This window comes from Mucilaginibacter sp. 14171R-50 (assembly GCF_010093045.1).
Classification (GTDB): domain Bacteria; phylum Bacteroidota; class Bacteroidia; order Sphingobacteriales; family Sphingobacteriaceae; genus Mucilaginibacter.
Genome location: NZ_CP048115.1, coordinates 4,261,769 through 4,377,111, shown reverse-complemented (window position 1 = coordinate 4,377,111; position 115,343 = coordinate 4,261,769). Strand labels below are relative to the sequence as shown.

Sequence of the window (115,343 nt, the reverse complement as noted above, 5' to 3'; positions counted from 1 at the left end):
GAAACGGGTTTGGCCGCCCACAACGACGGTATGCGGAATGGTGAAGTTATGGTTATCGCAAAGGCTGGCCCAGGTGCTGTGGTAGTCTGCGTGCAATGCCAGTATAATTTGAGGCGATGAACCGCTATCGTAAAAGGCCCTGATGGTATGCATCAACACAGGTAGCCCGCAAAGTTCTATAAATTGTTTAGGCAATGCCGACCGCATCCGGCTGCCAGATCCCCCGGCTACAATGATGGCATAAGTAGATTTGAGATTTGAGATTTGAGATTTGAGACCGGACATGCGTAATTATTGATTAGCCAAATCTATAAAACAAAAATGAGATATGAGTTTTAGTCTCATATCTCACTATTTATGGATATGTGATTTTAATCTCAAATCTCATATCTAATATCTCAGATCTAATTTAAATGATCAGCATCGCGTCGCCATAACTATAGAAACGGTATTTTTCTTTTACTGCTATCTCATAAGCGTTCATCACATTTTCGTAACCGCCAAAAGCGCTTATCATCATCAACAGGGTCGACTCGGGCGTGTGGAAGTTAGTGATCATAGAGTTGGCAATGCTAAAATCGTATGGCGGGAAAATGAACTTGCTGGTCCAGTCGTTTGCGGCCTTCAGCGTTTTACCAGCCGATACGGCCGACTCAACAGCGCGCATTGATGTGGTGCCTACCGCGCAAATACGGCTTTTGCGTTCAATAGCACGGTTTACAATATTGGCTTGTTTTTCCTCTATAATAAACTGCTCAGAGTCCATTTTGTGCTTGGTCAAATCTTCAACCTCAACCGGGCGAAAGGTGCCTAAGCCTACATGCAGGGTAACTTCGGCAAACTCAACACCTTTTAGTTCAAGGCGTTTCATTAGTTCGCGGCTAAAGTGCAGGCCCGCGGTAGGGGCGGCAACCGCGCCCTCATGCTTGGCAAATATGGTTTGATAGCGTTCTTTATCTTCGGCGGTAGCCTTGCGTTTTATATATTTTGGCAGTGGGGTTTCGCCCAGTATCTCCACGTTACGGCGAAATTCTTCGTCGGTACCATCAAACAAAAAGCGTATGGTACGGCCGCGCGATGTGGTATTATCTACAACCTCGGCAATCAGCAGGTCGTCGTCGCCAAAATAAAGCTTATTGCCCACACGTATTTTACGGGCCGGGTCAACCAGTACATCCCAAAGGCGTAGTTCCTTGTTCAGTTCGCGCAATAAAAATACTTCAATGGTAGCGCCGGTTTTTTCTTTGTTACCATACATACGCGCCGGGAATACTTTTGTATTGTTCAGGATCATCACATCCTTATCGTCAAAGTAATCTAAAACATCTTTAAATATTTTATGCTCAATTTTGCCCGAGTCGCGGTGTAGAACCATTAAACGTGATTCGTCACGGGTGTCTGCTGGAGAATGTGCAATTAATGATTCGGGTAGATTGAATTTAAATTGAGATAATTTCATGCTTATATATATGAATTTTCAGGGCGCAAATGTACGGATTTTTTGTTATTTTTAACGATTTTTTTAGTATGGCCGCCCGGTTACCATTAAAATCAAAAATAACTGTAACTTAACTGCTTTAACACCGTCTAACCAATACTGTTTTCGGGCAAGCTAAAAATCAATTGGCCGGTACACCGGGTTACATCAAAATAGCGTATGATATTACTAAAACTTATCCGTGAAAGCTTCCTGTTCGCCTTTGATGCGCTCAGGCAAAACAAGCTGCGCACCATGCTGTCGTTATTGGGTGTAACCATCGGTATATTCACCATTATAGCGGTGTCATCCGCAGTGGATACCCTGCGTAACAACCTGCAAAAAAGCGTTGATAAACTTGGTAGTAACAGCATTTATGTGCAGAAGTGGCCATGGGTGGGCGAGGATAATTTTCCGTGGTGGAAATACATGCAAAGGCCTGTGCCAAAGCTGCGCGATTTTGAACAACTAAGCCGCCGCAGCCAAACCGCCAAGGCCCTGTCATACGAAATTAGCATTGATAACCGTACAGTTAAATACAAGAGCAACACGGTTGACGGCGCGCAAATTGATGCCGTATCGCACGATCATGATAAAACATGGAACTTTAACTTCCAGGACGGGCGGTACTTTACCGAGATCGAATCGCGTACGGGAGCCCCGGTTACCATAATTGGCGCCGATATAGCCGATGCACTTTTCCCTGACGGTACCGGTGTGGGCAAGCAAATTAAGATCATGGGCCGAAAGGTTACCATTATTGGCGTATTTAGCAAAGAAGGTAAAGATATGCTGGGTATAACCAGCGATAACGAAATATTGCTGCCGCTTAATTTTGCCAAAAACGTGATTGATATTGAAAGCGAACGCTACAACCCCCAGATAGTTGTACGCGGGCACGATAACCTGAGCGATGTGGAAGTAGAGAGCGAGGTAAGAGGTTTAATGCGTTCCATTCACAGTATACGCCCGGGAAACGAGGATGATTTTTCGCTTAATAAATCAACCATTTTAACCAACCAGCTCGATCAGCTTTTTGGTATCATAAACAAAGGAGGCTTTATTATCGGGTTTTTCTCGGTACTGGTAGGCGGTTTTGGTATTGCTAATATCATGTTCGTATCGGTAAAAGAGCGTACCAACATCATCGGCATACAGAAATCACTGGGCGCAAAAAATTATTTTATACTCCTGCAGTTTTTGATAGAAGCTATCGCGTTATGCCTTATGGGTGGTTTTATTGGCCTGTTCCTGGTTTATCTTGGCACATTGGGCGTGAAGGCCGCGGCCGATATACAGGTAGTGCTCGATATCAGCAATATCACTTATGGCATTGGCATATCGGTTACCATAGGTATGTTATCCGGTATTATCCCGGCTTACTTCGCATCAAGGCTCGACCCGGTGGAGGCCATACGTACCAATTAAAAGAAAATCGGCTTTCAATCTGCGTTTGCTGAAGAGCTGCGCGCTTCGCTAATGGTTCAACAGCGGGGGGCACCATGACAGAAGGTGAGGCAGTCTGAGCTTGTCGAGGATTTACACATCCTGTAAAAGGTTCGGTCGACTCATCAGAAACCTATGTTTGATCAGGCGTTCAGTTCGTCGTCAGCCACCGCTGCCTTGTAGTACTTAAATACCTTACCGAACAATACATCGGGCACAAATGGTTTGGTAAGGTAATCGCACATGCCGGCTTCAAAGGCTTTGCTATGCGTTTCGGGCATGGCATCGGCGGTAAAGGCTATTATGGGTAAATCGGGATAGCTTTGTTTGATAATGCCGGTAGCCTCAAACCCATCCATCACCGGCATTTGCAGATCCATAATGATCATATCATAAGCTCTGGCGTTTGCCATGTCAACCGCTATCTGGCCGTTCATAGCCTCGTCCACATCGGCGTTCCATTTTCTGAGGAATTTAGACGCTACCATCAGGTTCATTTTGTTATCATCAACCACCAAAATGGCCATACCGCTAAGGTCTGGCGGCAGCAAAGTGCCCGGGTGTGCAGCCGCCGTGGGGGCAAGGTCTGCAACTGTAGGCGCCGGCGTAAAATGAATGCTGAAGGTAAACGTTGTGCCTTTACCAACCTCGCTAAACACCTGTATACTGCTTTGGTAAAGTTCTATAAGCCGCTTGGTTATGGCCAGGCCAAGGCCCGTGCCGCCGTAGCTGTAAGTAGTGGTTTGGGGCCCTTGTATAAACGGATCGAACATAACGGGGATGTTTTCGGCGGGTATGCCAATGCCCGTATCGGCCACCGCGAATTTTACAATCACCCCGCTACCGGTAAGTTGCTCTTCTTTTTCAACTTTAATGGTCACCTTGCCCTCGTGCGTAAACTTAACCGCGTTGCTTACCAGGTTTATCAATATCTGCCCCAACCGTATCTGGTCGCCCATTAAAAATTCAGGAATGGTTTCGTCAACTGTCAGTTCAATATCCAGGTTTCTTTCAACTGCTTTAGCGTAAAACGATTGCCTGATATTTTGCGTTAGCTGGTGTATGTTAAACGGCACGTTACTTAGCTGCAGTTTGCCGGCCTCTATTTTATTATAATCTAAAATATCGTTGATAATGGCCAGCAGGTTTTCGCTGCTAAACTTTAGTGTGTTGAGATATTCAAGCTGCTCGGGTTTGGGGTTTTCGTCTAAAAGCAGGTTGGTTGTGCCAATAACCGCGTTCATGGGCGTACGTATCTCGTGGCTCATGATAGACAGGAACTCCGATTTAAAATGCGACGAACGTTCAGCCTGTTCTTTAGCTGATATCAGTTCCTGCCTTACCTTTTGCTGTATGGTTATATCTTCGCCAATGCTGGTGGTCTCCTTAATTTTGCCGTTTTCATCGTAACTAACCGTATTTTGCCAGCTTATAATGCGCAGTTCGCCATTGCGGCAAATAATAGGATTTACATAATGCGCCCGTATGGAGTTGTTTTTGAACCATCCGTTAAGTATATCGCGATGTTCATCGGCGACAAAATGCTCCATCCAGTTCCTGCCCAGTATTTCCATCTGGCTGTATCCAAGCAGGGTTGCCAGGTACTTATTGCAAAATATAACACGTCCGTCGGCATCTAAAGATATTGCCGCCAGCTTTATGGTTTCAAGTACCAGCCGGTATTTATTCTCGGTACGGCGGTAATCAATTTCTGCTTGTTTGCGCTGGGTGATATCCTGCAGGGTACCAATAATTTTGCGTACGGTACCATCTTCGCGGTACATTAATTTGCCGGTGATAACACTAATGTGCTTAATTTTGCCCTTTGGCGTTATAATGCGGTACTCGTACGAAGTGCCGCTGTTATCCGCATTTTGAAACAGGTGTTTTACAATATACTTATCATCAGGATGGATATAATCTAACAGCAGCCTGCCAAAGCGCGATATTGCACCATTGCTGCTGCTTACTTCATAAATGGAGTTTACCTCGTCGCTCCAGGCAAGCATCTTAGTTGTGCTGTCCCATTTCCAGTTGCCTATTTTCGCGATGGTTTGCGCCTCAAGTAACTCGGCCTGACTTATTTTTACGGCCTTTTCAGCGAGCCTGCTTTCGGTGATGTCCTGTATTATACCAAATACACGTTTTAAGAGGCCGTCCTTATCCTGCAACAGATCGCCCCGCAGCACCTTCAGGTATTTTAAATTGCCCTTTGGTGTGATGAATTTATGCTCCAGGCTGTTCTCTGGTACCGAGTTGATGTTTGTAAAATAATTTAAAGCTTGCTCGTAGTCATCCGGATGCACCAGGCTCATGTAATACTCAAACCGGGTTAAGCCTTCGGGTGCGGCATCTATCTCTAATATCTTACATAAACTCTCCGACCAAAAGTTCTCTTTGGTTTCGCTATCGTACCACCAATTACCTGTTTTGGCAATATCCTGGGCCTGCAGTAAAAGGTTCTTATTTTCTATCAGCGCGTCAGCGTGTCGTTTTTGTTCCGAGATATCAGTAACAGAAATTGATATGCGCCCGGTGAATTTGCCTGTTACATCAACCACCGGTGATGCCTTGGCTAAAAACCAGCCGGGTTTGCCGTATATCGCCTCAAATTCTATAGAAGTGCTTTTATTGTGTTTTAACACATAATCGTAAACCACTAAAAACGGTTTAGCCCGGTCGGGGCCAATAGCTTCAACCAGCGTTTTGTTCAGAAACTGCCCGGCTTTTAAGTCGTCGGGGTTATCGGGGCCAAACCATACGTTTATGCACGTGTGGTTTTCGTCGAATTCGAAAATGGTATCGTTTATGGAACTGATAAGCGCGTGCAATTGCTGCTGGCTGTGGCGAAGCTTTTCTGCATTAGTTATCAGTGAGTTGTTTAGCTTAATAACGTTATTAACGGCCTTTTTAAACTGCATTTTATAAGCAAGCATTACCAAAAACCACACATAGGCTATAGTGGTGAAAACGCCTAATAAAATGAATAGCACGCCGGGCGATATATCCAGTTTTGGCGCGGTATAATAGGCTGCTACCACCGCTACAATGTTTAACACTGTGATACCTACAAACTCAACGCGTTTTTTGCAGAACAGCGTTAATGCCACAAATATGGTTATTGAACTAAACACGTAAACATGCGCAAACCCGTTTACCCCCAGCAGCAAAAAATTGTTTACAAACAGGTACGAGCATATGGTAAAGTACACCATGCCTTTAAAAAAGGCCTTATTGTTGCCGTATGATAAACCCAGGGCCACCAGGCAAAAAGCGCAGTTTACCATGCGCAGCAAAAGCGGGTCGTAAGAGTTATGAAAGCACAGGTAATGTAACGATGGGCTGGCTATTAATAAGCCTAATAAAATAAGCCTGTAGATAGTAATGTCGTTTTCAATTAACAGGAGCGCCTTATCTTTAAAAGACATATGTAGCAGGGGAATTTTTAATTACGCCAAACAATATTGGGGATTTAAACATAACTACTTAATAAGAATTTTACAAAGAGTAAATATATCTTAAAGGCTATTAATACGCAGATTTATTTACATTTGTTGCAAAACATATTTTTTCTATGTCTGAAACTGCACAATTAAAGATTGGTGATAAAACTTATGATTTGCCGGTTATAGAAGGTACCGAGGGCGAAAAGGCCATTGATATTTCTAAGCTTCGCGATCAGAGCGGGTACGTTACGTTAGATATTGGCTATAAAAACACCGGTGCAACCAAAAGCGCCATTACCTTTTTAGATGGCGAAGTAGGGATATTAAAATACCGTGGTTACAGCATAGAGCAACTGGCCGAAAAATCGACCTTTATTGAAGTTGCCTATTTGCTGATTTACGGCAACCTGCCAACCGCCGAACAATTACAGGCATTTGAGTTCGAGATAAGCCACCATACCCTTGTACACGAGGATATGAAGAAGTTTTTTGATGGTTTCCCTTCGGGATCGCACCCTATGGGGCAGTTGTCATCGTTAATAGGGGCATTGGCTGCGTTTAACCCGGCATCGTTAAAACAGGGCCTTACTGCAGAAGAAGTAAACCTCGAGATCATTAAGCTGATAGCCAAAATGAGCACCATAGTGTCCTGGATATACAAAAAATCGTTAGGGCACCCGGTTATTTACCCGCGTAATAAATTTGATTACGTAACCAACTTTATGCACATGACCTTTGGTCAGCGCACCGAGGATGTAGAGATAGACCCGGTTGTGGTAAGCGCCATGAACAAGCTGCTGATACTGCACGCCGATCACGAGCAAAACTGTTCAACATCAACTGTGCGGATAGTAGGCTCGTCAGATGCCAACCTTTACGCGTCAATATCAGCAGGGATATCTGCCCTTTGGGGGCCGCTGCATGGCGGCGCCAACCAGGCCGTGGTAGAAATGCTGCAAAAAATTAAGGAAGACGGGGGCGATACCGATAAATGGATAGCCAAAGCAAAAGATAAGAACGATCCGTTCCGCCTGATGGGTTTTGGCCACCGTGTTTACAAGAACTTTGACCCGCGCGCCAAGATCATTAAAAAAGCCTGCGACGATATACTGGAGAAATTAGGCGTTCAGGACGAAACACTTGCCATAGCCAAAAAGTTGGAAGAGGTAGCCCTGAACGATCCGTACTTTGTACAACGCAAGCTTTACCCTAATGTAGATTTTTATTCGGGCATTATATACACCGCGCTTGGTTTCCCTACAGATATGTTCACCGTATTATTTGCTTTGGGCCGCCTGCCCGGGTGGATAGCTCAATGGAAAGAGATGAAAACCAACAAAGAACCTATTGGCCGCCCGCGCCAGATATATGTGGGCGAAACTAACAGGGATTACATTAGTATCAAGGATAGAAAATAGAGTCGCTTCGGGTTTACTCACCCCGACCACGCTACGCTGGTCGACCCTCTCTACACGCAAGCGTAAAGCGGGTGAGTGAAAAAAGTGAAACCCTCTTTGCGCAGCAGAGCGGATGGCCGAGCGAAGCAACGACCGGGTGAGTAAATTCACCGAGCGAAAAAGAAATTATTAAAGCCCGCCGCACGACGGGCTTTTTTGGTACAATTAATGACCTTTTAACTGTGTAATTACATGAAAAACTGGGTGAAAATATCCCTTATCAGTATTGGCATATTTGGAATAATAATATTGATGTTTTTTATTTATGTAAGTTCTATGTTTTGGGATATAGGGTCGTCTGATGAAACTTACAACGCAGCCAGTTTGATTGAAAACTTTAATAATAAGCAAACTGAAATTTATAATGCCAAAAAGTACTTTAAAAGTATCGTTCCTAAATATAAAGAGGTGGAAATTGAATTTGAAGGGGATAAGATCGAGCGTTTAGTTATTATGCCACAAGATACTGGCAGGGGCTCAAATACAGCGGTTGAATTTCAAGACTGGAATATTCCTATAAAATCTGCAAAGGCAGATTCATTGTTAAAAGTTTTGGGGTGGAGTGACAATTCATTACAAACTTTACGAAATAAACTTGACGACGCTAATTGCATTTCAATAACAAGCGCCGAACCAAGCCAAATTGGATTTAAAAGAAGTGGCATGGGGATGTACTATTTTAATGTCTTTGATAAACCGATTCCGGATAGCTTAAAATCAAGATATAACGATAGTTGCACTTATATTTATGCCAATAAGCATTTAGTTTTAGAATATGGGGGTGGGGCAATTGGTCCGCAGTGTTTTGGAAAATAGTATTACATGATGACACCACGCGAGCTATTAAAACAATATTGGGGACACGACAGCTTCCGGCCGTTGCAGGAGGAGATCATCGAGTCGGTATTGCAGGGTAGGGATACACTGGTCTTGCTGCCGACCGGCGGGGGTAAATCGGTGTGTTTCCAGGTGCCGGCGCTGGCTATGGAGGGGATATGCATCGTGGTATCGCCCCTTATTGCGCTCATGAAAGACCAGGTAGAGAACCTGAAATCAAAGGGGATCCAGGCAATGGCCATTGTATCAGGCATGGGACGGCGTGAGGTAGATATAGCGCTGGATAATTGTGTTTACGGCCCGGTGAAATTCTTATACCTCTCGCCCGAACGCCTACTGTCGGAATTAGTGCGTGAGCGCATTAAATACATGAAGGTGGCCCTTTTCGCGGTTGACGAGGCGCACTGTATTTCGCAATGGGGGTATGATTTCCGCCCATCGTACCTGCATATTTCCGATCTGCGTGCACTGCACCCCAATGTACCCGTACTGGCTTTAACCGCTACCGCCACTGCCGAAGTAAGGGACGATATACAGGACAAATTGCTGTTTAAAAACGGTATTGTTTACCAGCAAAGTTTTGAGCGCAGGAATTTAAGGTATGTGGTGCAAACTACAGAGGATAAGCTACGCAAACTGCTGGATGTTGCCAAAGGCATCGGGGGTAGCGGCATTGTATATGTACGCAGCCGTAAAGAGGCCTTCGAGATAGCAAAATTTTACCGGCAGAACCATTTACCGGCAGATTATTACCATGGAGGCTTACCCGCCGACGAGCGTTCGGCAAAGCAAGATGCGTGGAAAAATAACCGCACACGCATAATTGTGGCTACTAATGCCTTTGGGATGGGTATTGATAAACCTGACGTAAGGTTTGTGATACATAAAGATATGCCGGATAGTCTGGAGGCTTATTACCAGGAAGCGGGCAGGGGAGGCCGCGATGAGAAAAGGGCGTATGCTGTTTTACTGTACAACCCTGCCGACCGGATACGTCAGGAAAGCATGTTTATTCGGAATTTCCCGTCGGTGGCCGAGATAAAGCAGGTTTATCACCATTTAGCCAATTATTGCCAGCTGGCTTATGATGCCGGCGAGGGTGCAAGTTTTGAACTTGACCTGGGCGATTTTTGCAGCCGCTTTCAACTGGATGCGGTTAAAACGTTAAATGCCCTTAAGTTTTTAGAACAGGACGAATACCTGGCCTTTAACGAAAGTGTATTTTTACCTTCGCGGTTCAGGTTTGAGGTATTGAATGAAGAACTGTATAACTTCCAGATACAAAACCCCGGGTGGGACCCATTCATTAAAACCCTGTTACGCTCATACGGCGGCTCGTTCGAAAATTATGTACGGATAAAGGAGTTTGATATTGCCAAACGTACCGGCATGAACACACAGCAGGTTATTGACGGCCTTAAGCAATTGCAGGATTTTAACCTGCTTACCTACCTGCCCCAAACAGATAAGCCTCAAATAACGTGGATAAAAGCACGGCAGCACGCCAACAACCTGCATATTAACAAAGCCTTTATTGACCAGCGCAAAGCTACCTACCGCAAAAAAATGGAAGCCGTATTTGCTTATGCTGAACATAAACGCTGCCGCAGCCAAATGCTGCTGAGTTATTTCGACGAGCCGAACGCACCCAAATGCGGTGTATGTGATGTTTGCCTGGAAGAACGCCGCGAAAAGAACGCCGCCGAGATATTCGACGATATTTCTAATGAGATAGCGCAGCTGCTAAGTACCGCCCCGCATACCATCGACGAATTGATAACCTCCCTGAAACTTGGTACTGAAAAAGAAAAGATCGAAACCATCCGTCTGCTGCTGGATGCCGGCAAGATCAAAACCGACGGCGGGAATTATTATTTGTAACGTGTAGCCTGCAGTCCTTCCACCCTTTCTCAAAAAAAATTCCAGCCATTTCACCGTCATAAATCCGGCGTTTACCGACATAATTGGGGCGTACATCTATTAGACCCAAAATTGCTGTAACGTTTTGTAACAGGTGGCGTCATATGGGTGTATTTAAAAATTATAAAAAATAATAAAGCACTCACAATCAAATAATAATAAAAATGAAAACTCAAATTTTAACCATAGCAACCATCTTCACATTAGCATTAGGTACTGTAGCATCAGCAAGTGCATCTGTTAAAAACAGCAGCGACGAAGCAAGCACCATCTTAACCAACGTTAGCAAGATCAACAAAATAGAAGTTCACGGAAATGTGGAGTTGTTTGTATCAGATGGCGCTGCCGACCAGGTGAAAGTTTACAATAAATACTACGCCGAGAACGCATTGGTACAAAGCCAGAACGGCGTGTTGCGTATATCATCATACACCGATAAAAAATTAGTAGTTTGGGTAACCGCTAACGATCTGCAATCAATTGTGGTTAATGATAACTCTCAGGTTAAATCATTCGGAAACCTGGAAAAACTTGACCTTGAAGTAACGCTGAACAACAACGCGTCGGCCGACCTTAACCTTGAAGCTTACAAAGCAAGCATTACTGTAAACGACCGCGCCAAAGCAAATATCAGCGGTAACGTTAACGACTATGTGTTAAAGCAAGACCAGTCTGCAACAGTTAACCAAACTAACCTGGTTGCAGTAACCGGCAGCAAAACGGTAACCAATATGCCGGTTAAACCCCAACCATCAGAGTTGGCTATCCTATAAGCTCTACTTTTGCAAAAGTTCAACATATATTTCTGGAGCCACCGCTATACGCGGTGGCTTTTTTTTGCTAGGCCCGGTGGTCTTTTGCACGCTGATACCGTACAAAGTGTTCACGTTCGGCGCACATGAACACTGTGAACAGTTGTGAATACCTGATAATCAATATCTTAAAATTTAAGGTACTGACATACTATCGCCACCAAAAATGACAGCTTATTTGGTATGCAGAGATCGGGGAAATAATCAACTGGTTTTTATTGCCGGCTGCAAACCTGGCGACCATTAGAATAAGGCTTTCCCGGTGTCTTTTCGCTTTGGTTAGTCGCAACCCTTCCCTGCCTTTACACATCCCGGCGGCACCCGTCGCAGGGAAGGGAAACCATATAACGTTCTAATACCAATTAACAACACTAACAAGGTAGAATGCCTGTTCCCGTCCTGTCTCCTTATTTTAAAGTGTTAATCGTTTTCACCGCCATTTTTCGCCCTTTTACCGACATTATCCTGTGTTGTGTCTAAAACACACTTATTGGCTGTAACGTTTCTTCGCGCGGTTCGTCATATCTATGTATTTAATAACATAACACAACTTATAGTATTCATAATCAAAATATTAATAAAATGAAAACAAAAATCTTAACCATGGCAGCCGTAATGATTATGGCAGTGGTAACCACAAAAAACACTTACGCAAACGTAAATAATAACAACAACGAAGAAGTAAGCACCGTTTTGAAAAACATCAGCAAGATCAACAAGATAGAGCTGCACGGAAATGTTGAACTGTTTGTATCTGACGGCACTGCCGACCAGGTAAAAGTTTACAATAAGTATTATGCCGAAAGCGCTTTGGTACAAAGCCAGAACGGCGTGTTGCGCATCTCATCATACAAAAACGAAAAGTTAGTGGTTTGGGTAACCGCAGCCGACCTGCACAACATCAGCGCTTATGACAATGCCGAAGTAAAAACATTTGGCCGCTTAGCAAGCCTTGAACTGGAAGTTAACTTGTACAACACCGCTTCTGCAGCGTTAAACTTAGAAGGTTACAAGGCCACCATAAATGTAAACGACAATGCTAAAGCAAATTTAACCGGCAGCGTAAACGATTATAACTTAAACTACACACAACCCCAAAACGTAATCCATACAAATTTTGTAGCGGTTACCGCTTCAAAAAGCCAGATACCTGCTAAAACAAAAGCAAACGAAATAGCAGGTTTATAAGCCGCTAATTTACCCATCATAAAAAAAGCCGTTACCGTAATGGCTTTTTTTATTTTTAATGTAACTTCATACTCATAAACATCGTCACAATAACTAAAACAAACTATTATGAAAACATCCGGTCTTAAAATATTAATCCTGTTAGCCGTATCAGTTACATTTTTTTCGTCATGCCGCCGGTTCAGATGCACCAAGGGTAACGGGAATGTAAAAACGGAAAGCCGTAAAATGGTAGATTTTAATAAGGTGGATATTTCGGGCGGGTATAAGGTTACGCTGAAACAGGATAGTTCCGAATCGGTAGTGATCAATACCGATGATAACCTTTTAAAGTATATCGAAACGAGTGTTGAAGGCGGCACCCTGCGTATACACAACCGCCGCAATATTTGCAGCAGCGGCGAAACTACTATTACTATAGGCGTAAAAAATCTGGAAAGGATAGGGGCATCAGGAGCGGTGGATATCACTGCAAACGGGCGTCTGAATGTAAAAGATCTTAGCTTCGACCTTTCGGGCTCCACCAAAATTGATATGGAGCTAAACGCGGCCAATGTTCGTACTGATGCCAGCGGATCGAGCGAGATATACCTGCGGGGCCAGGCTGCATCGCACGATGTGGATATGAGTGGTTCAGGCAAAGTTGAAGCGCTTGATTTTGTGGTAGGCAAATACAAAATAAGCACATCGGGTGCAAGCGAATGTAAAATCAATGTGCTGAACGAACTTGACGTGCATACCAGCGGCGCTTCGGATATATCGTACCGCGGTAACCCTTCAAAAGTAAACAACGATCAATCTGGCGCATCCTCCATCAAAAAAATAGATTAATGTTAAATATATTTGATTGACAATGTAACACATGGCGGCCAAAAGCCGTCATTGTTGCTTTAATAGTATTTATTATTTACCAAACCTTACATGAAAAAGTTTAAAAAATGGGCGACCTACATCGCCATCTGTGTAGCGCTGTTTATTATTGCGGCTATATCATACGTCTCACTGGCACTGCCAAATGTTGGCGAACCACAAAACATTAAAGTAGATGCAACCCCGCAGCGCATAGCGCGCGGCAAATACCTGGCAAATCATGTTGCGGTATGTATTGATTGCCACAGTACACGTAAGTGGGATATATTCGCGGCCCCGATAGATACGGCTGTGATAGGAGCGGGCGGCGAAAAATTTGACTCCCGTATCAGTTTCCCGGGCGAGGTTTATGTACCAAACATTACTCCGGCAAATTTAAAAAGCTGGACCGACGGCGAACTGTACCGCGCCATTACAACAGGCGTTAAAAAAGACGGCTCGGCTATATTCCCCATCATGCCGTGGCAATCATACTCAAAAATGGACCCGGAAGATGTTTACGATATCATTGCATACATCCGTACCTTGCAGCCGCACGCTGCCTCATATCCAAAACGTAAGCTCGATTTCCCGCTTAACCTGCTTGTGAATACGATGCCTAAAAAGGCTGAGCCGGGCAAAAAGCCGGCCGAAAGCGATACCCTTAAATACGGCGCGTACCTGGTAACAGCTGCTGCGTGTGCCGAATGCCATACCAAAGCCGAAAAAGGCTCGCCGATACCCGGGATGGAGTTTGCGGGCGGCAACGAGTATGGCATGGGTAACGGCGCAACCCTGCGCTCGGCCAATATTTCGCCCGATAAAGAGACCGGCATAGGCAGCTGGAGCAAAGAACAGTTTATCAGCAGGTTTAAACAGTTTGACAAAAGTGCAATGAAACCCGTTGCGGTGAAACCGGGCGAGTTTCAAACCATTATGCCGTGGTGGCGCTACAGTGGCATGAGCGAAACCGACCTTGGCGCCATATACGCTTATCTTAAAACGGTAAAGCCGGTAAAAAACAAGGTGAATAAATTTCAGGTTGACGCTGCGGCCTCAATAAATTCAAAATAAATTCTTACTTTTGCGCCTCGAATTTTGTACGGCCGGTATGGCCGTATCGCAATGAATTTTAATTAATACCAGGCAAAAAAGATGAATATATCACAGGAAAAAATTGATAACCTGAATACCGTTGTTAAGATCAACATTAACCCCGAAGATTACCAGCCAAGGGTTGAAAAAGCAATGAAGGACCATGCTAAAAAAGCAAAACTGCCGGGTTTCCGCCCGGGAATGGTGCCGGTTGGCCACATCAAAAAAATGTATGGTAAAAGCATTCTGGTTGACGAGATCAACAATATGTTATCAGATACCTTGAACAAATATTTAGACGAAGAAAAGCTTGAGGTATTGGGCCAGCCTTTACCAAAGGCCGACGATAACAAGGAATATAACTGGGATTTTGCCGATAACTTTGAATTTAACTATGAAGTTGGTTTGGCGCCCGAGTTTGATATCGATTTTTCATCGAAGGATAAATTGCCTCAGTACGTTATAAAAGTTGACGACGAAACACTGGAGTCGCGTATCAAAAACATCCGCCGCAGCTATGGCAAAATGACAAATCCTGACGTATCGGCAGATGATGATGTGCTTTATTCCGAATTAACCCAGCTTTCGCCGGATGGTTCTGTTTTTGAAGGAGGAATAAGCAATACCACATCGGTGCGTTTAGACCAGATCAAAGACGAGAAGATCAAGAAATCGTTGATAGGTTTAAAAAAAGGCGACGAACTGGTATTTGACATCAACAAGGCTTTTGATAACGATGCGGCTAAGGTTGCAGGCTTATTAAAAATTGAAGAAGATGAAGCAGCTGACTTAAAATCGAACTTTAAGTTAACGGTAAAAAATGTTAACCGTTTAGAAGAAGGCGATTTAAACCAGGAGTTCTTTGATAAATTATTTGGTGAAGGTGTAGTTACCGACGAGGCGGGTTTCAGGGCTAAGATTACCGAAGAACTGGAAATGATGATGACCCAGGATGCCGAGCGCAAACTGCAGGACGAGATCTATAACTACAGCATTGGTAAAGTACAGTTTGAGTTACCTGATGCGTTTTTGAAACGCTGGTTAAAAGTAACCAACGAAAAACTGACCGACGAAGAGCTGGAAGGCGGTTACGCTGATTTTGCTAAGAACCTTAAATGGACCCTTATCGAAAATAAATTGATGAAGGATAACAACATTGATATTAAATACGAGGAAGTGTTTGATTTTGCAAAAGGAAGCTTAGACCAGCAGTTCAGAATGTACAGCCCGCAGGCTTTAAGCGAAGAGCAACTGGGCCAGTACACTGTACAATACCTGCAAAACAAAGAAAATGCTAACAAAGTATTTGAACAGGTAAAAGCGCTAAAAGTATTTGATTACATAAAAAGCGTTATTACGCTTGATAAAAAAGAGATATTGTTCTCTGACTTTAACAAGCTTACTGCATAAACAGTAACAGTTTTAATACCCATATTCACCAAAAGCATTTGCCGTAAGCAGATGCTTTTGTGTTATAGGGCGTCGCCTAAATCTTCTGCAAAGGAGGGGACTTTAAATGCAGTGAGTACAACCCTTCCCCGTTGTACCGGGCAGGTTGAGGCTTTTTTTTACTTTCATCAAACTAATTAGTTTAAAATCTATTCAACTAAAAACTATATTTATCGCGGGCAAGGGCCCGTACCACAATTATAAAATAAACAACATGAACAGTAATCCAGATAAAAACGAATTCAGAAAATACGCTGTTAAGCATCACCGCATTAGCAGCACCTATGTAGACAGGTTTATTGGCGGCGTAAACCGCAGTACAACCCCGTCGGGTATTGTTACAGGCGCCGGCATTACCGGCATGACACCTTATATCATCGAAGAGCGCCAGATGAATGTAGCCCAGATGGACGTGTTCAGCCGTTTAATGATGGACCGCATCATTTTCCTGGGCGATGCCATTTATGAAAATATTGCAAACATTATTCAGGCCCAATTGCTGTTCTTACAATCGGCAGATAGTAAACGCGATATCCAGATCTACATCAACTCCCCGGGCGGGTCGGTTTATGCAGGTTTGGGTATATACGATACCATGCAGTTCATATCAAACGATGTGGCCACTATTTGTACAGGTATGGCGGCATCAATGGGCGCGGTGCTGTTGGTGGCAGGTACAAAAGGTAAGCGTGCGGCTTTACCGCATGCCAGGGTGATGATACACCAGCCGTCGGGCGGTGCGCAGGGTCAGCAGTCGGATATCGAGATCACGTATCACGAGATAACCAAACTGAAAAAAGAGCTGTACCAGATCATTGCAGACCATAGCGGTACCGATTACCAAACCGTGTGGGATGCATCGGATCGTGACCACTGGATGATTGCCGAAGAAGCAAAAGAGTTTGGTATGGTTGATGAGATATTAAGAGCTAATACAAATAAATAAATTGGTATTTGCTGTGTAACAGGCGTTTAGCAGTTAAATGTTTTGTTATAAGTGGGCGAATAGCTATTTTTGATAAAACCTTATAAACATGAATAAGAACAGCAAGGAGATCAGGTGCTCGTTTTGTGGTGCAGGTAAGCAGGACTCCCTGATGCTGATAGCCGGGCTCGACGCGCACATTTGTGATAAATGCGTTGACCAGGCAAACGAAATATTGGCAGAAGAGCTGAAGGTACGTAAGGTGAAAGCATCGCCGGCGGTACCCGCCGTGCTAAAGCCCGCCGAGATCAAATCTCACCTCGATCAGTACATCATAGGTCAGGATGATGCCAAAAAGGTATTATCGGTTGCTGTGTACAATCACTACAAAAGGTTAAACCAGCGTGTTGATAAGGATGAGGTGGAGATAGAAAAATCGAACATTATTATGGTGGGCGAAACCGGCACGGGCAAAACCCTGCTGGCAAAAACACTGGCCAAAATTCTTAACGTACCATTTTGTATTTGCGACGCCACGGTGCTTACCGAGGCCGGATACGTGGGTGAAGATGTTGAAAGCATATTGACCCGCTTACTGCAATCGGCAGATTATGATGTAAACATGGCCGAGCGTGGCATAGTTTATATTGACGAAGTTGATAAAATTGCCCGTAAAAGCGATAATGCATCCATCACACGCGATGTGAGCGGCGAGGGTGTTCAGCAGGCTTTATTAAAGATACTGGAAGGCACTATGGTTAACGTACCACCCCAGGGCGGCCGTAAGCACCCCGACCAGAAGATGATAACGGTGAACACCAGCAACATCCTGTTTATTTGCGGTGGGGCGTTTGATAGCATCGAGAAAAAGATAGCCAACCGCCTGCGTACACAAACCGTTGGTTACAAAATGAAACGCGACGACAGCGAGATAGACATGAAGAACCTGTATAAGTACATTACGCCGCAGGATCTGAAATCGTTTGGCTTGATACCAGAGTTGATAGGCCGTTTGCCGGTATTAACGTACCTGAACCCACTTGATCGCGAAGCGCTGCAGAATATATTGACCGAGCCAAAGAACTCGCTGCTTAAACAATACAAAAAGTTGTTTGAGTATGAGGGGGTAAAGCTTGAGTTTGATGCAGAGGTGCTTGATTTTATTGTGGATAAAGCAATGGAGTTTAAACTGGGTGCACGTGGGCTGCGCTCCATTTGCGAGGCCATCATGATTGACGCGATGTTTGAGTTTCCGTCAAAAAAGGATGCTAAGCGCTTAAACGTTACACTTGATTATGCCAGGGAAAAGTTCGAAAAATCAGACCTTAAAAAGTTAAAAGTAGCTTAACGGTAATTTGATACTTTAAAAGTATTTTCGTATATTACACACTAACCCTGGTGAACAGCCGGGGTTTGCTGTATAAAAAGGTTTCTGAAAAAGCCTTTATACAGATATATACACAAAAAAAGAGGAAAAAAAGACATGAACGAAGAATTAGATGTAAAGAAGGACGAAAACACTATCCCGGCAAAAAAGATGAAAGAGATACAATCGCCGGTAAAATCTGGATTAAAAACAAAAGAGGCCATTGTTACCAACTGGCTGCCGCGTTATACCGGCAGGCCGCTTGATGGCTTCGGGAAATATATAATACTTACCAACTTCTCTAAATACCTGCAATTATTTTCGCAATGGCATGATAATGCGCCGATAATGGGGCTGGATAAACCTATGCAAAGCGTAACTGCTGATGGCATCACCATTATAAACTTTGGGATGGGCAGCCCGGTAGCCGCAACCGTTATGGACCTGCTAACCGCCATTGATCCCGAAGCAGTGATATTTTTAGGTAAATGCGGCGGGCTTAAAAAGAAGAACAGCGTTGGGGATTTGATACTGCCTATAGCGGCCATCAGGGGCGAAGGGACATCAAACGATTACCTGCCTGCCGAAGTGCCTGCATTGCCCGCATTTGCCCTGCAAAAAGCCATATCGACCACCATACGCGATCACGCGCGCGATTACTGGACCGGAACCTGCTACACCACCAACCGCCGGGTTTGGGAGCATGACAAGGATTTTAAAAAGTATTTAAAAGACCTGCGCGCAATGGCCATCGATATGGAGACCGCCACTATCTTTACCACAGGCTTTGCTAACAAGATACCAACCGGCGCGCTGCTGCTGGTATCAGACCAGCCCATGATACCTGAGGGCGTTAAAACCGCCGAAAGTGATAGCAGCGTTACCGAACAATACGTAGAAACACACCTGCGTGTAGGTATCGAATCGTTAAAACAATTGATAAATAACGGGTTAACGGTAAAGCACCTGAAGTTTTAAGGCGGGCGAGTGGTTGATTAAGCGAGTTGTGGGTAGCTGTAAAAGTTTATAGCATATTATCAACTACCCGCTATTCGCCAAAAATCAGACAATAATTGCTAATTTTGAATGTTGCCCGCAGGGCAATTAACTTTTATATATGTGGTACAACAATATACTGGAAACCATAGGCCATACGCCTTTGGTAAAATTAAATAAAGTAGTGAAGGACATACCGGCGACGGTATTGGCAAAAATAGAAACTACCAACCCAGGTAATTCTATTAAGGACCGTATGGCCCTAAAAATGATCGAGGATGCCGAGAAAAGCGGCAAGCTTAAACCGGGCGGTACCATCATTGAGGGTACATCGGGCAATACGGGCATGGGTTTGGCTATTGCAGCCGTTATAAAGGGCTACAAATGTATCTTCACCAGTACCGATAAGCAATCGAAGGAAAAGTTTGACGCCCTGCGCGCCTTTGGCGCCGAGGTTATTGTGTGCCCAACCAATGTGGAGCCCGAAGACCCGAGGTCCTATTATTCTGTTTCCTCTCGTTTAGAGCGCGAGGTGCCAAACTCATGGAAACCCAACCAGTACGATAACCTGAGTAACTCGCAGGCGCATTATGAACAGACCGGCCCCGAAATTTGGGAACAGACAGAAGGCAAAGTAACTCATCTTATTGTAGGTGTGGGTACAGGAGGCACTATATCCGGCACGGCCCGTTATCTGAAAGAGAAGAACCCGGCGATACAGGTTTTGGGTATTGATACTTATGGCTCGGTGTTTAAAAAATATAAAGAAACAGGCGAGTTTGATAAGAACGAGATATACCCTTACATCACCGAGGGCATAGGCGAGGATTTTTTGCCGCAAAATGTTGATTTCAGTCTGATAGATCATTTTGAAAAAGTGACGGATAAGGATGCCGCCCTGATGACGCGCGAGATTGCGCGTAAAGAGGGTATTTTTGCAGGTAACTCAACCGGTTCGGCTGTTGCGGGCGCATTACAGATGAAGGATAGGTTTAAAGCCGGCGATGTGGTGGTAATTATATTCCCCGACCATGGTACCCGTTACCTGGGCAAAATGTATAACGACGACTGGCTGCGTGATCGTGGTTTTATCAAAGAAGAAAAGCTAACCGCGCGCCATATCATCAGCAAAAAAGAGAACCAGGAGATTGTTACCATCGACTGCGAGAAAACAGTTCTGGAGGCTATCAACACCATTAAATCGCTAAACATAAGCCAGATACCTGTTACCCAAAAAGGAATGGTGATAGGCAAAATAACCGAGAGCGACATCCTTGGCTCACTGATGGAAAACCCGGGCATAAAATCGCAGCCGGTTAGCAGTATATCAACAGCGCCATTCCCGTTTGTTGACCTGAACACATCTATTGATAAGATATCAGGCATGATCAACAAGGATAATATCGCCGTGCTGGTTGAGGATGATAATGGCAGGATAGAGATCATTACCCAGTATGATATTATTAATGCCATATCGGCCTAATTAGATCAGAGATAGAGGCCAAAAGATAAATGACGACTGTAGAGACGCGATACTTCGCGTCTCTTTTTACAATTTGAAGTCAGCCTGAGCGATAACGAAGTATCTATTGTTAAACTTTACAATCGTCAACATGCATATCGCGATCAGATGATTCGCTATCGCTCAGCATGACGAGTGGGCTGGTTATCTGCACATCTGAAACTCTACCACTTCTTAAATATCACAAACACCGCCAGTACAATCAGCCCAAAACCAACCAGGTGGTTCCAGCCAAGCTTTTCGGTTTTGAAGAATAAAATGGTAAAGATCATGAAAATAGTAAGCGTAATGGCTTCCTGTATGGTTTTTAGCTGTACGAGCGTAAATGGGCCGCCATCGGCTTTAAACCCCGCGCGGTTTGCAGGTACCTGGAATAAGTATTCAAAAAATGCCAGCCCCCAGCTAATGAGGATAACCGATATCAGCCCCAGGTTTTTCCCCCAGTCGTACTCCTTAAATTTAAGATGCCCGTACCAGGCAAACGTCATAAAAGTGTTTGATATGGTAAGGAACAATATGGTTTTTAGTCCGCGCATCATTCCAGCCTCTTATTAGCCAGTTCGGCCCGGTAAATGTCGTTTAATTTAGGCGATGGGTTGGTAAGCAAGTATATCCTTGTGCCATGTTCGCGCGCCATTGGCGCTGTTATTTCACCGGTTTGGCGGTAGCTTTCCACCAGCGGGCTTATCCTGCGCTCTATATTATCATGGTCATCCACATAAATAATATAACGGGCGTTCAGGTTATCGGCCGCCCAAAGCTGAAAGCTGCTGTTTAGGCATACTACCTCGGGCAGATTATATTTGTGCCTGTAATGGTGCAGGGCACCGGCCAGGCCGTAATTATCGGCATATAGCTGTGTGTTTTTCTGCTGCTCGGGTGTAAGCGCATGGTAGGTGTCACCAACCTTTTTGGCCATTTCTTCCCACCCAAGCATATCAGCGTAATCTTGCGTAAGGGGGTGTTGTTTTTGATCCTCCCAGGTAACAATAAACTTCAGGAAGGAATAACGGTTGGTTTGGTTTTTAATAAATGAGGCGGTTGTATTTAGCGGCAGCAGCGGCAACACCAGCGGTAGCAACAAAAGGTTTGGCAAAATAAACAACACCATGGCAGCAGTGCGCAAAACATTCGCCTTACGGTTCAGTATCCGCTCAAAGGCAAAGCCACCCGCTGCAAACAGCATGGGGTAAGCGCCAAAAAGGTAATAGTTTTTACCATTCATTTGCAGCAAAAACAAAAATATCAGTACATAGGCAATGGCCATAAACCTGAACCTGCGCAGCCTGAACGAAAATAGTAAGCTGATAAAGCCTGTAAGCCATACAAACAACGCCGTGCCGTTAACCAGCAGCTGTTGCTTGATAAAATCTGAAGGGTGCACGTAATCCAGTTGGGTGGCGCGCAGTTCTTTCATGTGATGGATTACCGGCAGGTGGTGGGCAAATTGCCAGATAATATTGGGCAGAAAAATGAGCGTAGCTATTAATGCCGAGTAAATAACATGCTTATTGAACAGCAATTTCCGTTCGCGGCTGATGAGGATACCGATGATAAGCGATACCGTAAAAAATACCATGGTATATTTGGTTAACATACCAATGCCAACAGCTACGCCCAGCCAGTATAGGTATTTAACCGAGGCGGTATTTAAATAACGTACAAATAACCAAACGGTTACCACCCACCAAAGCTGATCGAACACTACTGGCTGAAACAAATATCCGCTGGCAGCAAAGGCAGGCGAAAATATCAGCGCCAGGCAGGCCAGACTTATGGCAAACCTGCGCCCTCCCAATTCTGCGGTTATTTGGCCGGTAAGCCATATGATTAAGCCGCTGGCCATGGTGCTAAATATGCGGGCGGCAAAAACGGAATCGCCAAAAACAGTGAGGCTTATTTTTGCAAGCAGGGCAATAAAGGGCGGTACTTCTTTATATCCCCAGTCAAGGTGGTCGCCTAAAACCAGGTGTAGCAACTCGTCGCGGTGAAAACCAAAATTGCTGATAGCGAAAAGGTTGAGCACTATCTTTAACGCAACAAAGATCAATATAAAAGTAGAATATGATGATCTCCGGTTTTTATATGGCATTACGGCTTTATTGGTTGCGATAAAAATAGAGAAAAAGAAATAATATCGAATACTGAATTTAGAACTCCGAATAATGAAGTGACATTTTCCTTCATTATTCGAAATTCTGCATTGGGTGTTCGATACTAATTTACACGCGTTTTATATCCGCCCCAATGGCCCGTAAACGGTCGTCGATGTTTTGATAGCCGCGTTCTATCTGTTCGATATTGTAAATGGTAGATTGCCCCTGGGCCGACAATGCCGCGATGAGTAACGACACCCCTGCACGAATATCGGGCGATGTCATGGAGATACCCCGCAATTGTACCTGTTTATCTAACCCGATAACCGTGGCCCGGTGCGGGTCACAAAGGATAATGTTAGCGCCCATATCCAGCAGTTTATCCACAAAGAACAAGCGGCTTTCAAACATTTTCTGGTGTATCAGCACCGATCCTTTGGCTTGTGTGGCAACTACCAGCACTATGCTTAGCAAATCGGGTGTAAAGCCCGGCCATGGCGAATCCGCCACGGTAAGCAGCGAACCGTCTATAAAGGTATCTATCTCGTAATGATCTTGCGACGGGATGTAAATATCATCGCCGCGGCGCTCCAGTTTTATCCCCAGGCGTTTAAACACGTCGGGTATCATGCCCAGTTCGTCGTAGTGTACGTCTTTAATCGTGATCTCAGAACCCGTCATGGCGGCCAGGCCAATAAACGATCCGATCTCGATCATATCAGGCAGCATACGGTGGTCTGTACCTCCCAGTTCGCTTACACCCTCAATAGTAAGCAGGTTTGAGGCAATGCCGCTTATTTTTGCACCCATACGGTTTAGCATTTTACAAAGCTGCTGCAGGTAGGGTTCGCAGGCTGCGTTGTAAATGGTGGTAGTGCCTTTTGCAAGCACTGCTGCCATAACAATATTGGCGGTGCCTGTTACCGATGCCTCGTCGAGCAAAATGTAAGTACCCTTAAGGTTTGATGCATCTACATTGTAAAAACCGTTTTCGGGGTTATAATCAAATCTTGCGCCTAACTTTTCGAATCCCAAAAAGTGTGTATCGAGCCTGCGGCGGCCAATTTTATCGCCGCCCGGTTTTGGGATAGATGCCTTGCCAAAACGGGCCAAAAGCGGGCCTAATATCATGATAGAGCCGCGTAAGCCGCCGCCTTTGGTTTTAAATGCTTCCGAAGTAAAAAAGTCCTGGTCTATTTCTTTGGCCTCGAAGGTGCAGGTATCGCGCGATATGCGGTTTACCTCAACCCCCATATCCCCTAATAACTCTATCAGCTTATTAACATCCTGTATATCGGGGATGTTGCTGATGGTCATTTTTTGGCTGGTTAATAATACCGCCGATATAATTTGTAATGCTTCGTTTTTCGCGCCCTGGGGGATAATTTCGCCTTTAAGCTTTTTACCGCCCTGTATCTCGAATGCGTTTTTCATAGTTAGTTATAGTTTGCAGTCCATAGACGATAGTCCATAGTTCATAGTATGACAAAGATTAAAAAAGTATAATTCTTTTCCCAATCAACTATGGTCTGTGGACTATCGTCTATCAACTAATATTTCTTTGCCCCGCCAGTGTTACGGTTACGGTTGTTTTGGTTATTGTTACGCGGGTTGTTGTTAGTGCGGCCACCGCCACCACGGGTGTTTTGGTTGTTACGCCCCCGGTTATTATTGTTTTGGTTGTTGTACTGGTTACCGCGGAACTCTACCCGGTTAAGGTTAACGTTCTCTTCCAGTTTAAGTGCACCTCCCGATAGCGCGTACAGGTCCGATAGGATAGTTTCGTCGGCAACCGAATCTTTGTTCCATTGCACGTAGGCCATTTTCATAAAGTTAGCTATAGCCTGTACCATGTGGCGCTTGCGCTCGGGCTCTTCAATAGCTTTAGCTTTTTCTATCATCATTTCGATGGTTTTGCCATAGTGCTTGTACCTGATACGCTGATGCGGATATTTAAGCGGCTCGGGCTTTAAGTGGATAGCCTCGGGACTGGGTTTGGGGTACGGCGAATCAACATCCAACTGGAAGTCGGATATGATGTGCAGATGGTCCCAAAGTTTATGCTTAAAGTCGGCTACATCGCGCAGGTGTGGGTTTAAAAAGCCCATCAGGTCTATAACCACCTGTGCGTATTTGTTGCGTTCTTCTTTGGTGGGTAACGCCACAATATATTTTACCATATTTTGCACGTTACGGCCGTATTCGCTTAGTAAAAGCTTACTCCTGGTCGAGTTATAATCAAACGGACCAGGCAAATTTGTTAATGCCATGTATGTTTTTAATTAAAAAAGTCGTGAAATGTTTTCGGCGCATGGACGGTTTCTTAGAAAAGAACGCAGAAACCGGAGAACCGAAATGGAAGCGTACGAAGTACTAACGCAAATATAAGGTAAATGTGTTAATGTGCAAATTTTGTTAACATCCGCCAGTTTAGCGATAAAAGTCATAGATTTAACTGTTTAGCCAAATGAACTTACCTGCTATAAAATGATGCAATTCGACCCGGACAATAATATCAATAAACTTTGCGCTAACGGGATGATGTTAGAAGGCGAAGGGAAAAATGATGATGCCGCAAGGCTGTTTCGTCAGGCTTGGGACGAATCTACTACTGATCTGGAAAGATTTACCGCCGCGCATTACATCGCCAGGCAGCAAAGTTCTATCGCTGATAAATTGAAATGGGACCTCACCGCTTTAAACCTCGCACTTAAAATAAGTGCACCGGAGATAACATCGGTGTACCCATCGCTTTATTTGAATGTTGCAAAATGTTTTGAGGATTTGAAAGACTTTGATAAAGCAAACGAAAATTATCAGCTGGCACTTAAGTTCGCTCCATTTTTACCTAACGATGGTTACGGTGATATGATCAGGGCAGGTATCAATAACGGGCTAAAACGGGTAAATTAACACCGGCTACAAATTTTATATGAACGTACAAGTCATTATCACCTCTATAGATATTTACCGTTTCAGCATCCCGATGGTGCCCTTTACCATCGCGACGGGCACTATGGACCACGCGCAAAATGTGTTTATCCGTATTCACACTGATAAGGGCTTTTACGGTGTGGGCGAATGCTCTGCTTTCCCGATGATCGTTGGGGAAACACAGGATACCTGCCTGGTGATAGCTAAATATTTTGCCGGGCTTTGGAAAGGGCAAAATGCGCTGGATATCCCCGCGCGGATGCAGCAATTGCACGCCGCCGCCGCAGGTAACACCACCATAAAAAGCGCATTTGATATAGCTTTGCATGATATTGCCGCGAAAAATGCCGGAATGCCGCTTTATAAATTTCTTGGCGGCGAAAGACGGGTAGTTGAAAGCGATATCACCATTGGCATTGATACCCCCGAAGCGATGGCTCAAAAGGCTATCGACTTTAAAGCATCGGGCGCGAATATTTTAAAAGTAAAATTGGGTAAGGGTGCCGAAACAGATGTAGAGAGGATAAAACATATCCGGCAAGCTGTTGGCCCCGAAATGAAGATAAGGGTGGACGCTAACCAGGGCTGGAATTTTATTGAAGCTGTTTTTGCCTTGCAGGCGATTGGCGAATACGATATTGAATTTTGCGAACAACCCATGCGTACCTGGCATAACGACCGCCTGCCCGAACTGATGGGGCTATCCCCGGTAAAAATAATGGCGGATGAAAGCGTTTATAACCACCACGATGCCCGCATGCAGATAGAAAGCGGCAGCTGCGATTATATCAACATCAAAATGGCAAAATCAGGCGGGATACTGGAAGCAAAAAAAATCCACGATACCGCCGCCGAACGCGGAATTGCCTGTATGATGGGCGGTATGCTGGAAAGCCGCATCGCCCTCAGCGCTAAACTTCACTTTGTGTACGCCAGCCCGAATATTCGGTTTTATGATATGGATACATGTATGCTGGGCCATTTGGTTGACCCGTGCGTTGGCGGTGTAACTTATGATGGCTATAGGCTAAATATAAGCGATGCCATAGGCATAGGCGCGGATGCAAGTGAAGCGTTTTTGAAAGGGTGTGAAAAGTTTACGGTGTAATCAAAAACGTCATTGCGAGCGATAGCGTGGCAATCTTCGACATGCTTGTCGCTGATTTCCTATCGAAGATTGCTTCGTACCTCGTAATGACGCCGCGGGAATAAGGATATTATTTACTCAATTCCGCGAAATATTTATGGAATAACGGGATGGTCTCTATCCCCTTGTAATAATTAAAAATGTCATATTTCTCGTTCGGTGAGTGTAGGGCATCACTATCAAGACCGAATCCCATTAATACGGTTTTGATACCCAACTCAGCCTCGAACAATGCTACAATAGGTATGCTACCGCCGCCACGTGTGGGGATAGGCTGCTTGCCAAATGCCTCGGCAATGGCCTTTTGCGCCGCTTTGTAGGCGATGCTATCGGTAGGGGTAACCACCGGTTCACCGCCGTGGTGTGGCGTTACCTTTACCTTTACGGTCTTAGGCGCTATGCTCAGAAAATGATCGGTAAAAAGCTGGGTAATCTTCTCTGATGTTTGGTTAGGCACCAAACGCATCGAAATTTTGGCACTGGCTTTTGATGGCAGCACGGTTTTAGCGCCCTCGCCAATGTAACCACCCCAAATGCCGTTCACCTCAAGGGTAGGGCGGGTGCCGGTACGCTCAAAGGTGGTGTAACCTTTTTCGCCCCAAACTTCGGCTATGTCGAGGTCTTTTTTGTATTCATCTTCATTGTAAGGCGCGGCGTTTAGTTCATCCTTTTCGGTTTGCGTAAGTTCTATAACATCGTCATAAAAGCCCGGTATGGTAATATGGTTGTTATCATCGTGCAATGAGGCAATCATCTTAGCCAGTATAGTTGCCGGGTTAGCAACAGCGCCGCCGTACACACCCGAATGCAAGTCGCGGTTAGGGCCCGTTACTTCAACTTCCAGGTATGATAGGCCGCGTAAACCGGTTTCAAGCGAGGGGTTTTCCATGCTGATCATCGAGGTATCGGATATCAGCACCACATCGGCCTTAAGGCGTTCCTTATTTGCTTTTACAAAGATACCCAGGTTGTTAGAGCCAACTTCTTCCTCGCCCTCTATCATAAACTTGATGTTGCAGGGCAGGGTGTTGGTTTGCATCATCAGCTCAAAAGCCTTTACATGCATGTAAAACTGGCCTTTATCATCGCAGGCGCCGCGGGCATAGATCTTGCCATCGCGAACGGTGGGCTCAAATGGCGGCGTGTGCCAAAGTTCCAGCGGGTCGGGTGGCTGCACATCGTAATGGCCGTAAACCAGCACAGTTGGCAGCGAAGTATCTATTAACTTTTCCCCATAAACAATAGGGTAACCTGCTGTTTTACAAATTTCTACGTTATCAGCACCGGCATCGGTAAGCTTTTTGGCCACATAGTCGGCGGCGTTTAAAACATCGGGTGCATATTTAGGGTCGGCGCTAACAGACGGGAAGCGCAGCAGTTCAAATAGTTCGTCGAGCAGGCGCTGTTTGTTATCTTCTATATATTGCTTTATCACTTGCATATCAGGTGTAATTTGAAGCAAAGATAGCAGTTTATTTTAGGCGAATAATTAAAAGAAAATTTCGTGTCCCGACAGCGCAAGCCACCTAAAAGATCAGAAAATCCTTGAATTTTTTAAAGAAAATTGCGGTAAAATTCTGGTGAAAAACAGCGGTTCCGGAGCCGTTGGTCCGGACCTGTCGAAACACCTCTGCGAGCAAGTTTCGACAGGCATATCTTGACAAAATAAAAATTACTCCGCCACCTTCTCAACAACTACTGCAGTACCGTAAGCCAGTACTTCGGTGATGCCCTGCATTACCTCGTTGGCATCGTAACGCATACTCAGGATGGCGTTTGCGCCTAAGGCCTGGGCATGTTGTATCAGCAGGTGATAGGCTTCTTCGCGGGCGTTCTCGCAAAGCTCTACATAAACAGAAAGCCTGCCGCCAAAAAGCGATTGTATACCGCCGGCAAAGTTGCCTACTACGCTGCGGCTGCGCACGGTTATACCGCGTACCACGCCCAAATGCTTAACAACCTTGTAACCATCTAAGGCGGTGCTGGTGGTAATCAGAGAAGTATCCATAGTAATTGTTTTTAGTGTTTATTTATGGTTTAGATATTATTTGCGCAGAAATGTTACCAAAGCAGGGTTCACTATATCTGCCTGTTCTATGTACGGCAGGTGCCCCGCATCGTCAACAGGTAAAAATTCGGTTTTTAAAACGCTCCGCACCGAGTCGCTGTAGGTAAAGGGCACGGTTTTATCTTCTTTACCCCAGATAAGCATTACCGGTTTATGGAGGTTATTAAGGGCGGCATTGCTTTGCCGCCCATTATATTGAGCGCCGTAATTATAAACGGTTGAAATGATAGCGTGCCTGAACCCCTTATATTCCATTTGCGGGCGGTAACGTTCAACCCAGGTAGGGTGCCGGTCGGGATATTTAAAATCGTCCATTTGCCCCAGCGCCCTTTCTTCGGGGTGTATGGCTTCGTAATATTCGGCTACAAATTGGGGCACTTTAATTTTATTCGCAGGGTAGCCCGGATCGATAAGCACAACTTTGTTCACCGCATCGGGGTAAGCCACGGTAAAGTCGGTAGCCAGCATGCCGCCAAACGATACACCCACCAGACTAACCGGTTTTTTCAGGTGAAGCTGATCGATAAGTTCGTTAAGCTGTTCAAAATAAAGTTGTTTGTTATACACCACATCCGGCCTGTCAGAGTAGCCGCGGCCATACTGGTCGTACCGTAAAACACGGAAACCATGCTCTGTTAAATACTCAAAGGTACCGTTCCAGATGTAGTACGGCACGGTAACACCATGCAGCATAACCACAACCTTACCGGTATCAGGGCCGTCAAGTTCGTAATGGGTAACTCCATGGGTTAAATCGATATAGCTGCCGTTAGTGCTTTTGCGCAGTTCGTAGGTCAGTTCTTTTTTCTCTGCATTATAGTGATCGTAAATAATATACAGGGCGGCACCACCAAATATTATCAACAAAATAATGATCAGGAACAGGTTTTTTAAAAATTTCATCAAGCGATCGGGATTGCGGAATAAGAAAATAAAAATAGCAGAAATATTTAAGTTTGTGCCATTACTTGATACACCTATTATGCGTATAACCATCATCGGTTCGGGCAACGTTGCCACCCATTTAGGCGCCGCGCTTAAAAATGCAGGGCACCGCATAGTGCAGGTTTACAGCCGCGATATGCAGCATGCGGCTTTGCTGGCCTATCATATTGGTGCCGAAGCTATTGACAAGCCGGAAAGCCTGAGCCCTGACACCGACATGTTTATACTGGCTATTAAAGACGATGCCATACCCGGATTTATCCCGCATTTGTCCACCTTTAACAAGCTTATTGTACACACGTCGGGCGCGGTAGATATGCAGGCGTTGCTGGATAATACCACAAATGCAGGTGTGTTTTATCCGTTGCAAACCTTCAGCAAAAATAAGGAAGTTGATTTCAGGCAAGTGCCCCTTTGTATTGAGGGAGCCGATGAAAACATCACCAAAACCCTTGAAGAACTTGCGCGCGGCATCAGCAACAATGTTTACCGGGTAAATTCGGCGCAACGCAAGGTACTGCACCTGGCGGCCGTGTTTGCCTGCAATTTTACCAATCACTTATACAACATAGGCGGGCAGCTTTTGGCCGGCAGCGGTATGAGCTTTGACATGCTGCGCCCGCTGATACTGGAAACTGCCGACAAGGTTAAAGAGCATTTGCCTGCCGGTGTGCAAACCGGCCCGGCCGTACGTAACGACAATTTAACAATGCAGGGGCATTTGCAAATGCTTAATATGCAGCCAAATTTACAACAGATATATACACTGATAAGTCAGGATATTATCAAAAACCATAACACCGGCAACGGGGATAAGTAATTTTGTTACTTTTGCCAAAATGAATATTTTTAAAGTAAAGATTAACTTTGAGGAAAAGGACCACGAAAGCGTGGAACTGCCAATTGCCGAAGGGGAATCTGTTTTAGATGTTTGCCTGGAAAATGGCATCGAGCTGCAGCATAACTGCGGCGGGGTTTGCGGATGCAGCACCTGCCATATTTATGTGAACAAAGGGATGGATAACATCCAGGAGATATCTGACAAGGAAGAGGACTTTATTGACAGGGCCGTTAACCCGCGCATCACATCGCGCCTGGGATGCCAGTGCGTGGTTATAGATGGCGATATTGAAGTAACCCTGCCTGACCAGTCGGGCTTTATGGGCCACTAAGCCTGTAAAGATTTAAGATATTAGAATCAAGAATCAAGAAAAGCAATAACAGTTATATACTTGATTGTAACAAATAGAAAATGAACGACGATAAATTCGCCCTACCCATACACTGGAATGATTACGAAGATATAGCCATGAGCCTTTACGAAAAGTTTGGCGATGATTTTGGCGAATCGAAAATATACCGCATCCGCTTTACCGAACTGCTGGAGTGGGTGCTAAGCCTGCCTAACTTTGCCGGTACGCGCGAAGAATCAAACGAGGGGCACCTGGAGCAGATACAAAGCGCCTGGGTGTACGAGTGGAGGGATAACCAATAGTTTGATGCGCAGATGTGCGGATTTCAGATGTGCAGATGCTTTTCAATCGGTGTAATCAATAGTTTCAGTAACGGTTTACAGCTTTCAGTTCAAACACCAATGAACTAATAAACAAGTGAACCAATGAACCAACAAAATGGAATCCTTTTTAACCAAGCTTAAAGATATTACCACGTTTATTTTTGATGTGGATGGCGTGCTAACGGATGGGTCGGTATTTGTTACCGAAACCGGTGTACAGAGCCGGGCGTTCAATATCAAAGATGGTTACGCTTTGCAGTTGGCCGTTAAATGCGGGTATAATGTTGCGGCAATATCGGGCAGCCGGTCAAAAAGCGCGCTGTTCCGTTTAAACAGTTTGGGCATAAAAGATGTTTACCTGGGCGCGCATACCAAATCTGAAAGGTTTAAAATATTCATCGAAGAAAAAAGCATCAACCCGGCCAATATCCTGTACATGGCCGACGATATACCCGACCTTGCTGTGATGAAGCTGGTTGGCCTGCCGGTATGCCCTGCCGATGCCGCCGAAGAAATTAAAGCGATATGCAGCTATGTATCGCCTATACCCGGGGGCCGTGGCTGCGCCCGCGAGGTGATAGAAAAAGTGATGAAGGTGCAAGGCACCTGGATGAACGAACAGGCATATAGCTGGTAGACGGTTAAGCCAAAAGTTTAAAGTAAAAAGTCAAAAGTTTCCTTAGATGAATACCTTTCCACAGATAATTCTTGCATCTAAATCGCCCAGGAGGCAGGAGCTTTTAAAGCTGATGGATATTGATTTCCGTGTGGTTTTAAAAGAGGTGGACGAGTCGTACCCTGACGGGTTAACCCCAGCCGAAATTGCCCTGTATATTGCGGCTAAAAAGGCCGAGGCCTTTGACGAAGACGTTAGCGATGAAATAGTGCTTACCGCCGATACTATTGTAGCTATAGATGGCCTGATATTGGGCAAACCTGAATCAACAGAGCACGCTGTCGAGATGCTGCAGCGCTTATCCGGCAAAATGCACGAGGTTTATACCGGCGTTTGCCTGTTGCACAACGGGCAATACAACAAATTTTACGATAGGAGCGAAGTGTTTTTCCGTAAGCTTACCGAGAATGAGGTCCGCAGTTATGTAGAGGAATACCAGCCCATGGATAAAGCCGGTTCATACGGCATCCAGCAGCGTATAGGCATTATCGGCATAGAGCGCATCAACGGCTCTTATACCAACGTGGTAGGCCTGCCTACCGAGAAGGTTTACCAGCAATTGAAACGCATAAAATAACCGATATGTCATTGCGAGGAGCGATAGCGACGTGGCAACCTCGTGGGTATGTTTAAACGCCCTGCATTATCGCCTGTCCTAAAGAGATTGCTTCGTACCTCGCAATGACGTGGTTGATCCGGCGCGACACCTGGCCTTTAATAAAGCGTCATTGCGAGCGATAGCGCGGCAATCTTCGACATGCTTGTAGCGGACCTTTCTATCGAAGATTGCTTCGTACCTCGCAATCACGTGGTGTAAATGAAGACGCGAAGTATCGCGTCTCTACAATTTCCTAACATTATTCTTCCTGTTTACATCCGGTAAGGCATTATCAGGGTCGATAGTAACACTTTCTACATCCTGCGTGGTAGGTAAAATAAAGGTGGTAACCTTATTTTGCAGCCAGGTTTCCACCGGGAAATAGGTGCGTTGTTTGCTGCCATCTTTCAATTTGGCTTCCACGGTAAACGGCATAGCCATCATTTCTTTATTGGCGATGGTTAGCCTTACACCTTTGCTATGATCTTTATCAACATATTTGGCATCTATGAGCGCTATATCCAGCTTGTAATTATTATAGAACCAGCCCCGCCAGAACCAGCCCAGGTCTTCGCCCGCGCCGTTTTCCATGGCCCGGAAAAAATCGTCGGGCTGCGGGTGTTTGTAAGCCCATTTGCTGATGTAGTTACGGAAGGCATAATCAAACCTGTCCTTACCCAATATCTGCTCGCGCAACAGTATCAAACCAAAGGCAGGTTTAAAATACGTTAACGGATGACGGTATTTTTCGGGTATTGCATCAGGCTGTGTCATGATGGTTGGCGAGTTCGGATCGATGATATGCGCGATGATCTCGTCGGCAGGGTTGCCGCAGCCCGGCGCATATTCACCGTCGCGTTTTGGCGCGTATTCACCTTTATTAAACGCATCTGATGCGTAAACATCTATAAAAGTGTTAAAGCCCTCGTCCATCCAGGCAAAACGGCGCTCGTCGCTGCCTACTATCATCGGGAACCAGTTATGGCCTATCTCGTGCGCGGTAACAAAAAACAGTTCACCGGCTTTATCGTTCATGCCATCGAACAAAATGCCGGGGTATTCCATGCCAGCGGCTATGCCCGCTTCGTTTATGGCGGTAGGATATGGGTAAGGGTACCATTTCTCCGAGAAATGCTCAATAGCGCCTTTCAGGTACTCGGTGGAGCGATCCCAGGCATCCTTACCCTGGCTTTCTACAGGATAAACCGACATGCTCAGCGATTTTTTACCGCCGGGCAGGTTCACCCTCGCGGCATCCCAAATAAACGCCCTGGAAGCGCCCAAGGCTACATCGCGGGTATTCATCATTTTATAATGCCACGTAAGCGTGCCTTTATTAACCGGGCGAGATGATCTGTCGTTTATCTCGGCCGCGCTGCGTATCATAATGGTTTTATCGCTGTTGCGGGCAGCTGCCAAACGGCTAATTTGTTTTGCGGTCAATACTTCTTTAGGGTTCAGCAGGTCGCCGGGGCCTGCAACCAACACATCCCACGGAACAGTTACAGCGTAATCGATATCGCCGTACTCACAGTAAAATTCGCCGCTGCCCAAAAAAGGCGCTGTAGCCCAGCCGCGGCTATCGTCGTACACGCACATCCGCGGGAAAAACTGCGCTATTTCGAAGATCTTGCCATTTTTGGTGTCAACATAATCGGTACGGCCGCCAAAGCTGCCGGGGATAGCGTAATGGTATTTAATGCTGAGTTTGATAACACCCTTGCCAAGCGCTTTGGCAAGGCGTACCTGCATGCGGGTATCGGTTATTTTGTAAGTCGCTTTGGTGCGTACGTTGCCGGTTATTACCTCAACCGACTCAATCTCGTAGCCGCTGGTATGTTCTGTTGCCTGCGCGCCGGTTACAAAATTTGAGCGGGCGTCTTTTTTATAGGTATTCTGATCAAGCTGCAGCCACAGGTATTGCAGCGCATCGGGGCTGTTGTTGGTGTAGGTGATATCGGCTGTGCCGCTTAACGTTTTGGCGGCGGTATCCAGCTTAACGACCAGCTTATAATCCACGCGGTTTTGCCAGTACTTTGGCCCCGGTTCGCCATTGGCCGAGTGAAACTCGTTACCCTTTTCGGTATAAGGCAGGGGCGAAAACAACACCGAAGGCTGGTAATTGGTAGTTATGGTATCGTTATGGTTTTTTTGTGCATGCACCAAAGCAGCCGAAAGCAACAACAGGGAAGTACCGATAAGTTTTTTCATGAAATGAGGATAAGCAGGGGCAATATACAAATGATGAGGCAAAATTGCGGGTTTACATTAAGCAAGTTACAATTCCATAAAAAATGATTTTATTTTATGGAATTGCAGGGCGGGTTGCATCCTGTAATAAAAAACACCTTATGCAACCTATAAAAAGTATCACTATCCCCGAGCCTTGTCACCAAAACTGGAACGAAATGACACCGGTTGAACAGGGACGGCACTGCGCGCATTGCAGTAAAACCGTAACCGATTTTACCGCCATGACCAACAGCCAAATCGTTAGCTATTTAGCCGAACGCGATAATGTTTGCGGCAGGTTTGATAATTATCAGTTATCTGGTTTAAACAATATGGTTGCGGTACAGCACAGGCCGAAATTTTCATGGAAAAGGTTGGCAATAGCTGCGGCAATAACAAGCTTTTTTGCCACAACCAAAGCAGAGGCACAACGCACGGTAGGTAAGGTGGTCGTAACGCAATCGGTTAACAGCCCTAAAGCGACACTTATTGGCGATACTATAACATATACCACCATAAAGGGTAAAATACTTGCCGATGATGATAACAAGCCAGTGCCAGGGGCTATAATAAAGGTAAAGGGAACAATAATCGGCACGCAAGCAAACGAAAACGGAGAATTTAGCCTGAATGTGCCCTCAAATGCGCAGACTTTATCAATCTCTTTTATAGGCTTTCAAAGTGTGGAGACCGGCATTAACGATTTTAAAAAAGGATCGGGCTGCGTTTCATTAAAAATGACGCCAATGCTGATGGGAGAGGTGGTTATCATTAAGAAAGTGCCGTTTTACAAAAGGTGGTGGTATAAAATCAAGCGGCTATTTTAACCGAGCATCTGCGCCAGCACACCCTCTTTTAACGAATAGGTAGATAAAGTAACATCAGTTAACCCCAGCTTTTGCATCATGTAAATGGTAAGCAAACTGGCTACTACGATCATATCAACCCTTACCGGGATGATACCTTTCATGCTTGCGCGCAGGGAGTGGCTTGATTTGATCAAAAGCTCAATCAGATCTAAAAGATCGTCGGTATCAAATTCATATACCTTAGTTTGGTTCAGGTTAAATTGCCTGCCTTTTTTCAGTTCGATAACCTCAGCGAAGCTTTCAAACGCGCCCGATGAGCCGATAAGCATTTTGGGTTTATACTTTAACGCTGCCGCGAACAGCTCCATCAGTTTGCCATCCAGGTAGCGGGTAAGTTCTTTGATAGAAGCAAGGGGTATCGGGTCGGTTTGGTGGAACTTATCCATCAGCCGGGCGGCGCCTATCTCAAAGCTTCGCTTCCATAGCACTTCATTGGTATTGGCGATGATGAACTCTACGCTGCCGCCGCCAATATCCATAATAAGTGCGTTATCATCATTTAAGCAGCCGCTGGCATCAATGCCTTTGTAAATATAAGCGGCTTCCTGTTCGCCACTGATGAGCTCGATCTGTATGCCGGTTTTTTCGGCAACCTGATCTATAAAATCCTGCCCGTTGGCAGCGCTTCGGACGGCCGAAGTGCCTACGGCTTTAACCGCTGTAACGTTATGATCTAATATCTTGTCCTGAAAATGCTGCATGGCTGCAAGGCCGCGGGCAAAAGCTTCGGGCCGGATGGTACCGTTATTAATGCCGCCCTCGCCAAGTTTTACCGCTTCGGTGGTTTTAAAAACCGTGGTAAAGTTATCCGCAGGGCCTTCGGCTATCAGCAGGTGAAAGGTGTTTGTGCCCAGGTCCATTACGGCAACGCGCTTGTTATCCATCGGCGGCTAAATTAAAAAATCCCTGCTTAAGTTTTGGCTCGGGCGGGGATTTAAATTATGATAGGTTAAAGGACAATTATTCTTTATAAAAGAACCATTTTACCAGTTCTTTATAGCTTGCTTTTTTGCCATACATCAACACACCAACCCTATATATACGCGCCGCTATGTAAGTAGTGAATAAAAAGCCTGCTACCATCAAAAACATCGACAGGCCTAACTGCCACGCGGGCACGCCGCCAAACGGTATCCGTATCATCATGGCTACCGGCGCGGTAAATGGTATCATGGATAACCAAACAGCCAGCGGACTATCAGGCGCGCGGAATAAAACAGTTACTGCTAAAAGATAAGTAAACAACAACGGCAATGTTATTGGGAACATAAACTGTTGTGTTTCGGTCTCGCTGTCAACCGCCGAACCTACCGCTGCAAACAGGGCGCTGTACAGTAAATATCCTGATATAAAATAAAACAAAAAGCAACCCAATATATAACCGAACGGTATGTTCTGTAAGGTTTGCAAAGCGCCCATAATACCGCCTGCGGGGCCATTCCCTGCAGCCTTTGTTACAATTACCGATAGCACTATCCATGCGGTAAACTGGGTTAGGCCAACCAGGCCCACACCGATAATTTTGCCAAGCATCAGCTGAAACGGCTTTACCGACGAAATAATAACCTCGATAATGCGGCTGGTTTTTTCTTCGATAACGCCGCGCATAACCTGCGCGCCATATATAAACAACGACATATAGATAAGGATGGCGCACGCTATGCCTACACCCATGCTGGTACCTACATCGGCATCCTTGGTACCTGTTTCGGTAACCTCCATCGCGCTTACACTTACCTTATTCTTTTGGGCCTTATTTATTAAGGCCGTATCAATATGGTTAGCCAGCATGGTGTTGGTGGATGCTATTTTATTCATTTGATTTTCTACCTCGCCGGTAAGCGCGAACGAAGGTTTCTTTTTAGAAAGAAACTGTACGGGCTTATGCGCGTAATCCTTTGATATCAGCAATATAGAAAGGTCTTCATTGTCCTTTAACCCGGCCTTAGCTTTTTCCAAAGGCTCATTTGTGGGTACGAACAGGATATTTTTGGCGTTCTTTAATTTACCTTCAAACTGGTGGCTTTCATCTATTACTTTAATAGTTTGAGGTTTGCTAACCTGGTCGCTGTCCTTTGCCACATAAGCAATAAGCTTGGTCATGCCTGCCAGCAGCAGGGGTACCGCAAGCATCATTACTATAAAGGCCTTTTTACGCACACGGGTAATATACTCGCGTTGTATAATGAGTAATACTTTATTCATTTTTATTTAATAAGGTTCACTTTTTCGATGAATATCTCGTTCATGCTCGGGATAACTTCCTGCAGCATGTTTATGCGCGTTTTTGGTATCAGGTATTGCAGCACATCGTTGGCCGAGTTGGCATTCAGCTTTATTTTGATAATATGGCTGTTGTCTTCGCCTTCGGTTTCGTTTAATACCTCAAATGGCTGCGCGCCATCAAAAGCAATTTTGCTGCCGGTGTACTCTACCAGGTAAGTTTCGTTTTTGTATGAATTGCGTATAGCTTTAACCCTGCCATCCAATATTTTGTGCGATTTATGGATAAGCGCTATAGAATCGCAAAGCTCCTCAACCGACTCCATGCGGTGGGTAGAGAACAGGATGGTAGCGCCGTTGCGGTTCAGTTCCAGTATCTCGTCTTTTATCAGTTCGGCGTTCACCGGGTCGAAACCGCTAAAGGGTTCGTCCAGTATGATCAGGTCGGGCTCGTGCAGTACTGTTGCTACAAACTGGGCCTTTTGCTGCATACCCTTTGAAAGCTCTTCTATCTTTTTCTTCCACCAGCTTTCCATGTCCAGTTTTTTAAACCAGAATTTTAGCTTTTCAGTAGCCTCGGCACGGGTAAGGCCTTTAAGGCGGGCCAGGTATATCATCTGCTCGCCTATCTCCATTTTTTTGTACAGGCCGCGTTCTTCGGGCAAATAGCCGATACGCCCGATATGGGATTGATCGAGCTTTTGGCCGTTAAAAAACACCTCGCCCGAATCGGGGGCGGTTATTTGATTGATGATACGGATGAGTGAGGTTTTACCGGCGCCGTTTGGCCCAAGCAGGCCGAAAATTTTACCGCTTTCAACCTCAAGGCTCACATCGTCTAACGCGCGGTGGCCGGCGTATTGTTTAACAATGTTACGAATGCTTAGCATTATCAGGGTTTTTGTTTACGCTAATTTAGATAATAGCGGGCAGGCATTGTTACAAACAATGTTTTTTTATATCGCTTAGCGCTGTAAATGTTAAAACCAATTCCCGGAATTTTTTAATGACGGTTATTGAATATACATATTTGCAGTACTGGCATCCAACTTCCGGCTAAATAATAATCCCAATTTTAGCCAGGCTATCGTGTTTGCGTTTAAGATATAAAGTTCTATAAAACAAAAGCCCGGCATCATAACGATACCGGGCTTTGTTATACGCTTTCGGACTTTCGGTCTTACCCGACTTCCGGACTATCTACTCAAAATACTCCTTCATGCGTTCAAAAAAGCTTTTTTCGTTTTTGCCGGGGTTTGGTTTAAAATTTGGCGAGCTCTGTAATTTTTCCAGGGCTTCGCGTTCTTCGCGGCTTAACGCCTTCGGTGTCCAGATGTTTACGTGCACCAGTTGGTCGCCGCGGTGATACGAGTTTACCTCGGGTACGCCCTTGCCTTTCAGGCGCAGTATTTTGCCGCCCTGGGTTCCGGGGTCTATCTTTATTTTCGCCTTGCCGTCAATAGTTGGTACTTCAATGCTGGTACCTAAGGCTGCATCTACAAAGTTGATATGCAGATCGTAGATGACGTTGTTGCCATCGCGTTTTAAGGTTTCGTGCGGTATCTCTTCTATCAGGATGATCAGGTCGCCCGGTACACCGCCACGCGGGGCAGCGTTACCCTTGCCGCTCATGCTCAATTGCATTCCTTCGCTCACACCGGCAGGTACGTTTATGGTAATGGTTTCTTCGCCGCGCACAACGCCGTCGCCATGGCAAACATTACATTTAGCGGTAATGGTCGATCCTTCGCCGTTACAGGTAGGGCAGGTGCTGGTGGTTTGCATCTGGCCCAAAATAGTGTTGGTTACCCTACGAACCGAGCCCGCGCCGCCGCAGGTTTTACAGGTGGAGAAAGACGCTTTATCTTTAGCGCCCGTACCATCGCAGGTTTTACAAAGTATCTGCTTGTTTACCTTTATCTTCTTTTCGGCGCCGTTGGCAATTTCTTCCAGCGATAACCTTACCTTGATGCGCAGGTTACTGCCGCGTGCTACCCTGCGGCCACCGCCCTGCCGGCCGCCACCACCGCCAAAGAAACCTTCGAACGGGCTGCCGCCGCCAAATATATCGCCAAACTGGCTGAATATGTCGTCCATATTCATGCTGCCGCCACCATAGCCACCATTTGCCGAACCTGCGTTCGCCGCATGGCCAAACTGGTTGTAGCGCTGGCGTTTTTCGGGATTGCTTAACACCTCGTAGGCTTCGGCAGCTTCCTTAAATTTTTCTTCCGCCTGTTTATCACCCTGATTTTTATCCGGGTGATATTTGATAGCCATTTTACGATATGCTTTTTTTATCTCATCAGCATCTGCGCCTTTACTTACACCAAGCACATCGTAATAATCTCTCTTAGCCATAATTCTTTATTTCGAATTTCGAATTTGTGATTCGGATTTTTTTTATTATTTGATTAAGATCGGGGAACGTCCCAAATCCAAAATCACTTTATGCTCCAACTACAACTTTAGCAAAACGAACAACACGTTCGTTAAGCTCATAACCTTTTTCCATTTCGTCTACCACTTTACCCTTCATATCATCAGTAGGGGCAGGTATGCTGGTAATAGCTTCATGCAAATCCGGGTCAAACGTGGCACCTACCGATTGCATTTCTTTTAAGCCTTTCTGGCTTAATATATTTTTTAGCTTGTGTTGTATCAATGCAACACCCTCTTTAACAGATACCACATCGGTGGCATTATCCATCGATCGTAAAGCACGTTCAAAATCATCTAATACCGGCAGCAGGGCTACTATCACATCTTTGCCTTCTGTTTTGCGGGCTTCCTCGCGCTCCTTTATGGTACGGCGGCGGAAGTTATCAAACTCGGCATAAAGCCTTAAATATTTATCATTGGCTTGTGTAAGTTCTTCTTTAAATTTCTCTTCGGCCGATGGTGTGTTTGCCGATGTGCCGGTATCATTGGTCTCTTCGTTGCCGTCAACCTGTCCGTTCCCGTTCGCAGTCGCTGCGGTATTTTCCTGGGTTTCTGAATTTCCTTTATTTTTTTTCTTTAGCATGTCATTAAAATTCATAGCAAATAGTGCTAATCAAGTATCCTGCCATCGGCCTAAACCCGACAACGTGTCAGTAGTAATTAAAATATCCGGTTAAGTTTGCAGATGTTGATTTAGTTTGCAATTTAAAGTTGGCAGATTATTTAGTTTGCAGTCATCAGTTGGCAGTTTGCACATTATTAACTGCAAACTGCCAACCGCCTACTGTAAACTGCCGGCCGCCTGCTGCAAACTGATCAAGCCATCTTTACATCCTCTAATACCTTACCGGTTTCGCATTTGATAATGCGCGATGGAAAGGTGCGGATGATGTGATAATCGTGCGTGGCAACAACTACAGCGGTACCGCCCTGGCTTATCTGTTTTAGCAACAGCACTATTTCTTCGGATGTATCCGGGTCAAGGTTCCCGGTCGGCTCATCGGCTAATATAATTTCGGGGTTGTTTAGTAATGCACGGGCAATAACCACGCGTTGCTGCTCGCCGCCGGATAGCTCATGCGGCATCTTTTTAAGTTTCGATCGCAGGCCAACTTTCTCAAGAACGTCAAGTATCCGGTCGGCTATTTGTTGTTTATCCGTCCAGCCGGTAGCACGCATCACAAACTGCAGGTTCTGTTCAACCGAGCGGTCGGTTAACAATTGAAAATCCTGAAAAACTATTCCAAGCTTGCGGCGCAGGTAAGGCACATCCTTAGTTGCAAGCTTGCTCAGCTCGTACCCGCAGGCGTGGCCGGTGCCGCTGGCAATGTTCAGGTCGCCGTAAATAACTTTTAGCAAGCTGCTTTTGCCCGAACCTGTTTGGCCAATAAGCCACACAAAATCGCCTTTATCAATATGCAGGTTTACATTTGACAGGACCAGGTGCTTTTGCTGAAAAATATCAACATTATTTAGTTTTATAATAGAGTTTCCAATCATCTTACTTACAGCTCTAATTTTAATATTTTACCAAAGGGCAGGTCTTTAATAACGCCCATAATATATTCGTACTTATCAGCAAGGCCAATTTTATCAAGCGATTTTTCGGGCCTGTCTACCCTGAAATAGGCCAGCAGGGTAAACTTATCGTCTCTTAGCTGCACATAATCGGGTATTTTGGCAACGCCTTTTACTTTTATAATATACATTTTTAAGCTAAAAGCTTAAAGCACAAAGCTAAAAGCTGGAACGGTTCAAATTTACTTTTTTTAGCCGAAAGCCGTATCAATTTCCGAAATAAGCTTTAGGCTTCCAGCTTTGTGCTTTCAGCCTAACTTTGACAAGAACTCAATCGTATCCACGCCATCGGCATAATCCCATAGCTGAGGGTGCTGGCTTTGGCCAAAATCAACTACCTGGTTTGCTGTTTGCAGCGGTGCTGTGGTTACTATGCATTGCAGGCTTTCGGTTTGCTGCAATAGCAGGTATTGCGCCGATGGCAGATCGGTATAGGTTTCGTAAAACAAACATGCCAGAGGCGATGTAAGGCGGGTATCCTGCTTTAATAGTAAAAAGCCGTTATCAAGGTGCTCATCGCGGTTTACCAGGTATATGGATTTATTGTAATCATAATTGTTGTTATACTTATGATGATTGATGATGGGCGCAAACGGTTCTATCGATTCAAAAAAAAGGTTAAAATCATAACCGTCGGGCACCAGCAACTTTGATACGTTACGGCAACCCAGGCCAAAGTAATCAAAAATGTCATGTCCTAAAGCTGCCAGTTGTTCGGTGGTTTCGTTGCCGGTAAGCAGGGCTATGCTGTTGCGGTTTTTGCGGATAATGTTGGGCACTTTGCCAAAATAGTACTCAAAATACCGCGATGTGTTGTTGCTGCCCGTTGCAATAATGGCGTCGAAACCTTCCAGCCGCTCTACAAAACTAAACTTATCCGCATACGAACTATCAAGTTTTACAAGCAAATTTAATACGTATTTTATCAAGCGGGCATCCTGCGACGAGGCCTTTATTAACGCGCGGTTGCCGGTTACCAATACACAAAGCACATCATGGAAACCCACCAGCGGGATATTGCCCGCCAGTACTAAGCCTACATTTTTATCGCTGCCCTGCGTAATATCATACTTGGTAAGCCACTGCTCCAGGTCGGCACGGTTAAGCATGCGGCCGGTTGCGGTAACCGCGTTCAACACACTTTCGGGCGTAAACCAGGCGTTGTACTGCCGCTCGGTCTCAATCAACTCCATCAGTTGTGCATCAGGTGCAGCAAGCTTATTGCCAAGTTCAGAAAATGTGCTTACGGTATCTGTTATATTAATTTTTGACATATATATGTTATCGGGTTAAACCCTTAAAGCCTTTTTTTGTTATATTTGCAAGCCCAGATTATGGGGGCAAAGGTAAATAGAATACTATAAGAATATTTAAATAATATGGCGATTATAATCACCGATGAATGCATAAACTGCGGGGCCTGCGAACCAGAGTGCCCAAACAATGCTATTTATGATGCAGGTGCTGCATGGCGATTTAGCGATGGTACAGATCTGAGGGGCGTAATTGATTTTGGCGATGGCAATACTTTAAATGCCGAAGAAGCACAAGCCGCCTTATCTGATGATATTTATTATATAGTACCCGATAAATGTACCGAGTGTGTTGGTTTTCATGATGAGCCGCAATGTGCTGCGGTTTGCCCGGTAGATTGCTGCGTGGATGATGAAGATGTACGCGAAACCGAAGAAGAACTGCACGCTAAAAAAGACTGGCTGCATCAAAACGGATAAAATTTTAAAACACTTATTTTGAAGGGGAAACGCGGCAACGGGTTTCCCCTTTTGTTTTAGCATAACTTTATTGGTTACTTTAACGTATTAACCCTTGTTAATTATGGAATACGGAATTTGCAACCTTGCTGTGATACCCTTACGCGCCGAACCTAACGACAGGAGCGAAATGGTATCGCAGGTACTTTTTGGCGAGGCATTCGAGATTTTGGAGTGGAAGGAAAAGTGGGTGCAAATTACAACCGCAACAGATAATTACACCGGGTGGATAGACCGGCTGCAGTTTGTGATGCTTGGCCACCTGGCCTATAAGCGGTTGCTGCAAACCCCGCCGCCGTTAACCTACCGCGCTGTAACACAGGCCTGGAAAATAGTTGATAATTCGGTGATATACCTGCCGGCAGGCAGCTCGCTTGCGTTTTTAGAAGGCACAACCAGTTATATAGGTAACCAAAAGTTTGAAATAATTGGGGAGATTGGCCAGCAAGACAGTATAGCTAATATTGCACGTTCGTTTTTGAATTCGCCGTATTTATGGGGCGGGCGCACGCATTTCGGGATAGATTGCTCGGGGTTTACCCAGGTAGTTTATAAGCTGCGCGGTATAAACCTGCGCCGCGACGCGTCTTTACAGGCCGAGGATGGCGAGCCGGTAGAATCGTTATTTAAAGCTAAACTGGGCGATCTGGCCTTTTTTAACAACGACGAGGGGCGGATTACCCATGTAGGGATCTTGCTGGGCGGCGGTCACATCATCCATGCGTCGGGCAAGGTTAAAATAGATACAATTGATAACCAGGGTATATATTCAGAAGAATTAAAACGTTACACGCACAGGCTTAAAATTATAAAGCGGTATTTTTAAAAGCCGATATCCCAGATAATTACTTTTTTATCATCGCCGGCAGATAGCAGCCGGTTGCCATCCCATGCCAGCTTATTTACAGACAGGGCATGGCTTGCACACCCCTTTTCGCGACTGATGATCTTACGGAGCTTAAAGTCAACTGCATCCCATATCTTAATACTTTTATCCATGCTGGCCGTTGCAAAATAGGGTTGGGTAGGGTGGAACGCGATATGGTTAACCGCGAACAAATGCGCGGGAATATTTTGGATAAGCGAATAAGTTTTATTATCCCATATCTTAATTTGTGCATCGCGCGCGCCCGATAACAGATAATCACCTTCGGGAGCATATTGCAGGGAAAATACCGACATGGTATGGCCTATCAACGCCTTTATCGGGCTGTAGTCTTCCAGGTCATAAATCACGATTCGGTTATCGCGGCAACCAAAGGCTATACGGTCTTCAGCGGCGTTTATACTCATGCAGCGAACGGTATCATTTGACACTTGAATAGTATGTAATAACCCGAGCGTTTCCAGGCTCCATACCGATACGGTACCATCTTCAGATGCTATCAGTAGTTCATTTTTTTTTGCTGATGACTTAATATCAAAAATGGGTTTTACATGATGCCTTAAACGATGGGTGATCTTCTGCTCGACGAAGTTAAACACCAGTACTTCGCCGCTGCGCAAACCGGCAAACAGCAGGGGATAGCCCGCCGGGCAATGTATGGCATAAATAGAAGCCATCACCGGGAACATCACTTTGATGAACGAGTTGCTTTCCAGGTTCCATTCTACAAGCCCTTTATCATTACCGCCCGTAAACAGTATGCCCGGCTTTTGCGAAAGCTCCAGGCTAAATATAGGATTGCTGTGGCCGGTAAGTTCTGCTGTTTTTTGTACGGTGATCATGTAGTCAATGGTCGATAGACCATAGCCCATAGTCCGAAGCCCATTACTATGGACTATTGACTATCGACTATGGACTTATTTATGCCTTTCCTCTAAATTTTTTGCTATGCGCTCCAAATTTAAGTCTTTTTCGCGCAGCAGTACTAACAAGTGGAAAACAAGATCGGACGATTCGTTTATCAGGTCGGTCTCTGTTTCGGCTAACGCGGCTATAACGGTTTCTACACCTTCCTCGCCAACTTTTTGGGCTATTTTATTTAGGCCTTTGTTACGCAGCTTATTTACATACGATCCCTCAACAGGGTTCTCATACCTGTCGGCAATAATACTTTCCAGTTGCAGGATAAAATTTTGGTTATAATCTGTTTTAAAGCAACTTCGCGATCCTGTGTGGCAGGTTGGGCCATCGGCTTTAACTTTTATCAGCAGGGTGTCGTTATCACAATCGATATGCATGCTTTTTACATGCAGGTAATTCTGGCTGGTTTCGCCTTTGGTCCACAAGCGGTTTTTTGAACGCGAAAAAAAGGTTACGATATTTTCCTGTAGGGTTTTATCGTATGCTTCCTGGTTCATGTAACCCAGCATCAGCACTTCAAGCGTTTGCTCGTCCTGTATAATAACCGGCACCAGGCCATCTGTTTTGTTAAAGTCGATGTTCATTTTCATTCATTATTTACGCCTCGTCATTGCGAGGTACGAAGCAATCGTCGATGGAAAGGTAGTCAACAAGCATGTCGAAGGTTGCCACGCTACGCTCGCAATGACGCACCGGTTCTTTACACCCTCACCTCTATATCATTCTCTTTTAAAACGGATTTCAGATCGGGGATCAATATCTCGCCGTAATGAAATACCGAAGCGGCCAGCGCGGCATCAACATTGGTTTGCCGGAACACATCTACAAAGTGCTGTACCGACCCGGCACCGCCCGATGCTATCACCGGAATGCTAACTGTATCGTTAACCAATTTAAGCAACCCGTTGTCGAAACCTGCCTTTGTGCCATCGTGGTCCATCGAGGTGAGCAGGATTTCGCCTGCGCCGCGGTTTTGTGCCTCTACAATCCAGTTTAAAGTTTCCCTATCTGTCGGTAAACGCCCGCCATTCAGGTGGACGATGTTTTTATCACCCATAACCCTGGTATCAACCGCTATCACCACAAACTGCACACCGAATGCTTTGGCCAGCTCATCAATCAAAGCCGGGTTACGCACCGCGGCCGAATTGATAGAGATCTTATCAGCGCCTGCGTTAAGCAATGCATCAGCATCAGCAATTTCGTTGATGCCGCCGCCGATAGTGAATGGTATATTGATATGCCGTGCAACTGACTTCACCAGCTCGACCATGGTTTTGCGGCGCTCTACCGTGGCGGTAATGTCCAGGAAAACCAACTCGTCGGCGCCCTGATGCGAGTAGTTCCAGGCAAGTTCAACCGGGTCGCCGGCATCGCGCAGGTCAACAAAATTAACACCTTTTACGGTGCGGCCGTCTTTAACGTCGAGGCAGGGGATGATTCGTTTAGTTAACCCCCCCCGCCCCCTGAAGGGGGAGCTTAATGCTGCTTGTATGGTTGTCAATACTTTTTCAAGTTGATTAAAAATCTGTTCATTGTTAAACCGTAGAAACTTTATGCCATTAGCTTCGAGATACTTTTGTCTTTCAATATCGTTTGCTGCTATTTCTGGAAGACGATGTATTCCACCATCTAATTCAATAATCAGCTTGTATTGATGGCAGTAAAAATCGGCGATGTAAATATCCAGAGGGTGTTGTCTTCTAAACTTTACACCAAACTTGTTCCCTTTAAGATGTCCCCAAAGAACTGTTTCAGCTGCAGTCAGATTATGGCGTAAGCTTTTTGCGTTTTCAAAAATTTCTGGCCCCGCACTTAAAAATAAATGTTTACTCATATATAAGAGCAGCTAATCAAAAGCTCCCCCTTCAGGGGGTTGGGGGGTTAAATTGACATCAGTGATTCCAGGTTCCAGTTTTTTACTTCTTCTATGCTGATATGGTTTTCGTAGATGGCTTTGCCCACAACGCAGGCTTCAACCTTTATTTTACTTAACTCCTCGATGTCGGCCATAGAACTTACCCCGCCCGAAGCGATGAGTTTGATAAATGGTGAATGATCGAGCAGTTTGCTGTATAGCTCCACACCGGCGCCGCCAAGCTTACCATCTTTGTTGATATCGGTACACAAAAAGCGGAAGAAACCAAGCGCCAGGCATTTGTCAACATAGTCCATCAGTTTAATGGGCGAGCTTTCCATCCAGCCGGAATATTTGATCACCTCGTCCAGTACATCTATAGCTATAACCACCTGGTTGCTGCATTTGTCGCGGCCACAAATGGCCTTGCTCAGGTCTTCCAGAAAACTTGGGTTGGTAATGGCCTGCGTGCCTACAATAACGCGGTGCACTCCGGCATCTATCAGTTGTTTTACCTGGTCGATACTACGGATGCCACCGCCGTATTGTACCTGCATATCCGTTTTATGTATAACATCAAACAGGTATTGCTGATTGCTAAAGTCGCCTTTAGCGCCGTTAAGGTCTATGATGTGGATGAAGTTTGTACCGTTACTCTGGTATCGTTCAATCATTTCTTCGAGTGTAACATCATATTCTGTTACCTGCTCGTAATCGCCTTCGCGAAGGCGAACAACCTTTTTATTTAAAATATCAATGGCAGGAATAATATACATGTTTTAAATTTTAGAGAAATTTCTTAATAATGTTTCGCCATACGCGCCCGACTTTTCGGGGTGAAACTGCACGCCGTAGAAGTTGTTATACCAAATTGATGCCGAAAATTTGTTTATGTAACTGGTTGACGATAAAGTGTATAGTTTGTTATACTCAATAAAGTATGAATGTACAAAGTAAAAGTGTGAACCGGTGGGTATATTTTCAAATAGTGGGCTTTCTTTTTCAACGTCAACCTGGTTCCAACCTGTGTGGGGTACTTTAAACACACCCGTATCAGGAAATTTAAGCGTTTTGATAGGGAACAGGTCTAATAAATTGCTGTCTCCCTCTTCGCTGTACGACGTTAATAGCTGCATGCCCACACAAATGCCTAAAGTTGGTTTTTTTAATGCCTTTATGGCAGGTACCAGCCCGGTTTGTTCCAGCTTGCGCATAGCCGCGCCCGCATGGCCAACCCCCGGGATGATATAACGGTCGTATAGTTCCAGGTCGGCCTCGGTGTTTACCATGCCATACGCAATGCCCAGCCGCTCTAAAGCAGCTGTAAGCGAGAATATGTTGCCGGCGCCGTAGCGGATAATGCCTAATCCCCCCCCGCCCCCTGAAGGGGGAGCTTTTGAAGCGCTTGGTTGTAAATTATCGTCGTCCATGCTTTTAATTCTGTTCCTCCTTCAGGGGGTTAGAGGGCTACAATAGTCCCTTTGTACTCGGTAAAACCATTTTATTCACATCACGCTTTACGGCCATTTTTATGGCTTTTGCAAAGGCCTTAAAAATAGCTTCTATTTTATGGTGTTCGTTTTGTCCCTCGGCCTTAATGTTCAGGTTGCATTTTGCAGCATCACTAAACGATTTGAAAAAATGATAGAACATTTCGGTTGGTACATCGCCCACTTTTTCCCGTTTAAAATCAGCGTCCCAAACAATCCAGTTGCGGCCGCCGAAGTCAATTGCCGCCTGTGCAAGGCAATCATCCATTGGCAGGCAAAAACCATAACGCTCAATACCCATTTTATTGCCTAAAGCGGCAGCAAAAACTTCGCCCAGGGCAATGCCGGTATCTTCAATAGTATGGTGCTCATCAATATGCAGGTCGCCTTTGGCGGTTACTTCCAGGTCGATACCCCCGTGGCGTGCGATCTGGTCAAGCATGTGATCGAAAAAATGGAGGCCTGTTGAAATTTTGGCTTCGCCCGTACCATCCAGGTTAATTTTGACATGGATATCCGTTTCTTTCGTAACCCTACTATGCTCTACAACGCGTTCGCCAAGTTTCAAAAACTCATAAATATCTTTCCATTCAGTGGTTTGCAGCGCTAATACGTTTGCGATATCCGCATCTGCATCCGCCTTAAATTCGGCATCGCCCAAACCGCTGTGGTTGTTTAGCCAGATGCCTTTTGCACCCAGATTTTTGGCCAACAGGATATCGTTTTTGCGGTCGCCTATAGTGAAGGAATTTTTCAGGTCGTACTTTGTAGCGTCGAGGTATTTTGTCAGCAAGCCGGTAGCCGGTTTGCGGGTAGGGGCGTTATCAGCAGGCCATGTGCGGTCAATAGCCTGGTAAGCGAAGCGCACCCCCTCATTTTCAAATGTTTTGATGATGAAGTTGTGCACCGGGTAAAAAGTATCCTCGGGGTACGAGGCCGTACCTAAACCGTCCTGGTTGGTTACCATAACCAGCTCGTAATCCAGTTCGGTAGCTATTTTTGGCAGGTATTGCAAAGCACCGGGGTAGAACGTAAGTTTCGCGAACGAATCTATCTGCTCATCTGGTGTTTCGTTGATGATCGTCCCGTCGCGGTCAATAAAAAGTACTTTTTGCAGCTTGTTCATTATTATTTGTATTGCTGTAAGGTTTGTATCAATGTTTTGTTTTCATCGGGCGTGCCAACGGTAATGCGCAGGCAACCTTCGCAAAGCTCTACTTTGGAGCGATCGCGGATGATGATGCCATGACCCACCAAATAATCATATATGCCTTTTGCGTTTATGGTTTTCACCAAAATAAAGTTGGCATCAGAGGGATAAATGTCTACAACAAAATCAAGATCTTTTAAAGACAGCACCAGCTTATCGCGCTGCTCTAAGGTTTCCTTTATCCACGCGTTTACCTGCGCTACATTGCCAAGCGCCTCAAGGGCCAATAGCTGCGAAGCCTCATTAACGTTATAAGGTGGTTTTACCTTGTTCATCACCTCAATGATCTCTTCGCTGGCAAAAGCCATGCCTACGCGTAAGCCTGCCAGTCCCCATGCTTTTGATAGGGTTTGCAGCACCACCAGGTTGGCATATTCGGTAAGTTCCTGTATAAAAGTTTTTTGGCGACTGTAATTGATATAGGCCTCGTCTATCACTACAATGCCGTTAAAATTCGCCAGCAGCGTTTCAATATCGTCGCGGTTAATGGAGTTGCCTGTAGGATTATTTGGCGAGCAGATAAATATCAGTTTTGTGTTTTTGTCGATGGCCTCGGCAATGCCATCCAGGTCAAGCTGGTAATCTTCAGTTAACAGCACCTTGCGGGCTTCTACATCATTAATGTTGGCCGATACCTGGTACATGCCGTAGGTAGGAGGTACAATGATCACGTTGTCAACCCCCGGTTTACAAAAGCTGCGAAACATGATATCGATGGCTTCATCGCTGCCGTTACCTAAAAATATATTGCGTACCGGCACGCCTTTTATTTGGCTAAGGCGCAGCTTTACCTGGTGCTGCAATGGATCGGGGTAGCGGTTGTAGGCATTGCTAAGCGGCGAGCCGAAAGCGTTTTCGTTCGCATCTAAAAACACGCTGGCCTCACCGGTGTATTCATCCCGTGCGGATGAGTAGGGGGTTAGGTTTTTGATGTTTTGGCGTAGTATATTATTTATGTCGAACATTGTAATCATTAATTTCCTCCGTCATTGCGAGGTACGAAGCAATCTTCGACATGCTTGTAGCCTGCCTTTCTATCGAGGAGTGCTTCGTAACTCGCAATGACGCTTTTTTGTTTTTACTTATTCATCCTTACACTCACCGCGTTCCGGTGCGCGTGCAGGCCTTCCAATTCGGCCAATATCTCTACTGATGGCCCTATATTTTGTATGCCTTCTTCTGTTAAATACTGGAAGGTTATCTTCTTTACAAACGAATCTACCGACACACCCGAATATGCCCTTGCATAGCTGCTGGTTGGCAGCGTATGGTTGGTACCCGATGCATAATCGCCCGCGCTTTCGGGAGTTAAATTACCCAGGAATACCGAACCCGCGTTTACAATTTTGGTAGTTAGCTGTTGCCAGTTGGTCGTAGCCAAAATTAAATGCTCGGGCGCGTATTGATTGCTAAACGCCATCGCTTCATCAAGATTATCGGTGATGATGATATAAGAGTTATCCAGTGCTTGTTTAGCGATCTCGGCGCGGGGCAAAACACTTAGCTGTTTTTCAACTTCGGTCAGGGTTTGCTGCGCGATGTTTTCTGAAGTACAAACCAATATCGACTGGCTGTCTATCCCATGTTCCGCCTGCGCCAGCAAATCGGCGGCCACGTAGGCATGATTTGCCGTTTCGTCGGCAATTACCAATACTTCCGAAGGGCCGGCAGGCATATCAATGGCTGTTGTGGTAGTGCTTTGTACAACAGTTTTGGCCTTGGTTACAAACTGGTTGCCCGGCCCGAATATCTTATCAACCTTAGCGATAGTTTCGGTGCCGTAAGCCATCGCAGCTATCGCTTGCGAACCACCAACAAGATACACCCTGTCAATGCCCAGCATTAAGGCTACATAAGCAATAAAAGCATTTACTTTGCCGTTTTTTTGCGGCGGCGAGCAAACCACAATTTCGCTGCAGCCTGCAATGCGCGCGGGGATGCCCAGCATCAAAAATGTTGATGGCAGCACCGCGGTACCGCCGGGAATATACAAGCCAACTTTTTCGATGGCTCTTACCTCGCGCCAGCAGGTTACGCCGGGCATGGTTTCTACCGTGTCTTCGGTTTTTAGCTGCGACTCATGAAATTTATAGATGTTGTTATAAGCGGTTTGCAACGCCTGCTGCTGATCTTCCGACACGGCCGATGCCAGTTCTTCCAGTTCAGCTTTATCAAGGTAAAGCTGGGTTAACTCAACTTTATCAAATTTATTGGCATAATCATACAGGGCGCGGTCGCCGTGTTGTTTTACATGGTCAATTATATCTTCAACCAAAGCGCGTAGCTCGTTCGCCGGATCAACATTGCGCTGCACCAGGCGGGTGATGTCCGTTTTACTTAGGTGTGAATAGTTGAATGTTTCCATTTTAGTTTGCAGTTAGTAGTTCGCAGCTGGCAAAAGTTTAAAGATGCATTAATGCTATCTGTAAACCGCCTACTGCAAACTGCCAGCTATAATATTATTTTCTCTATCGGCATTACTACAATGCCTTGTGCGCCGGCCTGCTTTAGCTGGCTTATCCTGTCCCAAAAATCGCGTTCGGGTATTACGGTGTGTACGGCCACCCATTCGCTCTCGGCCAATGGCACCACCGAAGGGCTTTTAACCCCCGGCAGCAAAGTTAATACTGCCGGCAGGTTTTTACGTTCTACATTCAGCACCACGTACTTAGTTTCTTTGGCCCGCAGTACCGACTGGATACGCTGTATCAGCTCCTGCACCAAATGATCGTCTTCGCTGCCTTTACGGCCAATTAAAACGGCTTCACTGCTCATTACATCCGCAAAAGGCATCAAGCCATTGCTTTTCAGCGTGCCGCCTGTAGATACCAGGTCGCAAATGGCATCGCTTAAACCCAGACCCGGCGAAATTTCTACCGAGCCAGATATGGTGCGGATATCCGACGTAATGCCTTTTTCTTTTAAATATTTGCCGAGTATTACCGGGTAGGTGGTAGCAATAGCCTTGCCATTAAGTTGCCCGAGGCTGTTTATGGTGTTATTGTTCGGCACAGCTATCTTTAACGAGCATTTGCCAAAGCCAAGTTTTTGCAGGTAGCTTACCTCAACTTCGGTTTCCTGTATCACGTTTTCGCCAACTATACCCAGGTCGGCAATGCCATCCTGTACATATTCCGGAATGTCGTCATCGCGCAAAAAAAGGATTTCTAACGGGAAGTTTGATACCGGCGATATCAGCGAACTTTTATAATTTTCAAAATTAAGGCCGCAATTTTTTAGCAATTCAACGGATTTTTCGTTGAGCCGACCCGATTTCTGGATCGCTATTTTTAGTGTTTTCACAAGTTGATATTAAGGTACTATAATTAAAAAAACGGAGGTTGTTATTTCGCGTAGAAACATACATTATCTATTCATCACCGGGTGGTGATGGTGCAGATGCGGATGATGTAGTTTAAACCTTTCCATTTTGTATAGTAATACTATAGATGAGCGATGCAAATATAGGTATCGATTTATTAAATCAAAATTTAATGTGAAATTGATTGCTAAAAATTCAAATTTCCCACTGCTTTTTTAGAAGAATGGCAATATATATAAGCGCTTATGTAATTAGTGGATCCCTTATTTAGCCGTTGAAATTTCTCCCTCATACTCATATATCGCGCCTTCGTCAAACTGCTTGATCACCTTTAATTTTTTTACCTTTTGGATGTCTTTGATATTGATCAGTTCGGGGTTTTCGAGGTTATTGAACCAGATAAGATAGAAGCGTTTGATCTGGTAAAACCTGGTCACATCCTTTTTAAAGAATTTGTGTGGTACCAGGTACGATGACAGGCCCGAGAAAAAGTAAACAGCCTCGTGCGCGTCTGAATAGATGGTTACCTTAGGGTCGAAAATGCTTTTGTCAATATGCTTCAGGTAATTGGCAAATTCTGATTCCATCCACTCGTTGTCTGTGTAGCCCGGGTTGCCGTATTCGTCGGCTATTTGCTCGTCGTAGCGTTTTTTGTCTATCAGGTAAATCTTGGTAATATAACCCAGCATCATCACTATAAATAAAGCCGCCACTGCCATTCGCACGCGTTTAACCGAAATCCGTTTCAAAAGCAGCAGCGCCCAACTGGTGTAACCCCATAAAGCCGGGATGTACATAGGCGATAACAAACGCGGGTTGATACGCTCGTACCGCGAAAAGGTCGAAGACAGCACAATAAACAGCCCGTAAACCAGCGCGAAGGTGATGGCCAAATTTTCAAAGCTATCCAGCCGGCGGCGTGTAAAATTAAAAACCAGCGCCACTATAAAACCTGCGAGTATGATTATAGCAAGCGGCAGGGCAAACGCTGTGTACATATTTGGCGTCATGCCCATCCACTCGCAAAACACCGAACCAAAATAATAAAGGTTTTTACCGAAAGAGGTGATTGACGGTTCGCGCGGGCCGGTAACCGTGCCTGTATGCAGGGCATTAAAGGTTAAGTTGGCAACCAGCAGCGATATGCAGATAAACCCATATATTAATATATGCCCTATTTTTTTCTTTAAGGGCAGCGTACGGTCAAGCAGTAATAGTAAGCCGCCTGTACCCACAATGGTTACCGCTGCATAGCGGGTTATACAAGCTACGGCGGCAATAGCGGCGGCAAATACCAGCCATTTGCCTGCGTGGGTTAACAGGTATTTCCTGAAAACGACCATGAAGAACAGCACCTCGAGGATGAACAGTGTTTCGGACCACAGGTAGGAGTAAACCTGCAGTAGGCCTGGATTAAGGATGATAGCTGCCAGTACCAGCCACTTGTAGATGAGCGATGAAGGCACAAAGCGCGACATGATCCACCCGCTGGTGTATATAAGCGCGGCAAATAATACCATATTCAAAACAGCCCCAAAAGCTACAGGATCTGTACGGGTAATAAAGCTAATGATGCCTAAAAAAAGCGGGTAAAATACCGGGAAATCAACAATTGGGATATGATTGAAGGTAAGCAGCGTACCGTTTGCTACAAAACTGCGGGCAGCGCTGGTGTACATGATCGAATCGGGTGATATACCTATGCCGCTATAGCTGCAAAACAAGTACACAGCAAATGCAGCTATTGCCGAAAAAAGCAGCGTGTCGTAGTTTTTTAATTTTTCAGATATCTGCATTTAAAATATTTACTGTTGGTCGGCAGGCTCTAAACCTTGTATCCAACGGTTCAATAACGCTTCGGGGCTTTCCTGGCCAACATCATCCATCAATTCGGCAAAGTAAGCACAAATACGGATCTTATCGTCTGTACTAAGCCCTGTATAAAAGCTGTTAAAGCGCGATAAGCCAAGTTTTACATTCTCCACGTACTTTTTATCTGTTGGCTTGTCGTTTAGCGTTCTTATAAAGTCATCAGCAGCAACGTTTAATAAACTATTTAGTTTGGGCTGCAGGTCAGGTTTTGATAATCCCCGAAAATTGACCTCGCCGCTTTCGGGCTTTAATTTGTCCTTTAGTTTAAAGCTATGAAGCTGCTGTTTGGCCTGGTAATTTTCGTCCTGGGCAATTGCCTTCGTACCAATCCCTGCTGCTAAAACCAACAGGAGCACTAATAGTTTTTTCATAGTTAATCTATCAGATCCAATATTGTACTAATTGGCTGGTCGCTGTTAATCAAAATTCCTTTTACACCGGCAGCGACACCCGCCTCAACATCGCGCTCGCGGTCGCCTATAAAGTATGACCTGGATGGATCGATATTATATTTTTCGATGCCCTGTAAAAGCAATCCCGGTTTTGGCTTGCGGCAATCGCAATCGCCCGTAAAATTGGGATGGTGAGGGCAATAGAAAAAATCGGTTATCTCAACCCCATGTTCATAGTAAACCTGTTTTAAATGAGCGTGCATTTTTGTAAGCTCAGCCTCATCATACCAGCCTTTGGCCAGGCCGCCCTGGTTGGTGGCTACTAAAAGCATGTAACCGCGGTCCTGTAGTTCTTTAAGGGCTTCAAAATTGTCCAGCACATGAAAATCCTCCAAACGGCACACGTAATCGCCCATTTCCTGGTTTAAAACCCCATCACGATCTAAAAATACTGCTTTAATTTTTTCGGGCATATATTATATGGTATAAGTCAATTTTGGCAAAATTAGGTTAATCGGTGCATTTACTATGTGTGCATATTAAATTAACATTTAGAATTATCATTTTCGTATATTAAGCACACTATTTTTGTCGACTTAATAATTATATCATAAAAAATATACGGTGTTTTAATGATTTTTGAAAAATTAATGTCCATTTTATAAAAATATGGAAATTTAATAATTTCGTTATTACCCGCGTCACAAAAAAGCGGATAATAAGAATGGATCAAACAGATGGCAACCAGCAGGGCCTATACAGGTCGGAATTTGAGCATGATTCCTGCGGAACAGGGTTTATAACCAATATAAACGGTCATAAGTCCAACCATATTATTGATGATGCATTAACCATGCTGGAGAACATGGAGCACCGCGGCGCTTGCGGCTGCGACCCTGAGACCGGCGATGGTGCAGGCATCCTGATTCAGCTTCCGCACGAATTTTTAATGGAAGAATGCTCTGACCTGGAGATAAGCCTGCCCGAGCCCGGCGAGTACGGTGTAGGGATGATATTTTTCCCGAAAGAGTCGGCACTAAAAAAGGCGAGCCGCAACATTATTGCTGCCGCAGTAGAAAAACTTGGACTGAAAATACTAGGCTACCGTAAATTAACGGTAGATTCAACAGCAATTGGCGAAACCGCCCGCCAAGCGGAACCGGATTGCGAGCAGGTATTTATTGCCAGGCCGCATACCATTACCAATACCGACGATTTTGAGCGTAAACTATATATTTTACGCCGTTATATCAATAAAACCATTACCGAAGCCATCCCCGCCGCTGCGGAGTATTTTTACTTTACATCGCTGAGCTGCCGTACCATTATTTACAAAGGGCAGGTTACCACTTACCAGCTGCGTAAGTACTTTACCGATTTGGCCGACCCGCGTATGGCGTCGGGTTTCGCGGTGATACACTCGCGTTTTTCAACCAATACCTTCCCATCGTGGAAACTGGCTCAACCATTTCGCTTAATCGCCCACAACGGCGAAATAAATACCCTGACAGGTAATCTTAACTGGTTCTATTCGGGCTTAAAATCTTTTGCATCAGCTTACTTCACTAACGAAGAGATGGAGATGCTGCTGCCGGTTATTGATAACAACCAGTCCGACTCGGCATGTTTGGATAATATCATCGAGATATTGCTGCATACAGGCCGTTCGTTACCGCATGTGATGATGATGCTGATCCCCGAGGCCTGGGATGGCAACGAGCAGATGGACCCGATAAAAAAGGCGTTCTACGAGTACCATGCTACCATTATGGAGCCTTGGGACGGCCCCGCCGCCATATCGTTTACCGACGGTAAAATGGTTGGAGCCCTGCTTGATCGTAACGGCCTGCGCCCGCTGCGTTATGTGATCACCAACGATGGCCGGGTTATAGCTGCATCAGAGGCAGGTACGCTGGTTATCGACGAAAGTACAGTAGTTAGAAAAGGGCGCCTGCAGCCTGGCAAAATGCTGCTGATAGATACCGAAAAAGGACGTATCATCACAGATGATGAAATAAAAAAGGAAATAAGCGGCCAGCAGCCTTACGGCACCTGGCTGGATAACTATAAGATCCGTTTGGGTGAACTGGCCGAGCCGCGTTTATCATTCGCCAGCCTTAGCGCCGATGCCGTGTACCGCTATCAGCAGGTATTTGGCTACAGCCGCGAGGATATAGATACCATTATAAAGCCAATGGCTTTGGATGGTAAGGAACCGATAGGCTCAATGGGTACGGATGTGCCTTTGGCTATCCTGTCTGATAAACCGCAACACCTTTCCAGCTATTTTAAACAGTTTTTTGCCCAGGTTACCAACCCGCCGATAGATCCTATCCGCGAGCGTTTGGTAATGAGTTTGGCCACCTTCATCGGTAACAACGGCAATTTATTGGACGAGGATAAAATGCACTGCCATTGCGTTGTGCTTAACCACCCGATATTAAAGAACCACCAGCTGGAAAAGCTGCGTTCGATAGATACCGGTTTATTCCACGCAAAAACGCTGCAAACCTATTACAACGCCGACGGCAACCCCGGCTCGTTAGAAAAAGGTATTGCCAGGCTTTGCCGTTATGCCGAAGATGCGGTTGACGATGGCTTTGAAGTATTGATATTGAGCGACCGTGCGATCGACTCGGAGCATGCGCCTATACCCATGCTGCTTGCGGTATCTGCAGTGCACCACCATTTAATTAAAAAAGGCCGCCGTGGCGCGGTAGGTATTGTTGCTGAAACCGGCGACGTTTGGGAAGTACATCACTTTGCTACCTTGTTAGCCTTTGGTGCTACTGCCATAAACCCTTACCTGGCGCTGTCTACTATCGAAACATTAAAGAATAACGGCCAGTTAGAGACCAGCCTTGACCTTAAATCGCTTTACAAGAATTATGTTAAATCGGTTAACGATGGCTTGCTGAAGATCTTCTCAAAAATGGGGATCTCAACGCTGCAATCGTACCACGGTTCGCAGGTGTTTGAAATACTTGGGTTGAACAAAACTGTTGTTGACAAATACTTTAGCGGGGCGGTTACCCGCATAGGGGGCTTAGGCCTTGACGAAATAGCGCGCGAATCGCTTTGCAAGCATAAAATTGGTTTCAACAGCCCTAAAACCGAGAACCATTTATTGCCCGAAGGTGGTATTTACCAATGGAAACGCCGTGGCGAAGCCCACTTGTTTAACCCAACTACCGTACACTTGCTGCAACATGCTACCCGCAGCAACAGCTACCAGGTATATAAAAATTACGCTAACGCGATAAACGAGCAAACCGAAAAGCATTTCACCATCCGTGGACTGCTCGATTTTGCCCATCATCGCGAAGCCATCAGCATTGATGAGGTCGAGCCGATAGAGAACATTATGACCCGGTTTGCAACAGGCGCCATGTCATTCGGTTCAATTTCGCACGAGGCGCACAGCACTATGGCTATTGCCATGAACCGCATAGGTGGTAAAAGCAACACCGGCGAAGGCGGCGAGGATGAGATGCGTTACGACAAATTGCCAAACGGCGATTCGATGCGCTCTGCCATCAAACAGGTTGCATCGGCCCGTTTTGGGGTAACCTCAAATTACCTTACCAATGCCGATGAGCTGCAGATAAAGATGGCGCAGGGCGCAAAGCCGGGCGAAGGCGGGCAGTTGCCTGGCCATAAGGTTGACGAATGGATCGCTAAAACCCGCCACTCTACACCTGGCGTTGGCCTGATTTCGCCGCCACCGCACCACGATATTTACTCGATTGAGGATCTGGCGCAGCTTATCTTTGATTTAAAGAACGCCAACCGTGCCGCGCGTATCAATGTTAAATTGGTATCAAAAGCAGGGGTAGGCACCATAGCAGCGGGTGTTGCCAAAGCGCACGCCGATGTTATACTGATAGCCGGCTATGATGGCGGTACAGGCGCATCACCCATAAGCTCTATAAAACACGCGGGCCTGCCATGGGAACTTGGCCTGGCCGAAGCTCACCAGACACTGGTACGCAACAAACTGCGCAGCCGCGTAGTATTGCAAACAGACGGGCAGTTAAAAACCGGCCGCGATCTGGCCATTGCCACCCTGATGGGTGCCGAAGAATGGGGTGTTGCAACTGCGGCCCTTGTTGCAGGCGGCTGTATCATGATGCGTAAATGTCATTTAAATACCTGCCCGGTAGGTGTGGCTACACAAGATCCTGAACTGAGAAAGTTATTCAGCGGCAGCCCGGACCATATCGTTAACCTGTTCCGCTTTATGGCCGAGGAGCTGCGCGAGATCATGGCCGAGTTGGGTTTCCGTACCGTAAACGAAATGGTGGGGCGGGTACAGTTCCTGAAGGTTAAAGATGGCCTGAAGAGCTGGAAAGCCAATAAAATTGACCTTAGCGGCATGCTGCACCCGGTTACCTTTACCAAAGGCACCACGCTTTATAACAGCGAAAAGCAAGACCATGGGATGGATGCCATCATCGATTGGGAACTGTTGAAACAGGCTAAGCCTGCCCTGGAAGATAAAACGCCTGTATTTGCTACGTTTGACGTGAAGAACGTTGACCGTACCATAGGCACGCTGCTATCAAACGAGATATCTAAAAAGTATGGTTCGGCAGGATTGCCCGATAATACCATCAACTATAAATTCAGGGGGTCGGCAGGTCAAAGCTTTGGCGCGTTCACTACAAAAGGTATCTCTTTTGAGTTGGAAGGCGAAGCAAATGATTACGTAGGCAAAGGCCTTTCAGGTGCGCAACTGGCAATTTACTCGGCAGCAAACGCGACCTTTAAACCCGAGGACAATATTATAATTGGTAACGTAGCCTTATACGGCGCTACCAGCGGCGAACTGTTTGTGCGCGGTATGGCAGGCGAACGTTTCGCGGTGCGTAACTCGGGCGCTACAACGGTTGTTGAAGGTATTGGCGACCACGGCTGCGAGTACATGACCGGGGGACGGGCGCTGATACTTGGCGAAACCGGAAGAAACTTTGCCGCAGGTATGAGCGGGGGTATCGCCTGGATCTATGATCCGAAGGGGACATTTGCCGACAACTGCAATACCGAAATGGTAGACCTTGACCCGCTATCATTAAAAGACGAAGAGCAGATAACCGTATTACTGAAAAAGCATATCAATTTAACCGGCAGTAAGGTTGCGCAAAACATCCTTAAGGACTGGGGCAGGGCGTCGTCGCAATTTGTAAAAGTATTCCCTAAGGAGTACAAAAAAGTGTTAGAAAAATCACAATATCAAACCGTAAGCTAAATATAGTATGGGAAAAGTTACAGGATTTCAGGAATTTACGAGGGAGCTTCCCGCTAAAGCGCCTGTTGCCGAAAGGATAAAAAACTATAACGAGTTTGTTGGTTTGTATTCTGACGAAAAACTCAACCAGCAATCAGCGCGGTGCATGAACTGCGGGATCCCATTTTGCCACTCGGGTTGTCCGCTTGGTAATGTGATACCCGAGTTTAACGACGCAGTTTACCGTAAAAACTGGGACGAAGCCTACCAAATTCTTTCGTCTACAAATAACTTCCCGGAGTTTACCGGCCGTATTTGCCCTGCACCATGCGAATCTGCATGTGTACTGGGCATCAACAAGCCGCCTGTTGCTATCGAGGAAATTGAAAAACATATCATTGAAGTAGCCTATTCAAAAAATATGGTTAAGCCTGTTGCCCCGCTGATCAAATCGGGCAAAAAGGTGGCCGTGATAGGTTCAGGCCCTGCAGGGCTGGCTGCTGCCGCGCAATTGAGCAAAGCAGGCCATAGCGTTACCGTTTTTGAGCGCGACGACCGCCCTGGCGGCCTGCTGCGTTACGGCATCCCCGATTTTAAATTGGAAAAATGGGTGATTGATCGCCGCATCCAGATCATGGAAGAGGATGGTATAGAATTTAGATGTAATGCCGAAGTGGGTAAGAATGTAGCAGCCGATGAGGTGGTGCGTAACCACGACGCGGTGGTGTTGGCCGGTGGATCGACCATCCCCCGTAATTTACCTATACCGGGCCGCGAGCTTAAGGGCATTTACTTTGCTATGGACTTTTTGAAACAGCAAAACAAACGCGTTAGCAGCATTGCTGTTGAAGGCGAAGATATACTGGCGACGGATAAAGACGTTGTAGTAATAGGCGGTGGCGATACCGGCAGCGATTGCGTGGGTACATCAAACCGCCAGGGCGCACGGTCTGTAAAGCAGTTTGAGGTAATGGTGCAGCCACCCGAGCAGCGCACGCCACATATGCCATGGCCGACCTACCCGATGGTGTTAAAGACCACCAGCTCGCACGAGGAAGGTGTTGAGCGTTTTTGGGGTATCAACACCAAAGAATTTATCGGCGACGAGAACGGCGAGCTTAAGGCCCTTAAAGTGACTGATGTAAGCTGGGAGATAGATGTGATGGGCAGGCCCATTAAATTTAACGAGGTAGAAGGCAGCGAGCGCGAGATACCTTGTCAGCGTGTTTTCCTGGCTATGGGTTTTGTAAACCCGCAGTTTGAAGGCACCTTAGAGCAGTTGGGCGTTGAGCTTGACGAGCGCAGGAATGTGAAGGCCAAAGAAGGCATTTACCGCACCAACGTAAGCAAAGTGTTTGCAGCAGGCGATATGCGCCGCGGCCAGTCGCTGGTGGTTTGGGCCATATCCGAAGGCCGTGAGACCGCCCGCAAGGTCGACGAGTTTTTGATGGGACATTCTAACCTGGAAAGCAAAGACGCCGTTAACCAATTTGAACAAGTGTTTTATTAGTTTTAGTTAATCAGTTATAGACCGAACCCTTGTCAGTTAATTCTGCAAGGGTTTTTTTATACCGATGGATCGCTTAAAAATTTTTGAAAAAATTAAAGTTTTTTACGGGTTTTTCGGGCGGATATCTATAGCTTTCCGGGGTATATCAATTTGTAACGAGCGGTCTATTTATCTGACGGATTTTTCTTGCCGGCCAATAGCATTTCAACCATTTTCGATATGCGGTTGGTCCGGGTTTGTTCCTGCTTTGCACTCAATATCCAAACCACGTATTCCTTACGGTGCGACCATGCCAGCTTTTCGTAGGCGGCCATAGCTGCGGGTTCGGCGGCCAGTGATTGCTGCAGGTAGGGAGGCAGGGTTATCTGTTTTTTATCCGGATCGATATAAGCGGAATATTCATTTTGTTTCGCGATAGACGCTTTGCTGCTGTCGGAGTGTTTTACCAGGTGTTCGGGCCGGAAGCGCAGGGCGGTCCATACGTTATTGATCGCCGCGGACGCCACCGGTCTTAGTCCGTAAGGCTTAGTAACCTCCCATCCGCTCATCATTTCCAGGTCTGTATCTATACCCGAGTTTTTTTTGGGATAGATGACCCATAAAACCGTTTCGTCTGTTAAAAGCGGTTTTAACAGGGCCATTGCCGCCGCTAATTCAGCGCTGTTTTTTACAAAGGCCTGTATGCCGTTGAAAGTACCCGCCGGATCGAAAGATAATTGTACATCATCCGGCAGTGGCTCAAGGGCGGCCAGGTAATCCTCGGGGGCATTCATTATCAGCCAGCGCTGACCTGCCTTTATAAGCAGTTTTTTAGCAAGGGGACTCATCAGTTAATTGTGCTGTTTTTAAGTAACTCTGCATTTTGCTTTTTTAATTCAGGGATCATTTTTTTTGCCTGCAACTGCCAGTTCGCCTTTTTTTCTTCCCAATCGCTATAGGCATGGTAACCGCTAAAATCTAATTTAGTGGTGCCCGGCTTATAAGGCCCGCAAATTGCAATACGCTGCTGCTTTTCTGTATCGTATTCGGTATCAAATTTAAACACATAGTACGTATTGCCTTTTTCTGTTAAAGTACCCAAAAGCGATGCATGCTCAACATTGCCTTCATCCTGATCTGTTAGATATTTATAAAGCGATGCTTCGGCAAATGCTACCGGTGTGCGATATTTTTGCGGTGCTTTAGCAAGTTGGCCGCTTTTATTTAACGCTTCTAAAACATCGTAGCGCAACGCTAAGCTATCTAACAATTTATTAATTATCAATTGGCTGGTAGGTAAGTGGTTTGCGAAGCGGGTAAGCACAGCCTCGCTTTTAAAACCCGGGTAGGTATCGCGCTTTATTAACCTGTTGGTAAAGGTTTCAGTTAATGGTTCATTCTTTATTTTGGTCATCAACTGCAGGTAGTTATATATAGGATAGCCCCATTTATTTTGTGTGGTATCGTTGATCAGGTAATTTTCCAGGTCGTCGTTTGCGTAAGCCGTAAGCTCCTTAAAATGGCTTTTTATCAACGCCGTGTATTTGTTTTGAGATAACATTGAAATGGTAACGGATAATATTGGGCTACGATAATGCGGATATTTTAATAAAGGTACTATCCGGCTATAATTTGCAGCTGTATATTCCAGCGAATCGTACATCGAACTGAACATCATGTAAGCATTATCAGTTTTTATATCCCCGATATTGCTTACTAAATTAAAATACGTTTCAAGTCCTTTACCCTTATCTATATTGGCAATTACATTAAGTATGGCCACCTTGGTTTTAGTATCAGTACCAGGTGCATTAAATACCCCAACTAACTTATTTACCGAGCTTTCGTCTTTTACTTTTGCAATCGCCCGTATCAGTTTGGGCTTTGCAGCATTTTCAGCGGTATCGTTACCATAACTTTTATTTAGTGCGCTATACAGATAAGGAAGTTCGGTTTTGTCGAACTGATAGTAGGAGAGTGCGCCTAAAGCGTAATTAAAAGTGGTAGTATCTTTGCTTAAAAGATCTGTTGTAATTAGTTGGGCTTTTGATGCGCTTAAATCAATTGATGGTGTTGGCGATGTTTTTACTAAGGAGTTGTAAAACATATTGGCGCCATCGCTGAACAGATCTTCGTCGGCAGTATGGCTTACCAGATAAAATACATTACCGTTATCAATCAGAACCCGGCTTCGGGCTTTTGATTGTGTTGTTTTATTTTGGGTGATATACTCCCGGCCGCGCATGCCATTAACATAAATAGTATCGTTTTTTAGTAAGGTGTCGGTATATGATACGATGTCGTTTTGCATTAGCTTAAATAAGCTATCGATGTTTTGGGCCCTGTAATACTTGCTGATATTGGCATGTTCAAAGCCGAACACCCCTCCGGTTGCCGGGTTTGTAGAAAAAACGGTTTTTGTGGTATGTAAATATGATGTATAAGTTTTGGAGGAATCTGCAGAGATCTTGGATTTTTCAAATACACCTGCCCTGTAGTTATCATTTATAACAAAGGGTGATAAAGTTGATGCCTGGTAGGGCTCAAATTTAAATGTTTTAAAAAAGTCTACCCCGTCGTTTATATTGCCACCCTGCAGATTTTGTTTAAGCAACATGTATGACCGGTTTCCGCGCAAAAATAACTGGGCTTTACAAGTGTAACCCTGTATCTCGAAAGTGATCTCGCGCCCCTCATAGCCATCTTTAAATATGGTTGTAACTTTCACGATTTTTACCCCTTTACGTTTGATTTCTTTTGCTATAGCCTCTAAACCTGCTTTTTTATCACCCAGGTACATCCCTTCGGGATAGTCGTTATACCTTACCAGGTAATTAATTAGTTTAACGCTATCGGTAGCTACATACATGTGCAAATCAAATTTAGCTTCCGGATCTTTCGGGCTTGGTATTTGCTGCTTTACAATAATTGGTTTCATGGGTAAAGCAACGCTAAACGCTGCTGTATCATTTTTATAATTTATCCAATTTTTATTAGCGATAACGGCTGGTTCAAAACTTTTAAACGAATTGAAAAACCGGTTTGCATAGGGCTGACTTATGCCGGGAAGATCATTACCCGCATAGATACAGTACAGATAATTATTGGCCATTAAAAGTCTGTAACGCATGGTTGACCTTTTGTTGCGCTTTACCACTAACTCCGTTGTTTTTAACCCATTAACATAAACTATTTTATTGCTTAAAATTTTACCGTCCTTACTTTTTAAATTGCTGATTATTCTTTTCATAGCTGCATCGGCAGCTCCGGCTCTTGAACTTGCCCCTGTTAGTGTAGCGTATGTGCCAAAAAACATGTCGTTGGCCATATCTGAATATATTACAGCCTCAACATTGTCACTTATCGGGGTTTTTACAGGGTCAAAAGGGAAATCTATCGAATAACCTTGTTGCTGATCTGTATAGGTTACCCATTTAAGTTTTGTATAGTCGGTATTAAATTTAGCGGCTACATTTGTAAAATTAGCTGTAACAGGCGTTACAGTATAGCCCTCGTTCTTTAACAACTCAATAAGTCCGTTCTCACCGGGCAGGTGGGCAACACCAACCGCTGAAAATATGGGCTGGGTAGCCATATGCATTACGACGCTTTTGGCCATTACTTTGTTTCGGCCTATCAATATAGAATCTGCCAGTTTCTCATCGCCTAAGTAATCATAAATCTGTTTAAGAACGCCGGTACTGTAAATCGTTATCATCTGTTCGGTTTCTTCCAGGTCTTCCTCCTCATCCGATTCCAGCATCTCCTGCAGCCTGCTTTTTATTTCACTGCTGTCGCTAAAACTTTTCAGTTGGTCGGTGGTATTTTCCAAGCCGTAAATGTTTTTATTAAGGCCCCTGGCTACGCCATATAGATAAGCGTCCACAAACGTTTTTTTATCATCCGGCTTATCTTTAACAGGCCGCATCATTGATTCTGCTTGTATAGGGTTAATATCGCCTAACGGATAACCATTCTTTTTTTCAAAGCGTTTTGATAGTTCGTCGTACTCGGCTTTACTTAGCAACTTGCGCAGGCTGTTGCTGTCGTCGCTTCGCAGTGTAGCAAACATTTGTTTAATAAGGGTATCGGGATGTACTTCGAGCGCGAAAGAAGGACAACTTTGAATAGCGAGCATAACCGAGTCGCTAAAGTTAAAAACGCGTTTATCCTTAACATGCATAGTGCCAAAAATATAGGATGGCCGGCTTAGCCCTTTACCGCTTATTTTCCAAAGCAGCGTATACGAGGGTTTTTGTTGCTGCGCGTACGCGCCCAACACCGTAATGGATAATGATATGAATAACGTGAGTTTTTTTGCAGATAAAAAAAAGGCAGTAATACGTTGTAGTTTAGATAAGTTAGGTTTAGTCATTGATTTTTATAAGGGATAGTCCCGTTAAAAATATGACAAATAATCGGGAATTATGTGGTCATCTTCGCAAAAAAGTCCCACAGCACGATGCCCGCCGATACCACGATGTTAAACGAGTGCTTGGTGCCAAACTGAGGTATCTCAATGCAGGCATCGATGTGCCGCATCACCTCATCGCTTACGCCGTTTACCTCGTTGCCGAATATCAGCGCGTATTTTTGGTTGACGGCAGGGGTAAAGGTGTTTAGCATCACACTGTTTTCGGCTTGCTCTATGGCTATTATCTTGTAGCCATTAGCGCGTAACCGTTCAACAGCCTGCATGGGGGTTTCAAAGTAGGCCCAGGTTACCGATTGTGTTGCGCCCAGGGCAGTTTTCTCAATCTCGCGGTGCGGGGGCTGGGCGGTGATACCGCAAAGGCAAACCTGCTCAACCGCGAAGCCATCAGCAGTGCGGAATATGGAACCAATATTGTGCATGCTGCGCACATTATCAAGCACTACGGCTACCGGCAGCTTATCCTGCGCCTTAAATTCATCAATAGTGGCACGGTTCAGTTCGTCGAGCTTTAGTTTGCGCATTTTGTGGGCGTATGAGTTTTAGTAGCAAATAAGCAGCAAATATAACAATGGTATCATCATCCGCTGCCCGGCCCTCACTATTTGCTGCTTACTACCTCATTTAGTATACCTACGCCATCGCCTATTAAAGATGCATAAACAGATGGCGCGTAGCCTACCTTATCGCTGTAATAAGCGGTTACCTCTTCGCTGAACTTATCAAAAGCATCTCTCTTGACCAACGCTATGGCGCAGCCGCCGAAGCCTGCCCCCGTCATGCGCGCGCCTGCAACATCCGGGTTTGTTTTACAATAATCTACAACCGTGTCCAGCTCAAGGCCGCTCACTTCATAAAGATCGCGCAGCGACTGGTGCGAGGCATACATCAGCCGGCCAAACTCGGCCAGGTTATTATTGCTAAGGGCTTTCGCTGCAAGCTTAACCCGGTCGTTTTCTTCTACTACATGTTTGGCGCGGCCCTGCACAACAGAGTCGGTTATCAGGTGCCTGTATTCGTTGAATGTTTGGGCGTCTATATCACACAGGTAATTGATATCCAGCTGCTGCTTTAGGGCGGCAAGGGCGGTTTGGCACTCCTGCACACGTTCGTTATATTTTGATTCGGCCAGCTTGCGGGGTTTGTTGGTATTGATAATGGCCAGCAGGTAATCGCCCAGGTTACTGTCAACCGCCTGGTAATCCAGCGTGTCGCAGTTCAGCATCAGCGCCTTATTTTTTTCGCCAAACGCTACGGCAAACTGGTCCATAATGCCGCAGTTTACACCAATAAATTTGTTCTCGACGGATTGCGATAGCTTTACCAGGTCGAGCCTGCTGTAATCTGCCGTGAATAGATCGTTTAACGCAAAAGCGGTAACCACTTCGATAGATGCCGACGAGGACAAGCCTGAACCAATAGGGATATCGCCATAAAACAGCATATCAAGCCCCTGAAGCTCCTTGCCATCTTTTAAAAAATGAGCGATTACGCCAACGGGGTAGTTATACCAAACCTCGCCGGTTTTTTGATGCTCGCCGTATAGGGGCACCTCGGCCTGCTCAGCAAAATTGAGGCTTTTAAACCTGAAAATATTATCTGTATTGGGCGATACGAGTAAATACGAACCAAAGGTGATGGCACATGGCATAACCAGGCCGCCGTTATAGTCGATATGCTCGCCTATAAGATTTACCCTTCCGGGCGAAAAATAAGTTTCAGTAGCTTCTTTACCGTATTGCTTAATAAATTCCTTTTTCAGATCGGTTATCATAAATGGTTTTGTAATTGGAAAACAAATATTGTAAAATATACAGTTATTCCTGTAGCCGCGCATTAATTTTTTTTTACAACCATAATTTGCATGCTAAACAGAACTTGCTGATAATTGTTAATTATCAAACAAATAACCCTCCCAAAGCATGAACCAGTATCTTGTAACCGCTTATGATTATACCGACGAAGGCGCCCTTGAGCGCCGTATGAGTGTACGCCCTCACCACCTTGATGCGGCCAAAACTTTAAAAGAGAATGGCAACTACGTGTTGGGGGGCGCAATTTTAAATGATAAGGGAGAAATGGCAGGATCGGTAATGGTGCTGCAGTTTGACACCGAAGAAGAACTTGCGGCATGGCAGCAAAGCGAGCCTTACATCACCCAAAAAATATGGGAAACGGTAGATGTTAAGCCCTTTAAGGTTGCGAATGTGGGTTAGGTGAAAAGTTGAAAGTTTAAAGTGGAAAGTTTAAAGTGGAAAGTTAAAAGGAACTTACTATTAACCCGACTTCGATATCGGTCACGACCACAAGATTTACCTGACTTTTTACTTTCAACCTTTAACTTATCGCTTCCCCGCATATTCCCATTGGCCTGCGGCGTTCCTGTTGTACCGCACGGTGTGGTTTTCGCCTTCGGCCTTAAAGCTAAATTCAAAAGTAAGCTGGTTGGGGTCATCCGGAAGGAACTGTTCAATAATGCTATCGGCCATAAGCCTTATGGTGTCTTGTTTCGGTTGCTGGGCCTCTTTAGCCTGCAGGGTGACTTTATAATCTGCAAAGGTGGCAAATGCAGGCTGATCGCCTTTAAGCTCGCGGGCGGCCTTAAACGCGGCTTCTTCGGCTTGCAGCCGGTATTCTTCCATGGCCTGTGATAATCCGTCGGCAGTTATTTGGGGCATGCCATCGGCGCCTTGTGTATAATAGCTATTCAGTATCTCTTCTTTACTTTTCATTTGCTGTAAAAGTACAAAAGCAAAAAAGATGCAGGTTACCCGGCATCTTTTTTTTAATATTTGTTGATCTGTTTATCCAACCGGTGGCGATATGCTATCCAGTTCGTTCATGTCTTCGGCGTCGAGCGCTACATTAGCCGTTTTCATATTCTCTTCCAAATGCGCTACGCTTGATGTGCCGGGTATCAGTAAAATGTTTTTGGAATGGTTTAATAGCCAGCTTAAAGCAACCTGGTGAACAGTTGCGCCGTGTTTTTCTGCCACCTGCTGCAGCTTTTCCTGGGCCGAAACATTGCCCGCGTTAAGCGGGAACCAGGGGATGAACGCTATGTCGTTATCCTCGCAATAATTTAACACACCTTCCCATTTACGGTTATCTACGCTGTACATATTTTGTACCGATACTACTTCAAAGTAGTCCTGCGCTTTTTTGATATCGTCTATATCCACCTCGGAGAGGCCTATATGGCGTACCTTGCCATCGGCCTGCGCTTGTTTTAAAAACTCGAAGGTTTGTTCGGCAGGCACATTGGGGTCTATGCGGTGCAGTTGGTACAGGTCTATCTGATCAAGCTTCAAGCGTTTCAGGCTGCCTTCTAAAGCTTCTTTTAAATGCGCCGGACTGGAATTTATGGGCCATTGGTCGGGCCCGGTGCGCAGTAAGCCTCCCTTGGTACCTATTACCAGATCGGCCGGATAAGGGTACAGCGCTTCGGCTATCAACTCTTCAGAAATATGAGGGCCATAGCTATCGGCGGTATCAATAAAGTTTACGCCCAGTTCTATCGCACGCTTTAAAACACGTATAGCTTCGTCTTTATCTTTTGGCGGGCCCCAAATGCCCTTGCCGGTGATACGCATGGCGCCGTAACCTATGCGGTTAACGGGCAGGTCGCCGCCAATGCTGAATGTTTTTGGGTATGTTGCTGCGTTATTCATATATGATGTATAAAATGATTTAACGCTAACCGGGCTTTATTGTTCGGTAAGATGATTCATGCAAATGTCATATCACCCAATTAAGCGGTAATTAAGTTTCAACAACTATGGATAATTACGCGGCTTTATCGCCAGATACCAATGATGGCACCCATGATGGTTAACGACACCACGCTGTAGCCACCGTTAATAAAGATATAACGCCAGCCTTTCAACTCGAACAGGCTATGTATGGCTATGGCGCCGAACGTCCACACCCCGGCCAGAAAACCAGCAGTAGCGCCCCACGACACATCGGTTTTTGGAGCCGCCAGAAAGGCTGCAAGATTGGCCGCCATGATCAGCGAAAACAGCAGCGTAAAGCCAAATATTTTTGCCTTGTTACCTTTTTGCACCTGTTCGGCAGTAAGGTTGCTATCCCTCATCCAGGCGTTGCCAAATACAGGCGGGGCATACCAGATGCCGCCAACTATAAACCCCGAAAGGGCGGCCACTATAACGGCCGGCCAGTTAATTAATGATGTATCCATACGTTTAGGTTTTATTGTACCTAAATGTAAAAATTAGAATACAAATATACAAGCCTAACGCCTGTGTTACTTCACCGTATAGCGAAACACCTGCCTGCCCAGGTTACCATCTGCATCTATACCTTCAATAGTGGCGCAGTAGGTTCCTTTTCCGTCTGAATTAAAATAATCGAACGAAGCGACACCCGTTTTATCAGTTTTTATGTTAGGGCTCCAGAAAATGGTGCTGCGCAGGTCGCCGCCCAAAGCGCCGCCCTGTTTTAAGGCGTCGTATTTTGGCGAGTAAAACTCGCGCGCTACGGTGTACCCCTGGGCGTTAAAGGTAAGCAGGTTGCCTTTTGGCAGCATTTCCTGTAACTGGGCAAATGTTATTTTAGTTGTTTGTATTTTACGGGTAATAATGGATAGGATACCATCCGACTGGTAGTTTTGATTAATGTTACTCAGTCCGTCGTTTTTAAAAACCTCTATCGTCTCTACATCAGTGCCCGATAAGCTGCTCAGGTAACTGTAATCAACCGGTTTGCCGTTCACAAAAACCTGTATGGGCAGGCGGTTGTTATTAGACAGGTTTTTTGTGAAAAACAGGTTATTATCATCTACGCTAACACCCAGCAACATTGACGGAAGGCATTGATACAGGTTGGTGCAACCTTTAAACCGTTCGCCGGTAATGGTTTGGTCGGCTATCACGGGCAGGGCCGATAAGGTGCCGTAATCACTATGGCTGGCCTTTTTAACCAGCGATGTGGATTTGATGACAACCTCTTTAAGAATGTGCAGGTTATCGTACTGGCGTTTGCTGTTCAGCAGCAGGGTTTTTAATGAGCTGTCGATATTGGGCACCTCATCCAAAGCGTTTATGTTTTTTGTAGCGGGCTGATAGCTGTCGCCGTTTACGCCTATCATTAAAGCCTTGCTGTTTACGTTGTTTCGCGCGCTGATGACTACCTGCGATGAATCCGGGAAGTTGAGCCCCGAAAACTTAAAATTACCCGTCATATCCGTTACGGTTTGCGTATATATTTTTTTCGACGGTATCTGCAGGGTTAAATTGCCTTTAGCTATTGGCATACCTGTATTGTTGCGTAGTATACCACTAATTTCAAGGCCATGCTGCTCGGGGTATAAATATATCTGCGGATACCTGGCGGTTAAAATGTTGCGGTAAGATATGCGGCGGTAACCTTGCGTAAGCATCAAAATATCCAGGTTGGTATCGGCGTTAACATCCTTACTTATGAAGTAATAATTAGGCTTTTCGATATACCCCTTAATGTCTGAGGTAAGCAGCAGGTTTGTCATGATGGTTGTTTCGGCGTTCTCGTCATAAGGCACCTTAGATTCATCGATAACAGATACCGAGAATTCGCCGGCAACCGGCAGCGCATTGTTTTTTGCCGACACCGCGAACTTAACCTTCTGCCTTGTTGTAAAAGTCTTGCGGTCGGGGGTAAGTGTAAGGTTAAGCATATCGGCAGCGCGCTTAATAAATACGATCCGCTCACTTAGGGCAATACCGCGTTCGCTAAAAAGTGTTAACTGGATAACACCCGCAGGGAATTTGCTTTTGGGGATGCTGGCGCTATAACTTTGTTCCTGCAGCGTAGTTTGCGCGGCAAAATATATAATGCCTGCGTTTTGGGCAATAATATAAAAGGCCCTGCCCTGGTTAGCCTTAAAATAAGGATCGTTTGCCGATAGCTTTACGTTGATGTTCTCAGGGTCGTTATTGTACACCGCCAGGGTAATGCCCGCGGGTTTTACCCGTGGCATATCGTAGGTTGTTTTAATGCCATCGGCAAAAGTGATGTTGGCTTTATAAGTTTTGCCATCCTCTGGCATCATGGCAAACACACCCATCCCCAGGTGCTGCGACTCCAGGTTAGCCACTACCGCACCTGTATTATCAGTAACGGTGCCTTTTATATCCATACCAAGCCCGTTCGTGTTTACGGCTTTAAAAGCTACTTTAGAGCGTATGCCCATGGTAAGTTCGCCACCTTCCGGAAAAAACTGAACATCGCGCTCGGCAATGGCGTTGGTTAGGGGGAATTTGTTTAACGATTCTTTACGGTTACCCAGGTCGATAGAGGTGGTTAGGGTGGCATTTTTTAAGGACGTGGCGGCGTTTTCGTTTAAAACTACATTGAGCACACCGTTTTGATCGGTAGTGCCTTTGCCTTTGCTTAGCTCATCGCCGGTTGCATTGGTTATGCTCCAGTTCACTTTTTTGCCTGCCAGCACTTCGCCGGGTTGCTTGTAAGTAATTGCCGCGCTTACTTTAGGCTGGCCGGGTGTGGTGTTAAAAGTAATATCGGTGTTAACGGCACCTTGTATGGCGTTGCCTATGGTTACGTTTTTATTGTAAAAATAATCAGCATCAAAATTGCGCATCCAGGCGGTGTACGCCCTTAAATGGTAGTTGCCCTGCTTAAAGCTTCCCGGGTCGAGTATGATGTTACCGTGAGCAACACCGTTTACAACCGGCAGTTTAAGAAATCGTACCATCGAATCGGGGCTGGCAATATCTACATAAACAATATTGCTTAGCGTAGTAGGCAGGTGTTTATCAATGGTTACATAAGCCTTAAACCAGATGGTGTCGCCGGCGCTATAGTAAGGTTTATCTAAATGCAGGTAAACTTTTTCTACAGGGAAGCTAAGTGCATATTTAGCGGTTTTGGCAATAATGGTATTTAAGCTAACAGTGTCCCTTTGAGCAAATGCCGGGGCAGCTAAACAAGATATAAGGGATATAACCAACGCAATTTTTTTCAGGTTCATAAGATAAATAAGTAGGGTGGCTAATATAAACATTTAGCCTTACCGCATGTTGAAAGGCTGTGGTTTTAACATATCGTTAACTTATAACCGCGTGCAAAACCACTTTTAAATGTACCCAATAAACGATTTTTTAAAAATAGTATTTTGTAAATTACATGCTACAAAACAAAAGTAAATGCCAACCGAAATAGAAAGAAAGTTTTTAGTTGATCACGAAAAATGGGCAGCAGTTGCCAAACCCGACGGTAAAGATTACGAACAAGGTTATATTTTAAGCGAGGAAAAACGTACCGTTAGGATACGCGTTACCGGCGATGCCGCCTTTCTTACACTTAAAGGACCGTCTGCCGGCATAAGCCGCAGCGAGTATGAATACCGGATACCGGTAGCCGAGGGTGCCGAAATACTGGACAGCTTTGCCGTGTCGGGTATTCAAAAAACAAGATATAACGTGGAAGTTGCCGGGCATACCTGGGAAGTAGACGTTTTTGCCGGAGAAAACAGCGGGCTAATTGTTGCCGAGATAGAGTTACAGCACGAAGATGAAACCTTTGAAAAGCCCGACTGGATAGGGCGGGAGGTTAGCACCGATACACGTTACACCAACGCCGCCCTTTCGGTTTATCCTTATAATACATGGAAGTAAGGTAAATGCGCCAAACAAAAAAGACCCGCCCAGAAAAAGGCAGGTCTTTTTTGTTTGTTCGGTATTAATATTTTTTACCAGCCAGAACCTTTTTTTGCATTACCATTTTTAATATGCTCTTCTGCGGTAGCTTTGCCCATGATGGCGGCCATTTTGTTACCATCTGCATCTTTGCCTGTTGCAATGTACCTTCCAGATTTAATGTCGATAACCGGATCGATCATTGGAACATTTTTAGTTTTTGTTTTTACTGAATACGCGGTGATTCCTGAAGCTGCCATGTTAATTTTTTTTAGTTTTTTAATTGTAACTCGATTAATTAAGTATTGTTTTATTACCTGTTAGTTAGTTTTAGCCCCTAATAGGTAATATTTTGTAATAATGAAGGCAATATATGTATTTATACTTAACTAACAAATTATCCAAAAGGTCATTTTTTTGCACATATTAACGAATAAACGGCCGAATCGAGAAATTTACCGTCGGAATAGAGGTTCTCTTTAAAGTATCCCTCGCGCACAAAACCTGTTTTTTCGAGCACTTTTATGGAAGCCAGGTTAGCCGGGCTGGTGTTCGCTTCTATCGAGTGCAGCTTTATTACCTCAAACCCGTACTGTATCACCGCGGTCAGCGCTTCGGTCATTAGTCCTTTGCGATGGTATAACGGTGAAAGTATATACCCAATTTCGGCACGGTAATTCTCGGGCTGCATATGCCAGTAGCATATCGTACCTATCACGCTATCTGATCCGCGCAGGGTTATAGCCCACAGGATGGATTGGTTTTTTATCTGCGCCTCGTTTACCGCTTTAATCCAGCCTTCAACTTCGGATACAGATGCGGGGCGGGGTATACCCGTATATCTTCTAACCTCTTCAGTGCTTCGCAGGTTAAAAAGATCTTCGGCATCGGCGGTTGTAACAGCCCTTAATTTAAGCCGAGCTGTTAACAACGCGGGAGAGGGGTGCAGGTTTAATGTAAGCATATTTATGTTTTTAAATATAGGTTTAAAACGGCTAATAAATAAGGTGCCGAACTTTTTATGTATTTGTACGTTTATCTTTCAACCAAAACTATTCAACATGAAACCATACACCGTAATTGGCCTATGCGCGCTGGCACTTGCATCGTGCACGGGCAATGGAAATAAAAATGCCGATACTACTGCAGCGATATCAAAAGATACTATGCAGGCGGGCCAACTTGACGCACCGGCCCAAAATATGGAATACTGCTTTTTACGTACCGAGGGTACAAGCAACCAGGATACTACTGCTGTTCATTTATCAACGAAAGGTGATAAGGTTACCGGCGAGATGCAATGGATCCCGAAAGAAAAAGATGCACGTAAAGGAATGCTGAACGGCACTATATCGGGTAACGAAATAAAAGCCGTATGGACTTTTATGCAGGAAGGTATGAAAGATTCAATTGCGGTTGATTTTGAACTATCGGCCCAGCAACTGTTACAAAAACCATTTAAGGTAACCGCCGACGGACGGCAGGTGACAGACGAAGCTGCGGCCTATTCAATAACCTATCAAATTGATAATTGTACTAAGTTTAAATCTGCCGCAAAACCGGCATTATAATGATTATATCAGTAATGGTACTATGTGCCTCGCTAAATTTAGCGGGGCATTTTTTTTAACTAAGGCTGTGCAGATTATTAATCGGCTGTTCCGATATCTGCCTTTGGAGCTGATGATGGTGTAGCAACGCTTATTGCGGAACTATCTGTGTTTACTTGGGTGCTTTCGGTTTTGTTATCGGCTTTGGTAGTAAGCGAAAATGCGGTAACTGCTGAGGTTAACACTAATGCTGCTGCTATAATTATTTTTTTCATGATCGTTATCTAATGGATGGTGTTGCGTGTTTGTTAATTGCTATGTGTTTGTCAATTAGTCGGCCGTACCTACGTCTTTTTTGTTATCTGCCGTACCTACATCTTTTTTATTGTCCGCAGTGCCCACGTCTTTTTTGTTATCTGCCGTGCCTACGTCTTTTTTGTTGTCCGCGGTACCTACATCTTTTTTGTTTGAGAAAGTAGCATGATTAACCGGTAAAGTTGCTGCTGACAATGCGCCTGTACTTAATACTAATGCTGCTGCTATAATTAATTTTTTCATGATTGCTGTTTAATGGAGTTTATATGTTGTTAATTGGTAATTGTTGTATAATTAATCGGCCGTGCCCACATCTTTTTTATTGTCTGCAGTACCTACGTCTTTCTTGTTATCGGCAGTGCCTACGTCTTTTTTGTTGTCTGCGGTGCCCACATCTTTTTTGTTATCGGCGGTACCTACATCTTTTTTGTTTGAAGTAACGGTGTTATGGTTAACGGTAACCGTTGCTGCTGATAATGCGCCTGTGCTTAATACTAATGCTGCTGCTATAATTAATTTTTTCATGATCGTTATTTGTGGAGGTGTTTTATATATTATTTAATTGGTAATTGTTGTATAATTAATCGGCGGTGCCTACGTCTTTTTTATTGTCTGCAGTGCCTACGTCTTTCTTGTTATCGGCAGTGCCTACATCTTTCTTGTTATCGGCAGTGCCTACGTCTTTTTTATTGTCTGCAGTGCCTACGTCTTTCTTGTTATCGGCAGTGCCTACATCTTTCTTGTTATCGGCAGTGCCTACATCTTTTTTGTTATCGGCGGTGCCTACGTCTTTCTTGTTTGAAGTAACGGTGTTATGGTTAACGGTTAATGCTGTGGCTGATAATGCGCCTGTGCTTAATACTAATGCTGCTGCTACGATGAATTTTTTCATGACTGTTATTTGGGGAAGTGTTGTTATCTATTGTTGATTAATTTTCTATGATTGATTAGTCGGCGGTGCCCACGTCTTTTTTGTTGGCCGTAGTGCTTTTTTCAAACGTTGCGGTAGGTTTTACCGATGGCTCTTTAGTGCATGATGGTAAGATGCCTGCGCTTAATATGAGTAATGCTGCTGCGATTATCGATTTTTTCATATCCGTAATATATCAGGGTTATACTTTGAGTTTTTTGATGGGTTAATTAGTCGGCGGTGCCGATGTCTTTTTTAAATGCGATGTTGCTTTGTTCAACAATGGCGGCAGGTTTAACATTTGCCTGTTTAGTGTACGATGGTAAAATGCCGGTTGTTAAAATTAGTGCCGCTGCGATAATTAACTTTTTCATTGTGTTTTTTATTAAGTTCTTTTTTTCTTTTTGTTATCAGTCTGCTGTTCCAATATCTTTCCTGGTGCCTGTGGTTGCTTTTAAAAACATATCCATTGTAACGCGTATATTTTTTTGTTTAACGCACGAGGATAAAAGCAACCCAATTAATACCACCACACAGGCCAACAGATTTATTCTTATACTTTTCACTAATCAATTTTTCATTTTTAGTTAGCCTTTAAGCAACTTTTAATTATTCACCTATTTTTGGTAGTTTAACAATTATTTAGTAACTATTAGTTAATAAAAATCGTATATTTTACCGATTATTGTTTGATACAATAATATGTTAATAACCGTGTAACTTATTAACAATCAGTAAATTAACAAGACAAATATAATTATGTTTTTTAATTATCAGGCAATAATGAAAAAAAAATTTTCTTGCTGTTTTTTATTAAATTTAACCCGGTAATTATTGTTTATAATAATTTTATAACTTTCACCATAATATAACGTATCAGAGCCGTAATGAATAAAATTTTTACTCTTCTTGTTTTTTTGCTTGGTACAACTATATACGCGAAGGGTATTGACGGTGTTGCGGCACAGGATAGTAATGAAGTAATTAAACTGAATAAACAAGCGTACGATAACCGCTTAACCAGCCCCGACCAAACCGTCAGCTATGCTAACAAGGCCCTTGAACTTGCAGAAAAGGCCGGCTACGATAAAGGCATAGGCGAAGCCTACCGGGTTAGGGGTATTGGCAATTACTATTTAAACCAGGCAAGCGCCGCTATTCATGATTATTTGCTGGCGCTATCCACTTTCTCGAAAATTAAAGACCTGCGAAGCGAGGCGAAAGTTTATAATAATATAGGGAACTTATACCTGGATAATAACTACGCCAGTTCATTAGAGTATTTGAACAAGTCTTTAGAAATTGCCCTTAAGCTGGCCGATAAGCAGCTAACCGGGTCGTTATACTTAAATATCGGTAATGTTTACTACCGTAAAAAAAGCTTTAACCAGGCATTAAATTATTACAACAAGGCCAATGATATTTTTGTTGCCATTAAAGATTCGGTGAACCTTATACAGGCGCTACAAAACAGGGGGGTAATTTACTTTAACCTTAACCAATACGATATTGCTGAAAAGCTGCTGCTTGCAGCCAATAAAGCCGCGAAAGAACGCGACCTGAATAAGCCCGTTGCCAGTACCAACCTTACGCTGGCATCTTTATATATCGCGCAAAAGCGGTTTAACGATGCCGAAAAAATTGTGCAGGAAGGGCAGGCATATTCGCAAGCGGTGAAGGATGAGAAGCTGGAATCTGACTATATTTACACTACTTACCAATTAGAGGCCAAGCGCAAAAACTACGAACGTGCTTTGTATTACCTGCAGCAGATATTCAGGCAGGATAGTACCATTTATGCGTCAAACGAGTCCAACCAAATAAATATGCTGCAGGTGCAGTTTAAGCAGCAGGCAAAGCAGCGCGAAAACGAACTGACCATTCAACGCCAGCAAAACGACCGGATAAAATTTTGGGCGGTTACCGTTGTAGCAGGCTTGTTGTTAGTGGTTATAGCGCTGCTGGTGAGCAACGTTAAGCGCAAAGCGGCAACCAATACAAAGCTTACCGAGCTTAACGGCGAAGTATTGCGCCAAAAGGATAACCTGGACCGCGTAAACCATCACCTTGAAGAGATCATTGACGAGCGTACCAAAGACCTGCAAATAAAGAATAAAAAGCTATCCGAGTATTCGTCATACTTATCGCACCAGATACGCGGCCCCATAGCTACCCTTCGCGGTTTAATGAACCTGGAAAAGGAAAAGCTTGTTGACGAAAAAGAATGTATTGTAATGATGGACAAGTGCGTATCTGATATCGATCAGAAAATTATCGAGATGAGCGAAATGCTTAACGATACCACCAGGGCACACGTTTAACCGCCTGTTATTAACCCGGGTAAGTGCTGTGTATCTGCGCCTCAAACAGCCCCAGATAAACACAATACCTTGATATCATTTGCAGTATAAGTAACTGCCTGTGCCTTTTATAACCTTCTGTTTCAAAGGCCAGCGTTTCGTTGCCGGCTGTAACAAAAAACCTTACCTCGCCTTCGCGCGGTTTCAGGTGCGACCTGAAAAAACCGGATGCTTTTACTTTCAATTTACTACGCCTGTCATGAATGGTCCCATCCTTTGGCAGGTCGTCGTTCGCAATCGAGATCATGTAATTTGACATAGCTATTTTTTTATACCTATGTTGTACAATTATAAAACCAAAGGACTGTTCCGGGTTATTTAAAAAAGCAAAAAAACAGCAAAGCGGCAATAAAACGCCTTTTATTTTCACGAGATGCAAATAATTAAGATTAACTTAAATAAATTACATATAGTGAAACAAAAAAAGCGAATGATTACCGCCTAAACAGTACTGTTTGTTGTTTATATTGAACACTTAAGCGAACACCCTTACAGCGCCACCTGGTTTTTGCTCAGCAGTTCTTCGTACAATAAAATAACTTTACGCTGTAAATTGGTTATCTCGGTCTCCCTGTCAATTAGTTTTTTCTGGACTATGCTAAGGCTCAGGTCCTGGGTGCTGGGTTCTTCTACATACTCAAGCGAAAGAAGATTAACAACACTTACTTCAAAAATATTGGCAATTTGCTCAAGCCGGGATAAGTTAATATCGGTGACCCCTGTTTCGATCTTCGAAAAGGCAGGGATAGAAATACCCAACCGGTTTGCAACATCTTCCTGGCTCCAGCCACGCTCGTGGCGAAGTGTACGGATGTTTTTACCAGCTGATTTGTTGGTCTTCTTTTTTATGGTCTCGCTCATCATGTACATAATAATAGTTAATTAAGGGAAAAGGGTATTAACTATTATCCAAACCAAGTGCCATTTATTAAATACGGCTTAATTAAGCGTAATTAACAAATAGTTAATGTGTGTTTTTATAAGTGTGGAATTTGTTCTACATATAATGGGAATAAAATTTTACTCTACCCCACTTACTATACTTAGTTTCGCGAATTTTAACAGCAGTTGTTTCTGGCCTATTTCTTTAAAAAATATAGTGGCTTTAATGTCAGGCTTGTTACCTTCAAGGGTCAGCACTTTTCCAAAACCAAAACGCTCGTGCTCAACCTGCATACCCACCTGCAGGTTTGATGTATCTGACGGTTTAAAGCCCGGCGACGGTACATGTGCTTTTGCCAGTATTGATGTTGTTTTAACCGGCGGCGCGCTCGCTGCCTTAGGTTTCGAAAAAGTATCGGCGCGGCGGCTCCAGGCGCTGCGCTCGTCGTCAAACGAACCTGCGGAGGCGGCTGGTTTAGCTGTAAAATCAAGCTCCAGATACTTGGCATCAATTTCATCTAAAAACCTGCTGGGCTCGCAGCTTATCAGCGTGCCAAACTTAAAACGCGATGTCGCGTAGCTGATAGTGAGCTTATATTCGGCGCGGGTAATGGCCACATAAAACAGCCTGCGCTCTTCTTCCAGGTCGCTGCGCGAGTTAAGCGACATTTGCGACGGGAACAGGTTTTCTTCGAGCCCGACGATGTGTACCTGCGGGAATTCCAGGCCTTTTGAGGAGTGGATGGTCATTAACGATACGGTATCAGCATTTTTATCCTTATCGTTATCGTCGTTGGTTAATAAGGCTACGTCCTGCATAAAAACATCCAGGCCCTTTTCCTCAATATCTTCCCGTTCCGAAAATTCTTTGATACCGTTCAGCAACTCCTGTATATTTTCGTAACGGTTAAGTCCTTCAACAGATTTATCTTCGTACAGGTCTTTTAATAAACCGGAATGCTGCGCAATGTGCAGCGCCGCTTCGTAAGCACTCTGGTTTTTGGTGATTACCTGGAAGCTTTGTATCATGGCCGCGAAGGCGTTTAACGATGCGGGTACTTTATCAATATACCGGTTAGCCTGCAAGATCACCTCGAACGGGGTAATGTTGTTTTTGTCGGCAGCTACAATTATCCGGTCAACCGTGGTGTCACCAATGCCACGTTTTGGGTAATTGATAACACGTTTAAGTGCTTCCTCGTCGTTAGGGTTAAATGTAAGCCTGAAGTACGCTATAAGATCCTTGATCTCTTTACGCTGATAGAACGACAAACCGCCGTATATTTTATACGGGATGCCGTTTTTGCGCAAGGCCTCCTCCATTGAGCGCGATTGCGCGTTGGTGCGGTAAAGGATGGCAAAATCGTGCCATTTAAGGCCGTTTGAGGTTCGCTGGTACATAATGGCATCAGCAACCAGCTTGCCTTCTTCATTATCGCTAAACGCGCGCATCACCTTTATTTTGTCGCCGCTTTCCTTCTCCGAAAAAACATGCTTTTTAAGCTGCTCTTTATTATTGGCAATTACGCTGTTGGCAACATTTACAATATTTTGGGTCGACCGGTAGTTCTGTTCCAGTTTAAACACTTTCAGGTCGGGGTAATCCTTTTCAAAGTTCAGGATGTTCTGTATATTGGCACCCCGGAAGGCGTAAATACTCTGCGCATCGTCGCCTACCACGCAAATATTTTCGTTTACAGCGGCAAGGCGTTTTACAATAAGGTACTGCGAAAAGTTGGTATCCTGGTACTCGTCAACCATCAGGTATTTAAACTTCTGCTGGTATTTGTTCAGTACGTCGGGGTGGTTCTTTAAAAGTTCGTTTGTTTTAAAAAGCAGGTCGTCAAAGTCCATAGCCCCGGCGCGGTAACAGCGCTGTGCATAGGTTTCGTATATTTTGCCCAGCATACCGCGGCCGCTGCTAAAGTCGTCGGCCTGTATCTGGTCGTTATTTTGATACTCCTGCCAGCCAACCAGGTTGTTTTTTGCCGCGCTTATACGGTTATACACAAAATTCTGGTTATACAGCTTATCATCCAGCTGCATCTCTTTTAATATGGCGCGGATAACACTTTTGCTATCGTCGGTATCGTAAATGGTAAAGTTGTTGGGGTAGCCAATTTTATCAGCCTCGACCCTTAATAGCTTGGCAAAAACCGAGTGGAAGGTACCCATCCAAATGTTTTTGGCCTCGGGGCCGCAAATGTGATTAATACGCTCGCGCATTTCGCGGGCGGCCTTATTGGTAAAGGTAAGTACCAGTATGTTAAAGCTATCCACACCGCTGCGTATAAGGTGTGCAACGCGGTATGTGATCACACGTGTTTTACCCGAACCCGCGCCGGCAATGATCATTACCGGGCCTTTTATTTGTAGTACGGCGGCTTTTTGTTCGGGGTTTAACCCTGCTAAATAATCCAAATCCAGTTCCTCTTTTCTTGTACCGCGAAATTAGTGTTTTGCTCGGGAAAGCTAAATAAATTGGCAACTGAAATTTTCCACGACGCCTAATCTTATCAACGTTCAGCATTCGCCGGGGAAAAACCACGTTTCTTTATAGTTGAAATTTCGCTGAAATATGAGCGCCACCAAACGGCCTTTTTAAGGACAAATGCGGCCCTGAAACGGCTTTCATGTGTTTAACTTGTATTAGTTTAGGCCCGTTTTTGCCAAAAAAGAATTGCAGTCAGGTTTGAGTTATTCCGGTGGGGTTTATAAGCTTTTTTTCACAGCCTGGTAAATTATCCAACCGAAGGGCAGCAGCCAGATGATATCGTTCCAAACGTTTACCCAAAAAAAGGACGGTGCGAGCTTGCCCAGCCAGATGTAATATACCGAGCCGATAGGCCCCAGCACTTTGCCGATAAAGCCAACCAATATTAGCGGCCAGTAAGCAACCGGGTCTTTAGATGCAAAGTAATAAGCAATGCCGTAAACGCCAACCAGCATCCCTACACAGCGCAGAATAATGAGGAGGAAATCGGTAGGCGGGTTGCCAAACAGGATAACTTGCGGCCAGGCGGAGATAATTATGCCCCAGAAAATGTTATAAACAGCTGCCAGGAACATAATGGTTTTGGCGGCTTTGAGTTTGGTGGTATCAGACATGTTTAGTTTTGTGAATATAGCAAATTATCGGTCGACTCACCCCGCGGCACTACGTGCGCGACCCTCTCTGCTGCGCAAAGAGGGTGAGGAGAAGATTTTTCGACCCTCTTTGCGCAGCAGAGAGGGTGGTCGGGTGAAGCGATGACCGGGTGAGTAAAGGTGGGTAACAATGAAGCACTGCGATTTGCACATCCTCAAAACAATTAACAATTTAGCCAATTATCTAAGTACAACATCCACCACCCATGAACAAGCTTGCCAACTCCACCTCGCCATATTTACTGCAGCATGCCAACAACCCGGTCAACTGGTACCCCTGGGGTACCGAAGCCCTGCAAAAAGCAAAGGACGAGAATAAACTGATATTGGTGAGCATTGGCTACTCGGCCTGCCACTGGTGTCACGTAATGGAACACGAAAGCTTTGAGGACGAAAGCGTGGCCGCAGTTATGAATGAATATTTTGTGTGCATTAAAGTGGATAGGGAAGAGCGCCCGGATGTTGACCAGATCTACATGAGCGCTATCCAATTGATGAGTGGCCGTGGTGGCTGGCCCCTAAACTGCATTTGCCTGCCCGACCAGCGGCCTATTTATGGCGGCACTTACTTCCGTAAGAATGACTGGGCATCGCTGCTGTTAAACCTGGCCGATTTTTACAAGACCAAACCCGAAGAAGCCGAAGAATACGCTGTGCGACTGACCGAAGGCATTAAACAATACGAATCGGTGGCTTTTGTTGCCGAGCAGCCTGAATATACTAAAGCCGACCTGGAAACCATTATGACCACCTGGCGCCGGTATATCGACCCGGTGGAAGGTGGTTTTGGCGGGGCGCCAAAATTCCCGATGCCAGCCAATGTGCAGTTTTTAATGCGTTATGCCCACCTGATGAAGGATGAGGGCATTGCAGAAAATGTTAGGCTAACCTTAAAAAAAATGGCCTTTGGCGGTATTTACGACCATATCGGCGGCGGCTTTGCCCGTTACGCGGTCGACGGGGTTTGGCATGTGCCCCACTTCGAAAAAATGCTGTATGATAATGGCCAGTTACTTAGCCTGTATGCCGAAGCCCACACCTGGAACCCCAACCCGCTGTACCAAACCATCGCCGACGAGATCGTCGCATTTGTAAGCCGCGAGCTAACATCGCCCGAAAATGGTTTTTACTCGGCGCTGGATGCCGATAGCGAAGGCAAGGAGGGTAAGTTTTACATTTTTACCAAAGCTGAAATTGAAGAGATTTTAGGCAATGATGCCGACCTGTTCAATATCTACTACCATGTTACCGAAGGCGGCAACTGGGAAGAAGAGGCATCCAACGTTTTCTTCCGCCGCGAGGAGGATGCAGAACTGGCTGAAAAGCTGGGCCTGGCCGTTGAGGAACTGACGAGACGGATTAACACTGCCCGCCAAAAAGTTTTAGAAGCCCGCGGCAAACGCGTGCGCCCGGGTCTGGATAATAAGATATTAGCATCATGGAACGGACTGATGCTGAAAGGCCTTTGCGAAGCTTATCGTGCTTTTAATAAACCCGAATATTTAACGCTGGCATTGAAGAACGCGGAGTTTATAAATGATAAAATGCTAAATGGTGCCAAACTTTCAAGGGTATATAAAAGGGACGGCAAGGATGATGCGGCCACTTTTCTTGATGATTATGCCAACGTCATCGACGCGTTTATAGCCCTGTACGAAGTTACCTTTAACGAGGACTGGCTGATACAGGCCCAGAAGCTGACCGACTATACCCTTGCACATTATTACAATGCAGATGGCGGCATATTTTACTACACAGCCGATAACAACGAGCAACTCATCGCCCGTAAATCTGAAATTATGGATGGGGTGATCCCTGCTTCAAACTCGGTTATGGCGCGTAACCTTAAAAAACTGGGACTGTTTTTTGATAACGAAGGTTACCTGGAGGTATCGGCACAATTACTGCGAAATATTGTGCCCCACCTGGCAAAATACAGTACGGCTTATGCAAACTGGACCATGCTGCTGCTCGACGAAGTTTTCGGCACCTATGAGGTGGCCATTACCGGTAACGATGCCGAAGCAAAGCGTGTTGAAATGGAACAAAATTACATCCCCAATAAAATAATGTTGGGAGGTAAGGATGGAAGTTTACCTTTGCTGGCTGAAAGGTTTAACAGCGATACCCGGATATTTGTATGCAGGGATAAAACCTGCGGCCTGCCGGTGTACAATATCACGGACGCGTTAAAACAAATAAATAATTAATTCCTTATACAAATAAACAGGTATTGAGATAACTCCGGCTAACGCCGGGATGGAGTTCAAGCCTTTAAAACAATTATTAGATGTAACCATTATGAGCCAAACGGTCATAAACCGGAACAGGTAAACAGCTCATAATAGCTTCATCACTTAAAAAACAAATAATACCGATGAAAATTCAACCACAACACGTAGTGTCATTAACATACGACCTGTATGTAAAAAAAGAAGACGGGACAGAAGGTTTACAGGAAAGCGCAACCCAGGAGCAGCCCTTAACTTTTTTGTTTGGTGCAGGGCAAATGATACCAAAATTTGAAGAAGAATTAAGTACTCTGTCAACCGGGGATACTTACGATTTCCGCATATCAGCAGCAGAAGGTTATGGCGAATTTGATGAAGAAGCCGTAGCTAACCTGCCAAAAGAGATGTTTCAGGGGCAGGACCTGCCGCAAATAGGCGAGGTTTTACCTTTGCAGGACAACAATGGCAACCGTTTTCAGGGCCAGGTTGTTTCGGTTACCGAGGATTCAGTAATTGTGGATCTTAACCACCCTATGGCAGGCCAGGAACTGCACTTTAAAGGCGAGATCCTAAATGTGCGCCCTGCAACTCCCGAAGAGTTATCGCACGGCCACGCGCACGGCCCGGATGGTCATCATGCACATTAATAGCAGCAGCATATAAACAGCAAGAGACGCGAAGCTTCGCGTCTCTTGCTGTTTATGGCTATCAAATCCTTATTCAAAATCAAGATGGCCGGCACCGTTCACCACGCATCTTATTTTTATGGTAGATGCTATAGGTTCGTCATTTAACCGGGCGGGTATAAACATCAGGTAGGCGGGGTCGGGCAGTTTCAGGTTCATGTTGATGGTTCTGAAAGGTGTAGTCGAAATATCACCTATGTAAAAGTTTACTTTATAGTCGGCAAGCCTGCCACCAGGGCTTACCAGCAATTCTACCACCGCAGTAAGCTGGTTCCGGTAAAAGTCAAGATCTTTAGGCAGTTTAAACAATGTTAAATAGGGCAGATAACCATAAAATGTGCTGCCTATCTTTATAGGTTTTATAACCCTGTCGCCGGCTTTAAGTTCCTTATCTACCAGGTAAGAAAGATGTGATGTACTGTCCTCAGGCGCTTCGTAAAATAAGCGGCTATGGCTATAATCATAAGTTTGCAGCACTACGCCTGCGGGGTTGTAAAACCGCCATAAACCAACACGCTTATCGTTGCCATATGTGCCGCTGGCAACCGGCACCTTGTTTTTATAAAGGGCGCGGAACGATCCATGCCTTATATTAACATTGCTTTTTAATACCGTGAACACTTCGGTTACCTGGTTAGACAATTTCCGTTTTACCTGGATGGTGTCCTGCCCTAAACACTGGTTAATAAAAAAAACGGTCGCGAATAATAATAAGTAGCGTTTTAGCATTTGTAAATAAGAGGTTTTAGCTTGCGTTATGGGTATACTCAATAGCCGGGTTTAGCGCTTGTAATTTTGCAATAAAATCGTCGGCATTTACCGGCGAAATCACCACAGAGTCGTATTTATTATAAAATACTTCCAGCCTGTCGAATGAAAGGGCAGGCGCGCTTAATATAGTTTTGCAGGGCGTTATCTTTTTGATATCGGCAACCGGTATGGTCAGGTTCACAAAAAAGCCACAGCGAACTTTCAAATTACCGGTGCCGGTAATGGTATAATTGGTATTAAATACTATCGGCAAAATAATTATACCTGTTGCCGCAAAACAAAGTATTGCCGGCAGGTAAAGCTTGTGAAAGCAGTAGCTTACCAGCATTATGGAAATCAACCCCAAAACGCAGTAAATGACAAAACCTTTTTTTGATGTATAGATCTGATCTGTGGTATCCATGCCCTAAATATAAGTAAAGCTAACCAACCATGGCATCAACGCTGCCGGTATTATAACGTTACAGTTGTATATATGACAATGAAGGCAGCAATAAGTTTAACCCCGTGAGTATGTATCATGCTAAGTGCCAGACATTACACTGACAAATTAATTATTCTTTAATTTTTTTAACATCTTTAGAAAACTTTGAGTATCTTTATTCCGTAAACCCCCTTATAAACGTTTTGATTAAAATTAAATCCCGCTACTAAATGGCATTTATACACGATGTGCTACAGGAACCGTCATACGGATGGAAAGATGCTAACGGCAACCTGTCTAAGCCCACCCCAAAACAAATCTTCTCTGAATTTTTTTCAAGGCTAAATATATTTAAAGACAAAAAAAACTGGCTTTCGTTTACAAGCTGGGCTATGGTGTTTTGTTTGGCGCCATTCCTGTTCCTTTTTGCTTTTAAATATTTCACTATAACAGGCTTAATTATAGCCTTTGTTTACAGCATGATGGTAATGGGTACGCATGGTACCATATGGTATCACAGGTACTGCACGCATGGCGCTTTTAAATTCAGGAATAACTTTTGGCGGTTTATTACGCAAAATCTTACCCTGAAAATCATCCCCGAAGAGATATACGCCATATCGCACCACGTACACCACGCATTGTCTGACACCCCCGGCGACCCTTATAACGCGCAGGGTGGTTTCCTGTATTGCTTTTTGGCAGATGCAAATCACCAGCCCGTTAACCGTAACCTTGACGAAAAAGGGTACAACCGCTGCCTTACCTTAATGAAACACACAGGTGTTACCTGTAATACTTATGCCCAATATAAAAAATGGGGCTCGGTGGCAAACCCATTCCACATGATATTGGGTGTTATTGCCAACTGGGCGTTTTGGTTTGCCGCTTTTTACCTGCTTGGCGGCATGGGCCTGGCTTGTGCCATATTTGGCGCTGCCGGTTTTTGGGCCGTTGGCGTGCGTACCTTTAACTACGAAGGCCACGGCAAGGGGCAGGACAAGCGCCGCGAGGGTATTGATCATAACCGCAAGGATATGTCGGTTAACCAGCTTTGGCCGGGTATTGTGGCCGGCGAATGGCATAACAACCACCACCTGTTTCCTAAAAGCGCGCGTTCGGGCTTTAAACCTTACCAGGTCGACAGCGCGTGGTACTACATCAAATTTATGCACATGATTGGCGCTATCAGCCATTATCACGATTCAAAGAAGCAATTTTATAAAGAATATATCAAACCAGGTGTTAAGCTGATTGCCGAACCCGTGTTTTGCCCTACTACCGGCAAGCAAATATTTGCAACTGAAGGTATTTAACAAATAATGATACTTTTTTAACCTTATCTTAAGGGATGAGAGAAAGGGGCACGCAAGTGCCCCTTTTTTTGTCTAAAAACCACGCCTAAACTGTGATTTTTACAAATGAATATATAACTTAGGCAAACCAATTAAACTAATCCCTAAAAAAGCCAATGCTTAAAAAAACCACTTGTGTATTTGCCGGCTTGCTGGCAGGTATAGTATTTGTTACTGCAGCATTCGCGCAAAATAAGCCGGTAGGCATATTTGATGGCAATGGCGATATAGGTGCTGTAAAAAATAAGGGAAATGTTATCTACAATGCCGCCGCTCAGCAATACACGGTTGCCGGTTCAGGTACCAATATCTGGTTTAATAAGGACGAATTCCATTTTGTATGGAAGCGCATGAAAGGTGATTTTATATTGCGTACCAATGCCGCCTTTATTGGCACGGGTACCGAGGCTCACCGCAAATTCGGCTTAATGGTGCGCAAATCATTGGCGGGTAACTCGGCGCATGTTAACGCGGTTGTGCATGGCGATGGGCTTACCTCATTGCAGTACCGCGCCGCCGATGGCGACAGCACCAGGGAGCAAAAATCAGGTATAACAGCAGCCGGTGTTATTCAGTTAGAACGAAAGGGCAAAACCTATACCATGTCGGTAGCCCGCAAAGGCGATGTATTCGGCCCCGAAGAAAAGGTTGATATCGATCTGGGCGATGAAGTATACGTCGGTATTTTTGTGTGCTCGCACAATCCTAACGTGGTAGAAAAGGCGGTTTTTAATAACGTTCGGATAGTAGTGCCTGCACCTGCAAGCCTGGTAGCCTATAAACAATACCTTGGCAGCAACATAGAGGTGCTGGATATGCAAACGCAAAACAGCCGTATCATTTATCAATCTCCAAAATCGTTGCAGGCGCCAAACTGGATGGTGGACGGCAAGTCGCTTATATATAACAGCGAGGGGTTATTGTATAAATATAACCTGGCCACCAACACGCCCGCCGTGTTGAACACCGGCTCGGCTAAAGGCAATAACAACGACCATGTATTATCATTTGACGGCAAATGGTTAACCATCAGTAACAACGATAACGGTGCACCTTCGGTAGGTTACGTGGTGCCGGTTACCGGTGGCGAGCCACGCAGGGTTACCGAAACAGGCAAAGGCGCATCTTATATGCACGGCTGGTCGCCCGATGGCAAATACCTGGTGTTTTGCGGCGAGCGCAATAAAGAATATGACGTTTACCGCGTGCCGGTTGCCGGCGGCCCCGAAGAAAGGCTTACTAACACCCCCGGCCTTGATGATGGCCCCGAATACACGCCCGACGGCCAATACATTTACTTCAATTCGGTACGTACAGGCCTGATGCAGGTTTGGCGCATGAAGGCCGACGGTACCGAACAAACACAAATAACAAACGACGATTATAATAACTGGTTCCCGCATGTATCGCCCGATGGCAAATGGATAGTGTACATCACCTTCCTTAAAAATGAAGTAGCTCCGGGCGATCATCCCTTTTATAAACACGTTTATATACGTGTAATGCCGGTTGGCGGCGGCCCGTCAAAGGTGGTTGCCTATTTATATGGCGGCCAGGGTACTATCAACACGCCTTCGTGGTCGCCTGATAGTAAGCACATTGCCTTTGTAAGCAATACCAATTTATTATTTCCGGCGTTTCCTATAAGTAAACACTAACATCAACTAAATCTCAAAATAAAATGACATCATCCCGCAGAACATTTTTAAAAAACAGCGCTATTGCAGCCACTGCAGCAGCTTTAATGCCGGGCGACCTGTTTGCAGCGCCGGGCCGCATTCAAAGAGTTGGCTTACAACTTTATTCCGTACGCGATGCAATGATGAAGGACCCCGCCGGCTCATTAAAAAAGCTGTCGGATATGGGCTACCAGCACGTAGAGCATGCTAACTATGTTAACCGCAAATTTTACGGCTGGACAGCGAAAGAGTTTAAGAAAGTACTGGACGACCTGGGGCTGCAAATGCCAAGCGGCCATACGGTAATGACCCCGCAGCACTGGGATGCCGCAAAAAACGACTTTACAGATGTATGGAAATATACCGTGGAAGACGCGGCCTACATGGGCCAGAAATTTGTGATAAGCCCCTGGATGGACGAAAAGGTGCGCCATGATACCGACTTGCTGAAACGTACACTTGAGCAGTTTAACAAAAGCGGCGAGCTTTGCCAGCAGCACAACATGAAGTTTGGTTACCATAACCACGATTTTGAATTTACAACCATGGTTGGCGATATGCGCCTGTTCGATTACATCCTGCAAAACACCGACCCTGATAAGGTTTCGCAGCAACTGGATATTGGTAACATGTTCGGCCGCGAGAATAACGCTATTTCGCTGATCGAGAAATACCCGGGCAGGTTTGTATCCATGCACGTAAAAGACGAGGTAAAAAGCGCCACCAATACCGAAGGCACCGGTTACGAGAGCACTATTTTAGGCAAGGGCGTCTTACCGGTTAAAGATGTGTTAAAGGCAGCCAAAAAAACAGGCGGAACGGTTTACCTGATCATTGAGCAGGAATCGTACCAGGGGGTAGATCCGTTTGATTGTGTAAAAATTGATTTACAAACCATGAAAAAGTGGGGATATTAGTAGTTAAAAACTACCTTACACCCAGTAATTGTATTTTTAACACTTACTAATTTAAAGATATTGGATAATAAGATAAACCGGCGGATAGCGATAAGGAATATGGCCCTCATATTAGGCAGTGCGGCCATACTACCGTCGTGCCTGAACGATAAGGGCAAGCCCACCGTGCAGCTGAAACACCTTAAGCTTAATGCCGACCAGGAAACGCTGGTAACAGAGCTTACCGAAACTATTTTGCCCAAAACGGCTACACCGGGCGCAAAAGACCTTGGCCTGCATTTATTTGTTTTTAAAATGATAGATGACTGCTATGATAAAGAACATCAGGACGATTTTATTGCCGGCCTTGATGATTTTGAAAGCGCGGTAAAAAAACAGCACGGGCAGCCTTTTAGCAAATGTTCGGTAAAAGACCGTACCGCCTTTGTAAGCGGTATTGAACAGCACAGCAATGATAAAAATTACAAGGATAATGCAAAGCTGACGGCATTTTACAGGATGGTAAAAGAACAAACGGTATTTGGGTATACAACCTCTAAGTACTTTATGACAAAGCAAATAGTTTATGAACTGGTACCGGGAAGATATAATGCTTACTACCCGGTTAAAAAGCTCGCAGCGGTATAATTATGGCCAATTTAAATATAGATAGTGTTAAAGATCGTACGTTCGATGCCATAGTTATCGGATCGGGCATGAGCGGGGGCTGGGCAGCCAAGGAATTTACAGACAAAGGCCTTAAAACGCTTGTGCTTGAACGCGGCCGCGATGTTAAGCATATAAAAGATTATCCCACAACAAACTTGTATCCCTGGGAGTTCCCGCATCATGGCGTGTTGCCCGATGATGTGCAAAAGGCGAATCCCATTGTAAACCGTTGCTACGCCTTTGGCGAAGATGCAGCACATTTTTTTGTTAAGGATGCTGAGCACCCGTACGTGCAGGAAAAGCCGTTCGACTGGATTCGCGGTTACCAAACGGGTGGTAAATCGCTGCTTTGGGCGCGCCAAACCCAGCGATGGAGCGACTTTGATTTTGAAGGCCCCGCCCGCGATGGTTTTGCGGTTGACTGGCCTATCCGTTATAAGGATATAGCACCTTGGTATAGCTATGTAGAAAAATTCGCGGGTATATCCGGCAACCGCGATGGCATCCCCGAATTGCCGGACGGTGAGTTTTTGCCCGCATTCCCCCTAAACGCGGTCGAGACCTATTTTAGCAACCACGTTAAAAAAACGTATAAGAACAGGCACGTAATAAGCGCGCGCTGCGCCCACTTATCAAAACCCAACCAGATACATTTAGACCAAGGCCGGGCGCAATGCCAGGAGCGTACCCTGTGCCAGCGCGGCTGCCCGTTTGGCGGCTATTTCAGCGCCAACTCATCAACCATCCCATGGGCATTAAAATCTGGTCATTGCACCTTAAGGCCGCATTCGGTTGTCGAATCAATCATCTACGACGAAAAGAAAGGCAAGGCAGCGGGGGTAAGGGTTATTGACGCCAACACCAAAGAAGCTATTGAATACTATGCCGATGTTATTTTTGTGAACGCAGCGGCATTAAACAGTAACCTGATACTGCTTAATTCAACATCAAACCGTTTCCCTAACGGGTTAGGTAACGATAGCGGTACATTGGGTAAATACGTAGCCTTTCATAATTATTCGGCACACATAAATGCCGAGTACGACGGCGCTAAGGAATGGACAACCGATGGCCGCAACCCTGCGGGCGGTGGTTACATTCCCCGTTTCAGGAACGTTTACAAGCAAGAAACCGATTTCTTACGCGGCTATGCCTGCGGTTTCAGCGCTTACCGCTGGCAGCAGAACAGCAGCGAGGGCATTGGCCAAACCCTGAAAGACAACCTGGTAAAAAAAGACCTGAGTGGCTGGCACGTAGGCTCGCACATGATGGGCGAAACCATCCCCAAAGAAACAAATTACGTTACGTTAGATAAATCATTGAAGGACCCGTGGGGCATCCCACAGCTAAGAATTTCTGTTGATTACGACGATAACGACGAGAAAATGAAAAAGGATTACGTGGAGCAGATGACAGAGATGTTTACCTCGGCGGGTTTCACCAATATTCAGGCATCTACAGATCACCGGGCGCCCGGGCTTGATATCCACGAAATGGGTGGTGTACGCATGGGTAACGATCCAAAAACATCGATGCTTGATAAATGGCACCGCCTGCACGCCTGTAAAAACGTTTACGTTACAGACGGGGCCAGCATGACATCAACGAGCTGCCAAAATCCATCGCTTACCTATATGGCCTTTACCGCCCGCGCGGTTGACCACGCCGTAAGCGAAATGAAAAAGGGGAACGTGTAAGCCCCCCGACCCCCTAAAGGGGGAGAGAAAAAGCTTATTCCCCCTTTAGGGGGTTCGGGGGGGAACATTGTGTAAAAAAAACACAATGTAATATTTGTAAAATAATTTTTATTCATACATTAGACGGGACATCCAATTACTAAACAAATATATTTAACGCTATACTTTTATGTCTACAAACACTTATGACGCGATAGTCATTGGTTCAGGTATCTCAGGCGGCTGGGCTGCAAAAGAACTGACCGAGAAAGGCTTAAAAACCATCATGTTAGAGCGCGGTAAAAATATCGAGCACATTAAAGATTATGTGAACGCTAATAAAGGCCCGTGGGAATTTGAACACAGAGGTGGCCGAACGCAAAAAATGATAGAGGATTACCCGGTTTTAAAGCGTGATTACCCTTTAAATGAAACCAACCTTGACTATTGGACCAACGAAAAGGAAAGCCCGTACACCGAAATTAAGCGTTTCGACTGGTTTAGGGGTTACCATGTTGGTGGTCGTTCGTTAATGTGGGGCAGACAATCGTACCGCTGGCACGATACCGATTTTGAAGCGAACTTAAAAGATGGTATAGGTACGGACTGGCCTATCCGTTACAAGGACCTTGCGCCATGGTATAGCCACGCAGAAAAATTTGCGGGTATCTCTGGTAACAGGGATGGCGTGCCAATTCTTCCTGACGGCGATTTTATGCCGCCGATGGAGATGAATGTTGTAGAAAAGGATATTAAAAAACGTTACGACGAATTTTACAAACAAGCAAGGCATTTCATAATAGGCCGTACCGCTAATATCACCGTACCGCACAATAATCGTACAAACTGCCAGTACCGTAACAAATGCTGGTTAGGCTGTCCGTTCGGCGCATATTTCAGCACGCAGTCGGCAACTTTGCCTGCAGCTATGGCAACAGGTAACTTAACCGTTCGCCCGTGGTCTATAGTAACCAGGATACTTTACGATAAAGACACCAAAAAAGCAAAAGGCGTTGAGGTATTGGATGCAGAAACCAACAAAACCTATGAGTTTTACGCTAAAATCGTTTTTGTTAACGCATCGGCACTAAACAGCGCCTGGGTGTTAATGAATTCGGCTACCGACGTATGGGAAGGCGGCTTAGGCAGCAGCAGCGGCCAGCTTGGCCACAACGTTATGGACCACCACCTGGGTGTTGGCGCCGGGGGCCGTATCGAGGGCTTTGAAGATAAATACTATTTCGGGCGCCGTGCAAACGGTATATACATACCACGTTACCGCAACCTGAATGGCGAAAAACGCGATTACATCCGCGGCTTTGGTTACCAGGGCGGCGGCAGCCGCAGTGGCTGGAGCCGTGATATCGCCGAAATGAATATCGGTGGTGACTTTAAAGATGCGTTATCAGAACCGGGTTCATGGAGCTTTGGTATGGGTGGCTTCGGCGAAACCCTGCCATATCACGAAAACCGTGTTTATCTGGATAAAACCAGAAAGGATAAATGGGGCCTGCCAATACTGGCTATTGACGCGGAATGTAAGGATAACGAGCGCAAAATGCGTATAGATATGATGAACGACGCCAAAGAGATGCTGGAGAACGCAGGTGTTAAAGATGTACAAACCTATACATCCGAGCCGGTATTAGGCCGCGGTATCCACGAGATGGGTACAGCACGCATGGGCCGCGATCCAAAATCATCGGTATTGAATGCTTACAACCAGGTTTGGGACGCTAAAAACGTATTTGTTACAGATGGCGCGGCCATGGCCTCAGCGGCTTGTCAAAACCCATCGTTAACCTACATGGCGCTTACAGCGCGTGCTGCAAACTATGCGGTTGATGAACTTAAAAAAGGTAATATTTAAAACAGAATTGAAATTCGACTAACAATGACTGAAGAAAAAGAAGCCACAGGCTCAAATCCGTCAAGGCGGAATTTTATAAAGTCGGGCGCATTGGCGGCCGCAGGATTCATGATAGTACCGCGCTTTGTATTGGGCGGTAACGGTTACACAGCGCCAAGCGATATGCTGAATGTTGCAGGCGTTGGCGCCGGCGGTAAAGGCGAAAGCGACATTGCCAACTTTGCAAAAAGTGGCAAGGCAAACATAGCTTTCCTGTGCGATGTTGACGACCGTCGCGCGGCAAAGTCAAGGGCCTCGTTCCCTAAAGCCAAGTATTATAAAGACTGGCGCGAGATGTACGATAAAGAGCACAAGCACTTTGATGCGGTATCGGTATCAACTCCTGACCATAACCACGCTATAATAGCTTATAACGCTATGCAGATGGGTAAGCACGTATACGTGCAAAAACCGCTTACACATGATATCTGGGAAGCACGGTTGCTAACCGACGCTGCAAAAAAATTCAAAGTGGTTACACAAATGGGTAACCAGGGCGCATCAAACGATGGTACCCGCTTAATGTCTGAATGGTATGATGCCGACCTGATAGGCGATGTGCATACCGTTTACTGCTGGACAAACCGCCCTGTATGGCCGCAAGGTATACAGTGGCCTACCACCAAGGCCGAGATCCCGAAAGAACTTGACTGGGATCTTTGGCTGGGTACTGCGCCTAAAAAAGATTACGTAGATAAATTAGTGCCGTTTAACTGGCGCGGATGGTGGGATTACGGTACCGGCGCCCTTGGCGATATGGGCTGCCACCTGGTGGAAGCGCCGTTCCGTGTGCTGGGCATACAGTATGTTAAAGATGTGCAGGCCAGCGTAGGCAGTGTTTATGTAGATGAGTTTAAAAAAGGCGTTTTCCCTGAAAGCTGCCCGCCGTCAAGCCACATTACATTAACCTTCCCTAAAACCAACAAAACCAAAGGTGATGTAACGCTGCACTGGATGGATGGCGGTATACAGCCTGAAAGGCCTGATGAGCTTGGCCCTAACGAAAAATGGGGTGGCGAAGAAGGCAACGGTACATTATTCATAGGTACAAAAGGTAAAATGTACGCCAGCACCTATTCTGATGCGGCTACCCTATTGCCAAAATCGCGTACCCAGGAAGCTAACGCGCCGCAAAAATACAAGCGTGTACCGGGCGGTGCCAACGGCCACTACGCGCAATGGGTTGAGGCATGTTTGGCAGGTTACGGTAAAATGGAAGTAAGCTCGCCGTTTGAAGTTGCGGGTCCGTTAACCGAGGCCTTGCTGATGGCAAACCTTGCAGTGCGCGGCCACGACCTTAAAGGTGGTACCATTAAATACACCTGGGATAACCAGGCCATGAAGGTTACTAACTTTGACGCTGTTAACCAGTACGTTAAACGCCAGTACCCTGCAGGTTTCGAATTGAAAGCTTAATCATTAAATCATAGTTCACTAAATTCAATCAATAATAAAATGAATAGAAGAGACGCGATAAGCAGAGTGGGTTTGATAATAGGAGGGACGGTAATTGGTGCCGAACTTTTTATATCAGGCTGCAAATCGGGCAGTAAAGTAAATACTGACGACTTGTTTGCAAAAGATACTACCGCCTTTTTAAACGAAGTAGGCGAAACCATTTTACCCGAAACATCAACGCCCGGTGCAAAAGCGGCAAATGTTGGTGGCTTTATGGCAATAATGGTTAGGGATTGCTACACGGAAGACGACCAAAAGGTTTTCAAAAAAGGTCTGTCTCAACTGGAAGATGCAAGCAACAAAAAATTCAAAAAATCCTTTATGGAGGCTGATGCCAAACAAAGGACCGAATTGCTGACCGACCTTGATAAAGAGGCGAAAGAATACTCAAAAACCAAGAAGCCCGAAGACCCTAACCACTATTTCTCGATGATAAAACAGCTGACATTGCTTGGTTTCTTCACATCAGAAGTTGGTGCTACAAAGGCATTGCGTTATGTGCCGGTACCGGGCAAGTACATAGGCGACTACCCTTACAAAAAAGGCGACAAGGCCTGGGCGCTTTCGTAAATATTAACAAGCCCTTACCGCTTACGGCGGAGGGGCTTTACTTTTAAATCTAATTTTATACTTGTAAAACCACCCCGCTTAATCAGCGGAGTGGTTTTTAAGAGTTTATCTACACTATATGAGTAACAGAAAATTGCGCATGGGCATGATAGGCGGCGGCAAGGATGCCTTTATAGGGGCTATCCACCGTATTGCAGCCAACATGGACGGGCAGGTAGAGCTGGTTTGCGGCGCTTTGAGCATGCACGCGGATATAGCCCAGGAAAGCGGGCGTATGCTATTCCTCGATCAGGACAGGGTTTACAACACTTATGATGAAATGTTTAAGGCAGAAGCACAACGCCCGGCCGACGAACGTATGGACTTTGTAACGATAGTTACACCAAATTTTGCCCACTTCGCCCCGGCAATGCAGGCTTTGGATAACGGTTTTAACGTGGTGATAGAAAAACCGATAACTTTTACCCTTGAGGAAGCACAGCAACTAAAAGCAAAAGTTGAGGAAACAGGATTGATGCTATTGCTTACCCACACCTATGCCGGTTACCCGATGGTAAAAGAGGCGCGCGAGCTTATCAAAAGCGGCGCATTAGGTAAAGTAAGAAAAATATATGTTGAGTATCTGCAAGGCTGGTTAAGCCGCCTTTCAGAACGTGAGGGTAACGCGCAAGCCTCATGGCGTACCGATCCGTCCAAATCCGGTAAAGCGGGTGCTATGGGCGATATTGGTACACACGCTGCTCATTTGGCAGAATATATCTCAGGCCAAAAGATCTCGGAATTGAGCGCTTCGTTAAACATTGTGGTTGATGGCCGTATGCTTGATGATGACGGGGCAGTTTTGCTTCGTTTTGATGGCGGGGCTACAGGAACGCTTATCGCTTCCCAGGTAGCTGCCGGCTCAGAAAATGCTTTAACTATCCGTGTTTTTGGTGAGAATGGCGGGTTGGAGTGGCACCAGATGGAACCTAATACGCTCATTGTAAGATGGCTCGACAAACCTGCCGAGATCTTACGCGCGGGCACTGCTAACTTATCAAGTGCAGCATCATCAAACTGCCGTACACCGGGCGGGCACCCCGAGGGTTACCTGGAAGCATTCGGTAATTTGTACCGCAACTTCGCTTTGGCACTTAGTGCAAAAATCGAGGGCCGCGAAATACCAGAGTGGATAGATTTCCCGTCGGTTGATGATGGTATTCGCGGAATGGCATTTATAAATAACGTTGTTGCATCAAACGCAAGCGACGAAAAATGGACAAAATATACTATCTAACGTATGACTACCATAAAAGGACCGGCCATATTTTTAGCCCAGTTTATTGGTGATGCAGCGCCTTTTAACGACCTCAGATCTATCTGCCAATGGGCAGCAGGCTTAGGTTACAAAGGGGTGCAGCTGCCTACCAACGACCTGCGTTTTATAGATCTGCAAAAAGCTGCCGACAGTAAAACCTACGCCGACGAGATAAATGGCATTGTAAACGAGGCCGGTTTGCAAATAACCGAGCTTTCTACACACTTACAGGGGCAACTGGTTGCGGTGAACCCGGCTTACGATACGCTGTTTGATGCGTTTGCGCCTGATGCGTATAAAAATAACCCTGCCGAAAGGCAAAAATGGGCAGTATCCCAATTGCACGCTGCCGCAAAAGCATCAAAAAACTTAGGACTTAACGCGCATGTTACCTTTAGCGGTGCTTTGATATGGCACATGGTATACCCCTGGCCACAGCGCCCGGCCGGTTTGGTTGACGCGGCTTTTGATGAGCTTGCCAAACGCTGGGAACCCATCCTGAATGTTTTTGACGAGAATGGCATAGATCTTTGCTACGAGGTACACCCCGGCGAAGACCTGCACGATGGCGTTAGCTACGAAAGATTTTTGAGCAAGGTGAACAACCATAAACGCGCTTGTTTGTTATATGATCCGTCGCACTTTGTATTACAGGCAATGGATTACCTGGAATACATTGATATTTACCACGAACGTATAAAAATGTTCCATGTAAAGGATGCCGAATTTAACCCTACCGGCAGGCAGGGCGTATACGGGGGATATTCAGATTGGATTGACCGCGCCGGCCGTTTCCGTTCATTAGGCGACGGGCAGGTTGATTTCAAGGCGATATTCAGCAAGCTTACCCAATACGATTATAAGGGGTGGGCGGTACTGGAGTGGGAATGCGCGCTTAAGCACCCCGAAGATGGCGCACGCGAAGGCGCCCAATTTATAAAAGACCACATTATCAGGGTTACCGAACGGGCCTTTGATGATTTTGCAGCATCGGGCAGCGACGATGCGTTTAACAGATCGCTGATAGGATTATAAAAAACATATCATCTACTAATAAAACTAAAACACACATGAAAAAGATATTTGTAATATTAGGATTAAGTTTGGCTTTGGCAGCTTGCGGCGGCGGCGATAAATCAAAACCTCCCGGCGGCAGTGAGGCCGATAGCGCGCAAGCGACAGACCAGGCAGCGGTAGCGCATAACTCTGACGCAGCTAATGATACCGCTGCAAATAACATCGGTACAACCAAGGCAGCCGGCACGCCTGATAACAAAGGCGAGGCGTTGATGGCCAATAACGATTGTAACACCTGCCATAATACCAATAGTAAGGTAATAGGGCCCGCGCTGGTTGATATAGCCAAGAAATATACCGAATCGGATATTGATAAACTGGCTGATAAGGTGATTAAAGGCGGCAGCGGTAACTGGGGTACGGTACCTATGACCGCGCACCCTGACCTGGCTGTAAACGACGCGAAAGAAATGGTGAAATATATTTTATCAGTAAAAGAATAAACCAAGCAACCCTAAACCAATTTAAACTTAAAAAATTATGACCGCAACAACACGCGTTAAGTTATCTACCATGATGTTCCTGGAGTTTTTTATCTGGGGTGCATGGTTTGTAACTATGGGGACGTATTTAACCAAAACATTAAGTGCAACAGGTGTACAAAATGGTAACGCTTATGCAACCCAATCGTGGGGTGCCATCATCGCGCCTTTTATTATCGGATTAATCGCCGACAGGTTTTTCTCGGCCCAGAAGGTTTTGGGAATTTTGCACTTAACAGGCGCGGCGTTGTTGTACTACATAACAACCATACCTAATTTCGAGGGCTTTTTCCCGGTTATTTTGGCTTACATGATCATCTACATGCCTACGCTGGCGTTGGTAAACTCGGTATCGTTTAAGCAAATGCTAAATCCAAGCAAGGAGTTTCCACCGATACGTATTTTCGGAACAGCAGGTTGGATCATCGCCGGTTTAACAATTGGATGGCTCGGCTGGGAGCAAAGCAATTCGCTTGTATTAACCTTTAAAATGGCCGCTATCGCCTCGTTAATATTAGGTTTATTAAGTTTTACGTTACCTGCAACCCCGCCGGCAAAAAAAGGTCAGAAAACATCCCTAAGCGATATTATGGGGTTGGATTCTATCGGTTTGTTAAAAAATAGGTCGTACCTGATATTTTTCCTTGCATCGGTAGCTATATGCGTACCATTGGCATTTTATTACAACTTTACCAACCCTTTCCTTAACGAGGTTGGTATGAAAGCTGCGGCCGGCAAACAATCGATGGGGCAAATATCCGAGCTGGTATTTATGGCGCTGATGCCTTTGTTTTTTGTGCGCCTTGGTGTTAAAAAAATGCTTGCGGTTGGTATGCTGGCGTGGGTGTTGCGTTATATATTCTTTGCTTACGGCGATACCGGTTCAAACTACTGGATGCTTATAGCAGGTATAGTTATGCACGGTATCTGTTACGATTTCTTCTTCGTAACGGGGCAAATTTATACCGATAATCTTGCAGGCGAACGTTTTAAAAGCGCCGCTCAGGGTTTTATTACACTGGCAACCTACGGCGTGGGTATGCTTATCGGATCGTACATATCGGGCCCTGTTGTGGACCATTGGAAAACATCTGATACTTCGCATAACTGGACAACCATTTGGTTAATACCGGCGGGTATAGCCGCGTTCGTGTTCCTGGTGTTTGTTATTTTCTTTAAAGATACCAACCAGATACAAGCAAAGCCGGGTTTAGATATTGAAGAACCAAACGCAGGCAGGGTAGAAGTATAATCATGGCAGGAACAAACAGGAGGTCGGCTATAAAGAATTTGCTTGCGGGTACCGCGGCAGTAGCCGCATCGGGTATGCTGTCGTCTTTTAAGTCGGAAGGGAACGAATTAATGGCCGATAAACTGAAAGGTAATATAAACCATGCGGTATGCCGCTGGTGTTATGGCGATATTAGTGTTGAGCAGCTTTGCGCTGCGGCTAAGGATATAGGCATCAAGGGTATCGACCTGGTTGGCCCGGAAGACTGGCCCACGCTAAAAAAATACGGGCTGTTTTCATCCATGTGCAATGGTGCCGAAATAAACCTTACCGACGGGTTTGGCGATACGCAGTTTCATGCGCAGCTGCATAAAAACTATACGGCCATGATACCTAAGGTAGCAGCAGCAGGATATAAAAACCTGATATGCTTTAGCGGCAGTCGCCGCGGTAAAACCGATGAAGAAGGATGGAAGAACTGTGTTGCAGGCCTGAAACCAATGGTTAAACTTGCCGAGCAGCACAACGTTGTTTTGGTAATGGAGTTGCTTAACAGCAAAATTGACCATAAGGATTACCAATGCGACCACACCGCCTGGGGCGCCGAACTTTGTAAAAGGCTGGGGTCTGAAAATTTTAAGCTGCTATATGATATCTATCATATGCAGATAGATGAGGGCGATGTTATCCGTAACATTCGCGATCATCACCAGTACATTGCCCACTACCACACCGGTGGTGTACCTGGCCGTAACGAGATTGACGAGACCCAGGAATTATTTTATCCGGCAATTATGCGTGCCGTTTTAGAAGTAGGCCATAAGGGTTTTGTTGCGCAGGAGTTTATACCTAAGCAAAAGGACAAGCTGTTATCCCTGCGTAAGGCAGTACATATCTGCGATGTTTAAACCATAAGGCGGGCATTACGTCTATACAATACAATTACATCAACCAATTAAATAAATGATAAACAGAAGAAAATTTTTAACACAGGCGGGCTTAGCCTCGGCAGGTATGGTGCTTGCACCAAATTTGTTATCGGCTAAAACCCCCAATGGTGTTGGCCTGCAGCTGTATAGCCTGCGCGATCAGTTGCCTAAAGATGTAAAGGGCGTTATTGCCAAAGTTGCCAAGGCTGGCTACAGCGAGGTGGAAACCTTTGGTTACTCTGCCCAGAACGGTTTCTGGGGACTTAAGGCAAAAGAGTTTAGCGCGTTGTTAAAGGCAAATGGTTTAAAAACCCCAAGCGGCCACTACGGTTTGGATGAGTTTTTTGGCACCGGTAAAATGGATATTTTTAACAGTTACATTGATGCTGCATTAGCCACCGGCCAAACTTATATAGTTATACCAAGCTTAGATCACAACTTTATAAAAACCGCAGCCGATTTTAACAAGATAGCCGACAAGATGAATAAAGCGGCTGCCATTTGCAAATCGCATGGGTTAAAACTGGGTTATCATAATCATAACTTTGAGTGGGAAAAGGTAGAGGGCACTACTTTTTATGATACCATTTTAGCTAAGACCGACCCGGCGCTGGTGAGCATGGAAATGGATATTTATTGGGTGGTACGCGCCGGGCACGATCCTGTTAAGATATTTCAGCAGCACCCGGGCCGTTTTGCTATGGTGCATGTAAAGGATATGGATAAAGGTAACCACGAACTGAACACCGAAATTGGCAGCGGGACCATCGATTTTAAAACTATATTGGGTAAGGCCAAACTTGCAGGCATTAAGCACTTTATTGTAGAGCAGGAAAATTACACCAATATAGATCCGTACAAGAGCCTTGCGCAGAGCAGCGCTTACATGAAAAATTCATTGCACATATAAATCAGCAAATAACAAACTATAAATAAATGAAATACAAGGTAATATTAACAGCTTTGCTTACAGGAGGATTCTATATGGCAAATGCACAAACCGGTAAACCGGAAGATACCGAAGTATGGGAACCCGTACCAAACGTAGTAACAGCAGGTAAAACCGTGGGCGAAGCCCCGTCAGACGCCATAATTTTGTTTGACGGCAAATCGGGCCTTAGCCAATGGAAAGATGTTGCCAGCGGCGGCGATGCCAAATGGGACGTAAAAGGCGATGTGTTGACGGTGAATAAATCATCAGGTAATATCGAAACCAAAAAAAGTTTTGGTAGCTACCAGTTACACATTGAGTGGAAGGTGCCCGCAAACATTACAGGAACAGGCCAGGGCCGCGGTAACAGCGGTGTTTTTTTAGCCTCTATTGGCAAAGGCGATGCCGGGTACGAGCTGCAGGTTTTAGATTCGTATAATAACAAAACCTATGTTAACGGCATGGCGGGCAGTATTTATAAACAATTCATCCCCTTAGCAAACCCTACAAAGCCACCAGGCGTTTGGAACACCTACGACGTGATCTGGACCGCCCCAACATTTGATGGCGATAAGGTTAAAACCCCGGCCCGCGTAACCGTTTTATTTAACGGCGTACTGGTTGAGAACAATGTTGAACTTTTGGGCCCTACACAATATATCGGCAAGCCGGGTTACAGGCAGGCACACGGCCCCGCACCTATAAAATTACAGGCGCACGGCGATAAAAGCGAACCGCTTAGCTTTCGCAACATATGGGTTAGGGAACTTTAATCACCTAATTAAAAATTTATAAAAAGCTTACCATCCCGGTAAGCTTTTTTTGTTTTTGTATCTTATTTATCTTAAACTTATTGTAGGGTTTGCCGTATAACCACTGTAAGCCAATTAGTCGTGCTGTTTTCACTGCTGCACAACCTGAATTAATGTATAAACATCTTATTTTTTTCATTTTATTGCTTTGCACTTTAAGTGGCTTTGGTCAAAATCAAAGCTTAAAGTTCGAGCATATTGGTACAGGTGAGGGATTGTCGCAAATAAATGTGGCCACCATTATACAGGATAGCCGCGGTTTTATGTGGATAGGCACACGCGACGGGCTTAACAAGTACGACGGTTATACGTTTACTACCTACAGGCATGATGCCCAGAGCCCGCAATCATTATCAAGCAGTATGGTGGCCGATATAGCCGAAGATAAGGAAGGCAATATTTGGGTTGCTACCATCATCGGCCTAAATAAGCTTGAGCGCAAAAGCGGCCGCATCATTCAATACAAACACGACGATAAAAACAGCAATACCCTCGCTAATAACATCCTAAATAAGCTGGTTGTTGACGAAAAAAACAACATCTGGATAGCGGGCCAGGGTGGGCTTGACTACTTGGATACCCGCGCTAACACCGTAAAACATTATAAGCATATTGATAACGACCCGGGCAGCCTTAGCGATAATAACGTAAGCTTTGTGTATCAGGATGCCGCGCTGAATATTTGGGCAGGCACTTTTGCCGGCGGCCTGCACCTGCTAAATAAAAAAACGGGTACGTTCAAAAAGTTTCAGTACGATCTGCAAAGCCCCAAAAGCATCTCGAGCAATAATATCAGCTGTATTTTTGAAGATAAAAAGCAGCGGTTGTGGGTAGGCACGCAAAACGCCGGCCTTAACATGTATGATGCAAAGAGCAATACTTTTGTTCGGTATCAGCATAAAGAGAACGTTAAAAACACCATATCAAGCAACAATATCTATTGCTTAAATTCCGACGAGAATGGTAACCTATGGATAGGGAGTGATAACGGCGGCCTTTGCATTTTAAACCCCGAAACAGGCGTTATCAGCTATTACCAACATGATGATATTGATAAGAACAGCATTAACGGTAATACGCTTTACAGCATTTGTAAAGACAGGTTGGGCAACATGTGGCTTGGCGCATACAGCGGGGGCATTAATGTTTTTAAGCGCAGCACCGAAAGCTTTGCACATTACAGGCATAGTTCGTTAAGCAACAGCCTGTCAAACGATTTTGTGCTGGCCCTGTATGAAGATAATGAACGGAATTTATGGGTAGGTACCGATGGCGGTGGCCTTAATAAATTTGATAATAAAAAGGGCACTATCATTCACTACAAAAAAAATAACACCAGCAACAGCATTGCCGGCAATTATGTACTTACAGTTAACCAGGATTTTGAAGGCGACTTTTGGATAGGCACCTGGGCAGACGGCCTCAGTATTTTTAATCCGAAAACAAATGTTTTTACAAACCTTAAAAATGACCCCAATAACCCTAACAGCTTAAGCGGCAATAATATTTACGCGCTTATACAATCAAAAGACCACACCGCCTGGATAGGTACTTATAATACGGGTTTGAGCCATTACAATAAAAAAACGGGAAGGTTTATTAATTATAAAAATGATCGGAATGACCCTCACAGCTTAAGCAGCGACAGGGTTTACTCGCTGCTGGAAGACAGCAATAACAACCTTTGGGTGGGTACCTTTGATGGCGGCCTGAACCTGCTGGACAGGAAGACCGGTAAATTTACAAGATTTGTTTTTGACAGTAAAAAAAACAGCATAAGCAATGATAACATCCCTGATATCTTCGAGGATAGCAAGGGTAACCTGTGGCTTAGCACATTTTCGGGCCTTAACCTGTTTAACCCGGTTACCAAACATTTTACTGTTTTTACAAAAAAGGATGGTTTGCCCAGTGATATCATTTACGCGGCAAGGGAAGATGACGAGGGGAAGTTATGGATCAGTACCAACAACGGGCTGTCGTCATTTGACCCGGTAAAGCGCATTTTTAAAAATTATACCATTGAAGATGGCCTGCAGGATAACGAATTTAAATCCCACTCGGCGTTTAAAGGGAAGGACGACAGGTTGTATTTTGGCGGTATAAATGGCTTTAATGCGTTTAGACCCGGCCAAATATTAAAACCGCAGGGCTTTGCCCCGCTGGTGATAACAGCGTTCAGGCTGTTCAATAAAAACGTGGCGCCCGCTAAAGATGCAAAAGACCCCTCGCCGCTTAAGCAGGATATATCCGATACCAGGTCGATAACGCTTAATCATAAGCAGTCGGTTATATCACTTGAATTTGCCGCGCTCGATTTTACATCTACCGATAAAAAACGGTACGCTTACATACTTGAAGGCTTTGATAAGGAATGGAATTATGTAGGCGCGCGCAATACGGCAACTTATACCAATTTGCCCGCGGGCACGTATGTTTTCAAGCTAAAATATCAAAACACCACCGGTGCATGGTCGCCGGTTACCACCGGGCTCGAAATTATTAGCAAACCGCCGTTCTGGTTAACCTGGTGGTTTAAAACGCTCGCGCTGCTATTTGTCGGATTGCTTATATACGCCATATTTATTATTCGCTTACGGGCCATTAAAGCACAAAAGGCCATACTGGAGAAACAGGTAGAAGAACGCACCGTGCGGCTTGCCCAAATGACGAACGACGAACGTGTATTGCGCGAGGATGCCGAAAAGGCCCGCGAAGATGCCGAAAAGGCCAATAAGGCAAAAAGCATTTTCCTGGCCACCATGAGCCACGAGATACGCACACCTATGAATGGTGTTATGGGTATGGCCACGTTATTGGCCAATACGCCGTTGAACACCGAGCAGCAGGAGTACACCGAAACCATAAAAACATGCGGCGACACTTTGCTGAACGTTATCAACGATATACTCGATTTTTCGAAGATCGAATCGGGCAATATGGAGCTTGACGAACAGGACTTTGACCTGCGGGATTGTATTGAGGCCGTACTTGATGTATTTGCCGAAAAGGCCGCCCGGGCAAACCTCGACCTGGTTTACCAGGTAGAACATAATGTGCCATCGCAGATCATTGCAGATGCCTTTCGCCTGAGGCAGGTATTGATCAACCTGGTTGGCAATGCTATCAAATTTACATCCAAAGGAGAGGTTTTTATTTGCGTAAAGTTAAAAGGCAATCAGGATAAACACTTTGATCTGCTTTTCGAGATACGCGATACGGGCATAGGTATCCCGCCGAATAAGATCGATAAGCTGTTTAAGGCGTTTTCGCAGGTCGACTCAAGTACTACCCGTAAATACGGCGGTACAGGGCTGGGGCTGGTGATAAGCGAAAAGCTGGTTAATCTGATGGGCGGAGATATCAGCGTTAAAAGCCAGGTGGGTAAGGGTACAACCTTTTCGTTCAATATATCGGCTAAAGCGGGGGTAAAAGCGCAGCGCAATTATGTACACCTTAATGCCGCCGAAGTGCAAAATAAGCGCATACTGGTTGTTGACGATAACAGTACCAATCGTGATATCCTGGAGGAGCAGCTGAAGCAATGGAATTTTATCCCCGTAATGGCATCATCGGGTATGGATGCCTTACAACAACTGGAAAACAACAAACCTGTTCACCTGGTGATATCAGATATGAATATGCCCGGTATAGATGGCGTGGAACTTGCGCGTAAAATACGCGAACAAAGCCAGGTGCCAATAATCCTGCTTACCTCAATGGGTAACGAGCAGAGCCGTAAAAACGCGCACCTGTTTAATGTAGCCTTAACAAAACCTACCAAGCACCAGGCGCTGTACAAGCATGTTATAGAACAATTAAAATTAAACAGCAATGTCAACACAGAAGTACAGGCAATTAAAACGCCGTTTTCTGAAGATTTTGCCAAACATCACCCCATGAGCATATTGATAGCGGAGGATAACGCTATCAATCAAAAGCTGGCAAAATATATACTGAATAAAATGGGTTATAAGCCCGATATTGTTGAGAACGGGCACGAGGCTATAAACGCAATGATAAGCAAAAAGTATAACCTGGTATTGATGGATGTACAAATGCCCGAAATGGACGGCCTGGAGGCAACCCGTTTTGTCCGCCAGAACATGGAGCACCAGCCCGCTATAATAGCCATGACAGCTAATGCCATGACAGAAGATAAGGAAGTGTGCCTGAAAGCTGGTATGAACGGATACCTCAGCAAACCACTTAAACTGCAGGAACTGATGGACACCCTTGCCGGGTGGGACGCAAACAAAGCTGTTTAGCGGTATGTTAGCTATATATTATTTGATATATTAGCCATCACAAATAAAATCTGCCATGTTATTATATAAAAAGCTATTGCACCGCGCGGCAGTGGCGCTAACACTCCTTTTTATTCCGGCGGTATTAAGCGCCGGTCCGTCGCCGTCCGGGTATTATTACCAGATAAAAATATATCACTTTAAAACTCCGGAGCAGGAAAGTATATTGGATAGCTACTTAAAAACCAGTTATTTGCCTATGCTTCATCAAAAGGGATTTAGCAATGTTGGGGTATTTAAGCCCATTGAAACGGATACCGCAGACCGAAAAATATATCTCTTTATCCCTTTTAAGAACTGGAAAAGCATTGAAACGTTTAACGCAGAAGCGCCCAATACAATGGCGGTTAATAATCAGGATTATACCAATGCTGCGTACAATAAGCCGGCTTACAGCCGCATCGAAACCATCATCCTCAGCGCTTTTGTTACACGCCCCCGGCCGCTGGCTATAAAACTAACGGGCGACAGGGCAAAACGCGTTTATGAGTTGCGCAGTTACGAAAGCCCTACCGAAGTGCTTCATTATAATAAAGTCCGGATGTTTAACAGCGGCGAAACTGACCTTTTTGACAGGCTTGGCTTTAACCCCGTATTTTATGGCAGCGTAATTGCCGGCAGCCATATGCCTAACCTGATGTATTTGACCACTTTCAATGATAGGGCCGACAGGGATAAACATTGGGACGCTTTTGGAAAAGATGCGCAATGGAAAGATCTGTCGGGGCGGAAAGAATTTCAGAACAACGTGTCTAAAGCAGACATACTCTTTTTATACCCAACACCTTATTCGGATTTTTAAAATGCCATAATGCCCCGCGAGAAAAGAGATTTTGATGCTATCGTAGTTGGTTCGGGCCCAAACGGGCTGGCGGCAGCTATACTAATGCAGCAAAACGGTCTTTCGGTTTTATTAATAGAGGGTAAAAGCCAAATAGGAGGAGGCCTGCGTACGGCCGAGCTGACGCTGCCTGGCTTTAAGCATGATATATGCTCGGCTATACACCCGCTTGCGGCAGCTTCCCCTTTTTTTAAAACACTCCCGCTGGCCGCACATGGCCTTAACTACATATACCCCGAAGTTGATGCCGCTCATCCGCTTGAGCACGGCAATCCAGCTGTTTTATGCCGCAGTATTGATGCAACAGCGCACCAGCTTGGCGCAGATGAAGACGCGTATAAAAGCCTCATGCTGTCGGTAACAAAAAACTGGTCGTTAATTGATACTGATGTATTAGGCCCGCTGCATTTTCCGAAGCACCCGCTGGCTATGGCAAGCTTTGGTTTTAACGCGATTAAACCGGCAACGTTACTGGCCAATAAATTTAAAACCAAGCAGGCAAAAGCGTTACTGGCAGGTATGGCAGCACACAGCATGCAGCCTTTAACCAATATGGCAACATCGGCTATCGCGCTGGTTTTACTGGCCGCCGGGCACCTGCAGGGTTGGCCCGTTCCGCAAGGCGGCTCAAACAGCATTGCAAATGCGCTGGCGGCCCATTTCACATCATTGGGCGGCCATATACAAACGGACACCTATATCAAATCGTTAGATCAGCTGCCATCTGCCCATGCTGTTTTGTTTGATATCACCCCAAAGCAATTGTTGCAAATAGCGGGTCACAAATTTTCGGCCCTATACAAATGGCAGCTGGAGCGTTACCGCTATGGTGTAGGCGTTTACAAGGTTGACTGGGCCCTTAGCGACCCCATACCTTTTAGTTCTGAAACCTGCAGAAAAGCGGGGACGGTACATATTGGTAATACGCTGAATGAGATACGGGATGCCGAAAAACAAACATGGTCGGGCAAACACCCGGATAAGCCATTTGTGTTACTGGCACAGCAAAGTTTGTTTGACGATACGCGCGCGCCACAAGGAAAGCACACCGCATGGGCGTATTGCCATGTGCCCGGCGGGTCGACCAAAGATATGACGGCTGCGATTGAAAAACAGGTTGAGCGCTATGCGCCCGGCTTTAGGGATATTATTTTGGCTAAACATACCATGGATACTGTGCAGATGGAGGAATACAACCCCAATTACATAGGCGGCGACATTAATGGCGGGGTAATAGATATCGGACAGCTTTTTACCCGCCCGGCCTTACGTTATTCACCTTATCAAACATCGCAAAAGGGGCTGTATATTTGTTCGGCTTCAACGCCCCCGGGTGGTGGGGTGCATGGCATGTGCGGATACTATGCCGCCAAAAAGGCTTTAAAAGATATATTTGATATTAATGTGCCTGGTTTATAGCCTTTCCAAACCTAAGATAAATGAAACTTAAAAACCTTGCCTGTGCAGCCGCTTGTTTGCTTTTTTGCCTGCCGGGTGTGGCCCAGCAACAAAATAAATTTACACCAAAGCCCGCTGTGTTGGCAATTATTAAAAAGGACTTAGCTGTTGCCGATGCCCAATATAAAGTGCTGGCCGGCAAGTTAAATGCAGAGGAGTTCCCCAAAACCTATCACCCGGAAACCGGTAAACAGGAAAACAGTGGTTCGGGGTGGTGGTGCAGCGGTTTTTACCCCGGCACACTTTTAAACCTCTACGAAGAGATACCCGGCAAGTTCCTTATAGACGAGGCAGACCGCATGCTGGCATTATTGGCAAAAGAGCAATATAACACCCACACGCACGACCTGGGTTTTATGATGTATTGCAGCTTTGGTACAGCAAACAGGTTAAACCCAACGCCGCAGTATAAACAGATATTGATAAATAGCGCCAAATCCCTGTCAACCCGCTTTAACCCTAAGGTAGGGGCCATTAAATCGTGGGATAGCAAGCCATCTGATTTTTTGGTGATCATTGATAATATGATGAACCTCGAACTGCTGTTTTGGGCTACCAGGGTGACCGGCGATTCCAGCTATTATAAAATAGCGGTAACGCATGCCAATACAACCATCAAAAACCATTACCGGCCGGATTATAGCTCGTACCACGTAATAAACTACAACCCCGAAACAGGCGCCGTGCAGGAAAAGAAAACCGCACAGGGCTTTGCAAACGAATCGGCGTGGGCAAGGGGGCAGGTGTGGGGCTTGTATGGCTTTACCGTAATGTACCGCGAAACCGGCGACAAAAAATACCTCGACCAGGCTAATAATATTGCCAAATTTATACTGGATAACCCTAACCTCCCTGCAGATAAAATACCCTACTGGGATTTTAACGCGCCCAATATCCCAAATGCGCTGCGCGATGCATCTGCCGGGGCAATTATGGCTTCGGCTTTGTTAGAGCTTTGCAAATACACCAATAAAGCCGATGGACGGCGATATTTTAATACGGCCGAATCGGTTATTAAAACGTTATCATCATCGCACTACCGTGCCGCTATTGGTACCAACGGCGGTTTTATATTAAAGCATAGCGTTGGCCATTTCCCGGCCGGTACAGAAATAGATGTACCGCTCACTTATGCCGATTACTATTTTGTAGAAGCCATGAAAAGGTATAAGGTATTTGCCCGGAAATAATTATCTTCAGTTATAACTAAACTTAAATAGTAATATGGGTAAAGGGCGTTTAGAAGCGTTTAGCGACGGGGTTTTAGCGATTATAATCACCATAATGGTATTGGAGCTTAAAGTGCCGCATGATGCCAGTTGGGAAGCATTACAGCATCTTGGCCCCGTGTTTTTGAGCTATGTGCTAAGTTTTGTATATGTTGGCATTTACTGGAATAACCACCATCATATGCTGCACGCGGCTAAATCTGTTAATGGCGCGGTGTTATGGGCTAATATGTTTCTGCTGTTCTGGCTGTCGTTAATACCGTTTGTAACCGCATGGATGGGCGAAAACCATTTTGCTCAGGTGCCGGTTATTTGTTACGGGGTAGTGCTGGTAATGAATTCGATAGCATATTTGATATTGATGAAATTGCTGATAAAACTTCACGGAGAAAACTCTGTATTGGCCAGGGCTGTAGGCAGCGATACAAAGGGGAAAATTTCCACCGGAATATATGCAGCCGCCATAGTGGTTTCATTCATCCACTCGTGGATAGCGTTTGGCATGTACTTTATCGTAGCCCTCATCTGGCTTATTCCGGATTCGCGCATCGAGCGTAGATTAGCCGACAGTAGCGGCGATCAACAAGTTAGCTAAGCTCTTTCATCAACTTATCAAACGCTTCTTTCAGTTCGGCCAGTTCGATTTCAACTTTGCTTAAGCGTTCTTCCAGTTCTGATGTTGATGCCCGGCGCGATGGCTCGTCCTGCGTATCATCCTCAATAACAGTACCGCCCAGCAGGTGACGATAGCGCGCTTCTTTTTGACCCGGGCGCTTCGGTAACTGCAATACATAGGGCATATCGCCGCCGGCAAGTTTATCTAACATAGCGGTTACTTCGTCAAGGTCCTCAAACTCGTACAGCCTGCCCGAGTTGGTATTGATCTCGCCCGGGGTTTGGGGTCCGCGCAGTATTAGCAGGCATATTACCGCCACTTCTGATGGCACTACCGGGAAAACGATGCCGAAGTTATGCTTGTACTTGGTAGCCCTGCTGCTGCCGCCGGTAGCGGTTGATATCAACCCTTTGCGTTTTAAAGTATCCAGCGCCAGCATTACGGTGTTCTCGTCATAATCAACCACAGGTCTGCGGGCGGTTTTTTGGTTGCAGGCGGCGGTGAGGCCATTAAGCGTCATAGGGTAGTAGTCGGGCGTGGTTTTGCTTTTTTCCATCAGCGACCCAAGCACCCTCAATTCAATATCTTTTAAAACAGGCAAAGTTTGCGGCGTATCCATGCACAAATATAACAAGTGGTTTTAAACTGTGGGTATAGTGTTTATCTTCGCCGTAGTATGACAATTAGCATTTTAGGTTGCGGATGGTATGGTATGGCGCTGGCAAAGTCGCTTATAGCTAAAGGTGTAGCGGTTAACGGCTCTACCACATCGCCGGGGAAGCTGGCAATGCTAAAAGCCGAAGGCATTATGCCATTCATTATCGACTTGTCGGCAGATAATACTGGCTTCAGCCCTGAGTTTTTTAACTGCGATGTTTTGATCATCGCTATCCCACCAAAAAGCCGTTCGGGTGAAGGGGGGGAGTACGTACCTAAACTAAAGCGTGTTATTGATGCCATCCATCACTATGCTGTTAAAAAGGTTATCCTTATCAGTTCTACTGGGGTGTATTCGGAACAAAATACAGAACTTGACGAATTTGCTGACCCAATGCCCAACACGCCGTCAGGTAAAATACTTTATGATGCCGAGGAACTGTTCAGGAACCAAACCGGCTTAAAAACCACCATTATACGCTTTGGCGGCCTGGTTGGCCCCGGCCGCGACCCGGGCAGGTTCTTTGCGGGGAAAAAGGACATTCCCAACGGACTGGCACCTGTAAATATGATACACCAGGACGATTGCGTGGGGCTTACCCTTGCGGTAATTAATAAAGATGCTTTTGGGTACACGCTAAATGCCTGTACACCGCACCATCCGCCAAAATTTGCGTTTTACACCCAGGCGGCCGCCCGGTATGGCTTAGAGCAACCGGAGTTTCTCGCCGAACTTAAAGAATGGAAGATAATATCCGGTGTAACTACCAGCAAAGTATTAGGGTATGATTTCCGGATAAAAAACTGGTTCGACTGGCTGGCTTAACCGTAAAATACTACATATTTTATATTTTAGCGATACCATGTCACAATACAGCATCCCACTAAAATACCGCAGGATGGAGAACCTGCACATCGTTTTCTGGCTTTTTAAAGATATTGGCTGGTGCCTTATCTGGAAACCGCTGGGCATTATCATGATATTCCCAACGTTGATCATATCAATCGTCATTGCCTATCGAACCAAAGAAATGATGTCTGAACTTTGCCACAACCTGGCCATCACTTTTTGGATAAGCGCCAATTCCTACTGGATGATCAGCGAGTTTATGAAGTTTGATGCCCTGCAGGTTTACGACTGGCTAACCTATAAGCATCTGGCTTTGATACCTTTTTTAATGGGTGTGCTTTGCCTGGTTTATTATTACGCTATTTGGCACCCAAGGCATCCTAATGAAATAGAGACGATGTAGTTTTGGTTTATGAGGATAATATAGCCTCGTGATATCGTAAGGTGAGTTTTGGCCGTGGCGACACAGTTTTGTCACCTAAATAATCAAATACCTGATTATC

At 45.3% G+C, this 115,343-nt stretch carries 107 protein-coding genes and 1 pseudogene (1 of these 108 cut by a window edge); 53 read left to right on the top strand and 55 right to left on the bottom strand.

Annotated features, from left to right (window positions below):
- Positions 1-285, bottom strand: partial view of a 2-C-methyl-D-erythritol 4-phosphate cytidylyltransferase gene (locus GWR56_RS19760; protein WP_162432917.1) — the start only. It extends 432 nt beyond the left edge of the window; the window shows 285 of its 717 coding nt (coding positions 1-285); it begins with the start codon at positions 283-285; its stop codon lies beyond the left edge, outside the window.
- A gap of 124 nt (positions 286-409) precedes the next feature.
- Positions 410-1,459, bottom strand: a complete 1,050-nt coding sequence (queA, locus tag GWR56_RS19755; RefSeq protein WP_162432916.1) for a tRNA preQ1(34) S-adenosylmethionine ribosyltransferase-isomerase QueA — start codon at positions 1,457-1,459, stop codon at positions 410-412.
- A gap of 198 nt (positions 1,460-1,657) precedes the next feature.
- Here queA and GWR56_RS19750 point away from each other — a divergent pair, with 198 nt between their 5' ends.
- The gene (locus GWR56_RS19750; RefSeq protein ID WP_162432915.1) at positions 1,658-2,905 is read left to right on the top strand and encodes an ABC transporter permease; all 1,248 of its coding nucleotides are present in this window, start codon (positions 1,658-1,660) and stop codon (positions 2,903-2,905) included.
- A 161-nt stretch (positions 2,906-3,066) separates the two neighbouring features.
- Here GWR56_RS19750 and GWR56_RS19745 read toward each other — a convergent pair whose 3' ends face one another.
- Positions 3,067-6,351, bottom strand: coding sequence for a PAS domain S-box protein (locus GWR56_RS19745; protein ID WP_162432914.1), 3,285 nt, complete (start codon positions 6,349-6,351; stop codon positions 3,067-3,069).
- A 146-nt stretch (positions 6,352-6,497) separates the two neighbouring features.
- On the opposite strand from GWR56_RS19745, the gene GWR56_RS19740 reads away from it, so the two are divergent.
- From GWR56_RS19740 to GWR56_RS19685, 12 genes are all read left to right on the top strand, one after another.
- A complete protein-coding gene (locus GWR56_RS19740) occupies positions 6,498-7,787 on the top strand; it encodes a citrate synthase (protein ID WP_162432913.1) in 1,290 nt (429 codons plus the stop codon).
- A gap of 231 nt (positions 7,788-8,018) precedes the next feature.
- Complete coding sequence (locus tag GWR56_RS19735; protein ID WP_162432912.1) at positions 8,019-8,642, top strand: hypothetical protein; 624 nt, start codon at positions 8,019-8,021, stop codon at positions 8,640-8,642.
- A 6-nt stretch (positions 8,643-8,648) separates the two neighbouring features.
- On the top strand, positions 8,649-10,544 hold the full coding sequence (locus GWR56_RS19730) for an ATP-dependent DNA helicase RecQ (protein ID WP_370463802.1): 1,896 nt from the start codon (positions 8,649-8,651) through the stop codon (positions 10,542-10,544).
- 203 nt (positions 10,545-10,747) lie between these two features.
- The gene (locus GWR56_RS19725) at positions 10,748-11,356 is read left to right on the top strand and encodes a GIN domain-containing protein (protein ID WP_162432911.1); all 609 of its coding nucleotides are present in this window, start codon (positions 10,748-10,750) and stop codon (positions 11,354-11,356) included.
- A 621-nt stretch (positions 11,357-11,977) separates the two neighbouring features.
- Positions 11,978-12,583 carry a GIN domain-containing protein gene (locus tag GWR56_RS19720; protein ID WP_162432910.1) on the top strand — a complete coding sequence of 202 codons (606 nt, stop codon included), beginning with the start codon at positions 11,978-11,980 and terminating at the stop codon, positions 12,581-12,583.
- Positions 12,584-12,691: 108 nt separating this feature from the next.
- Positions 12,692-13,414 (top strand): head GIN domain-containing protein, encoded by a 723-nt coding sequence (locus GWR56_RS19715; RefSeq protein WP_162432909.1) that lies wholly within the window; start codon positions 12,692-12,694, stop codon positions 13,412-13,414.
- A gap of 90 nt (positions 13,415-13,504) precedes the next feature.
- Entirely contained in the window at positions 13,505-14,506 is a 1,002-nt protein-coding gene (locus tag GWR56_RS19710; RefSeq protein ID WP_162432908.1) for a cytochrome c, read from the top strand.
- An 81-nt stretch (positions 14,507-14,587) separates the two neighbouring features.
- Positions 14,588-15,937, top strand: coding sequence for a trigger factor (gene tig, locus GWR56_RS19705; RefSeq protein ID WP_162432907.1), 1,350 nt, complete (start codon positions 14,588-14,590; stop codon positions 15,935-15,937).
- 253 nt (positions 15,938-16,190) lie between these two features.
- Positions 16,191-16,922 carry an ATP-dependent Clp protease proteolytic subunit gene (locus GWR56_RS19700; RefSeq protein WP_162432906.1) on the top strand — a complete coding sequence of 244 codons (732 nt, stop codon included), beginning with the start codon at positions 16,191-16,193 and terminating at the stop codon, positions 16,920-16,922.
- Between the two features lie 88 nt (positions 16,923-17,010).
- The gene (gene clpX, locus GWR56_RS19695; RefSeq protein ID WP_162432905.1) at positions 17,011-18,249 is read left to right on the top strand and encodes an ATP-dependent Clp protease ATP-binding subunit ClpX; all 1,239 of its coding nucleotides are present in this window, start codon (positions 17,011-17,013) and stop codon (positions 18,247-18,249) included.
- 135 nt (positions 18,250-18,384) lie between these two features.
- Positions 18,385-19,245 carry an AMP nucleosidase gene (locus GWR56_RS19690; RefSeq protein WP_162432904.1) on the top strand — a complete coding sequence of 287 codons (861 nt, stop codon included), beginning with the start codon at positions 18,385-18,387 and terminating at the stop codon, positions 19,243-19,245.
- Between the two features lie 139 nt (positions 19,246-19,384).
- Positions 19,385-20,746 carry a pyridoxal-phosphate dependent enzyme gene (locus GWR56_RS19685; protein WP_162432903.1) on the top strand — a complete coding sequence of 454 codons (1,362 nt, stop codon included), beginning with the start codon at positions 19,385-19,387 and terminating at the stop codon, positions 20,744-20,746.
- 203 nt (positions 20,747-20,949) lie between these two features.
- Here GWR56_RS19685 and GWR56_RS19680 read toward each other — a convergent pair whose 3' ends face one another.
- The 4 genes from GWR56_RS19680 to GWR56_RS19665 all read right to left on the bottom strand — a co-directional run bounded on the left by GWR56_RS19680 (position 20,950) and on the right by GWR56_RS19665 (position 25,151).
- On the bottom strand, positions 20,950-21,324 hold the full coding sequence (locus tag GWR56_RS19680; RefSeq protein ID WP_238395275.1) for a DMT family protein: 375 nt from the start codon (positions 21,322-21,324) through the stop codon (positions 20,950-20,952).
- Positions 21,321-22,877 carry a glycosyltransferase family 39 protein gene (locus GWR56_RS19675; protein ID WP_162432902.1) on the bottom strand — a complete coding sequence of 519 codons (1,557 nt, stop codon included), beginning with the start codon at positions 22,875-22,877 and terminating at the stop codon, positions 21,321-21,323. The genes GWR56_RS19680 and GWR56_RS19675 overlap by 4 nt, the downstream gene beginning before the upstream one ends.
- Before the next feature lie 130 nt (positions 22,878-23,007).
- Positions 23,008-24,315: a UDP-N-acetylglucosamine 1-carboxyvinyltransferase gene (gene murA, locus GWR56_RS19670; RefSeq protein WP_162432901.1), complete on the bottom strand. Its 1,308-nt coding sequence runs from the start codon at positions 24,313-24,315 to the stop codon at positions 23,008-23,010.
- A gap of 116 nt (positions 24,316-24,431) precedes the next feature.
- A complete protein-coding gene (locus GWR56_RS19665; RefSeq protein WP_162432900.1) occupies positions 24,432-25,151 on the bottom strand; it encodes a DUF4290 domain-containing protein in 720 nt (239 codons plus the stop codon).
- Between the two features lie 217 nt (positions 25,152-25,368).
- On the opposite strand from GWR56_RS19665, the gene GWR56_RS19660 reads away from it, so the two are divergent.
- Positions 25,369-25,794 (top strand): hypothetical protein, encoded by a 426-nt coding sequence (locus tag GWR56_RS19660; protein ID WP_202925350.1) that lies wholly within the window; start codon positions 25,369-25,371, stop codon positions 25,792-25,794.
- 19 nt (positions 25,795-25,813) lie between these two features.
- A complete protein-coding gene (locus GWR56_RS19655) occupies positions 25,814-26,923 on the top strand; it encodes a mandelate racemase/muconate lactonizing enzyme family protein (protein WP_162432899.1) in 1,110 nt (369 codons plus the stop codon).
- A 109-nt stretch (positions 26,924-27,032) separates the two neighbouring features.
- Here the strand turns inward: GWR56_RS19655 and GWR56_RS19650 are convergent, their stop codons facing one another.
- The 3 genes from GWR56_RS19650 to GWR56_RS19640 all read right to left on the bottom strand — a co-directional run bounded on the left by GWR56_RS19650 (position 27,033) and on the right by GWR56_RS19640 (position 29,933).
- Positions 27,033-28,403 (bottom strand): dipeptidase, encoded by a 1,371-nt coding sequence (locus tag GWR56_RS19650; RefSeq protein ID WP_162432898.1) that lies wholly within the window; start codon positions 28,401-28,403, stop codon positions 27,033-27,035.
- Positions 28,404-28,634: 231 nt separating this feature from the next.
- Entirely contained in the window at positions 28,635-28,970 is a 336-nt protein-coding gene (locus GWR56_RS19645; protein ID WP_162432897.1) for a YbjQ family protein, read from the bottom strand.
- 36 nt (positions 28,971-29,006) lie between these two features.
- The gene (locus tag GWR56_RS19640) at positions 29,007-29,933 is read right to left on the bottom strand and encodes an alpha/beta fold hydrolase (protein WP_162432896.1); all 927 of its coding nucleotides are present in this window, start codon (positions 29,931-29,933) and stop codon (positions 29,007-29,009) included.
- Between GWR56_RS19640 and GWR56_RS19635 the strand changes: the two genes are divergently transcribed.
- The 5 genes from GWR56_RS19635 (at position 29,902) to GWR56_RS19615 (ending at position 32,744) form a co-directional block, all read left to right on the top strand.
- Complete coding sequence (locus GWR56_RS19635; RefSeq protein ID WP_238395274.1) at positions 29,902-30,795, top strand: Rossmann-like and DUF2520 domain-containing protein; 894 nt, start codon at positions 29,902-29,904, stop codon at positions 30,793-30,795. The genes GWR56_RS19640 and GWR56_RS19635 overlap by 32 nt on opposite strands.
- A 19-nt stretch (positions 30,796-30,814) precedes the next feature.
- Positions 30,815-31,147, top strand: a complete 333-nt coding sequence (locus GWR56_RS19630; protein WP_162432895.1) for a 2Fe-2S iron-sulfur cluster-binding protein — start codon at positions 30,815-30,817, stop codon at positions 31,145-31,147.
- An 80-nt stretch (positions 31,148-31,227) separates the two neighbouring features.
- Positions 31,228-31,470, top strand: coding sequence for a Fe-S cluster assembly protein IscX (gene iscX / locus GWR56_RS19625; RefSeq protein WP_162432894.1), 243 nt, complete (start codon positions 31,228-31,230; stop codon positions 31,468-31,470).
- Between the two features lie 136 nt (positions 31,471-31,606).
- Positions 31,607-32,128: an HAD family hydrolase gene (locus GWR56_RS19620; protein ID WP_162432893.1), complete on the top strand. Its 522-nt coding sequence runs from the start codon at positions 31,607-31,609 to the stop codon at positions 32,126-32,128.
- Positions 32,129-32,174: 46 nt separating this feature from the next.
- Complete coding sequence (locus GWR56_RS19615; RefSeq protein WP_162432892.1) at positions 32,175-32,744, top strand: nucleoside triphosphate pyrophosphatase; 570 nt, start codon at positions 32,175-32,177, stop codon at positions 32,742-32,744.
- A 264-nt stretch (positions 32,745-33,008) separates the two neighbouring features.
- Here the strand turns inward: GWR56_RS19615 and GWR56_RS19610 are convergent, their stop codons facing one another.
- Complete coding sequence (locus GWR56_RS19610) at positions 33,009-34,976, bottom strand: M1 family metallopeptidase (RefSeq protein ID WP_162432891.1); 1,968 nt, start codon at positions 34,974-34,976, stop codon at positions 33,009-33,011.
- A 140-nt stretch (positions 34,977-35,116) separates the two neighbouring features.
- Between GWR56_RS19610 and GWR56_RS19605 the strand changes: the two genes are divergently transcribed.
- Positions 35,117-35,824 carry a carboxypeptidase-like regulatory domain-containing protein gene (locus tag GWR56_RS19605; protein ID WP_162432890.1) on the top strand — a complete coding sequence of 236 codons (708 nt, stop codon included), beginning with the start codon at positions 35,117-35,119 and terminating at the stop codon, positions 35,822-35,824.
- Here the strand turns inward: GWR56_RS19605 and GWR56_RS19600 are convergent.
- The 8 genes from GWR56_RS19600 to GWR56_RS19565 form a co-directional block, all read right to left on the bottom strand.
- Positions 35,821-36,750, bottom strand: a complete 930-nt coding sequence (locus GWR56_RS19600) for an exopolyphosphatase (protein WP_162432889.1) — start codon at positions 36,748-36,750, stop codon at positions 35,821-35,823. The two genes, GWR56_RS19605 and GWR56_RS19600, sit on opposite strands and share 4 nt — an antisense overlap.
- Positions 36,751-36,826: 76 nt before the next feature.
- The gene (locus GWR56_RS19595) at positions 36,827-38,071 is read right to left on the bottom strand and encodes an ABC transporter permease (RefSeq protein WP_162432888.1); all 1,245 of its coding nucleotides are present in this window, start codon (positions 38,069-38,071) and stop codon (positions 36,827-36,829) included.
- A 2-nt stretch (positions 38,072-38,073) separates the two neighbouring features.
- On the bottom strand, positions 38,074-38,979 hold the full coding sequence (locus GWR56_RS19590) for an ABC transporter ATP-binding protein (RefSeq protein ID WP_162432887.1): 906 nt from the start codon (positions 38,977-38,979) through the stop codon (positions 38,074-38,076).
- A 310-nt stretch (positions 38,980-39,289) separates the two neighbouring features.
- Positions 39,290-40,450 (bottom strand): molecular chaperone DnaJ, encoded by a 1,161-nt coding sequence (gene dnaJ, locus GWR56_RS19585; RefSeq protein WP_162432886.1) that lies wholly within the window; start codon positions 40,448-40,450, stop codon positions 39,290-39,292.
- Positions 40,451-40,538: 88 nt separating this feature from the next.
- Complete coding sequence (grpE, locus tag GWR56_RS19580; protein ID WP_162432885.1) at positions 40,539-41,114, bottom strand: nucleotide exchange factor GrpE; 576 nt, start codon at positions 41,112-41,114, stop codon at positions 40,539-40,541.
- Positions 41,115-41,347: 233 nt separating this feature from the next.
- Positions 41,348-42,031, bottom strand: coding sequence for a cell division ATP-binding protein FtsE (locus tag GWR56_RS19575; RefSeq protein WP_162432884.1), 684 nt, complete (start codon positions 42,029-42,031; stop codon positions 41,348-41,350).
- Between the two features lie 5 nt (positions 42,032-42,036).
- On the bottom strand, positions 42,037-42,240 hold the full coding sequence (locus GWR56_RS19570) for a fructose-6-phosphate aldolase (RefSeq protein WP_162432883.1): 204 nt from the start codon (positions 42,238-42,240) through the stop codon (positions 42,037-42,039).
- A gap of 117 nt (positions 42,241-42,357) precedes the next feature.
- Entirely contained in the window at positions 42,358-43,383 is a 1,026-nt protein-coding gene (locus GWR56_RS19565; protein WP_162432882.1) for an acyl-CoA reductase, read from the bottom strand.
- Between the two features lie 105 nt (positions 43,384-43,488).
- Between GWR56_RS19565 and GWR56_RS19560 the strand changes: the two genes are divergently transcribed.
- Entirely contained in the window at positions 43,489-43,842 is a 354-nt protein-coding gene (locus GWR56_RS19560; RefSeq protein WP_162432881.1) for a 4Fe-4S dicluster domain-containing protein, read from the top strand.
- 103 nt (positions 43,843-43,945) lie between these two features.
- Positions 43,946-44,707 (top strand): C40 family peptidase, encoded by a 762-nt coding sequence (locus GWR56_RS19555; protein ID WP_162432880.1) that lies wholly within the window; start codon positions 43,946-43,948, stop codon positions 44,705-44,707.
- Here the strand turns inward: GWR56_RS19555 and GWR56_RS19550 are convergent.
- The 13 genes and pseudogenes from GWR56_RS19550 to GWR56_RS19495 form a co-directional block, all read right to left on the bottom strand.
- The gene (locus GWR56_RS19550; protein WP_238395273.1) at positions 44,704-45,639 is read right to left on the bottom strand and encodes a WD40 repeat domain-containing protein; all 936 of its coding nucleotides are present in this window, start codon (positions 45,637-45,639) and stop codon (positions 44,704-44,706) included. The two genes, GWR56_RS19555 and GWR56_RS19550, sit on opposite strands and share 4 nt — an antisense overlap.
- A 45-nt stretch (positions 45,640-45,684) precedes the next feature.
- Complete coding sequence (gene hisIE / locus GWR56_RS19545) at positions 45,685-46,272, bottom strand: bifunctional phosphoribosyl-AMP cyclohydrolase/phosphoribosyl-ATP diphosphatase HisIE (RefSeq protein WP_162432879.1); 588 nt, start codon at positions 46,270-46,272, stop codon at positions 45,685-45,687.
- Positions 46,273-46,388: 116 nt separating this feature from the next.
- Positions 46,389-47,183: an imidazole glycerol phosphate synthase subunit HisF gene (hisF, locus tag GWR56_RS19540; RefSeq protein ID WP_238395371.1), complete on the bottom strand. Its 795-nt coding sequence runs from the start codon at positions 47,181-47,183 to the stop codon at positions 46,389-46,391.
- 45 nt (positions 47,184-47,228) lie between these two features.
- A pseudogene (locus GWR56_RS20670) lies at positions 47,229-47,525 on the bottom strand (endonuclease domain-containing protein); the annotation flags it as partial.
- 47 nt (positions 47,526-47,572) lie between these two features.
- Positions 47,573-48,322 (bottom strand): HisA/HisF-related TIM barrel protein, encoded by a 750-nt coding sequence (locus tag GWR56_RS19535; protein WP_162432877.1) that lies wholly within the window; start codon positions 48,320-48,322, stop codon positions 47,573-47,575.
- A 3-nt stretch (positions 48,323-48,325) separates the two neighbouring features.
- Complete coding sequence (hisH, locus tag GWR56_RS19530; protein ID WP_162432876.1) at positions 48,326-48,976, bottom strand: imidazole glycerol phosphate synthase subunit HisH; 651 nt, start codon at positions 48,974-48,976, stop codon at positions 48,326-48,328.
- A 37-nt stretch (positions 48,977-49,013) separates the two neighbouring features.
- Complete coding sequence (hisB, locus tag GWR56_RS19525) at positions 49,014-50,162, bottom strand: bifunctional histidinol-phosphatase/imidazoleglycerol-phosphate dehydratase HisB (RefSeq protein WP_202925349.1); 1,149 nt, start codon at positions 50,160-50,162, stop codon at positions 49,014-49,016.
- Between the two features lie 2 nt (positions 50,163-50,164).
- The gene (hisC, locus tag GWR56_RS19520) at positions 50,165-51,211 is read right to left on the bottom strand and encodes a histidinol-phosphate transaminase (protein ID WP_370463800.1); all 1,047 of its coding nucleotides are present in this window, start codon (positions 51,209-51,211) and stop codon (positions 50,165-50,167) included.
- 113 nt (positions 51,212-51,324) lie between these two features.
- Positions 51,325-52,611, bottom strand: coding sequence for a histidinol dehydrogenase (gene hisD, locus GWR56_RS19515; protein ID WP_162432874.1), 1,287 nt, complete (start codon positions 52,609-52,611; stop codon positions 51,325-51,327).
- An 86-nt stretch (positions 52,612-52,697) separates the two neighbouring features.
- Positions 52,698-53,549 (bottom strand): ATP phosphoribosyltransferase, encoded by an 852-nt coding sequence (gene hisG, locus GWR56_RS19510; protein ID WP_162432873.1) that lies wholly within the window; start codon positions 53,547-53,549, stop codon positions 52,698-52,700.
- 282 nt (positions 53,550-53,831) lie between these two features.
- Entirely contained in the window at positions 53,832-55,364 is a 1,533-nt protein-coding gene (locus GWR56_RS19505; RefSeq protein ID WP_162432872.1) for a hypothetical protein, read from the bottom strand.
- 9 nt (positions 55,365-55,373) lie between these two features.
- On the bottom strand, positions 55,374-55,811 hold the full coding sequence (locus tag GWR56_RS19500) for a DUF4844 domain-containing protein (protein WP_162432871.1): 438 nt from the start codon (positions 55,809-55,811) through the stop codon (positions 55,374-55,376).
- 2 nt (positions 55,812-55,813) lie between these two features.
- Positions 55,814-56,305 (bottom strand): HAD-IIIA family hydrolase, encoded by a 492-nt coding sequence (locus GWR56_RS19495; protein WP_162432870.1) that lies wholly within the window; start codon positions 56,303-56,305, stop codon positions 55,814-55,816.
- 251 nt (positions 56,306-56,556) lie between these two features.
- Between GWR56_RS19495 and gltB the strand changes: the two genes are divergently transcribed.
- Positions 56,557-61,080, top strand: coding sequence for a glutamate synthase large subunit (gltB, locus tag GWR56_RS19490; protein WP_162432869.1), 4,524 nt, complete (start codon positions 56,557-56,559; stop codon positions 61,078-61,080).
- Positions 61,081-61,087: 7 nt separating this feature from the next.
- Positions 61,088-62,569: a glutamate synthase subunit beta gene (locus GWR56_RS19485; protein ID WP_162432868.1), complete on the top strand. Its 1,482-nt coding sequence runs from the start codon at positions 61,088-61,090 to the stop codon at positions 62,567-62,569.
- Positions 62,570-62,733: 164 nt separating this feature from the next.
- Here GWR56_RS19485 and GWR56_RS19480 read toward each other — a convergent pair whose 3' ends face one another.
- The 4 genes from GWR56_RS19480 to GWR56_RS19465 form a co-directional block, all read right to left on the bottom strand.
- The gene (locus tag GWR56_RS19480) at positions 62,734-63,396 is read right to left on the bottom strand and encodes a YdeI family protein (protein WP_162432867.1); all 663 of its coding nucleotides are present in this window, start codon (positions 63,394-63,396) and stop codon (positions 62,734-62,736) included.
- On the bottom strand, positions 63,396-66,923 hold the full coding sequence (locus GWR56_RS19475; RefSeq protein WP_162432866.1) for a TraB/GumN family protein: 3,528 nt from the start codon (positions 66,921-66,923) through the stop codon (positions 63,396-63,398). Before GWR56_RS19475 ends, GWR56_RS19480 begins: the two co-directional genes overlap by 1 nt.
- A gap of 50 nt (positions 66,924-66,973) precedes the next feature.
- Positions 66,974-67,504 (bottom strand): RNA methyltransferase, encoded by a 531-nt coding sequence (locus GWR56_RS19470; RefSeq protein ID WP_162432865.1) that lies wholly within the window; start codon positions 67,502-67,504, stop codon positions 66,974-66,976.
- Between the two features lie 77 nt (positions 67,505-67,581).
- Entirely contained in the window at positions 67,582-68,754 is a 1,173-nt protein-coding gene (locus tag GWR56_RS19465) for a galactokinase (RefSeq protein ID WP_162432864.1), read from the bottom strand.
- Between the two features lie 148 nt (positions 68,755-68,902).
- Between GWR56_RS19465 and GWR56_RS19460 the strand changes: the two genes are divergently transcribed.
- Complete coding sequence (locus GWR56_RS19460) at positions 68,903-69,196, top strand: YciI family protein (RefSeq protein ID WP_162432863.1); 294 nt, start codon at positions 68,903-68,905, stop codon at positions 69,194-69,196.
- A gap of 126 nt (positions 69,197-69,322) precedes the next feature.
- On the opposite strand, the gene GWR56_RS19455 is transcribed toward GWR56_RS19460, so the two are convergent.
- From GWR56_RS19455 to GWR56_RS19440, 4 genes are all read right to left on the bottom strand, one after another.
- A complete protein-coding gene (locus GWR56_RS19455) occupies positions 69,323-69,712 on the bottom strand; it encodes a hypothetical protein (RefSeq protein WP_162432862.1) in 390 nt (129 codons plus the stop codon).
- Positions 69,713-69,784: 72 nt separating this feature from the next.
- Positions 69,785-70,651 (bottom strand): aldo/keto reductase, encoded by an 867-nt coding sequence (locus GWR56_RS19450; protein ID WP_162432861.1) that lies wholly within the window; start codon positions 70,649-70,651, stop codon positions 69,785-69,787.
- A gap of 125 nt (positions 70,652-70,776) precedes the next feature.
- Positions 70,777-71,181 (bottom strand): DUF1761 domain-containing protein, encoded by a 405-nt coding sequence (locus GWR56_RS19445; RefSeq protein ID WP_162432860.1) that lies wholly within the window; start codon positions 71,179-71,181, stop codon positions 70,777-70,779.
- 66 nt (positions 71,182-71,247) lie between these two features.
- Complete coding sequence (locus GWR56_RS19440) at positions 71,248-73,968, bottom strand: carboxypeptidase regulatory-like domain-containing protein (protein ID WP_162432859.1); 2,721 nt, start codon at positions 73,966-73,968, stop codon at positions 71,248-71,250.
- A 175-nt stretch (positions 73,969-74,143) separates the two neighbouring features.
- On the opposite strand from GWR56_RS19440, the gene GWR56_RS19435 reads away from it, so the two are divergent.
- A complete protein-coding gene (locus GWR56_RS19435) occupies positions 74,144-74,614 on the top strand; it encodes a CYTH domain-containing protein (RefSeq protein WP_162432858.1) in 471 nt (156 codons plus the stop codon).
- A gap of 74 nt (positions 74,615-74,688) precedes the next feature.
- Here the strand turns inward: GWR56_RS19435 and GWR56_RS19430 are convergent, their stop codons facing one another.
- Entirely contained in the window at positions 74,689-74,895 is a 207-nt protein-coding gene (locus GWR56_RS19430; RefSeq protein ID WP_162432857.1) for a hypothetical protein, read from the bottom strand.
- Between the two features lie 149 nt (positions 74,896-75,044).
- Complete coding sequence (locus tag GWR56_RS19425; protein ID WP_162432856.1) at positions 75,045-75,599, bottom strand: GNAT family N-acetyltransferase; 555 nt, start codon at positions 75,597-75,599, stop codon at positions 75,045-75,047.
- A gap of 97 nt (positions 75,600-75,696) precedes the next feature.
- On the opposite strand from GWR56_RS19425, the gene GWR56_RS19420 reads away from it, so the two are divergent.
- Positions 75,697-76,206 carry a hypothetical protein gene (locus GWR56_RS19420; RefSeq protein ID WP_162432855.1) on the top strand — a complete coding sequence of 170 codons (510 nt, stop codon included), beginning with the start codon at positions 75,697-75,699 and terminating at the stop codon, positions 76,204-76,206.
- Positions 76,207-76,283: 77 nt separating this feature from the next.
- Here the strand turns inward: GWR56_RS19420 and GWR56_RS19415 are convergent, their stop codons facing one another.
- The 6 genes from GWR56_RS19415 to GWR56_RS19390 are packed head-to-tail and all read right to left on the bottom strand — an operon-like array spanning position 76,284 to position 77,784.
- Positions 76,284-76,460 (bottom strand): hypothetical protein, encoded by a 177-nt coding sequence (locus tag GWR56_RS19415; protein ID WP_162432854.1) that lies wholly within the window; start codon positions 76,458-76,460, stop codon positions 76,284-76,286.
- Between the two features lie 55 nt (positions 76,461-76,515).
- The gene (locus GWR56_RS19410; protein ID WP_162432853.1) at positions 76,516-76,743 is read right to left on the bottom strand and encodes a hypothetical protein; all 228 of its coding nucleotides are present in this window, start codon (positions 76,741-76,743) and stop codon (positions 76,516-76,518) included.
- Between the two features lie 51 nt (positions 76,744-76,794).
- The gene (locus tag GWR56_RS19405) at positions 76,795-77,025 is read right to left on the bottom strand and encodes a hypothetical protein (protein WP_162432852.1); all 231 of its coding nucleotides are present in this window, start codon (positions 77,023-77,025) and stop codon (positions 76,795-76,797) included.
- A 55-nt stretch (positions 77,026-77,080) separates the two neighbouring features.
- The gene (locus GWR56_RS19400) at positions 77,081-77,392 is read right to left on the bottom strand and encodes a hypothetical protein (protein WP_162432851.1); all 312 of its coding nucleotides are present in this window, start codon (positions 77,390-77,392) and stop codon (positions 77,081-77,083) included.
- A gap of 55 nt (positions 77,393-77,447) precedes the next feature.
- Positions 77,448-77,594 carry a hypothetical protein gene (locus GWR56_RS19395; RefSeq protein WP_162432850.1) on the bottom strand — a complete coding sequence of 49 codons (147 nt, stop codon included), beginning with the start codon at positions 77,592-77,594 and terminating at the stop codon, positions 77,448-77,450.
- Positions 77,595-77,640: 46 nt separating this feature from the next.
- Positions 77,641-77,784, bottom strand: a complete 144-nt coding sequence (locus GWR56_RS19390; RefSeq protein ID WP_162432849.1) for a hypothetical protein — start codon at positions 77,782-77,784, stop codon at positions 77,641-77,643.
- Between the two features lie 513 nt (positions 77,785-78,297).
- Here GWR56_RS19390 and GWR56_RS19385 point away from each other — a divergent pair.
- Positions 78,298-79,731: a tetratricopeptide repeat protein gene (locus GWR56_RS19385; RefSeq protein WP_162432848.1), complete on the top strand. Its 1,434-nt coding sequence runs from the start codon at positions 78,298-78,300 to the stop codon at positions 79,729-79,731.
- Between the two features lie 10 nt (positions 79,732-79,741).
- Here GWR56_RS19385 and GWR56_RS19380 read toward each other — a convergent pair whose 3' ends face one another.
- The 4 genes from GWR56_RS19380 to GWR56_RS19365 form a co-directional block, all read right to left on the bottom strand.
- Entirely contained in the window at positions 79,742-80,029 is a 288-nt protein-coding gene (locus GWR56_RS19380; RefSeq protein WP_162432847.1) for a hypothetical protein, read from the bottom strand.
- A 230-nt stretch (positions 80,030-80,259) separates the two neighbouring features.
- A complete protein-coding gene (locus GWR56_RS19375) occupies positions 80,260-80,634 on the bottom strand; it encodes a helix-turn-helix domain-containing protein (RefSeq protein ID WP_238395272.1) in 375 nt (124 codons plus the stop codon).
- Between the two features lie 156 nt (positions 80,635-80,790).
- A complete protein-coding gene (locus GWR56_RS19370; RefSeq protein WP_162432846.1) occupies positions 80,791-83,073 on the bottom strand; it encodes an ATP-dependent helicase in 2,283 nt (760 codons plus the stop codon).
- Positions 83,074-83,364: 291 nt separating this feature from the next.
- Entirely contained in the window at positions 83,365-83,760 is a 396-nt protein-coding gene (locus GWR56_RS19365; RefSeq protein WP_202925348.1) for a hypothetical protein, read from the bottom strand.
- Between the two features lie 245 nt (positions 83,761-84,005).
- Between GWR56_RS19365 and GWR56_RS19360 the strand changes: the two genes are divergently transcribed.
- Both GWR56_RS19360 and GWR56_RS19355 read left to right on the top strand, forming a co-directional pair.
- Positions 84,006-86,009: a thioredoxin domain-containing protein gene (locus tag GWR56_RS19360; RefSeq protein ID WP_162432845.1), complete on the top strand. Its 2,004-nt coding sequence runs from the start codon at positions 84,006-84,008 to the stop codon at positions 86,007-86,009.
- 167 nt (positions 86,010-86,176) lie between these two features.
- Positions 86,177-86,677, top strand: coding sequence for a peptidylprolyl isomerase (locus GWR56_RS19355; RefSeq protein ID WP_162432844.1), 501 nt, complete (start codon positions 86,177-86,179; stop codon positions 86,675-86,677).
- A gap of 69 nt (positions 86,678-86,746) precedes the next feature.
- On the opposite strand, the gene GWR56_RS19350 is transcribed toward GWR56_RS19355, so the two are convergent.
- On the bottom strand, positions 86,747-87,445 hold the full coding sequence (locus GWR56_RS19350; protein WP_162432843.1) for a hypothetical protein: 699 nt from the start codon (positions 87,443-87,445) through the stop codon (positions 86,747-86,749).
- Between the two features lie 16 nt (positions 87,446-87,461).
- A complete protein-coding gene (locus GWR56_RS19345) occupies positions 87,462-87,890 on the bottom strand; it encodes a PH domain-containing protein (RefSeq protein ID WP_162432842.1) in 429 nt (142 codons plus the stop codon).
- 251 nt (positions 87,891-88,141) lie between these two features.
- Between GWR56_RS19345 and GWR56_RS19340 the strand changes: the two genes are divergently transcribed.
- From GWR56_RS19340 to GWR56_RS19245, 20 genes are all read left to right on the top strand, one after another.
- A complete protein-coding gene (locus GWR56_RS19340) occupies positions 88,142-89,227 on the top strand; it encodes a fatty acid desaturase (protein ID WP_162432841.1) in 1,086 nt (361 codons plus the stop codon).
- 155 nt (positions 89,228-89,382) lie between these two features.
- Positions 89,383-90,924 carry a PD40 domain-containing protein gene (locus GWR56_RS19335; protein WP_162432840.1) on the top strand — a complete coding sequence of 514 codons (1,542 nt, stop codon included), beginning with the start codon at positions 89,383-89,385 and terminating at the stop codon, positions 90,922-90,924.
- Positions 90,925-90,947: 23 nt separating this feature from the next.
- Positions 90,948-91,862 carry a sugar phosphate isomerase/epimerase gene (locus tag GWR56_RS19330; RefSeq protein WP_162432839.1) on the top strand — a complete coding sequence of 305 codons (915 nt, stop codon included), beginning with the start codon at positions 90,948-90,950 and terminating at the stop codon, positions 91,860-91,862.
- A 60-nt stretch (positions 91,863-91,922) separates the two neighbouring features.
- Positions 91,923-92,489: a gluconate 2-dehydrogenase subunit 3 family protein gene (locus GWR56_RS19325; protein WP_162432838.1), complete on the top strand. Its 567-nt coding sequence runs from the start codon at positions 91,923-91,925 to the stop codon at positions 92,487-92,489.
- Positions 92,490-92,491: 2 nt separating this feature from the next.
- The gene (locus GWR56_RS19320; RefSeq protein ID WP_162432837.1) at positions 92,492-94,207 is read left to right on the top strand and encodes a GMC oxidoreductase; all 1,716 of its coding nucleotides are present in this window, start codon (positions 92,492-92,494) and stop codon (positions 94,205-94,207) included.
- A 169-nt stretch (positions 94,208-94,376) separates the two neighbouring features.
- Positions 94,377-96,056 (top strand): GMC oxidoreductase, encoded by a 1,680-nt coding sequence (locus GWR56_RS19315; RefSeq protein WP_162432836.1) that lies wholly within the window; start codon positions 94,377-94,379, stop codon positions 96,054-96,056.
- A 24-nt stretch (positions 96,057-96,080) separates the two neighbouring features.
- Entirely contained in the window at positions 96,081-97,511 is a 1,431-nt protein-coding gene (locus tag GWR56_RS19310; RefSeq protein ID WP_162432835.1) for a Gfo/Idh/MocA family protein, read from the top strand.
- 39 nt (positions 97,512-97,550) lie between these two features.
- On the top strand, positions 97,551-98,123 hold the full coding sequence (locus GWR56_RS19305) for a gluconate 2-dehydrogenase subunit 3 family protein (RefSeq protein ID WP_162432834.1): 573 nt from the start codon (positions 97,551-97,553) through the stop codon (positions 98,121-98,123).
- 118 nt (positions 98,124-98,241) lie between these two features.
- Entirely contained in the window at positions 98,242-99,399 is a 1,158-nt protein-coding gene (locus GWR56_RS19300; protein WP_202925347.1) for a Gfo/Idh/MocA family protein, read from the top strand.
- Positions 99,400-99,402: 3 nt separating this feature from the next.
- On the top strand, positions 99,403-100,455 hold the full coding sequence (locus tag GWR56_RS19295; RefSeq protein ID WP_162432833.1) for a sugar phosphate isomerase/epimerase: 1,053 nt from the start codon (positions 99,403-99,405) through the stop codon (positions 100,453-100,455).
- A gap of 35 nt (positions 100,456-100,490) precedes the next feature.
- Entirely contained in the window at positions 100,491-100,940 is a 450-nt protein-coding gene (locus GWR56_RS19290) for a c-type cytochrome (protein ID WP_162432832.1), read from the top strand.
- A gap of 37 nt (positions 100,941-100,977) precedes the next feature.
- Positions 100,978-102,231 carry a nucleoside permease gene (locus tag GWR56_RS19285; RefSeq protein ID WP_162432831.1) on the top strand — a complete coding sequence of 418 codons (1,254 nt, stop codon included), beginning with the start codon at positions 100,978-100,980 and terminating at the stop codon, positions 102,229-102,231.
- A 2-nt stretch (positions 102,232-102,233) separates the two neighbouring features.
- On the top strand, positions 102,234-103,118 hold the full coding sequence (locus GWR56_RS19280) for a hydroxypyruvate isomerase family protein (protein ID WP_162432830.1): 885 nt from the start codon (positions 102,234-102,236) through the stop codon (positions 103,116-103,118).
- Positions 103,119-103,173: 55 nt separating this feature from the next.
- Positions 103,174-104,049: a sugar phosphate isomerase/epimerase gene (locus GWR56_RS19275; protein WP_162432829.1), complete on the top strand. Its 876-nt coding sequence runs from the start codon at positions 103,174-103,176 to the stop codon at positions 104,047-104,049.
- A 26-nt stretch (positions 104,050-104,075) separates the two neighbouring features.
- Positions 104,076-104,843 carry a DUF1080 domain-containing protein gene (locus tag GWR56_RS19270; protein ID WP_162432828.1) on the top strand — a complete coding sequence of 256 codons (768 nt, stop codon included), beginning with the start codon at positions 104,076-104,078 and terminating at the stop codon, positions 104,841-104,843.
- Between the two features lie 152 nt (positions 104,844-104,995).
- Positions 104,996-109,150: a hybrid sensor histidine kinase/response regulator gene (locus GWR56_RS19265; RefSeq protein WP_162432827.1), complete on the top strand. Its 4,155-nt coding sequence runs from the start codon at positions 104,996-104,998 to the stop codon at positions 109,148-109,150.
- Positions 109,151-109,205: 55 nt separating this feature from the next.
- Positions 109,206-109,991, top strand: coding sequence for an NIPSNAP family protein (locus GWR56_RS19260; protein ID WP_162432826.1), 786 nt, complete (start codon positions 109,206-109,208; stop codon positions 109,989-109,991).
- 9 nt (positions 109,992-110,000) lie between these two features.
- Positions 110,001-111,449, top strand: a complete 1,449-nt coding sequence (locus GWR56_RS19255) for an NAD(P)/FAD-dependent oxidoreductase (protein WP_162432825.1) — start codon at positions 110,001-110,003, stop codon at positions 111,447-111,449.
- A 20-nt stretch (positions 111,450-111,469) separates the two neighbouring features.
- Complete coding sequence (locus GWR56_RS19250; RefSeq protein ID WP_162432824.1) at positions 111,470-112,678, top strand: glycoside hydrolase family 88 protein; 1,209 nt, start codon at positions 111,470-111,472, stop codon at positions 112,676-112,678.
- 34 nt (positions 112,679-112,712) lie between these two features.
- Positions 112,713-113,312 (top strand): TMEM175 family protein, encoded by a 600-nt coding sequence (locus GWR56_RS19245; RefSeq protein ID WP_162432823.1) that lies wholly within the window; start codon positions 112,713-112,715, stop codon positions 113,310-113,312.
- Here the strand turns inward: GWR56_RS19245 and GWR56_RS19240 are convergent.
- The gene (locus GWR56_RS19240; protein ID WP_162432822.1) at positions 113,305-113,952 is read right to left on the bottom strand and encodes a YceH family protein; all 648 of its coding nucleotides are present in this window, start codon (positions 113,950-113,952) and stop codon (positions 113,305-113,307) included. The two genes, GWR56_RS19245 and GWR56_RS19240, sit on opposite strands and share 8 nt — an antisense overlap.
- A gap of 57 nt (positions 113,953-114,009) precedes the next feature.
- Between GWR56_RS19240 and GWR56_RS19235 the strand changes: the two genes are divergently transcribed.
- Positions 114,010-114,816 carry an SDR family oxidoreductase gene (locus tag GWR56_RS19235; RefSeq protein ID WP_162432821.1) on the top strand — a complete coding sequence of 269 codons (807 nt, stop codon included), beginning with the start codon at positions 114,010-114,012 and terminating at the stop codon, positions 114,814-114,816.
- Between the two features lie 37 nt (positions 114,817-114,853).
- Positions 114,854-115,243 carry a hypothetical protein gene (locus GWR56_RS19230; protein WP_202925346.1) on the top strand — a complete coding sequence of 130 codons (390 nt, stop codon included), beginning with the start codon at positions 114,854-114,856 and terminating at the stop codon, positions 115,241-115,243.
- The last annotated feature ends 100 nt before the right edge of the window (positions 115,244-115,343 follow it).

What these genes read in the sequence shown, in the direction of transcription:
- GWR56_RS19320 (WP_162432837.1), top strand. Translation starts at nt 92,492, where the DNA reads ATGGCCAATTTAAATATAGATAGTGTTAAAGATCGTACGTTCGATGCC.
- GWR56_RS19645 (WP_162432897.1), bottom strand. Translation starts at nt 28,970, where the DNA reads ATGGATACTTCTCTGATTACCACCAGCACCGCCTTAGATGGTTACAAG.
- gltB (WP_162432869.1), top strand. Translation starts at nt 56,557, where the DNA reads ATGGATCAAACAGATGGCAACCAGCAGGGCCTATACAGGTCGGAATTT.
- GWR56_RS19380 (WP_162432847.1), bottom strand. Translation starts at nt 80,029, where the DNA reads ATGTCAAATTACATGATCTCGATTGCGAACGACGACCTGCCAAAGGAT.
- GWR56_RS19555 (WP_162432880.1), top strand. Translation starts at nt 43,946, where the DNA reads ATGGAATACGGAATTTGCAACCTTGCTGTGATACCCTTACGCGCCGAA.
- hisIE (WP_162432879.1), bottom strand. Translation starts at nt 46,272, where the DNA reads ATGAACATCGACTTTAACAAAACAGATGGCCTGGTGCCGGTTATTATA.
- GWR56_RS19305 (WP_162432834.1), top strand. Translation starts at nt 97,551, where the DNA reads ATGAATAGAAGAGACGCGATAAGCAGAGTGGGTTTGATAATAGGAGGG.
- GWR56_RS19260 (WP_162432826.1), top strand. Translation starts at nt 109,206, where the DNA reads ATGTTATTATATAAAAAGCTATTGCACCGCGCGGCAGTGGCGCTAACA.
- GWR56_RS19565 (WP_162432882.1), bottom strand. Translation starts at nt 43,383, where the DNA reads ATGTCAAAAATTAATATAACAGATACCGTAAGCACATTTTCTGAACTT.
- GWR56_RS19470 (WP_162432865.1), bottom strand. Translation starts at nt 67,504, where the DNA reads ATGCGCAAACTAAAGCTCGACGAACTGAACCGTGCCACTATTGATGAA.
- GWR56_RS19435 (WP_162432858.1), top strand. Translation starts at nt 74,144, where the DNA reads ATGCCAACCGAAATAGAAAGAAAGTTTTTAGTTGATCACGAAAAATGG.
- GWR56_RS19235 (WP_162432821.1), top strand. Translation starts at nt 114,010, where the DNA reads ATGACAATTAGCATTTTAGGTTGCGGATGGTATGGTATGGCGCTGGCA.
- grpE (WP_162432885.1), bottom strand. Translation starts at nt 41,114, where the DNA reads ATGCTAAAGAAAAAAAATAAAGGAAATTCAGAAACCCAGGAAAATACC.
- GWR56_RS19700 (WP_162432906.1), top strand. Translation starts at nt 16,191, where the DNA reads ATGAACAGTAATCCAGATAAAAACGAATTCAGAAAATACGCTGTTAAG.
- GWR56_RS19385 (WP_162432848.1), top strand. Translation starts at nt 78,298, where the DNA reads ATGAATAAAATTTTTACTCTTCTTGTTTTTTTGCTTGGTACAACTATA.
- GWR56_RS19395 (WP_162432850.1), bottom strand. Translation starts at nt 77,594, where the DNA reads ATGAAAAAATCGATAATCGCAGCAGCATTACTCATATTAAGCGCAGGC.
- iscX (WP_162432894.1), top strand. Translation starts at nt 31,228, where the DNA reads ATGAACGACGATAAATTCGCCCTACCCATACACTGGAATGATTACGAA.
- GWR56_RS19570 (WP_162432883.1), bottom strand. Translation starts at nt 42,240, where the DNA reads ATGTATATTATAAAAGTAAAAGGCGTTGCCAAAATACCCGATTATGTG.
- GWR56_RS19675 (WP_162432902.1), bottom strand. Translation starts at nt 22,877, where the DNA reads ATGCCATATAAAAACCGGAGATCATCATATTCTACTTTTATATTGATC.
- GWR56_RS19250 (WP_162432824.1), top strand. Translation starts at nt 111,470, where the DNA reads ATGAAACTTAAAAACCTTGCCTGTGCAGCCGCTTGTTTGCTTTTTTGC.
- queA (WP_162432916.1), bottom strand. Translation starts at nt 1,459, where the DNA reads ATGAAATTATCTCAATTTAAATTCAATCTACCCGAATCATTAATTGCA.
- GWR56_RS19690 (WP_162432904.1), top strand. Translation starts at nt 18,385, where the DNA reads ATGAACGAAGAATTAGATGTAAAGAAGGACGAAAACACTATCCCGGCA.
- GWR56_RS19290 (WP_162432832.1), top strand. Translation starts at nt 100,491, where the DNA reads ATGAAAAAGATATTTGTAATATTAGGATTAAGTTTGGCTTTGGCAGCT.
- GWR56_RS19745 (WP_162432914.1), bottom strand. Translation starts at nt 6,351, where the DNA reads ATGTCTTTTAAAGATAAGGCGCTCCTGTTAATTGAAAACGACATTACT.
- GWR56_RS19390 (WP_162432849.1), bottom strand. Translation starts at nt 77,784, where the DNA reads ATGAAAAAGTTAATTATCGCAGCGGCACTAATTTTAACAACCGGCATT.
- GWR56_RS19310 (WP_162432835.1), top strand. Translation starts at nt 96,081, where the DNA reads ATGACTGAAGAAAAAGAAGCCACAGGCTCAAATCCGTCAAGGCGGAAT.
- GWR56_RS19405 (WP_162432852.1), bottom strand. Translation starts at nt 77,025, where the DNA reads ATGAAAAAATTAATTATAGCAGCAGCATTAGTATTAAGCACAGGCGCA.
- GWR56_RS19255 (WP_162432825.1), top strand. Translation starts at nt 110,001, where the DNA reads ATGCCCCGCGAGAAAAGAGATTTTGATGCTATCGTAGTTGGTTCGGGC.
- murA (WP_162432901.1), bottom strand. Translation starts at nt 24,315, where the DNA reads ATGAAAAACGCATTCGAGATACAGGGCGGTAAAAAGCTTAAAGGCGAA.
- GWR56_RS19495 (WP_162432870.1), bottom strand. Translation starts at nt 56,305, where the DNA reads ATGCCCGAAAAAATTAAAGCAGTATTTTTAGATCGTGATGGGGTTTTA.
- hisD (WP_162432874.1), bottom strand. Translation starts at nt 52,611, where the DNA reads ATGGAAACATTCAACTATTCACACCTAAGTAAAACGGACATCACCCGC.
- GWR56_RS19280 (WP_162432830.1), top strand. Translation starts at nt 102,234, where the DNA reads ATGGCAGGAACAAACAGGAGGTCGGCTATAAAGAATTTGCTTGCGGGT.
- GWR56_RS19595 (WP_162432888.1), bottom strand. Translation starts at nt 38,071, where the DNA reads ATGAATAAAGTATTACTCATTATACAACGCGAGTATATTACCCGTGTG.
- GWR56_RS19410 (WP_162432853.1), bottom strand. Translation starts at nt 76,743, where the DNA reads ATGAAAAAATTAATTATAGCAGCAGCATTAGTATTAAGTACAGGCGCA.
- dnaJ (WP_162432886.1), bottom strand. Translation starts at nt 40,450, where the DNA reads ATGGCTAAGAGAGATTATTACGATGTGCTTGGTGTAAGTAAAGGCGCA.
- GWR56_RS19735 (WP_162432912.1), top strand. Translation starts at nt 8,019, where the DNA reads ATGAAAAACTGGGTGAAAATATCCCTTATCAGTATTGGCATATTTGGA.
- GWR56_RS19295 (WP_162432833.1), top strand. Translation starts at nt 99,403, where the DNA reads ATGACTACCATAAAAGGACCGGCCATATTTTTAGCCCAGTTTATTGGT.
- GWR56_RS19680 (WP_238395275.1), bottom strand. Translation starts at nt 21,324, where the DNA reads ATGATGCGCGGACTAAAAACCATATTGTTCCTTACCATATCAAACACT.
- hisC (WP_370463800.1), bottom strand. Translation starts at nt 51,211, where the DNA reads ATGTTCGACATAAATAATATACTACGCCAAAACATCAAAAACCTAACC.
- GWR56_RS19655 (WP_162432899.1), top strand. Translation starts at nt 25,814, where the DNA reads ATGAACGTACAAGTCATTATCACCTCTATAGATATTTACCGTTTCAGC.
- GWR56_RS19615 (WP_162432892.1), top strand. Translation starts at nt 32,175, where the DNA reads ATGAATACCTTTCCACAGATAATTCTTGCATCTAAATCGCCCAGGAGG.
- GWR56_RS19285 (WP_162432831.1), top strand. Translation starts at nt 100,978, where the DNA reads ATGACCGCAACAACACGCGTTAAGTTATCTACCATGATGTTCCTGGAG.
- GWR56_RS19650 (WP_162432898.1), bottom strand. Translation starts at nt 28,403, where the DNA reads ATGCAAGTGATAAAGCAATATATAGAAGATAACAAACAGCGCCTGCTC.
- GWR56_RS19455 (WP_162432862.1), bottom strand. Translation starts at nt 69,712, where the DNA reads ATGAAAAGTAAAGAAGAGATACTGAATAGCTATTATACACAAGGCGCC.
- GWR56_RS19600 (WP_162432889.1), bottom strand. Translation starts at nt 36,750, where the DNA reads ATGGATAACAAGCGCGTTGCCGTAATGGACCTGGGCACAAACACCTTT.
- GWR56_RS19440 (WP_162432859.1), bottom strand. Translation starts at nt 73,968, where the DNA reads ATGAACCTGAAAAAAATTGCGTTGGTTATATCCCTTATATCTTGTTTA.
- GWR56_RS19750 (WP_162432915.1), top strand. Translation starts at nt 1,658, where the DNA reads ATGATATTACTAAAACTTATCCGTGAAAGCTTCCTGTTCGCCTTTGAT.
- GWR56_RS19345 (WP_162432842.1), bottom strand. Translation starts at nt 87,890, where the DNA reads ATGGATACCACAGATCAGATCTATACATCAAAAAAAGGTTTTGTCATT.
- GWR56_RS19415 (WP_162432854.1), bottom strand. Translation starts at nt 76,460, where the DNA reads ATGAAAAAAATAATTATAGCAGCAGCATTAGTGTTAACCTCAGCAGTT.
- GWR56_RS19460 (WP_162432863.1), top strand. Translation starts at nt 68,903, where the DNA reads ATGAACCAGTATCTTGTAACCGCTTATGATTATACCGACGAAGGCGCC.
- tig (WP_162432907.1), top strand. Translation starts at nt 14,588, where the DNA reads ATGAATATATCACAGGAAAAAATTGATAACCTGAATACCGTTGTTAAG.
- GWR56_RS19665 (WP_162432900.1), bottom strand. Translation starts at nt 25,151, where the DNA reads ATGGCATTAACAAATTTGCCTGGTCCGTTTGATTATAACTCGACCAGG.
- GWR56_RS19550 (WP_238395273.1), bottom strand. Translation starts at nt 45,639, where the DNA reads ATGGGCTATGGTCTATCGACCATTGACTACATGATCACCGTACAAAAA.
- GWR56_RS19720 (WP_162432910.1), top strand. Translation starts at nt 11,978, where the DNA reads ATGAAAACAAAAATCTTAACCATGGCAGCCGTAATGATTATGGCAGTG.
- GWR56_RS19230 (WP_202925346.1), top strand. Translation starts at nt 114,854, where the DNA reads ATGTCACAATACAGCATCCCACTAAAATACCGCAGGATGGAGAACCTG.
- GWR56_RS19430 (WP_162432857.1), bottom strand. Translation starts at nt 74,895, where the DNA reads ATGGCAGCTTCAGGAATCACCGCGTATTCAGTAAAAACAAAAACTAAA.
- GWR56_RS19630 (WP_162432895.1), top strand. Translation starts at nt 30,815, where the DNA reads ATGAATATTTTTAAAGTAAAGATTAACTTTGAGGAAAAGGACCACGAA.
- GWR56_RS19265 (WP_162432827.1), top strand. Translation starts at nt 104,996, where the DNA reads ATGTATAAACATCTTATTTTTTTCATTTTATTGCTTTGCACTTTAAGT.
- GWR56_RS19505 (WP_162432872.1), bottom strand. Translation starts at nt 55,364, where the DNA reads ATGCAGATATCTGAAAAATTAAAAAACTACGACACGCTGCTTTTTTCG.
- GWR56_RS19500 (WP_162432871.1), bottom strand. Translation starts at nt 55,811, where the DNA reads ATGAAAAAACTATTAGTGCTCCTGTTGGTTTTAGCAGCAGGGATTGGT.
- GWR56_RS19315 (WP_162432836.1), top strand. Translation starts at nt 94,377, where the DNA reads ATGTCTACAAACACTTATGACGCGATAGTCATTGGTTCAGGTATCTCA.
- GWR56_RS19480 (WP_162432867.1), bottom strand. Translation starts at nt 63,396, where the DNA reads ATGAGTCCCCTTGCTAAAAAACTGCTTATAAAGGCAGGTCAGCGCTGG.
- GWR56_RS19485 (WP_162432868.1), top strand. Translation starts at nt 61,088, where the DNA reads ATGGGAAAAGTTACAGGATTTCAGGAATTTACGAGGGAGCTTCCCGCT.
- GWR56_RS19575 (WP_162432884.1), bottom strand. Translation starts at nt 42,031, where the DNA reads ATGATTGGAAACTCTATTATAAAACTAAATAATGTTGATATTTTTCAG.
- GWR56_RS19365 (WP_202925348.1), bottom strand. Translation starts at nt 83,760, where the DNA reads ATGTCTGATACCACCAAACTCAAAGCCGCCAAAACCATTATGTTCCTG.
- GWR56_RS19475 (WP_162432866.1), bottom strand. Translation starts at nt 66,923, where the DNA reads ATGACTAAACCTAACTTATCTAAACTACAACGTATTACTGCCTTTTTT.
- GWR56_RS19240 (WP_162432822.1), bottom strand. Translation starts at nt 113,952, where the DNA reads ATGGATACGCCGCAAACTTTGCCTGTTTTAAAAGATATTGAATTGAGG.
- GWR56_RS19375 (WP_238395272.1), bottom strand. Translation starts at nt 80,634, where the DNA reads ATGATGAGCGAGACCATAAAAAAGAAGACCAACAAATCAGCTGGTAAA.
- hisH (WP_162432876.1), bottom strand. Translation starts at nt 48,976, where the DNA reads ATGGACGACGATAATTTACAACCAAGCGCTTCAAAAGCTCCCCCTTCA.
- GWR56_RS19245 (WP_162432823.1), top strand. Translation starts at nt 112,713, where the DNA reads ATGGGTAAAGGGCGTTTAGAAGCGTTTAGCGACGGGGTTTTAGCGATT.
- GWR56_RS19445 (WP_162432860.1), bottom strand. Translation starts at nt 71,181, where the DNA reads ATGGATACATCATTAATTAACTGGCCGGCCGTTATAGTGGCCGCCCTT.
- GWR56_RS19350 (WP_162432843.1), bottom strand. Translation starts at nt 87,445, where the DNA reads ATGCTAAAACGCTACTTATTATTATTCGCGACCGTTTTTTTTATTAAC.
- GWR56_RS19300 (WP_202925347.1), top strand. Translation starts at nt 98,242, where the DNA reads ATGAGTAACAGAAAATTGCGCATGGGCATGATAGGCGGCGGCAAGGAT.
- GWR56_RS19590 (WP_162432887.1), bottom strand. Translation starts at nt 38,979, where the DNA reads ATGCTAAGCATTCGTAACATTGTTAAACAATACGCCGGCCACCGCGCG.
- GWR56_RS19685 (WP_162432903.1), top strand. Translation starts at nt 19,385, where the DNA reads ATGTGGTACAACAATATACTGGAAACCATAGGCCATACGCCTTTGGTA.
- GWR56_RS19740 (WP_162432913.1), top strand. Translation starts at nt 6,498, where the DNA reads ATGTCTGAAACTGCACAATTAAAGATTGGTGATAAAACTTATGATTTG.
- GWR56_RS19710 (WP_162432908.1), top strand. Translation starts at nt 13,505, where the DNA reads ATGAAAAAGTTTAAAAAATGGGCGACCTACATCGCCATCTGTGTAGCG.
- GWR56_RS19635 (WP_238395274.1), top strand. Translation starts at nt 29,902, where the DNA reads ATGATCAGGAACAGGTTTTTTAAAAATTTCATCAAGCGATCGGGATTG.
- GWR56_RS19730 (WP_370463802.1), top strand. Translation starts at nt 8,649, where the DNA reads ATGATGACACCACGCGAGCTATTAAAACAATATTGGGGACACGACAGC.
- GWR56_RS19620 (WP_162432893.1), top strand. Translation starts at nt 31,607, where the DNA reads ATGGAATCCTTTTTAACCAAGCTTAAAGATATTACCACGTTTATTTTT.
- GWR56_RS19425 (WP_162432856.1), bottom strand. Translation starts at nt 75,599, where the DNA reads ATGCTTACATTAAACCTGCACCCCTCTCCCGCGTTGTTAACAGCTCGG.
- GWR56_RS19400 (WP_162432851.1), bottom strand. Translation starts at nt 77,392, where the DNA reads ATGAAAAAATTCATCGTAGCAGCAGCATTAGTATTAAGCACAGGCGCA.
- GWR56_RS19535 (WP_162432877.1), bottom strand. Translation starts at nt 48,322, where the DNA reads ATGTATATTATTCCTGCCATTGATATTTTAAATAAAAAGGTTGTTCGC.
- GWR56_RS19660 (WP_202925350.1), top strand. Translation starts at nt 25,369, where the DNA reads ATGATGCAATTCGACCCGGACAATAATATCAATAAACTTTGCGCTAAC.
- GWR56_RS19465 (WP_162432864.1), bottom strand. Translation starts at nt 68,754, where the DNA reads ATGATAACCGATCTGAAAAAGGAATTTATTAAGCAATACGGTAAAGAA.
- GWR56_RS19330 (WP_162432839.1), top strand. Translation starts at nt 90,948, where the DNA reads ATGACATCATCCCGCAGAACATTTTTAAAAAACAGCGCTATTGCAGCC.
- GWR56_RS19450 (WP_162432861.1), bottom strand. Translation starts at nt 70,651, where the DNA reads ATGAATAACGCAGCAACATACCCAAAAACATTCAGCATTGGCGGCGAC.
- GWR56_RS19275 (WP_162432829.1), top strand. Translation starts at nt 103,174, where the DNA reads ATGATAAACAGAAGAAAATTTTTAACACAGGCGGGCTTAGCCTCGGCA.
- clpX (WP_162432905.1), top strand. Translation starts at nt 17,011, where the DNA reads ATGAATAAGAACAGCAAGGAGATCAGGTGCTCGTTTTGTGGTGCAGGT.
- GWR56_RS19560 (WP_162432881.1), top strand. Translation starts at nt 43,489, where the DNA reads ATGGCGATTATAATCACCGATGAATGCATAAACTGCGGGGCCTGCGAA.
- GWR56_RS19610 (WP_162432891.1), bottom strand. Translation starts at nt 34,976, where the DNA reads ATGAAAAAACTTATCGGTACTTCCCTGTTGTTGCTTTCGGCTGCTTTG.
- hisB (WP_202925349.1), bottom strand. Translation starts at nt 50,162, where the DNA reads ATGAACAAGCTGCAAAAAGTACTTTTTATTGACCGCGACGGGACGATC.
- GWR56_RS19270 (WP_162432828.1), top strand. Translation starts at nt 104,076, where the DNA reads ATGAAATACAAGGTAATATTAACAGCTTTGCTTACAGGAGGATTCTAT.
- GWR56_RS19360 (WP_162432845.1), top strand. Translation starts at nt 84,006, where the DNA reads ATGAACAAGCTTGCCAACTCCACCTCGCCATATTTACTGCAGCATGCC.
- GWR56_RS19340 (WP_162432841.1), top strand. Translation starts at nt 88,142, where the DNA reads ATGGCATTTATACACGATGTGCTACAGGAACCGTCATACGGATGGAAA.
- GWR56_RS19715 (WP_162432909.1), top strand. Translation starts at nt 12,692, where the DNA reads ATGAAAACATCCGGTCTTAAAATATTAATCCTGTTAGCCGTATCAGTT.
- GWR56_RS19355 (WP_162432844.1), top strand. Translation starts at nt 86,177, where the DNA reads ATGAAAATTCAACCACAACACGTAGTGTCATTAACATACGACCTGTAT.
- GWR56_RS19420 (WP_162432855.1), top strand. Translation starts at nt 75,697, where the DNA reads ATGAAACCATACACCGTAATTGGCCTATGCGCGCTGGCACTTGCATCG.
- GWR56_RS19605 (WP_162432890.1), top strand. Translation starts at nt 35,117, where the DNA reads ATGCAACCTATAAAAAGTATCACTATCCCCGAGCCTTGTCACCAAAAC.
- GWR56_RS19725 (WP_162432911.1), top strand. Translation starts at nt 10,748, where the DNA reads ATGAAAACTCAAATTTTAACCATAGCAACCATCTTCACATTAGCATTA.
- GWR56_RS19335 (WP_162432840.1), top strand. Translation starts at nt 89,383, where the DNA reads ATGCTTAAAAAAACCACTTGTGTATTTGCCGGCTTGCTGGCAGGTATA.
- GWR56_RS19640 (WP_162432896.1), bottom strand. Translation starts at nt 29,933, where the DNA reads ATGAAATTTTTAAAAAACCTGTTCCTGATCATTATTTTGTTGATAATA.